The sequence below is a fragment of the Actinocatenispora rupis genome, from assembly GCF_016861975.1.
Classification (GTDB): domain Bacteria; phylum Actinomycetota; class Actinomycetes; order Mycobacteriales; family Micromonosporaceae; genus Actinocatenispora; species Actinocatenispora rupis.
Genome location: NZ_BOMB01000030.1, coordinates 1 through 105,831, shown reverse-complemented (window position 1 = coordinate 105,831; position 105,831 = coordinate 1). Strand labels below are relative to the sequence as shown.

The 105,831-nt window shown below is 72.8% G+C and carries 101 protein-coding genes, 4 tRNA genes and 1 pseudogene; 44 read left to right on the top strand and 62 right to left on the bottom strand.

Going from position 1 to position 105,831, the window contains the following annotated elements:
* Positions 1-313: 313 nt before the first annotated feature.
* The 4 genes from Aru02nite_RS25925 to idi form a co-directional block, all read right to left on the bottom strand.
* Positions 314-387 (bottom strand) — tRNA-Asp (locus Aru02nite_RS25925).
* A 20-nt stretch (positions 388-407) separates the two neighbouring features.
* Positions 408-480: transfer RNA gene (locus Aru02nite_RS25920), tRNA-Glu, on the bottom strand.
* Between the two features lie 148 nt (positions 481-628).
* A complete protein-coding gene (locus Aru02nite_RS25915; RefSeq protein WP_203662158.1) occupies positions 629-1,363 on the bottom strand; it encodes a polysaccharide deacetylase family protein in 735 nt (244 codons plus the stop codon).
* 424 nt (positions 1,364-1,787) lie between these two features.
* Positions 1,788-2,336, bottom strand: a complete 549-nt coding sequence (gene idi / locus Aru02nite_RS25910; protein WP_203662157.1) for an isopentenyl-diphosphate Delta-isomerase — start codon at positions 2,334-2,336, stop codon at positions 1,788-1,790.
* Positions 2,337-2,493: 157 nt separating this feature from the next.
* Between idi and Aru02nite_RS25905 the strand changes: the two genes are divergently transcribed.
* Both Aru02nite_RS25905 and Aru02nite_RS25900 read left to right on the top strand, forming a co-directional pair.
* Positions 2,494-3,369: a phytoene/squalene synthase family protein gene (locus tag Aru02nite_RS25905; RefSeq protein ID WP_239076952.1), complete on the top strand. Its 876-nt coding sequence runs from the start codon at positions 2,494-2,496 to the stop codon at positions 3,367-3,369.
* 110 nt (positions 3,370-3,479) lie between these two features.
* Complete coding sequence (locus Aru02nite_RS25900) at positions 3,480-4,859, top strand: TIGR01777 family oxidoreductase (protein WP_203662156.1); 1,380 nt, start codon at positions 3,480-3,482, stop codon at positions 4,857-4,859.
* A 31-nt stretch (positions 4,860-4,890) separates the two neighbouring features.
* On the opposite strand, the gene Aru02nite_RS25895 is transcribed toward Aru02nite_RS25900, so the two are convergent.
* The 4 genes from Aru02nite_RS25895 to Aru02nite_RS25880 all read right to left on the bottom strand — a co-directional run bounded on the left by Aru02nite_RS25895 (position 4,891) and on the right by Aru02nite_RS25880 (position 7,991).
* Positions 4,891-5,223, bottom strand: coding sequence for a cupin domain-containing protein (locus Aru02nite_RS25895; protein ID WP_203662155.1), 333 nt, complete (start codon positions 5,221-5,223; stop codon positions 4,891-4,893).
* Between the two features lie 53 nt (positions 5,224-5,276).
* Entirely contained in the window at positions 5,277-6,161 is an 885-nt protein-coding gene (locus Aru02nite_RS25890) for an ABC transporter permease (RefSeq protein ID WP_203662154.1), read from the bottom strand.
* Positions 6,151-6,879 carry an ABC transporter ATP-binding protein gene (locus Aru02nite_RS25885; protein WP_203662170.1) on the bottom strand — a complete coding sequence of 243 codons (729 nt, stop codon included), beginning with the start codon at positions 6,877-6,879 and terminating at the stop codon, positions 6,151-6,153. Before Aru02nite_RS25885 ends, Aru02nite_RS25890 begins: the two co-directional genes overlap by 11 nt.
* Positions 6,880-6,950: 71 nt before the next feature.
* Entirely contained in the window at positions 6,951-7,991 is a 1,041-nt protein-coding gene (locus Aru02nite_RS25880; RefSeq protein ID WP_203662153.1) for an ABC transporter substrate-binding protein, read from the bottom strand.
* 436 nt (positions 7,992-8,427) lie between these two features.
* Between Aru02nite_RS25880 and Aru02nite_RS25875 the strand changes: the two genes are divergently transcribed.
* From Aru02nite_RS25875 to Aru02nite_RS25860, 4 genes are all read left to right on the top strand, one after another.
* On the top strand, positions 8,428-10,389 hold the full coding sequence (locus Aru02nite_RS25875) for a molybdopterin-binding protein (protein WP_203662152.1): 1,962 nt from the start codon (positions 8,428-8,430) through the stop codon (positions 10,387-10,389).
* A gap of 11 nt (positions 10,390-10,400) precedes the next feature.
* On the top strand, positions 10,401-11,585 hold the full coding sequence (locus Aru02nite_RS25870; RefSeq protein WP_203662151.1) for a S53 family peptidase: 1,185 nt from the start codon (positions 10,401-10,403) through the stop codon (positions 11,583-11,585).
* Positions 11,586-11,874: 289 nt separating this feature from the next.
* Positions 11,875-12,111 carry a DUF2795 domain-containing protein gene (locus Aru02nite_RS25865; protein ID WP_203662150.1) on the top strand — a complete coding sequence of 79 codons (237 nt, stop codon included), beginning with the start codon at positions 11,875-11,877 and terminating at the stop codon, positions 12,109-12,111.
* Positions 12,112-12,276: 165 nt separating this feature from the next.
* Positions 12,277-13,374, top strand: coding sequence for a pyridoxal phosphate-dependent aminotransferase (locus Aru02nite_RS25860; protein ID WP_203662149.1), 1,098 nt, complete (start codon positions 12,277-12,279; stop codon positions 13,372-13,374).
* 294 nt (positions 13,375-13,668) lie between these two features.
* Here Aru02nite_RS25860 and Aru02nite_RS25855 read toward each other — a convergent pair.
* Positions 13,669-13,755 (bottom strand) — tRNA-Ser (locus Aru02nite_RS25855).
* A gap of 99 nt (positions 13,756-13,854) precedes the next feature.
* Between Aru02nite_RS25855 and deoD the strand changes: the two genes are divergently transcribed.
* A complete protein-coding gene (gene deoD / locus Aru02nite_RS25850) occupies positions 13,855-14,568 on the top strand; it encodes a purine-nucleoside phosphorylase (RefSeq protein ID WP_203662148.1) in 714 nt (237 codons plus the stop codon).
* Positions 14,569-14,688: 120 nt separating this feature from the next.
* A complete protein-coding gene (locus Aru02nite_RS25845) occupies positions 14,689-15,084 on the top strand; it encodes a DUF4259 domain-containing protein (protein WP_203662147.1) in 396 nt (131 codons plus the stop codon).
* A 10-nt stretch (positions 15,085-15,094) separates the two neighbouring features.
* Here the strand turns inward: Aru02nite_RS25845 and aroA are convergent, their stop codons facing one another.
* The 6 genes from aroA to Aru02nite_RS25815 all read right to left on the bottom strand — a co-directional run bounded on the left by aroA (position 15,095) and on the right by Aru02nite_RS25815 (position 20,235).
* Positions 15,095-16,372, bottom strand: coding sequence for a 3-phosphoshikimate 1-carboxyvinyltransferase (aroA, locus tag Aru02nite_RS25840; RefSeq protein WP_239076951.1), 1,278 nt, complete (start codon positions 16,370-16,372; stop codon positions 15,095-15,097).
* A gap of 180 nt (positions 16,373-16,552) precedes the next feature.
* Positions 16,553-16,975 (bottom strand): nucleoside deaminase, encoded by a 423-nt coding sequence (locus Aru02nite_RS25835; RefSeq protein WP_203662146.1) that lies wholly within the window; start codon positions 16,973-16,975, stop codon positions 16,553-16,555.
* A 29-nt stretch (positions 16,976-17,004) separates the two neighbouring features.
* The gene (locus Aru02nite_RS25830; RefSeq protein ID WP_203662145.1) at positions 17,005-17,538 is read right to left on the bottom strand and encodes a tRNA adenosine deaminase-associated protein; all 534 of its coding nucleotides are present in this window, start codon (positions 17,536-17,538) and stop codon (positions 17,005-17,007) included.
* A 224-nt stretch (positions 17,539-17,762) separates the two neighbouring features.
* Positions 17,763-17,933 carry a hypothetical protein gene (locus Aru02nite_RS25825; RefSeq protein WP_203662172.1) on the bottom strand — a complete coding sequence of 57 codons (171 nt, stop codon included), beginning with the start codon at positions 17,931-17,933 and terminating at the stop codon, positions 17,763-17,765.
* A 450-nt stretch (positions 17,934-18,383) separates the two neighbouring features.
* The gene (locus Aru02nite_RS36910; protein WP_239076950.1) at positions 18,384-19,001 is read right to left on the bottom strand and encodes a hypothetical protein; all 618 of its coding nucleotides are present in this window, start codon (positions 18,999-19,001) and stop codon (positions 18,384-18,386) included.
* A 73-nt stretch (positions 19,002-19,074) separates the two neighbouring features.
* Positions 19,075-20,235 carry a hypothetical protein gene (locus Aru02nite_RS25815; protein ID WP_203662144.1) on the bottom strand — a complete coding sequence of 387 codons (1,161 nt, stop codon included), beginning with the start codon at positions 20,233-20,235 and terminating at the stop codon, positions 19,075-19,077.
* Between the two features lie 113 nt (positions 20,236-20,348).
* On the opposite strand from Aru02nite_RS25815, the gene Aru02nite_RS25810 reads away from it, so the two are divergent.
* A complete protein-coding gene (locus tag Aru02nite_RS25810; protein WP_239076949.1) occupies positions 20,349-21,317 on the top strand; it encodes a prephenate dehydrogenase in 969 nt (322 codons plus the stop codon).
* Here the strand turns inward: Aru02nite_RS25810 and mtnA are convergent, their stop codons facing one another.
* Complete coding sequence (gene mtnA, locus Aru02nite_RS25805) at positions 21,318-22,301, bottom strand: S-methyl-5-thioribose-1-phosphate isomerase (RefSeq protein ID WP_203662142.1); 984 nt, start codon at positions 22,299-22,301, stop codon at positions 21,318-21,320. It abuts the gene before it with no gap.
* Positions 22,302-22,342: 41 nt separating this feature from the next.
* Here mtnA and Aru02nite_RS25800 point away from each other — a divergent pair, with 41 nt between their 5' ends.
* Entirely contained in the window at positions 22,343-23,473 is a 1,131-nt protein-coding gene (locus tag Aru02nite_RS25800) for a PHP domain-containing protein (RefSeq protein WP_203662141.1), read from the top strand.
* A gap of 211 nt (positions 23,474-23,684) precedes the next feature.
* Positions 23,685-25,340, top strand: a complete 1,656-nt coding sequence (locus Aru02nite_RS25795; protein WP_203662140.1) for a DUF885 domain-containing protein — start codon at positions 23,685-23,687, stop codon at positions 25,338-25,340.
* A gap of 90 nt (positions 25,341-25,430) precedes the next feature.
* On the opposite strand, the gene Aru02nite_RS25790 is transcribed toward Aru02nite_RS25795, so the two are convergent.
* On the bottom strand, positions 25,431-25,781 hold the full coding sequence (locus Aru02nite_RS25790) for a DUF3024 domain-containing protein (protein WP_203662139.1): 351 nt from the start codon (positions 25,779-25,781) through the stop codon (positions 25,431-25,433).
* A gap of 358 nt (positions 25,782-26,139) precedes the next feature.
* Between Aru02nite_RS25790 and Aru02nite_RS25785 the strand changes: the two genes are divergently transcribed.
* Entirely contained in the window at positions 26,140-28,080 is a 1,941-nt protein-coding gene (locus tag Aru02nite_RS25785) for a Xaa-Pro dipeptidyl-peptidase (protein WP_203662138.1), read from the top strand.
* Positions 28,081-28,182: 102 nt separating this feature from the next.
* Complete coding sequence (locus Aru02nite_RS25780; RefSeq protein WP_239076947.1) at positions 28,183-29,244, top strand: NADH:flavin oxidoreductase/NADH oxidase; 1,062 nt, start codon at positions 28,183-28,185, stop codon at positions 29,242-29,244.
* A gap of 170 nt (positions 29,245-29,414) precedes the next feature.
* Here the strand turns inward: Aru02nite_RS25780 and Aru02nite_RS25775 are convergent, their stop codons facing one another.
* On the bottom strand, positions 29,415-30,239 hold the full coding sequence (locus tag Aru02nite_RS25775) for a protein phosphatase 2C domain-containing protein (RefSeq protein WP_203662137.1): 825 nt from the start codon (positions 30,237-30,239) through the stop codon (positions 29,415-29,417).
* A 112-nt stretch (positions 30,240-30,351) separates the two neighbouring features.
* On the opposite strand from Aru02nite_RS25775, the gene Aru02nite_RS25770 reads away from it, so the two are divergent.
* Together Aru02nite_RS25770 and Aru02nite_RS25765 are read left to right on the top strand one after the other, a co-directional pair.
* Positions 30,352-31,719 carry an MFS transporter gene (locus tag Aru02nite_RS25770; RefSeq protein WP_203662136.1) on the top strand — a complete coding sequence of 456 codons (1,368 nt, stop codon included), beginning with the start codon at positions 30,352-30,354 and terminating at the stop codon, positions 31,717-31,719.
* A 33-nt stretch (positions 31,720-31,752) separates the two neighbouring features.
* Complete coding sequence (locus Aru02nite_RS25765) at positions 31,753-32,247, top strand: hypothetical protein (RefSeq protein ID WP_203662135.1); 495 nt, start codon at positions 31,753-31,755, stop codon at positions 32,245-32,247.
* On the opposite strand, the gene Aru02nite_RS25760 is transcribed toward Aru02nite_RS25765, so the two are convergent.
* The 4 genes from Aru02nite_RS25760 to Aru02nite_RS25745 all read right to left on the bottom strand — a co-directional run bounded on the left by Aru02nite_RS25760 (position 32,179) and on the right by Aru02nite_RS25745 (position 37,371).
* Entirely contained in the window at positions 32,179-34,233 is a 2,055-nt protein-coding gene (locus Aru02nite_RS25760; protein ID WP_203662134.1) for a beta-galactosidase, read from the bottom strand. The two genes, Aru02nite_RS25765 and Aru02nite_RS25760, sit on opposite strands and share 69 nt — an antisense overlap.
* Before the next feature lie 9 nt (positions 34,234-34,242).
* Positions 34,243-35,055: a carbohydrate ABC transporter permease gene (locus Aru02nite_RS25755; protein ID WP_239076946.1), complete on the bottom strand. Its 813-nt coding sequence runs from the start codon at positions 35,053-35,055 to the stop codon at positions 34,243-34,245.
* 86 nt (positions 35,056-35,141) lie between these two features.
* On the bottom strand, positions 35,142-36,035 hold the full coding sequence (locus tag Aru02nite_RS25750; RefSeq protein ID WP_203662133.1) for a carbohydrate ABC transporter permease: 894 nt from the start codon (positions 36,033-36,035) through the stop codon (positions 35,142-35,144).
* A gap of 1 nt (position 36,036) precedes the next feature.
* Positions 36,037-37,371, bottom strand: a complete 1,335-nt coding sequence (locus Aru02nite_RS25745) for an ABC transporter substrate-binding protein (protein WP_203662132.1) — start codon at positions 37,369-37,371, stop codon at positions 36,037-36,039.
* Positions 37,372-37,650: 279 nt separating this feature from the next.
* Between Aru02nite_RS25745 and Aru02nite_RS25740 the strand changes: the two genes are divergently transcribed.
* The 4 genes from Aru02nite_RS25740 to Aru02nite_RS25725 all read left to right on the top strand — a co-directional run bounded on the left by Aru02nite_RS25740 (position 37,651) and on the right by Aru02nite_RS25725 (position 41,263).
* Positions 37,651-38,391: an SDR family NAD(P)-dependent oxidoreductase gene (locus Aru02nite_RS25740; protein WP_203662131.1), complete on the top strand. Its 741-nt coding sequence runs from the start codon at positions 37,651-37,653 to the stop codon at positions 38,389-38,391.
* 261 nt (positions 38,392-38,652) lie between these two features.
* Complete coding sequence (locus Aru02nite_RS25735) at positions 38,653-39,366, top strand: FadR/GntR family transcriptional regulator (RefSeq protein WP_203662130.1); 714 nt, start codon at positions 38,653-38,655, stop codon at positions 39,364-39,366.
* Positions 39,363-40,499 (top strand): galactonate dehydratase, encoded by a 1,137-nt coding sequence (gene dgoD / locus Aru02nite_RS25730; protein WP_203662129.1) that lies wholly within the window; start codon positions 39,363-39,365, stop codon positions 40,497-40,499. The genes Aru02nite_RS25735 and dgoD overlap by 4 nt, the downstream gene beginning before the upstream one ends.
* Positions 40,500-40,570: 71 nt before the next feature.
* Positions 40,571-41,263 carry a DUF5753 domain-containing protein gene (locus tag Aru02nite_RS25725; protein WP_203662128.1) on the top strand — a complete coding sequence of 231 codons (693 nt, stop codon included), beginning with the start codon at positions 40,571-40,573 and terminating at the stop codon, positions 41,261-41,263.
* 67 nt (positions 41,264-41,330) lie between these two features.
* Here the strand turns inward: Aru02nite_RS25725 and ehuA are convergent, their stop codons facing one another.
* Genes ehuA through ehuB form a run of 4 tightly spaced genes read right to left on the bottom strand, consistent with a single transcriptional unit; the run spans position 41,331 to position 44,562 of the window.
* Positions 41,331-42,167 (bottom strand): ectoine/hydroxyectoine ABC transporter ATP-binding protein EhuA, encoded by an 837-nt coding sequence (gene ehuA, locus Aru02nite_RS25720; RefSeq protein ID WP_425551566.1) that lies wholly within the window; start codon positions 42,165-42,167, stop codon positions 41,331-41,333.
* Complete coding sequence (gene ehuD, locus Aru02nite_RS25715; protein ID WP_203662127.1) at positions 42,157-42,801, bottom strand: ectoine/hydroxyectoine ABC transporter permease subunit EhuD; 645 nt, start codon at positions 42,799-42,801, stop codon at positions 42,157-42,159. Before ehuD ends, ehuA begins: the two co-directional genes overlap by 11 nt.
* Positions 42,801-43,628 carry an ectoine/hydroxyectoine ABC transporter permease subunit EhuC gene (gene ehuC / locus Aru02nite_RS25710; RefSeq protein ID WP_203662126.1) on the bottom strand — a complete coding sequence of 276 codons (828 nt, stop codon included), beginning with the start codon at positions 43,626-43,628 and terminating at the stop codon, positions 42,801-42,803. The genes ehuD and ehuC overlap by 1 nt, the downstream gene beginning before the upstream one ends.
* 25 nt (positions 43,629-43,653) lie before the next feature.
* A complete protein-coding gene (gene ehuB, locus Aru02nite_RS25705; protein WP_203662124.1) occupies positions 43,654-44,562 on the bottom strand; it encodes an ectoine/hydroxyectoine ABC transporter substrate-binding protein EhuB in 909 nt (302 codons plus the stop codon).
* A gap of 447 nt (positions 44,563-45,009) precedes the next feature.
* On the opposite strand from ehuB, the gene Aru02nite_RS25700 reads away from it, so the two are divergent.
* The gene (locus tag Aru02nite_RS25700; RefSeq protein ID WP_203662122.1) at positions 45,010-45,699 is read left to right on the top strand and encodes a GntR family transcriptional regulator; all 690 of its coding nucleotides are present in this window, start codon (positions 45,010-45,012) and stop codon (positions 45,697-45,699) included.
* Positions 45,700-45,719: 20 nt separating this feature from the next.
* Here the strand turns inward: Aru02nite_RS25700 and Aru02nite_RS25695 are convergent, their stop codons facing one another.
* Entirely contained in the window at positions 45,720-46,973 is a 1,254-nt protein-coding gene (locus Aru02nite_RS25695; RefSeq protein WP_203662120.1) for an MFS transporter, read from the bottom strand.
* A 193-nt stretch (positions 46,974-47,166) separates the two neighbouring features.
* Here Aru02nite_RS25695 and Aru02nite_RS25690 point away from each other — a divergent pair, with 193 nt between their 5' ends.
* The 3 genes from Aru02nite_RS25690 (at position 47,167) to Aru02nite_RS25680 (ending at position 49,020) form a co-directional block, all read left to right on the top strand.
* Positions 47,167-47,916, top strand: coding sequence for a SanA/YdcF family protein (locus tag Aru02nite_RS25690; RefSeq protein ID WP_203662118.1), 750 nt, complete (start codon positions 47,167-47,169; stop codon positions 47,914-47,916).
* Positions 47,917-48,202: 286 nt separating this feature from the next.
* The gene (locus Aru02nite_RS25685) at positions 48,203-48,667 is read left to right on the top strand and encodes a 2-thiouracil desulfurase family protein (protein ID WP_203662116.1); all 465 of its coding nucleotides are present in this window, start codon (positions 48,203-48,205) and stop codon (positions 48,665-48,667) included.
* Complete coding sequence (locus Aru02nite_RS25680; RefSeq protein WP_203662114.1) at positions 48,664-49,020, top strand: MmcQ/YjbR family DNA-binding protein; 357 nt, start codon at positions 48,664-48,666, stop codon at positions 49,018-49,020. Before Aru02nite_RS25685 ends, Aru02nite_RS25680 begins: the two co-directional genes overlap by 4 nt.
* Positions 49,021-49,242: 222 nt before the next feature.
* Here the strand turns inward: Aru02nite_RS25680 and Aru02nite_RS25675 are convergent, their stop codons facing one another.
* Positions 49,243-49,611: a VOC family protein gene (locus Aru02nite_RS25675; protein ID WP_203662112.1), complete on the bottom strand. Its 369-nt coding sequence runs from the start codon at positions 49,609-49,611 to the stop codon at positions 49,243-49,245.
* 174 nt (positions 49,612-49,785) lie between these two features.
* Here Aru02nite_RS25675 and Aru02nite_RS25670 point away from each other — a divergent pair, with 174 nt between their 5' ends.
* A complete protein-coding gene (locus Aru02nite_RS25670) occupies positions 49,786-51,132 on the top strand; it encodes an MFS transporter (protein ID WP_203662110.1) in 1,347 nt (448 codons plus the stop codon).
* Positions 51,133-51,293: 161 nt separating this feature from the next.
* Here the strand turns inward: Aru02nite_RS25670 and Aru02nite_RS25665 are convergent, their stop codons facing one another.
* From Aru02nite_RS25665 to Aru02nite_RS25645, 5 genes are read right to left on the bottom strand one after another with little or no spacing between them, the layout of a single operon-like run.
* Positions 51,294-52,283, bottom strand: coding sequence for an ABC transporter ATP-binding protein (locus tag Aru02nite_RS25665; protein ID WP_203662108.1), 990 nt, complete (start codon positions 52,281-52,283; stop codon positions 51,294-51,296).
* Entirely contained in the window at positions 52,280-53,362 is a 1,083-nt protein-coding gene (locus Aru02nite_RS25660; protein ID WP_373324978.1) for an ABC transporter ATP-binding protein, read from the bottom strand. The genes Aru02nite_RS25665 and Aru02nite_RS25660 overlap by 4 nt, the downstream gene beginning before the upstream one ends.
* Positions 53,254-54,132, bottom strand: coding sequence for an ABC transporter permease (locus Aru02nite_RS25655; protein WP_203662104.1), 879 nt, complete (start codon positions 54,130-54,132; stop codon positions 53,254-53,256). The genes Aru02nite_RS25660 and Aru02nite_RS25655 overlap by 109 nt, the downstream gene beginning before the upstream one ends.
* Complete coding sequence (locus tag Aru02nite_RS25650; protein ID WP_203662102.1) at positions 54,129-55,058, bottom strand: ABC transporter permease; 930 nt, start codon at positions 55,056-55,058, stop codon at positions 54,129-54,131. The genes Aru02nite_RS25655 and Aru02nite_RS25650 overlap by 4 nt, the downstream gene beginning before the upstream one ends.
* Positions 55,058-55,753, bottom strand: coding sequence for an IclR family transcriptional regulator (locus Aru02nite_RS25645; RefSeq protein ID WP_203662100.1), 696 nt, complete (start codon positions 55,751-55,753; stop codon positions 55,058-55,060). The genes Aru02nite_RS25650 and Aru02nite_RS25645 overlap by 1 nt, the downstream gene beginning before the upstream one ends.
* Positions 55,754-56,089: 336 nt before the next feature.
* Between Aru02nite_RS25645 and Aru02nite_RS25640 the strand changes: the two genes are divergently transcribed.
* From Aru02nite_RS25640 to Aru02nite_RS25615, 6 genes are all read left to right on the top strand, one after another.
* Positions 56,090-56,758, top strand: a complete 669-nt coding sequence (locus Aru02nite_RS25640) for a histidine phosphatase family protein (RefSeq protein ID WP_203662098.1) — start codon at positions 56,090-56,092, stop codon at positions 56,756-56,758.
* Positions 56,755-57,561 (top strand): endonuclease/exonuclease/phosphatase family protein, encoded by an 807-nt coding sequence (locus tag Aru02nite_RS25635; protein WP_203662096.1) that lies wholly within the window; start codon positions 56,755-56,757, stop codon positions 57,559-57,561. Before Aru02nite_RS25640 ends, Aru02nite_RS25635 begins: the two co-directional genes overlap by 4 nt.
* Positions 57,558-59,057 (top strand): ABC transporter substrate-binding protein, encoded by a 1,500-nt coding sequence (locus Aru02nite_RS25630; RefSeq protein WP_203662095.1) that lies wholly within the window; start codon positions 57,558-57,560, stop codon positions 59,055-59,057. Before Aru02nite_RS25635 ends, Aru02nite_RS25630 begins: the two co-directional genes overlap by 4 nt.
* A gap of 151 nt (positions 59,058-59,208) precedes the next feature.
* Entirely contained in the window at positions 59,209-60,171 is a 963-nt protein-coding gene (locus Aru02nite_RS25625) for a DUF6772 family protein (protein ID WP_203662093.1), read from the top strand.
* Between the two features lie 5 nt (positions 60,172-60,176).
* Positions 60,177-60,521 (top strand): hypothetical protein, encoded by a 345-nt coding sequence (locus tag Aru02nite_RS25620; protein WP_203662091.1) that lies wholly within the window; start codon positions 60,177-60,179, stop codon positions 60,519-60,521.
* Positions 60,522-60,536: 15 nt separating this feature from the next.
* Positions 60,537-61,589 (top strand): LacI family DNA-binding transcriptional regulator, encoded by a 1,053-nt coding sequence (locus Aru02nite_RS25615; protein WP_203662089.1) that lies wholly within the window; start codon positions 60,537-60,539, stop codon positions 61,587-61,589.
* A 44-nt stretch (positions 61,590-61,633) separates the two neighbouring features.
* On the opposite strand, the gene Aru02nite_RS25610 is transcribed toward Aru02nite_RS25615, so the two are convergent.
* The 9 genes from Aru02nite_RS25610 to Aru02nite_RS25570 all read right to left on the bottom strand — a co-directional run bounded on the left by Aru02nite_RS25610 (position 61,634) and on the right by Aru02nite_RS25570 (position 69,906).
* Entirely contained in the window at positions 61,634-61,969 is a 336-nt protein-coding gene (locus tag Aru02nite_RS25610; protein WP_203662087.1) for an ArsR/SmtB family transcription factor, read from the bottom strand.
* Positions 61,959-62,390, bottom strand: a complete 432-nt coding sequence (locus Aru02nite_RS25605; protein ID WP_203662085.1) for an SRPBCC domain-containing protein — start codon at positions 62,388-62,390, stop codon at positions 61,959-61,961. Before Aru02nite_RS25605 ends, Aru02nite_RS25610 begins: the two co-directional genes overlap by 11 nt.
* Positions 62,391-62,468: 78 nt before the next feature.
* On the bottom strand, positions 62,469-62,855 hold the full coding sequence (locus tag Aru02nite_RS25600) for a RidA family protein (protein WP_203662083.1): 387 nt from the start codon (positions 62,853-62,855) through the stop codon (positions 62,469-62,471).
* A gap of 64 nt (positions 62,856-62,919) precedes the next feature.
* Positions 62,920-63,888, bottom strand: a complete 969-nt coding sequence (locus Aru02nite_RS25595; protein WP_203662081.1) for a sugar kinase — start codon at positions 63,886-63,888, stop codon at positions 62,920-62,922.
* Entirely contained in the window at positions 63,885-64,538 is a 654-nt protein-coding gene (locus Aru02nite_RS25590) for a bifunctional 4-hydroxy-2-oxoglutarate aldolase/2-dehydro-3-deoxy-phosphogluconate aldolase (protein WP_203662079.1), read from the bottom strand. Before Aru02nite_RS25590 ends, Aru02nite_RS25595 begins: the two co-directional genes overlap by 4 nt.
* A gap of 10 nt (positions 64,539-64,548) precedes the next feature.
* On the bottom strand, positions 64,549-65,787 hold the full coding sequence (locus Aru02nite_RS25585; protein ID WP_203662077.1) for an alanine racemase: 1,239 nt from the start codon (positions 65,785-65,787) through the stop codon (positions 64,549-64,551).
* Positions 65,784-66,656, bottom strand: coding sequence for an IclR family transcriptional regulator (locus Aru02nite_RS25580; protein ID WP_203662076.1), 873 nt, complete (start codon positions 66,654-66,656; stop codon positions 65,784-65,786). Before Aru02nite_RS25580 ends, Aru02nite_RS25585 begins: the two co-directional genes overlap by 4 nt.
* A gap of 52 nt (positions 66,657-66,708) precedes the next feature.
* The gene (locus Aru02nite_RS25575) at positions 66,709-68,262 is read right to left on the bottom strand and encodes an N-acyl-D-amino-acid deacylase family protein (RefSeq protein ID WP_203662074.1); all 1,554 of its coding nucleotides are present in this window, start codon (positions 68,260-68,262) and stop codon (positions 66,709-66,711) included.
* 138 nt (positions 68,263-68,400) lie between these two features.
* Positions 68,401-69,906 (bottom strand): MFS transporter, encoded by a 1,506-nt coding sequence (locus tag Aru02nite_RS25570; RefSeq protein WP_203662072.1) that lies wholly within the window; start codon positions 69,904-69,906, stop codon positions 68,401-68,403.
* A 58-nt stretch (positions 69,907-69,964) separates the two neighbouring features.
* Here Aru02nite_RS25570 and Aru02nite_RS25565 point away from each other — a divergent pair, with 58 nt between their 5' ends.
* Positions 69,965-70,816, top strand: coding sequence for a helix-turn-helix transcriptional regulator (locus Aru02nite_RS25565; RefSeq protein WP_239076944.1), 852 nt, complete (start codon positions 69,965-69,967; stop codon positions 70,814-70,816).
* A gap of 3 nt (positions 70,817-70,819) precedes the next feature.
* Here Aru02nite_RS25565 and Aru02nite_RS25560 read toward each other — a convergent pair whose 3' ends face one another.
* The 5 genes and pseudogenes from Aru02nite_RS25560 to Aru02nite_RS25540 all read right to left on the bottom strand — a co-directional run bounded on the left by Aru02nite_RS25560 (position 70,820) and on the right by Aru02nite_RS25540 (position 76,810).
* Complete coding sequence (locus Aru02nite_RS25560) at positions 70,820-71,662, bottom strand: ferric iron reductase (RefSeq protein WP_239076943.1); 843 nt, start codon at positions 71,660-71,662, stop codon at positions 70,820-70,822.
* A 106-nt stretch (positions 71,663-71,768) separates the two neighbouring features.
* Positions 71,769-73,859 (bottom strand): iron ABC transporter permease, encoded by a 2,091-nt coding sequence (locus Aru02nite_RS25555; protein ID WP_203662070.1) that lies wholly within the window; start codon positions 73,857-73,859, stop codon positions 71,769-71,771.
* A 20-nt stretch (positions 73,860-73,879) separates the two neighbouring features.
* The gene (locus Aru02nite_RS25550) at positions 73,880-74,857 is read right to left on the bottom strand and encodes an ABC transporter substrate-binding protein (RefSeq protein WP_203662068.1); all 978 of its coding nucleotides are present in this window, start codon (positions 74,855-74,857) and stop codon (positions 73,880-73,882) included.
* A gap of 16 nt (positions 74,858-74,873) precedes the next feature.
* A pseudogene (locus tag Aru02nite_RS25545) lies at positions 74,874-75,626 on the bottom strand (ABC transporter ATP-binding protein); the annotation flags it as partial.
* Positions 75,627-75,751: 125 nt separating this feature from the next.
* The gene (locus tag Aru02nite_RS25540; RefSeq protein ID WP_203662064.1) at positions 75,752-76,810 is read right to left on the bottom strand and encodes an Lrp/AsnC family transcriptional regulator; all 1,059 of its coding nucleotides are present in this window, start codon (positions 76,808-76,810) and stop codon (positions 75,752-75,754) included.
* A 97-nt stretch (positions 76,811-76,907) separates the two neighbouring features.
* On the opposite strand from Aru02nite_RS25540, the gene Aru02nite_RS25535 reads away from it, so the two are divergent.
* Together Aru02nite_RS25535 and Aru02nite_RS25530 are read left to right on the top strand one after the other, a co-directional pair.
* Positions 76,908-78,188 (top strand): MFS transporter, encoded by a 1,281-nt coding sequence (locus tag Aru02nite_RS25535; RefSeq protein ID WP_203662062.1) that lies wholly within the window; start codon positions 76,908-76,910, stop codon positions 78,186-78,188.
* Positions 78,185-79,342, top strand: coding sequence for a M20 metallopeptidase family protein (locus Aru02nite_RS25530; protein WP_203662060.1), 1,158 nt, complete (start codon positions 78,185-78,187; stop codon positions 79,340-79,342). The genes Aru02nite_RS25535 and Aru02nite_RS25530 overlap by 4 nt, the downstream gene beginning before the upstream one ends.
* A 762-nt stretch (positions 79,343-80,104) precedes the next feature.
* On the opposite strand, the gene Aru02nite_RS25525 is transcribed toward Aru02nite_RS25530, so the two are convergent.
* The 4 genes from Aru02nite_RS25525 to Aru02nite_RS25510 form a co-directional block, all read right to left on the bottom strand.
* Complete coding sequence (locus Aru02nite_RS25525) at positions 80,105-80,362, bottom strand: hypothetical protein (RefSeq protein WP_203662058.1); 258 nt, start codon at positions 80,360-80,362, stop codon at positions 80,105-80,107.
* Complete coding sequence (locus tag Aru02nite_RS25520; protein ID WP_203662056.1) at positions 80,359-81,294, bottom strand: hypothetical protein; 936 nt, start codon at positions 81,292-81,294, stop codon at positions 80,359-80,361. The genes Aru02nite_RS25525 and Aru02nite_RS25520 overlap by 4 nt, the downstream gene beginning before the upstream one ends.
* Positions 81,291-83,351: an MDR family MFS transporter gene (locus Aru02nite_RS25515; protein ID WP_203662054.1), complete on the bottom strand. Its 2,061-nt coding sequence runs from the start codon at positions 83,349-83,351 to the stop codon at positions 81,291-81,293. The genes Aru02nite_RS25520 and Aru02nite_RS25515 overlap by 4 nt, the downstream gene beginning before the upstream one ends.
* Positions 83,352-83,413: 62 nt before the next feature.
* Complete coding sequence (locus Aru02nite_RS25510) at positions 83,414-83,914, bottom strand: MarR family winged helix-turn-helix transcriptional regulator (protein ID WP_203662052.1); 501 nt, start codon at positions 83,912-83,914, stop codon at positions 83,414-83,416.
* A 90-nt stretch (positions 83,915-84,004) separates the two neighbouring features.
* Here Aru02nite_RS25510 and Aru02nite_RS25505 point away from each other — a divergent pair, with 90 nt between their 5' ends.
* Positions 84,005-84,583 carry a TetR/AcrR family transcriptional regulator gene (locus Aru02nite_RS25505; protein WP_239076942.1) on the top strand — a complete coding sequence of 193 codons (579 nt, stop codon included), beginning with the start codon at positions 84,005-84,007 and terminating at the stop codon, positions 84,581-84,583.
* Here the strand turns inward: Aru02nite_RS25505 and Aru02nite_RS25500 are convergent, their stop codons facing one another.
* Positions 84,584-85,684: a globin domain-containing protein gene (locus Aru02nite_RS25500; RefSeq protein WP_203662050.1), complete on the bottom strand. Its 1,101-nt coding sequence runs from the start codon at positions 85,682-85,684 to the stop codon at positions 84,584-84,586.
* A 212-nt stretch (positions 85,685-85,896) separates the two neighbouring features.
* Positions 85,897-86,799 carry a helix-turn-helix domain-containing protein gene (locus Aru02nite_RS25495; RefSeq protein WP_239076941.1) on the bottom strand — a complete coding sequence of 301 codons (903 nt, stop codon included), beginning with the start codon at positions 86,797-86,799 and terminating at the stop codon, positions 85,897-85,899.
* A gap of 81 nt (positions 86,800-86,880) precedes the next feature.
* On the opposite strand from Aru02nite_RS25495, the gene Aru02nite_RS25490 reads away from it, so the two are divergent.
* On the top strand, positions 86,881-87,651 hold the full coding sequence (locus Aru02nite_RS25490) for a CPBP family intramembrane glutamic endopeptidase (protein WP_203662160.1): 771 nt from the start codon (positions 86,881-86,883) through the stop codon (positions 87,649-87,651).
* Between the two features lie 81 nt (positions 87,652-87,732).
* Positions 87,733-87,823, top strand: a tRNA-Ser gene (locus Aru02nite_RS25485).
* A 68-nt stretch (positions 87,824-87,891) separates the two neighbouring features.
* Here the strand turns inward: Aru02nite_RS25485 and Aru02nite_RS25480 are convergent.
* Positions 87,892-88,203 carry a hypothetical protein gene (locus Aru02nite_RS25480; protein WP_203662048.1) on the bottom strand — a complete coding sequence of 104 codons (312 nt, stop codon included), beginning with the start codon at positions 88,201-88,203 and terminating at the stop codon, positions 87,892-87,894.
* 284 nt (positions 88,204-88,487) lie between these two features.
* Between Aru02nite_RS25480 and Aru02nite_RS25475 the strand changes: the two genes are divergently transcribed.
* Positions 88,488-89,204 (top strand): SDR family NAD(P)-dependent oxidoreductase, encoded by a 717-nt coding sequence (locus tag Aru02nite_RS25475; protein ID WP_203662047.1) that lies wholly within the window; start codon positions 88,488-88,490, stop codon positions 89,202-89,204.
* Between the two features lie 8 nt (positions 89,205-89,212).
* Here Aru02nite_RS25475 and Aru02nite_RS25470 read toward each other — a convergent pair whose 3' ends face one another.
* The 3 genes from Aru02nite_RS25470 to Aru02nite_RS25460 form a co-directional block, all read right to left on the bottom strand.
* Positions 89,213-90,106: a UTP--glucose-1-phosphate uridylyltransferase gene (locus tag Aru02nite_RS25470; RefSeq protein WP_203662045.1), complete on the bottom strand. Its 894-nt coding sequence runs from the start codon at positions 90,104-90,106 to the stop codon at positions 89,213-89,215.
* A gap of 114 nt (positions 90,107-90,220) precedes the next feature.
* A complete protein-coding gene (locus tag Aru02nite_RS25465) occupies positions 90,221-90,823 on the bottom strand; it encodes a DUF1684 domain-containing protein (RefSeq protein WP_203662043.1) in 603 nt (200 codons plus the stop codon).
* 17 nt (positions 90,824-90,840) lie between these two features.
* A complete protein-coding gene (locus Aru02nite_RS25460; protein ID WP_203662041.1) occupies positions 90,841-93,882 on the bottom strand; it encodes an FG-GAP-like repeat-containing protein in 3,042 nt (1,013 codons plus the stop codon).
* 325 nt (positions 93,883-94,207) lie between these two features.
* Here Aru02nite_RS25460 and Aru02nite_RS25455 point away from each other — a divergent pair, with 325 nt between their 5' ends.
* The gene (locus Aru02nite_RS25455; RefSeq protein WP_203662159.1) at positions 94,208-95,950 is read left to right on the top strand and encodes a proline--tRNA ligase; all 1,743 of its coding nucleotides are present in this window, start codon (positions 94,208-94,210) and stop codon (positions 95,948-95,950) included.
* A 57-nt stretch (positions 95,951-96,007) separates the two neighbouring features.
* Here the strand turns inward: Aru02nite_RS25455 and Aru02nite_RS25450 are convergent, their stop codons facing one another.
* The gene (locus tag Aru02nite_RS25450) at positions 96,008-96,619 is read right to left on the bottom strand and encodes a GNAT family N-acetyltransferase (RefSeq protein ID WP_203662039.1); all 612 of its coding nucleotides are present in this window, start codon (positions 96,617-96,619) and stop codon (positions 96,008-96,010) included.
* 26 nt (positions 96,620-96,645) lie between these two features.
* The gene (locus tag Aru02nite_RS25445; protein WP_203662037.1) at positions 96,646-97,752 is read right to left on the bottom strand and encodes an LCP family protein; all 1,107 of its coding nucleotides are present in this window, start codon (positions 97,750-97,752) and stop codon (positions 96,646-96,648) included.
* A gap of 110 nt (positions 97,753-97,862) precedes the next feature.
* On the opposite strand from Aru02nite_RS25445, the gene Aru02nite_RS25440 reads away from it, so the two are divergent.
* The 6 genes from Aru02nite_RS25440 (at position 97,863) to Aru02nite_RS25415 (ending at position 102,717) form a co-directional block, all read left to right on the top strand.
* A complete protein-coding gene (locus Aru02nite_RS25440; protein ID WP_203662035.1) occupies positions 97,863-98,003 on the top strand; it encodes a hypothetical protein in 141 nt (46 codons plus the stop codon).
* Between the two features lie 59 nt (positions 98,004-98,062).
* Positions 98,063-99,778 carry an ABC transporter permease subunit gene (locus Aru02nite_RS25435; RefSeq protein WP_203662033.1) on the top strand — a complete coding sequence of 572 codons (1,716 nt, stop codon included), beginning with the start codon at positions 98,063-98,065 and terminating at the stop codon, positions 99,776-99,778.
* Between the two features lie 16 nt (positions 99,779-99,794).
* Positions 99,795-101,063 (top strand): ATP-binding cassette domain-containing protein, encoded by a 1,269-nt coding sequence (locus tag Aru02nite_RS25430; RefSeq protein ID WP_203662031.1) that lies wholly within the window; start codon positions 99,795-99,797, stop codon positions 101,061-101,063.
* 120 nt (positions 101,064-101,183) lie between these two features.
* Positions 101,184-101,687: a hypothetical protein gene (locus Aru02nite_RS25425; protein ID WP_203662029.1), complete on the top strand. Its 504-nt coding sequence runs from the start codon at positions 101,184-101,186 to the stop codon at positions 101,685-101,687.
* A 6-nt stretch (positions 101,688-101,693) separates the two neighbouring features.
* Positions 101,694-102,200, top strand: a complete 507-nt coding sequence (locus tag Aru02nite_RS25420) for a hypothetical protein (RefSeq protein ID WP_203662027.1) — start codon at positions 101,694-101,696, stop codon at positions 102,198-102,200.
* Positions 102,201-102,285: 85 nt separating this feature from the next.
* On the top strand, positions 102,286-102,717 hold the full coding sequence (locus Aru02nite_RS25415) for an ArsR/SmtB family transcription factor (protein ID WP_203662025.1): 432 nt from the start codon (positions 102,286-102,288) through the stop codon (positions 102,715-102,717).
* A gap of 71 nt (positions 102,718-102,788) precedes the next feature.
* Here Aru02nite_RS25415 and Aru02nite_RS25410 read toward each other — a convergent pair whose 3' ends face one another.
* The 3 genes from Aru02nite_RS25410 to Aru02nite_RS25400 all read right to left on the bottom strand — a co-directional run bounded on the left by Aru02nite_RS25410 (position 102,789) and on the right by Aru02nite_RS25400 (position 105,629).
* Positions 102,789-103,139, bottom strand: a complete 351-nt coding sequence (locus Aru02nite_RS25410; protein WP_203662023.1) for a hypothetical protein — start codon at positions 103,137-103,139, stop codon at positions 102,789-102,791.
* An 88-nt stretch (positions 103,140-103,227) separates the two neighbouring features.
* Positions 103,228-104,280, bottom strand: coding sequence for a hemolysin family protein (locus tag Aru02nite_RS25405; protein WP_203662021.1), 1,053 nt, complete (start codon positions 104,278-104,280; stop codon positions 103,228-103,230).
* The gene (locus Aru02nite_RS25400) at positions 104,277-105,629 is read right to left on the bottom strand and encodes a hemolysin family protein (RefSeq protein ID WP_203662019.1); all 1,353 of its coding nucleotides are present in this window, start codon (positions 105,627-105,629) and stop codon (positions 104,277-104,279) included. Before Aru02nite_RS25400 ends, Aru02nite_RS25405 begins: the two co-directional genes overlap by 4 nt.
* Positions 105,630-105,831 lie beyond the last annotated feature (202 nt).

The window sequence follows — 105,831 nt, the reverse complement described above, 5'->3', positions numbered from 1 at the left end:
GGACGCTCGTACCAACTGAGCTACCTGACCGTGCGCTCGCCACATCGTACCTGCTCCCTCAGCCGACCACCCACCCGGTTCCGCCCACCCAGCCGAGCGAAGCCAAGCGAAGCGAAGGCGCAACCAGAGCCGAGCGAAGCGAAGGCGAGTGCAGAAGCCGAGCGAAGCGAAGGCGTAACCCCCACGACCGAGGAGAGAACCGGGGGTGCCGGGGGGCGAAGCCCCGCCGGCGCGGGGTCTGGGGGCCGCGCCCCCAGAAAGCAGAAAGCCGACGTGTGCTTGCGCTTTCCGCAAGCACACGTCGGCCAGTCGGCGGTCCCGACGGGACTTGAACCCGCGACCTCCGCCTTGACAGGGCGGCGAGCACTCCAACTGCTCCACGGGACCTGGTCCGGAAGACCCGGTCGTGCCCCCAACGGGATTCGAACCCGTGCTACCGCCTTGAAAGGGCGGCGTCCTGGGCCACTAGACGATGAGGGCGCTTGGCGTGTTGCTGTCACATAATGGCAGAGCCATCATCCCACATCGCAACCCGGTCCTTGCGCCTCCGTCGCGGTCGTGCCGTCGGAAGCGAGGCAAGCATACGTGACGGGTCGGCGGCCACCAAATCCGATCCCCCTGGGGCCGGTCAGAGCCTGATCAGGTCGTACTTGCGGCCCAGGTAGGGCAGCAGGACCTTGAGTGCGGCGTACGTGTGGCTGCGGTCGCCGCCGCCGTCGTGGTCGAGGATGATCGAGCCGCGGCGGGTGGTGGATTTCACTGTGTGGATGATCGAGCGGGCCGGCGGGCGCTGCCAGTCGGACGGGTCGACGGACCAGTGCAGCGGGGTCATACCCAGCGAACGCGCCTGCCGGACGATGCGGGCGGACCAGTTGCCGCCGGGCTGCCGGTAGTACCGGATGCTGGCGTGGGGGACGGCGCGCCGGATGGCGGCGTTGGTGCGCGTCATCTCGGACCGGATGTACGCGGTGGAGCGCTGGTTCAGGAACTCGTCGTGGTCCCAGGAGTGGTTGCAGAGGGTGTGCCCCTCCTTGACGATCTGCCGCACGAGTTTCGGGTACGCCTTCGCCTCCCGGCCGATGATGCAGAACGTCGCGTGCACGTGGTACTTGCGGAGGAGCGCGAGGATGCGCGGCGTCCAGGTGGGGCTGGGGCCGTCGTCGAACGTGAGGGCGACGGCGCGGGTGCCGGTGACGCGCAGCGAGCCGCTGGGGCCGTCACCGGAGCGGGGGCGGCCGGCGAAGGCCGCGATGCGACCGAGTGCGGTGGGCGACGGGCTGGGACTGGCGGAGGTACGGCGGGGCGAGGGGGACGCGACACCGTTCGCGCCGGCGCTTGTGCTGCCGCACGCGCTGAGCAGCATGAGCAACGCCGCCCCAACGGCTACCAGGAGTCGTCGCCGTAGCACTTTCCGCACCCCTGTCCGTTTTCGCTGGTCGCGGCCAGCGTAGACGGGGACGGCAACGGGATGCCAGATCGCTCAGAGCGGGATTTTCGGGACGAGTCTCACAGGGACGCGAAGGGCCGTTCGACACGCTCCGCAACCGTGGCCGAACGCCCGATCCGACCGTCAGCCACGGGCCGATGACACTTGTCGTTACGTCCAAAATGCACAGCGTCAGATTGTTCAACTGTCGAATTGTTCAACTGTTCAACAATCCGCGGCGCGCAGCCGTACGACACGCCAACGACCGCAACACGCCGGGCGTACGCCGAGCCGCGCGTACCTGGATGTCTCGGCCCGGACGCCGCAGGGTGGTTTGCGCGTGCGCGCGGGGATCGCCGGGTCAGTGGGTGTCGGCGGCGGCCTGTGCGGCGAGCCGGAGGACACCGCCGAGCCACGGCGTGTACTCGTCGGGGCGGGCGGCGAGGTCGGCGCGCAGTTCGGCGAGGGGTACCCAGCGCCATTCGGCGACTTCGGACGGGTCCGGGGTGGGCGCGGGGGCGGTGTCGACGACGCCGACGAGTACGTGGTCGTGTTCGTCCTCGACGCGGTTGGTGGCGGCGTCCTCGGCGCGGTAGTCGAACTCGCCGACCTCGCGCAGCGGGATACCGGTCAGGCCCATCTCCTCGGCGAGCCGGGTGGCGGCCTCGTCGGGGAGGTCGCCGCCGGGTGCGGGGTGGCCGCAGGTGGTGTTGGACCAGCGCAGCGGGAAGCGGGTCTTGACGCCGGCGCGGCGCTGGAGGAGTACGCCGTCGGGTCCGAGCAGGAGCACCGAGTACGCGCGGTGGTGGCGGCCGGGGAGGGTGTGCGCCTCGGCGACGCTGCAGGTACCGATGGATCGGCCGGCGTCGTCGACCAGTTCGACAGGGTGCACTTCGCGGTTGACCGACATCGACAGCTCCCGACTTCCGTGCGTGGTACGCCCGTTGTGAGGTTACCGGCCGACCCGCGTGTACCGGACGGATCGGCCGCGGTCGGTACCGGAAAATCGGGTCCGGGCACAATCGACGACGCCGGGTGACGGTGGGACCGGGAGAGAGGTACGGGCCGTGGTCGACGCTGGGGAGCCGCTGGCCGCCGCGTACGCGCGGTGCCGGTCGCTGCACCGCCGCCACGGCCGGACGTACTACCTGGCCACGCGGCTGTTGCCGGCCTGGAAGCGCCGCCACGTGCACGCGCTGTACGGCTTCAGCCGGTACGCGGACGACCTGGTCGACGGGCACGGTTCGACGGCGGCGAAGACCGCGGCGCTCGGGGAGTACGCGGGGAGGTTCGTGGCGGGGCTGGGCGGTGAGATGCGGCCGGATCCGGTGCTGCCGGCGGTGCTGCACACGATCCGGGTGTTCGACCTGGACGTGGCGGACTTCGACGCGTTCCTGGCGAGCATGGCGATGGACCTGACCGTCACCGACTACCCGACGTACGCGGAGCTGTGCCGGTACATGGCGGGGTCGGCGGCGGCGATCGGCTCGATGATGCTGCCGATCCTCGGTACGGAGCGGGTCGCGGTCGGCGAGGCGCGGGAGGCGGCGCGGGCGCTGGGGCTGGCGTTCCAGTTGACGAACTTCATCCGGGACGTCCGGGAGGACCTGGCGCGGGGCCGGGTGTACCTGCCGGGCGAGGACCTGGCCCGGTTCGGCGTGACGCGGGCGGACCTGGCGGCCCCGGTCGCCGGCCCGGCGGTCCGCGCGCTCGTCGAGTTCGAGGTACGCCGGGCGCACGGGCTGTACGAGGCGGCGGCGCCGGGCGTGGCGATGCTGTCGCGTACGGCGAGACCCTGCATTCGCGCCGCGTTCACGCTCTACCGGGGCATCCTTGATGAGGTGGCGCGCGCCGGGTACGACGTGCTCGGCCGCCGCGCGACGGTGCCGAACCGGCGCCGGGCCGCGGTCGCCGCCCGCGAACTGGTCGCCCTGGCCTGGTGAACCGCCCGGCGTCGGCGGCACGGCGGTCCGGGCGGCGGTCCGGTCACCCGGCGGGACGGGGCACGACGCACCGACGGGCCGGTGCGTGGGCGGCGGTGACAGGAGGGGCGATGCACACGTTCCGCAGTGAGGTGGTGCTCGACCGGCCGGTCGAGGAGGTCTTCGCCTGGCACGAACGGCAGGGCGCGCTGCGTCGGCTGCTGCCGCCGTGGGAGCCGGTGACGGTGGTCCAGGAGGCGCCGGACCTGACGGAGGGCTCGGAGGCGGTCCTGCGGCTGTCCGGGCCGGGTGCCGTCGCGCCGCGCTGGGTGGCGCGGCACACCGGGCTGCGCGCGCCGTACGAGTTCACGGACGTGCAGGTGTCGGGGCCGTTCGCGGCGTGGCGGCACCACCACGTGTTCGAGCCGGCCGGCGACGGCGGGTGCCGCCTGGTCGACGAGGTGACGTACGAGCTGCCGTTGGGGCCGGCGGGCGACCGGGCGAAGCCGATGGTGGAGGCGCGGCTGCGGCGGATGTTCGCGTACCGGCACCGGCAGCTCGCGGACGACCTGGCCGCGCACGCCGCCGCCGGGGTGCCGCCGATGACGGTGGCGGTCACCGGGGCGAGCGGGTTCGTGGGTACGGCGCTGACGGCGTTCCTGACGTCGGGCGGGCACCGCGTGGTCCGGCTGGTACGGCGGGCACCGCGGGTGCCGGACGAGTCGGCGTGGGATCCGGAGCGGGGTCTCGTCGACGCGGAGGTACTGCGCACCGTCGACGCCGTCGTGCACCTCGCCGGTACGCCGATCGCGGGTCGCTTCAACCATCGCCACAAGGAATCCGTACGCCGGAGCCGGGTCGCCGGTACGCGTCTGCTGGCGCGGACGATCGCCCGGCTGCGGGCGGAGGGCGACGGCCCGCGGGTGTTCGTCACCGCCTCCGCGATCGGGTACTACGGCGCCGACCGCGGCGGCGAGGTGCTGGACGAGGAGTCCGGGCCGGGGCGGGACTTCCTGGCCGAGGTGTGCCGGGAGTGGGAGGCGGCGACGTGCCCGGCGCGCGAGGCCGGCGCGCGCGTGGCGTACGTGCGGACGGGGTTGGTGCAGTCGCCGCTCGGCGGCACGTTGCGGATCCAGCTGCCGCAGTTCTGGGCGGGGCTGGGCGGCCGGCTCGGCACGGGCGAGCAGTGGCAGTCGTGGATCTCGCTGGACGACATCGTCGGCGTCTACCACCACGTACTGACCAGGGACGGGATCTCGGGTCCGGTCAACGGGGTGGCGCCCGAGCCGGTCACCAACGCGGCGTTCACGGCGACGTTGGGGCGGGTACTGCACCGGCCGACGCTGGTACCGACGCCGTCGTTCGGGCCGCGGCTGCTGCTGGGCGACGAGGGCGCCGACCTGACCGCGTTCGCCAGCCAGAACGTCCACAGTGGAGTGTTGGCCGGCGCCGGGTACCGGTTCCGCCAGCCGGACCTGGAGTCCTGCCTGCGCCACGTACTCGGCCGGTGACTGTTTCCCTTGTCGTACAAGGGAAATGGGGTCAGGCGAGCGGGACGGCGGTGAGCAGGACCACGGAGTCGGCGAGCGCCTCCAGGGTGTGCCGGGCGTGCGGCACGTTGATCAGGTCCCCGTCGGTACCGTCCCAGGCGGCGTCGGCGGTCGCCAGCCGTACCCGGCCGGACAGGACGAGGACGGTGGCCTCGCCCGGGTTGTCGTGCTCGCGGAGCATCTCGCCGGCGGCGAGGGCGATCACGGTCTGCCGGAGCCGGCGCTCGTGCCCGCCGTACACGGTGCTGGAACTGCGGCCGTTGGGGGCGCGGAGGGCCGCGGCGAGCTGCTCCCGGGCGAGCGCGGTGAGCGACGACTTCTCCATGCCGGGACCGTACCGGCTGGGGCGGGTGCCCGCGCGGCGATCCGGCCAATCCGTCAGCCGCCGGTCATCCCCCAGCGGCGCCGGATCGCGGCGTCCACCTGGCCGAACAGCGCGTCGATGACGAGCCCGACCGCGAGTACGACGATCATCATGGCGATGAGGTGCAGCGAGTCGGACTGTTCGCGGTACACGTCGAGGAGTTCGCCGAGGGCGGGCCGGTTGGCGATCGTGACGAGCAGTTCGCCGGCCATCAGGCTGCGCCACGCGAACGCCCAGCCCTGCTTGAGCCCGGCCACGATGGACGGCAGCGACGCCGGCGCCACCACGTACCGGTAGAGGCCGAGGCCGCGGGCGCCGATGTTGCGCCCCACCCGCACCAGCACCGGCGGTACGTAGTCAACGCCGGCGATGACGCCGTTGGCGATGGCCGGCGCGGCACCGAGTACGACGACGAAGAGGATCGCGCCCTCGGTGAGCTGGTAGAGCAGGATCGCCAGCGGGAACCAGGCGATCGACGGCATGGTCTGCAGCGCGGTGATCATCGAGCCGAGCGCGGCGCGCAGCACGCGGATCCGCGACACCGCGATCCCGAGTACGAAGCCGATCACGGCGGCGAGCGCGAACCCGGTGACGGCGCGGCGCATGGTGGTCGCCACGGCCGAGGCGAACTCGCCGGTCGGCACGATGTCGACCATGCCGCGGGCGACCGCGGCCGGGCCGGGCAGCAGGTAGTCGGGCTTCCACCCGGACCACACCACGACCTGCCACACGAGTACGGCGAGGGCCAGCGCGAGCAGCTTCGGCCACAGCGCGCCGAGTACGGTGGCCAGCCGGCTGCGTTCGCGGGCGGCGCCGGCGAGTTCGAGGGCGTCCAGTCCGGACAGGTCGCGGCGCAGGTCGCCGGCCGAGGTCGTGGGCGGTGCCGGGTCACCCGCCATGGCGGCGTACCTCCTCGCGCAGGCGCGCGGTCACGTCGGCGGCGATCGCCGCGGTCTCGGGCGAGTCGATCCGGCGCGGTCGCGGCGTGTCGACGCGCGTCTGCCAGACGACGCGGCCGGGCCGGCTGGACAGCAGGACGATCCGGTCGGCGAGCCGGGCCGCCTCGCGTACGTTGTGGGTCACGAACAGGACGGCGGGGCCGCGCTGCCGCCAGAGGCGTTCCAGCTCGTCGTGCAGCAGGTCGCGGGTCATCGCGTCCAGCGCGCCGAACGGCTCGTCCATCAACAGCACCGGCGTACGCAGGGCGAGCGTGCGGGCCAGCGCCGCCCGCTGCCGCATCCCGCCCGACAGCTGGTGCGGCCGGCGCCGGGCGAAGTCGGCCAGGTGTACGGCGGCGAGCAGCTCGCGGGCGCGTTCCCGGCGTTCGGCGCGGCCGACGCCGTGCAGCTTGAGTGCGAGTTCCACGTTGCCGGCGACGGTCAGCCACGGGAACAGCGCCGACTCCTGGAACATCAGCGCCGGCGTACCGCCGGGCACGTCGATGGTGCCGGTGGTCGGCGCGTCCAGGCCGGCGACCAGCGACAACAGGGTCGACTTGCCGCAGCCGGACGCGCCCACCACGCACACGAACTCGCCCGGCTCGACGGTCAGCGTGATGCCGTCGAGCGCGACGACCGCGTTGCCGCCGCGGCCGTGCACCTTGCCGACGGCGTTCACGGCGACGGCCGGGCGTACCGCGTCGTCGGGCGGCCGGGCGTCCTCCCGTACCGTGCCGTCCGCCCGGGTGGTCACGTCGTACCCGCGGAGACGGGCTTCTCGCCCTTCGCCTTGAGTACGGCGTTGAGCGGGCCCAGGTCGTAGATCCCGGTGAGGTCGACGGACTTGAGCAGCCCGACGTCCTCGGCGTGCTTCGCGCCGGCGACGAGCGTGTCGGCGAGCGGATCGTTGGTGAACTCCAGCTTCGGCCACGCCTGCTTGACGAGGTCGAGCTTGAGCGGCTTGCCGGAGACCTTGCCGATCTGGTCGGAGACGACCTGCTGTGCCTCGGCCGGGTGCGCGCGGATGTAGTCGTTCGCCGCGACCTGACCGGCCAGCAGCTTCTTCACCACGTCCGGGTGCGCCTTCGCGAAGTCCTTGCGTACCACCAGATCGGTGACGACGAAGCGGCCGCCGGGCCACAGCGAACGCTCGTCGACGAGCACGTGCCCGCCGGCGTTGACGATCTGGCTCGCGTACGGCTCGGGCAGCCACGCGCCGTCGATCGCCCCCGACTTGTACGCGGTGACCGCGTCACCGTTGGACTGCGGCTTGACGTGTACGTCGCCGCCGCCCTGCTTGGTGGTGGACAGCCCGTGCTTCTTCAGGAAGTACCGCGCGGAGACGTCCTGGGTGTTGCCGAGCTGCGGGGTGGCGATGCTCTTCCCCTTGAGGCCGGCCCAGTCCCTGATGCCGGGCCTGACCACGAGCGACGCACCGCCGGACGCCGCACCCGCGATCACCTGTACGGCGCTGCCGTGGCTCTGCGCCCACGCGTTCACGGTGGGGTTGGGCCCGACGTACGCGGCGTCGATGGCGCCGGACAGCAGCGCGGTGACGGCGTCCGGGCCGGCGTTGAACGAGGTGCCGCTGACCGTCGCGGTCTTGCCGAGCGACGTGGCGAAGATGCCCTTCCCGAGCCCGACCAGCGGTACGGCGTGTGTGACGTTCGGGAAGTAGCCGAGGCGGAGCTTGGTCGGGCCGGCGTCGGCGGAGCCTCCCGAACAGCCCGCGAGCGCCGGGCCGAGCAGCAGCGGTACGGCGAGCGCGAGCAGGCGGCGGCGACGAGTCATCCGACTTCCCTCAGTAGTCGATCGGTTTTATAGAGAATGCGCGAGAGCGGCGGCACCGTCAACCGCCGTACCGGATGGTGGGGAGCGCGGGCCCGGACGTACCGGCCGAATCGACCGCGGTCGCCGCGCTCGACTGTGTTGCAGAACACGTTTCGGCAGGAAACTTGGCACGATGATCAACCTTCCTGCGCCTTTGCGCGTCTACCTGTCTGAGGGACCTGGGGAGTCCGCCCTCACGACCGGTCGAACGGTGAGGGCGGCCGGAGGTGTGTCCGCAGCCGGAATCCGTTGTCCCACAAGGTTTTCACCGGGTTCTATCGTGCGGTCGACCCTTCGGACAGCGGCTCGTCCGCTCTGGATACGGGGATGGCACATGCAACCAGACAAGAGCCGGGCGGCGACCCGGCATCGGGGGGCGCCGGGCACGGTCCGGCGCATGGTCGCCGCATCGGTCGCGGTCGTCGGCGCCGCGGGCATCACCGCCGCGGCACTGCCGGCCGCGGCCACCGCGACCCCACCGCGACCGACTCTCAACACCGGCCACACCACCCGGGTCACCCTGCCCACCGGGGACAAGCTCCTCGTCACCCGGGACGCCAGCGGCCGGGTCCGCGGTGCCACCCCGGCCACGCGTACGCACCAGACGTTCCTGACCGAGCACCTCGGCAAGGACACGTACGTGCTGCCCGGTACGGCGCTTGCCAAGCTGGGCAAGGGAATGAGCCTCGCGCAGTTCGACGTGACCGCGCTCGCCGCCGGCCGTACGGGGGTGAACCCGGGCGGCGTGCACCCGAACTTCCCGATGCGTACGGCCACGATCACGGTGCTGGACGCGCAGGGCAAGCCGGCCGACGACGCCGGCCTGGCCGTGGTGAACGTCGACGACTCGCGGAAGTACGCGAACTTCCCGGAGGCGGTGAACGGCCAGGCGCGCATCAGCGTCCCCGACGGGCACTACGCGCTGATGGCCTACCACGCGACGTACGACGCGGCGGGCACCAGCGTCACCGGCGAATGGATCTCGTTCGGCCGGTTCACGGTGAGCGGCAAGGCGGTGACCAGCACCGTCGACATGCGCAAGGCCACCAGCGAGCTGAGCATCGGTACGCCGAAGCCGGCCGACACCCAGGCCGTCGACCTGACCTGGGCCCGCGGGTCCAGCGACGACGCAGGCCTCAGCTCCGGCGTCTCCACCGACGCGTCGCACCCCGTCCACGTGTCGTCCAGCCCCAGCGGGCCGGGCGTCCAGCACTGGGACGTGCACGCCACGCTCACGTCGCCGAAGGGCACCGCCGAGCCGTACCAGTACGAGGCGGAGTTCGCGACGGACCGCGCGGTCGGCACCAACCAGCGGTACGCGGTGACCGAGGACAGCGTCGCCACCATCGACACCCGGTACTACGCGGACAAGCCCCGCACCGGGCAGAGCGTCTGGTTCTCCGCGCTGCCGTGGGAGTTCCTGGTGTTCCGCGCCGGTGTCGAGCAGCCGCAGCCGGAGCGGCGCACCGTCTACCTCAGCGCCGACGACCCCGACCTGACGTACTCGTCGATGGTCGTGGCCCGGTTCGCCGAGGGCGACTTCTACGGCGAGATGGACTCCGGGGTGCGCACCTTCTCCCCCGGCCAGCAGGCCCGCATCGACTGGATGCGCGGCCCGCTCGCGCCCGGCATCCCCGGTGACACCGGCGTCGGCGACTACTACTGCGGCGCCTGCCGGCAGAGCGACACGATGTCCATCGGGCTCGCCCCGGTCACCGACTCGACCGCCGACCACTCCGGCTACCTCGACCCGCCCGGCGACGGTACGGTCTCCAGCTCGCACTTCGTGCTGTACCGGGGCAGCGCGAAGCTCGCCGACGAGAAGGACGTGGTGGGCGGCGACTTCCCCGTACCGGCGGCCCGGTCCAGCTACCGCATCGCGTACGACCAGACCCGGCGCGCGCCGTGGACCGCGCAGTCGACCACCTCGCACACCGAGTGGACGTTCAGCTCCACGCACTCCGGTACGGCCGGGGTGCCGGGCCGGTTCGTCTGCGCCGACGGCACCACCGCGAAGTGCTCGCCCGTCAACCTTCTCCTCCCGCGGTACGCGGTGGACCAGACGCTCGACGGCCGCGTACCGGTGGGTGCCAGTTCGCTGGTGCTGACCGTGACGCACGCCGCAGGCAACCCGCGTACGCCGATCGAGGGCGCGACCGTGGCCGTCTCGTACGACGACGGCAAGAACTGGACGAAGGCTTCCGTGCAAGACCTGGGTGGAGGGCGGTACTCCGCCGGGTGGGACAACCCGGCGTCGGCCGCCGGCCACACGGTGACCCTCAAGGTCACCGCGACCGACTCGACCCACGCCACGGTCACCCAGATCGTGCACGCCGCGGTGACGGTGGCGGCCCAGTGAGGAGGAACCCGATGAGAAGGTCCGTACGCGGCGCGCTCGTGGCGGGCGCCGTCGTGGCGCTGGCCGTCGGCGTCGCCGGTACCATGCCGGCGGCCGCCGCCCCCGGTACGAGCACGCGCGCCGCCTGCCGCATCAGCTTCCCCGGCGAGGCGCGCTGCCTCGCCGAGTACCGGACGGGTGGTGGGGCGCACCGGCTGGCGGTGTCGCCGAACGCCGCGCCGGACGGGTTCGGCCCGGCCGACCTGCGCTCGGCGTACAAGCTGCCGGCGAAGGGCGGGACCGGCACCGTCGCGATCGTCGACGCGTACGGGTACCCGACGGCGGAGAAGGACCTCGCCGCCTACCGCAAGCAGTACGGGCTGCCGGCGTGCACGGTGAAGTCCGGCTGCCTGCGCGTCGTCAACCAGCAGGGCAGGACGTCGCCGCTGCCCGAGGGCGACCCGGGTTGGGGCGTCGAGACGGCGCTCGACCTGCAGATGGCGTCCGCCGCCTGCCCGTCCTGCAAGCTCCTGCTCGTCCAGGGCGACGACGCCAGCCTGGAGGCGCTCGGCGCGGCCGTCGACACCGCCGTCAAGCTCGGCGCCACCGTCGTGTCCAACAGCTACGGCACCGACGAGTTCAACGGCATGTCGGACTACGCCAAGCACTACACGCACCCCGGCGTACCGATCCTGGCGTCGTCGGGCGACGACGGCTTCACCGCCGCGTCGTTCCCGGCCGTACTGCCCGGCACGATCGCGGTCGGCGGCACCACGCTCGCCAAGGCGAAGAACGCGCGCGGCTGGAAGGAGTCCGCGTGGGAGGGCGCCGGCAGCGGCTGCTCCGCGTACGTCGACAAGCCGGCCTGGCAGAAGGACAAGAACTGCGGGATGCGTACCACGGCCGACGTGTCCGCCGTCGCCGACCCGGACACCGGCGTCGCCGTCTACGACACGTACGGCCTGGGCGCGGACGCGGGGTGGCTCGTCGTCGGCGGCACCAGCGCCTCCTCGCCGTACGTCGCGGGTGTCATCGCCCTCGCCGGCCACGCGAAGACCGTCACCCCCAAGAAGCTGTACGGCGAGCCGAAGGCGTTCTTCGACGCCGTCGGCGGCTCCAACGGCTACTGCGGCGGTGACTACCTCTGCACCGGCCTCAAGGGGTACGACGCGCCCACCGGCCTCGGCACCCCGAACGGCATCACGCCGTTCCAGTGACGGACGTCGGGGCCCGGCACCACCGGGCCCCGGCTCCCCCGTCGGGACACCGGCCTGCCGGTACCCGACTCCCCTGGGCAGGGCCCCGGGTCCGGTGCCGCGCCGGCCCCGGGGCCCTGCCGCATCCGGTACCCGGATCGGTTGCGCGCAGCGCGGACCGCGCGCCCCGGCGACCCGACCGGGTGACGCCCGCGCGTCGAAACCGTTGGTACATCGTTGAACCCGGCGACACACCGGGCCGACCGGATGCCGACGTCGGCCGGAATCCCTTGTCGCACTGGGAGAATCGATGACGCCCGCCCTCACCGTCGACACCGTCCGCGCCGTGACCCGGATCGAGATCGCCGACCACGTCGAGTCCGCGTTCGCCGCCGGACCGGCCAGCCGCGAGGCGCTGCGCACCGCCGCGCGTACCGCCGACGCCCGTCCCGCGCTGCTCGCCCTCCTCGACACCCTGCCCGACCGGCAGTACGCCGAGCTGCGCCAGCTGTGGACCGACCTCCCCGACACCCCCATCGGCCTCTGACCCTGGTACGGGTGGCGTCGGCCCCGCGGTGGCGCCGGCTCCGGGTGACGGTGGCCGCGGGTCGCACCGGACCCCGGGTGAGGTGGGGCGGGGTGGTGTAGGCCCGGGCCAGCGGTCGGTGATTGGCTCTTGGCAGGCAGCCGGGCAATGCCCGAACATCGGAGAATGACCCGATTTCCGGCCAGCTCGATGTCGAGCCTCATCGACGCGCCCGTCCGGTACGACCTGGCCGAGAGCACGTCCCCGCCGCTCCGGCTCGGCGAGGTCGTCGACCCGGTCAGCCTCGCCGGGCTGTCCCTCGACTACGGCACGTCGCCCGGTGACGCCGAGCTGCGCGCGGCGATCGCCGCCGACGCCGGCGTACTCCCGGATCAGGTGCTGGTCACGGTCGGGGCGGCCGGCGCGATGTTCCTGCTGGCGCAGGACCGTGCACCGGGCCGGGTCGTGGTGGTCGGGCCGTGCTTCCCGCCCGCGCGTACGGTGCCGAAGGGGTTGGGGTCGCCGGTCGACGTGGTGCCGTCGCGCTTCGCCGACGGGTACCGGCTGCCGGTCGGGGCGGTCGCCGAGCGGCTGACCACGGCGACCCGCCTGGTGTCGCTCGCCTCCCCGCAGAACCCGGCCGGCGTCCGCTACACCGACGCGGAGCTCGCCGAGCTGCTCGCCGTCGTCGCCGAACGTGCCGCGCCGGACGCCGTCGTACTCGTCGACGAGACCTACCGCGCCGCGACGTACGGGCCCGCGCCGGTGCCGCCGTCCGCCGCGGCCCGCTCGCCGCGCGTCGTCACCTGCTCGTCGCTGTCCAAGGCGCACGGCGCGCCCGGCCTGCGCGTCGGCTGGCTCACCACCACCGACCCCGACCTGTACGAACGGCTCCGCAACGCGAAGTTCCTCCGCACCATCGCCTGCTCCGGCATCGACGAGCACCTCGCCCTCGGCGTACTCCGGCAGCAGCGCGCCATCCTCGCCCCGCGCGCCGCCCACCTCGCCCGTACTCTCGCCGAACTCACCGCCTGGGTCGCCGACCACCCCGTCGACCTCGTACGCCCGGACGGTGGCGCCCTCTGCTGCCTGCGCCTCGCCCCCGAGGTCGACGTCGCCGACTTCCACGTCCAGCTCGCCGCGCTCGACACCCGCGTCGCCCCCGGCTCCTGGTTCGGCGACGAGGACCGCGTCTTCCGCCTCGGCTTCGGTCACCTCCCCCCGGACGACTTCACCGAAGCCCTGGCCCGCCTCTCCAAAGCCCTCACCACCGCCACCTCCTGAGTACGCGATCGGCGCAGCGGTCGGGATCGTCGTGTCACGCGTCCGGTTGCGGCGCGGTCGGAGGGGCGGTCAACACACGGGTGGCCCGGTCAAAGACACGGGTGGCGCGGTCAAAGACACGGGTGGCCCGTCAAAGACGCGGGTGGCCCGGTCACAGACGCGGGTGGCGCGGGCCGGTGGCGGGGGTGCCGGGGGGCGAAGCCCCGCCGGCGCGGGGCACGGGGGCCGCGCCCCCGGACAGCACAAAGGCCGACGCGCGCTTGCGTTCTCCGCAAGCACACGCCGGCCCGTCGGCGGTGGTGGTGGGATTTGAACCCACGGAGGGCGTGAACCCTCACACGCTTTCGAGGCGTGCTCCTTAGGCCGCTCGGACACACCACCGCGAAGGACTGTACCGGATGCTTTGGGCGACCCTCCAACCGGTTCGCCGGTGGGGCGCTGGGAGGATCGACGGGTCAACGCAGACCCTTGGGAGTGACCATGAGTACGCATATCGGGGCGGAGCCGGGCCAGATCGCGGAGCGGGTGCTGATGCCCGGTGACCCGCTGCGGGCCAAGTGGATCGCCGAGACGTTCCTCGACGACGCGAAGTGCTACTCGACGGTGCGCAACATGTTCGGCTTCACCGGGACGTACCGGGGTGTGCCGGTGTCGGTGCAGGGGTCCGGCATGGGCGTTCCGTCGATCTCGATCTACACGCACGAGCTGATCAACGACTACGGCGCGAAGACTCTGGTACGGGTCGGGAGCTGTGGCGCGCTGGCGGAGTCGTTGCAGTTGCGGGACGTGATCGCGGCGATCGGCGCGAGTACGGATTCGGCGATCAACCGGCAGCGGTTCGACGGCGTGATCGACTACGCGCCGGTGGCGGACTTCGGGCTGCTGCGCGGCTCGGTGGACGCGGCGGCGGCGCGCGGCATCGACGTGAAGGTCGGCCAGGTGCTGTCCGCGGACGTGTTCTACACCGACCGGCCGGACCTGCCGGACCGCCTCGCCGGGTACGGGGTGCTCGCGGTGGAGATGGAGGCGGCGGCGCTGTACACGCTGGCGGCGAAGTTCGATGCGCGGGCGCTCGCGCTGTTGACGGTGTCGGACCACATCACGCGCGGCGAGGCGCTGCCGGCGGAGGACCGCGAGCGTACGTTCTCGCAGATGGTCGAGGTGGCGCTGGACACGGTCACCGCCGACGCCTGAGCCCGGTGGGTCCGGTGCCGCGGCGCACGACACCGCGGCACCGGCCGCCGGTACGCGGAAACGTCGTACCCCGGGGGGATGATCGGGGTGTCGGCGGGAGGGCGAGGGAGGTCCGGCGGGATGGGTGCCTGGGACACCGGGGTCTTCGACAACGACGGCGCGGGCGATCTGCACGCCGAGTTGCTGGGCGCCGGGCCGGAGGACCGGGCGGAGGTGCTGCGGTCCGCTTTCGCCCTGCCCTGCGAGGGGTACGTGGAGGTCGACGAGGGTCAGCGCGCGCTGGCCGCCGCGGCGGTGGTGTCCGCCGCGCGCACCGGCACCGACCTCACGGCGTACGGGCGGCGGGTGCCGGCGGCGGACCTGCCGGCGGCGACGCCCGAGCTGGTGGCGCTGGCGCGGGCCGCGGTCGACCGGGTGCTCGGCGCCGACTCGGAGTGGCGCGAGCTGTGGGAGGAGGCCGACCAGCTCCCCGACGCGTTGAGCGCGGTCGCCCGCATCCACGCCGACCTCACCTGACCCGCGGCGGTCAGCGGAGCGAGTCGAGGACCTCGAAGTACGTGGGGAAGGTCTTGGCGACGCAGCCGGGGTCCGCGATACCGATGCCGGGCGTACGCAGGCCGAGGAGTGCGAGGCTCATCGCCATCCGGTGATCGTCGTACGTCTGGAACGTGGTGGCCCGCGGTACTCCCGGGTGGATGGTGAAGCCGTCGGGGTCCTCGGTGGCGTCGATGCCGGCGCGGCGGAGTTCGGTGACGACGGCGCCGATGCGGTCGGTCTCCTTGCGGCGGATGAAGCCGATGCCGCGGACCCGGGTCGGCGAGTCGGCGTGTACGGCGACGGCCGCGAGCGTCTGCGCGGTGTCGGAGATGTCGGCCATGTCGACGTCGACGCCGTGCAGCGTGCCGGTGCCGCGCACGGTGACGCTGTCCCGGCCGCGGTCGACGGCGGCCCCCATCTTCGCGAGTACGTCGACGAACGCGACGTCGCCCTGCAACGCGTCCGGTCCGAGGCCGGGCACGGTGACGCGGCCGCCGGTGATCGCCGCGGCGGCGAAGAAGTACGAGGCGGCGCTGGCGTCCGGCTCCACCGCGTACTCGACACCCCGGTACGCGCCGGCCGGTACGATCACGCGCTTCTCGCTCACGTCCGCCCCGGCGGCACCGAACGCGGCCATCACCCGCGCCGTCATCCGCACGTACGGCACGGACACCAGCGGCGTGCTCACCCGTACGGTGAGGCCGTCGGGGAGCAGCGGCGCGGCGAGCATCAGCCCGGACAGGAACTGGCTGGACAGGTGGCCCGGGATGGTCACCTCGCCGCCCCGGATCGGCCCCGCCACCTCGACCGGCAGGTACCCGGGCTCGGCGAGCGGCCGTACCGTCGCGCCCAGCTCGGCCATCGCGTCGAGCAGCGGCCCGAACGGTCGGGCCCGCAGCTGCGCGGCACCGTCGACCACCACCGGCGTCCTCGTCAGCGCCGCCGCCGGCAGGACGAACCGCGAGGTCGCGCCGGACTTCCGGGCGTCGACGGTGGTCGGCTCGGCGCCGATCGCGCGCCCGGCCCCGCGGACGACCATCCGGGCCGCCGACTCGTCCGTCTCGACCTCGACACCCAGCCCGCGCAGTACGCCGACCATCGCGGCGGTGTCGTCGGCGAACAGCGCGCCGCGCAGCGTACTGGTGCCGTCGGCGAGCGCCGCGCACAGCAGCGCCCGGTTCGTCACGCTCTTCGAACCGGGGATGGTCACCTCGGCGTCGGGCGCGGCGGTCAGCGGCTCGATCGGCCGTACGTCGTGGTCGGTCACGGGCGCGGCCGATCAGTGGCGGTCGGCACCGGGACGCCCGCCGACCGGCGGCGCGGAGCATCGGTCATGCCACCATGCTGCCGCAACGCACCGGCCCGGACACCGACGGGTGCCCCCGCGCCCACCCTCCGGACGCCGCCCCGTGGCGGACACCGTCGACGTCGCCGCCCCGGTCGCGGGTCAGCGGCCGAAGAAGCCGCGAAGGAGCGCGCCGCACTCGTCCGCGAGTACGTCCGGGTAGACGTCGGGGCGGTGGTTGAGACGGCGGTCGCGGACGACATCCCACAGCGAGCCGACCGCGCCGGCCTTCGGATCCCAGGCGCCGAACACGAGCGTGTCGACTCGGGCGAGGACCAGCGCGCCGGCGCACATCGTGCACGGTTCGAGCGTCACCACGAGGGTGCAGCCGGTCAGCCGCCACTCGCCGACGCGCGCGGCGGCGCGACGCAGCGCGAGTACCTCGGCGTGGGCGGTGGGGTCGCCGGTCGCCTCGCGCTCGTTGGCGGCGGCGGCGAGTTCGACCCCGGCCGCGTCGTACACGACCGCACCGATCGGTACGTCACCGGCCGGCGCGTCGGCCGCCACCTCCAGCGCCCGCCGCATCAGCCCGGCGTACGAGGACGGCGGCAGGCTCAGCGCAGCTCCTCGACGTCGTCCGCGCAGCCGAGTACGGCGCAGATCTCGGCGGTGACGTCGCTGGGCATCAGGCCCTCGCCGGCGCACAGCGCGAGCAGCCGCTTCCCCGGTACGCCGAGGTCGGCGAGCAGCTCGGGGTCGCCGACCGGCTCGGCGTCGTCGCCGTTGGCGGGCGCCGCCGGCTCGGCGTCGGCGTCGTAGTCGTCCGATTCGTAGTCGTCGTCGGGCAGGTCGACCTGCTCGGGCCGGTCCTCGTCGCCGAGCAGCGCCGCGCCGAGCGGCGACTCGTCGACGAACGCCGCGTCCGAGCCGAACACCCGCAGGTCCTCGCCCTCGTCGAGGCGGAGGATCGCCAGGTACTCGTCGTCGACCTCGACGAACAGCAGCGACACCTCGGCCTCGGTGTCGAAGTCGCGGAGCAGCTCGGCGGCTTCCTCGACGTCCGACAGCTCGGACGGTCTGCCCAGATCCAACTCCGCGACGGCCCAGCCCTTAGGCCCTCGGGCCACAGCGGCAGCGAAGTACGACACGGTCCCCCCGGGTCATGTTGAGGTGGCGATCATGCCCGCCCGGCGGGGTGGCCGGGCCGAAGCGTCTCTCACGGAGAATTGTGTGCACGGACCGGCTGCCCTGCCCGCACCCGACCCCATCTTGTACGACAGGTCACGGCGGCAGGAGAGGCCCGCAAGCGAGATCGTAGACCGAAACCCGGCGCCGGTTGTCGGCGCAGTGGGCGGATGTCGCGGCGAACGGCTCAGGTGAACAGCCGGCGACGGGTGGCGATGAGGTCCCGGAGCCGGTCGACCTGGGCCCGGCGGGGCTGGACCCGGTCGCGCAGCGCCTTGGCATCGGAGAGTTCGGCGAGCAGTTGCAGGCGTCGCCGCCGCCGCTCAGGGTCGAGCCGCTGCAACTTCATGGGGGGCATTCCGCGAATGTGCCCAACCGCCGACGGGGACGTCAAGTCCGGGTCCGGTTTTGCCACCGACCCCACACGCCGGGTACGTGGAACGCGACCGGTCGCCACCGTTCCGGCACCATCCGTCAGGCCACGACGCCGTACGGTTCCGCTGTTCCCCTGCCCGCTCACCGCCACCTCCGAAGGCACGCCGACGACGCCGACCGCGGCGCAGGCCACGGCCGGGGACGAACAAGGGGTACGAATCCACGTTAATCCCGCGGGAGTCGTACCGGACCGGAATGGCCGACCCACCGGGCCGCCGCACCGACCGGGCGCACCGCCGACCCGGGCACCCGTGGAAGATTCGCGGTCCGCGTACGGATCGCTACAGGAACGCGACGGGCGACACCCCTGTCCGGGGTAGCACGACCGGCGGGGGCGGGCTGGCGATCATGCCGCGGAGCTGCGGAAACGGGGCTACCAGAGCAGCCAGGAACCGGCGATCGCGTTGGCGACGACGATGATGCCGGCGATGCCGAGCCCGACCCCGGCCGTACCGGCGATGCCGACGGCGACACCGCGGTCGCCGAACCTGGCCAGGGTCAGCGCGGCGAGCAGAGCCAGGGCCGCCGCCACGATCGTGACCCAGGAGTACGCCCGGGCGGACCAGCTGATCGCCGCGGTCATGCCGAACCACACGACGGTCGCGCCGATGCCGGCCCAGACCGCGCCGGTACGGATCGGGTGCGGTTCGCGGTAGACCGGGCGGGCGGGACCGATCGGCGCACCCCAGCCGACGCGCGGCCACGGTACGCCCGGGTTCGGCCAGGCGCCGCCGGCCGGCACCGGTCGACCCGGCGGTACGGGCGGGAGCGGTGGGCCGCCGGGCCAGCCCGCGCCGACGGGCACCGCGGTCGGCGGCAGCGGGTGCGGCCCACCTGGCATTCCGGGGCTGACGGGCGGGCCGGGGACGGCCACACCGGGCGGCGGGTATCCGGGCGGACCCGGTGGCGGGGCCGGGCGGGCCGGCGGGGTCGCGGCGTCCGGCGGCACCCAGCCACCGGTCGCCGGGCCTGCCTCGCTGCGCTCGACCACGCCGTCCACCTCCTTCGCGGAAGCGTACCCGCGCCGGGCAGCCCGGCCCGCCGGGTGGAGCACCCGCGCGCGCTCAGCCGAACTGGGCGAACCGGGCGCGTGCGGTGTTCGTACCGAAGGTGGTGAAGGTGCCGCCGACGGCGATCGCGTGCCGGCTCTGGCTGGCCGCCAGCACGATCACGCCGACGACCCCGTTGGCCTGCGGCGCCCAGGGCAGCAACCGGCCGGACGTGTCGGCGGCGAGCAGCTTCTGCCGTCGTACCTTGCCGTCCAGGCACGTCCCGTGTGCGTCGGCGACGCGGGACGTGGTGCACGCGTCGTCGAAGTGGCCGGCGGCGTACACCGCACCGCCGAGGACGGCCAGGTCGTACACGTCGCCGTCGGTGGTGAGCGACCACGACGCCGACCCGCCCGGGGCGTACGAGACGATCCGGCCGCCGGGGCCGGCGAGCGCGGCGTACACGGTGGTGCCGGAGACGGTGACGTCGTGCACGGCGTACGGGACGGTGGCGGCGAAACCGGGCACGAGCGCGCCGGTGGTGGCGCTGACCGCGGCGAGGCGCTGGTGGTCGGCGGAACCGTCGACCTGGTGGAAGCTGCCGCCGAGGTACACCCGGTCGCCGGCGACCGCGACGCTGCGGACGGTGTCGTCGGGGGTGGGCGCGAAGCCGCTGTCGAGCGCGCCGCTGCTCAGCGAGAACGCGGCGGCGCGGGACCGCGGCTGGCCGTCGACGCTGGCGAACGCGCCGACCACGTACAGCCGGCCGGCCCCGGTGGCGAGCGACATCGGCGGGCTGGCGACGGTGTGCGCGAAGCCGTTGTCGACCGCTCCGCTGGTCGCGGAGACCTTGGCGATGTGCCGGTGCGCGGCGCCGCCGACGTGCGTGAACTGCCCGCCCAGGTACACGCTGCCGCCGGCGACGGCGAGCGCGGTGACCGGCCCGTCGACGTCGGGCGCCCAGCCGGTGACGGCGCCGGTGTCCGCGTCGACGGCCGCGACGTACCCGCGCGCGGTGCGGGTGGTGCCGTTCACGGCGGTACCGAAGTCACCGCCGATGTAGATCGTGTTCCCCGAGTACGCCACGGCGCGGACGGTGGCGTCGAAGCCCACGCCGGCCCGCGGTACGGCGGAAACCGTTGCGGTGGCGGCGTTTCCGACGCCGGTCAGCGCCCCTGCGAGGACGGTCCCGGCCGCGGCCGCCAGTACGGCGAGCCGGCCCCTGCGAACTGTCATCGCCCAGTCCCCCCGGAATATCGCAAAAAGTAGTGATGAGGCTACCGATTGCCACCCTGCCTCATCCGGCCCCCTGCGTCACGCCGCCCCGCCGCTGTGCCAGGGTGTTCGGCGTGACGCTGCGGACCGTGACAGTCATCGGGCTGGGACTCATCGGCGGCTCGCTGCTGCGCGCCCTCGCCGACCGCCCCGACCTCACCCTCCACGCGTACGACAGCGATCCCGGCACGCGCGCGCTCGCGACCACCGCCGGCGGGCACGCTTGGCGAGTACACGAGAGCGCCGGGGCCGCGGCGCGGGACGCCGACCTCGTCGTCCTCGCCGTCCCGCCGCACGCGATCGACGGCGTCCTCGCCGGGCTCGCCGACCTGCCGGCCCTCGTCACCGACGTGTGCTCCGTCAAGTCCCCGGTACTCGACGCCGCCCGCCGGTACCCGGTGCGGTTCGTGGGCGGGCATCCGATGGCCGGCACCGAACGGTCCGGCTTCGCGGCGTCGGATCCGGCCCTGTTCGCGGACCGTACGTGGGTGCTGTGCCTCGAAGCGGGCACCGACCTCGCCGACTGGCTCACCGTCGCCGCACTCGTCACCGCGCTCGGCTCGCGGGTCGTCCCGACCACGGCCGACCGGCACGACGCCGCCGTCGCCCGGGTCAGTCACCTCACCCACCTGGCCGCGTCGGCGCTCGCCGCCACCGCCGCCGACCCGCTCTCCCGTACGCTCGGGGCCGGGTCGTTCGCGGACGGTACCCGGGTGGCCGGGAGTTCGCCGGAGCTGTGGGCGGACATCTGCGCCGCGAACGCCGGCGCGCTGCGGCCCGCGCTGGACGCGTTCGCCGACCGGCTCACCGCCGCACGGTCCACATTGGACGGTGCGGATCCGCGCCCCGCACTCGCCGAGTGGTTCACCCCCGGGTACGCCAGCCGCACGACGTGGCCGCCGACCCCCGCCGGGTCGCGTACGGTCCCGGCGACGCGGGAGGCGCTGCTCGCGCTCGGCGCCGCCGGCGGCTGGCTCACCGCCGTCACGGCGGAGCCCGCGCCACACCTCACCGGCACCGAACCCGCCGCCGGTACGGAGTAGTCAGGGGCGGAGGACGCGGCGGTCGGTGACGATCGCGGTCACCAGATCGTGCGGCGTGACGTCGAACGCCGGGTTCACCGCACCGGCCGCGCCGGGCGCGATCCGTTGTCCCGCAACGGACAGCACCTCGTCGCCGGCCCGGTCCTCGATCGGTACGTCGGCGCCCGTCGCGGTCTCCGGGTCCACAGTGGACTCCGGCGCCACCACGACGAACGGCACGCCGGCGCGCGCCGCACCGAGCGCGTGCGCGTACGTGCCGACCTTGTTGACGACGTCGCCGTTCGCGCAGATCCGGTCCGCGCCGACGATCACCACGTCGATCTCGCCGCGCGCCATCAGGAACGGCCCCGCCGAGTCCACCGCCACCCGGTACGGCACGCCCAGCTCGCCGAGTTCCCAGGCGGTCAGGCGCGCGCCCTGGAGCAGCGGCCGGGTCTCGGAGGCGACGACACCGGCGAGCGCGCCGCGCCGGTGCAGCTCCGCGACCACACCCAGCGCGGTACCGCCGGTGACGGTCGCCAGCCCGCCGGTGTTGCAGTGCGTCAGGATCCGCGGCGCCGGCCCGGCCAGCGTGGTGACCAGATCCGCGCCGGACGCGGCCATCGCGGCCGAGCTGGCGATCTCCTCGTCGCGTACGGCGAGCGCCACGGCGACCACCGCGTCGACACCGTCGTCCAGCGCGGCCGCGGCCCGGTCGACGCCGCGCGCCAGGTTCACCGCGGTGGGGCGGGCGTCGCGCACCGCCGCGACCTCGGCGTCCAGGCCGGACGTGGTACCGCGGGACGCCGCCGCGAGCGCCACGCCCATCGCCCCCGCCACGCCGAGCGCCGGCGCACCCCGCACCGCCAGCCGTACGATCGCGTCGACCAGCTCGGGCACCGTACGCAGGCGCAGCAGGACAGTACGCGCGGGCAGGGCGGTCTGGTCGATGATCTCCACCGCGGGACCGCCGTCGGGGGCGTCGACCCAGTCGATCGTGCGCATACCCACACCGTACCGGCGGCGGAGGCACCTACGATCGGTCCATGGCTGCCGGTACCCCGCGCGATCCCGTCGCCGATCTGCGGCGCATCGCGTTCCTGCTGGAGAAGGCGAACGAGGCGACGTACCGGGTGCGCGCGTTCCGGCGGGCCGCGGCGGCGGTCGCCGAGGCGGACCCGGCCGACCTGGCCCGGCGTACGGAGAACGGCGGGTTGACCGACCTGCCCGGCGTCGGCACGGTCACCGCCCGCTGCGTCGAGGAGTCCCTGCGCGGCGAGGAGCCGGTGTACCTGCGGCGCCTGCTCTCCACCGCCGGCCGCTCGGTCGACGAGGACGGCGACACGTTGCGGCACAAGCTGAAGGGCGACCTGCACAGCCACACCGACGCGTCCGACGGCGGCTCGCCGCTGACCGAGATGGCCTCGGCGGCGATCGACCTGGGCCACGAGTACCTGGCGGTCACGGACCACTCGCCCCGGCTCACCGTCGCGAACGGGCTGTCACCCGAGCGACTGCGCCGGCAGGTACGCCAGATCCGTTCGCTGGCAACGGATGTGGCGCCGTTCCGGCTGCTGGCCGGGATCGAGGTGGACATCAACGCGGACGGTACCCTCGACCAGGAACCCGAACTGCTGGCCGAGCTGGACGTCGTGGTCGCCAGTGTCCACAGTGGACTCCGTTCGGCCGGACCCGTGATGACCGAACGGATGCTGACCGCGATCCGTACCGGCCAGATGGACATCCTCGGCCACTGCACCGGGCGCCGGCTCGCCGCCAGGCCCACCGACACCGCGGACGACGACTCGACGGGCGCGAAACGCAGTGGTACCAAGGGAAGCGGCGCGCAGGGTGGCTCCGGCCGGCGGCGGCGATCGGGGTCGCGGCCGGAGAGCGAGTTCGACGCGGCGCGGGTGTTCGCCGCGTGCGCCGAGGCCGAGGTCGCCGTCGAGGTGAACTGCCGGCCGGACCGGCTCGACCCGCCGAAACGGTTGCTGCGCCTGGCGATCGAGGCCGGCTGCCTGTTCTCGGTCGACAGCGACGCGCACGCGCCGGGACAGCTCGACTGGCTCCCGTACGGGTGCGCCCGCGCGGCGGCCTGCGGCATCGACCCGGACCGCGTCGTCAACACCTGGCCGGTGGACCGGCTGCTCGCCTGGACCGCCCGCCGTACCTGACCGCGGCCCGCCACCCTGCCGTCACGGGAGCGCGCCGCACCGTCGCGGGAACGCCGTGCGGTTGCGGCCGAACGCGCCGGCGGACCACCCGACCGGGGACGGTCCGGGCGCGGCCGGCGATACCGGATTCCGGCCGCGCGGGCGTACGGCCATAACAGAAGGTCATAACAGGCGGTGCGGAGCCCGGCGTTTCGCGTACTGTCCTTGAGTCGTGAGACCAATTGACGAGATCGCCGACCGGTACGTGGACGACTGGGCCGGCCTGGACCCGATGGGTGCCACCACGGCCGGTGTGGCCGGGCACGACGACGAGGTCACCGACCTGTCCTCGGACGGGTACGCGGCGCGCGCCGACCTGAACCGCCGTACTCTCGCCGAGCTCGCCACCGCCGACCCGACCGACGACCGGGAACGGGCTGCCCGCGACGCGATGGTGGAGCGGTTGAGCCTCGACGTCGAGCTGTACGAGGCGGGCGAGGACCGCGAGATGAACGTCATCGCGAGCCCCGTCCACGGGTTGCGGCAGGTGTTCGACCTGATGCCGCTGTCCGGCGAGGAGGCCGGCCGCAACGTGGCCGCGCGGCTGGCCGGGCTGCCCGCCGCGCTGGACCAGCTGCGCGCGACGCTGTCCGCGGACGCCGCCACCGGCCGGGTCGCGGCCCGCCGCCAGCTGACGGCGTGCGTCGACGGCTTCCGCGACTGGACCGGTCGGGACGACTTCTTCGGCGGCCTGGTCGCCCGCATCGACGGCGTACCCGACTCGTTGCGTACCGAGTTGTCGGCGGCGGCGGCCGGTGCGCGGGACGCGGTCGACGCGTTCGGGCGGTACGTCACGGACGAGTTGCTGCCGCACGCGCCCGTGAAGGACGCCGCCGGCCTCGACCGCTACCGCCGCGCCTCGCGGTACTTCCTGGGCGCCACCGTCGACCTCGCCGAGACGTACGAGTGGGGCTGGCAGGAGCTGGCGCGCATCGAGGCCGACATGCGCCGTACGGCGGGGATGATCGTGCCGGGCGGGTCCGTGGACGACGCGGTCGCCGCGCTGGACGCCGACCCGAAGCGGCGGATCGCCGGCAAGGAGGCGTTCCGGGACTGGATGCAGCGGCTCGCCGACGAGACGATCGCCGAGCTGGCCGGCACCCACTTCGACATTCCCGAGCCGGTACGCCGGATCGAGGCGTGCATCGCGCCGACCACCGAGGGCGGCATCTACTACACCCCGCCGACCGAGGACTGGTCCCGGCCCGGCCGCATGTGGTGGGCGGTGCCGGCGGGCATCGAGGAGTTCGCGACCTGGCGCGAGGTCACCACCGTGTACCACGAGGGCGCGCCCGGCCACCACCTCCAGGTCGGCCAGACCGTGTACCGCAAGGAGCTGTTGAACCGGTGGCAGCGCCTGCTGTGCTGGGTGTCCGGCTCCGGCGAGGGCTGGGCGCTGTACGCCGAGCGGCTGATGGACGACCTCGGCTACCTGTCCGATCCGGGCGCCCGGCTGGGCATGCTCGACGCGCAGTCGTTCCGGGCGACGCGGGTCATCATCGACATCGGCATGCACCTCGAACTCCCGATCCCGCGCGGCACCGGCTTCCACGAGGGCGAGGTGTGGACACCCGAACTCGGCTGGGAGTTCCTGCGCGCGCACTGCCGCATGGAGGAGGAGTTCCTCCGGTACGAGCTGCTCCGGTACCTGGGGTGGCCGGGCCAGGCCCCCTCGTACAAGGTGGGTGAGCGGATCTGGCTCGCCGCCCGGGACGACGCGAAGCGCCGCAAGGGCGCCGACTTCGACCTGCGCGAGTTCCACCGGGCCGCGCTCGACCTCGGCTCCATCGGCCTGGACCCGCTCCGCGCCGCCCTCGCCCGCCTCTGACCCTCCGGTACGCCCGGCGTTCGGTTCCGCGCGCCGGGCGTACCGCGGGCTGCCGGGGCCGGCGCGCCGGATCGCCGTCGTACGGCCGGGTCAGCCCCAGAAGACGCCGTGCGGGTTGGCCTCGATGGTGGACAGCAGCGGGCCGGGCCCGGACGCCGGCGGTACGTCCGCCAGCGGGTGCCAGCGGTTGTTGCTGTCCGACCAGTGCAGGGTCCACTGGCCGCCGGTCGGCGGTGGCGGACTGTAGCGGAGTTGCGCGACGCGGGTCTCCGTCCAGTCCGGCCCCAGTTCGGCGAGGAACGGTGGCCGGCACTCGACGATGGTGATGGCCCGACCCCGCACCCGGTACTCCAGGCGCACCTGGTTGCGCAGGCCGGACGGGATGTGCCGGTCGCACCAGCGGGCGATCTGCCGTAGGTGCAGTTCCGGAACGGCGGACAACACGCCACCTCCCCAGGGGCCGCGCGGCGATTCCCTTGCACGTTACGTTCCGCGGCGGTGCGCCGGCCATGGTTCGGGTGGTACGGCCCGCAGAGGGCGTGGTTATCCACAGCGATACCGGCCCCGTCCACAGTCGTCCACAACCCCGGGCACGTTTTCCACAGGGTTGTCCCCAGCCTCTGTCCACAAGTCCGGGCAAGTCCCGGCAAGTCTCGGCAAGGTCCTGCAGATCCCCAGGAAGCGTCGTCCACACGTACCGCTCCATCCACAGGCACCCAGCGTTGTCCACAGGCCACCCCGCGGGTACTTGGAGCGCGGCCGTACGGCCGATAGCGTGTGAGCGCGCCGCCGAGGGGAGATGTCCGTGGAAAACCGTCGTTCCCGCCGATTCGGATCGGCCGTCCTGACACTGCTCGCGGCACTCGCGCTGGTCGCGGGCGTCGCCGGACCGGTGACCGCCGCGCCGGCCCGCCCGTTCGTGCACGGCACCGAGACCGTCCCGACGTACTCGTACGCGGACGCCGTACGGGAGAGCGTGCGCGTCGACACCAGGCTCGACAACGACGGCGACGGGAAACCGGACACCGTCACCGTGGACATCGTCCGGCCCCGCGCGGCCGTCCGGATCCCCGTGATCATGGAAGCCTCGCCGTACTACTCGTGTTGCGGCCGCGGCAACGAGTCCCAGGTCAAGAAGTACGACGCGAGCGGCACGATCACGTCGATGCCGCTCTACTACGACAACTACTTCGTGCCCCGCGGATACGCGTTCGTCGGGGTCGACCTGTCCGGCACGAGCCGTTCGACCGGCTGCGGCGACGTCGGCGCGGCCGAGGAGGTCGGTGGCGCGAAGGCGGTCATCGACTGGCTGAACGGACGGGCCACCGCGCACCATCTCGACGGCAGCCCCGCGGTCGCGGACTGGACCACCGGCACCGTCGGCATGATCGGCAAGTCGTGGGACGGCACGATCGCCAACGGCGTCGCGGCGACCGGCGTGCGCGGCCTCGCCACGATCGTCCCCGTCTCCGGCATCTCCAGCTGGTACGACTACATGCGGCTGGACGGCGTGCCGCGCGCCGACGGGTACCCGGGGTGGCTGGCCGGCGCGGTCGACGGGCGCCCGGCGGGCACCTGCGCGCCGCTGCAGGACGCGATGAACACCGCGGGCGACGACGCGACGGGCGACTACAACGCGTTCTGGCGGGCCCGTGACTACGTACCGGACGCGTCCAAGGTGCGCGCGAGCGTGCTCGCCGTACACGGGCTGAACGACCAGAACGTGTTTCCCCGCAACGTCGCGCGCTGGTGGGACACGCTCGCGGCGCACGGCGTACCGCGGAAGTTGTGGTTGCACCAGGAGGGGCACACCGACCCGTTCGACATCGACCGGTCGGCGTGGGTGACGCTGCTGCACCACTGGTTCGACCACTGGTTGCAGGGCCTGGACAACGGCGTGATGAAGGGCCCGCGGGTGACCGTGGAGCGGGCGCCGGGCCAGTTCGTCGGCCAGGCGGACTATCCGGCGCCGGGTGCGCACGCGCTGCCGCTGTCGCTCGGCCCGGCGTCCGGCGGTGCCGGCACCCTCGGCACCGGGCACACCGCGGCCGGCACGACCGTGACGATGCGCGACAACACCGATCTGACCGAGGCACAGGCGGTCGGCGACCCCAACACGGCGCGGACCGACCGGACCGCGTTCCTGTCCGCCGCGCTGCCGGGCACCGTCCACCTGTCCGGTACGCCGACCGTGACCCTGCGGTTCCGGGCGGACAAGGACGACACCGAACTGACCGCGAAGCTCGTGGACTACGGCAGGGCGACCCGCGACACCGCGCAGTACTCGAACGTCGAGGGCGTGGAGAACCGCACGACCCGGTCCTGCTGGGGCGGGTCGACCGACGCGGACAGCGCCTGCTACCTGGACACCCGGGAGACCGTGGCCGACTCCGACTACGGCGTACTGTCGCGCGGGTGGACGTCGGCGGCGCACCACGGCGGCCTCACCAGCCGTACGCCGATCGTCGCCGGCCGGTGGTACATGGTGACGATCCGGCTCCAGCCGCAGGACCAGCTGCTCGCCGCCGGGCACCATCTCGGCCTGGTGCTGAGCCTGTCCGACGAGGAGAACACCAGCCCGGTCACCACCGGCGCGTCGGTCACCGTCGACCTGCCGCACAGCCGGCTGGACCTCCCGGTCGCCGGACCGGCCCACTTCGGTACGCCGACGTCCGCGCCGCGGGTCACCGCGCACCCGGCCACGACGGCGCCGCGACGGGCGGAGCGGCTGACTCCCTGAGCTGCGCCTGAGACTCCGGTCACGGGCCGCCTCCGGTAGCTGGCGGGGGCGGCCGGCCGGAGTAGTTTCATTCGTTGATTCTCGAACCAGCGGAGGTCGGGTGTGAGCGAGCCGGTGCTGTGGCGGCCGTACACGGTGCGCGGCACCACGTTCCGGAACCGGGCGTGGATGTCACCGATGTGCCAGTACTCGTCGCGCGACGGCTTCCCGACCGACTGGCACCGTACGCACTACCCGGCCCGCGCGGTCGGTGGTGCCGGGCTGGTGCTGTTCGAGGCGACGGCGGTCAGTCCGGTCGGGCGTATCTCGCCGGCGGACGCCGGGCTGTGGTCGCCGGACCACGCCGACGCGTACCGGCCGATCACGGCGGCGGTGGCGGCGGCGGGTGCGGTGCCCGGGGTGCAGTTGGGGCATGCCGGGCGGAAGGCGTCGACCCGGGCGCCGTGGCACGGCGGCGGCTGGGTGCCGCCGCACGAGGGCGGGTGGCAGCCGGTGGCGCCGTCGGCGGTGCCGTTCGGCGGGCTGGCCACGCCGACCGCACTGTCCACAATGGACCTGGACCGGGTGGTCGCCGACTTCGTCAACGCGACCCGGTTCGCGCACCGCGCCGGGTTCGGCGTGGTCGAGCTGCACGCCGCGCACGGATACCTGCTGCACCAGTTCCTCAGTCCGCTGTCGAACCGGCGCACCGACCACTTCGGCGGCGACCTCGCCGGCCGGATGCGCTTCCCGCTCACCGTCGTCGACGCGGTACGCCGGGTCTGGCCCGCGGAGCGTCCGCTGCTCGTGCGGGTGTCGGCGACGGACTGGGTGGAGGGCGGCTGGACGCTCGCCGAGACCGTGGTGTTCGCGAAGGAGCTGGCCGCGCTCGGCGTCGACCTCGTCGACGTGTCGTCCGGCGGTTCGGCGCCCGACGCGAGCGTACCGGTGGCGCCGAAGTACCAGGTGCCGTTGGCGAGTGAGGTCCGCCGGCAGGCCGGGCTGGCGGTCGGCGCGGTCGGAATGATCGAGACGCCGTCGGCCGCCGCGGAGGTGTTGACGTCCGGCGACGCGGACGTGGTGTTCGTGGGCCGCCCGCTGCTGCGCGACCCGTACTGGGCGCTGCGCGCGCCGGACGCGCCGCGCGACGCCTGGCCGGTGCAGTACCACCGCGCGCTGGGTTAAGAGGTCCTGACAGAAAGGACTGTCGGCGCCTGGCGGACTCAGGACGACGCTGCCGACGTTGTCGGCACAGTCGCATACAACACCGGTATGCGACTGCACCTCCGCCTTGGCAGCCCCGCCCTGAGCCTCACCAGCCATCCGACGCCCTTCTGGTAGGACCTCTATGCGGGTCAGGAGCCGGACAGCCCGGTGCACCAGGCGACGGTGGCGTCGTCGTACTGCTTGCCGCGGGGAAAGCGTTCGGCGGTGGGGTCGGCGGCTTCCGCGGCCCGGGTGCGGGCGATGAGGTCGGCGGGCCCGGCGCCGGCGACGATGTCGAGCAGCGTCGGCCAGGTCAGTTCGCCGAACTCCACCAGCCGTACGCCGCCGTCGGTGGCGACGAGCGCCCCGCGCAGCTCCCCCGCCGGTACCGTGCCGGTCAGCGCCTGCGCCGCCGCGGCCGGGTCGGTGGACGCGACCCAGAACCCGTCGGGTCGGTTGAGTCGGGCGGTCCGGGCCGCGCTGGAGCGGCGGTCCCGGTCGGCGCGCTCGGGGCTGCCCAACGGATGGCGCTCGAACCGGGGCATCACCCGGGCCAGCCGGTCGTCGCTGATCACCTCGACGTCCCCCGCCCGGTACGCGAGGGCCACGGTCGAGTCGGACAGCACGAGGTGGTCGACGTACCGGCCGCGGTCGCGGAGCATCGCGACGGTGCAGGCGGGCGTGTCCGCGTTGGTGAGGTCGCAGGTGTCGCGGTGCGCGTCGGTGACGGTGCCGATCGCCTCGGCGAGCGCGTCGGCGAGCGGGATGCCGGGGGCGGCGGCGAGCCGGACGAGTTCGGCGCCGAGCGACCGCACGTACCAGGGGACGCCGTGCCGGCAGCCGCGGCGTACCGTGCCGGCGAGGCTGTCGGGCGTGCCGCAGCCGTCGAGGACGACGACGAGGCCGTCGGCGGTCGCGAGCAGGTCCTCGTTCTCGTGTCCCGGCCGCGACTCGCTCGCTCCCTGAATGAGCACACCCGAAGCCTAGGGCGTGCCGGCACGGCCAGCCACCCGTCCGCCGCAACCCGTACGGGCGGGGGGTTTCTCACAGCGCCGGCACCCGCCGGAGGTACTAGCGTCAAAGATCGTGAACGCTGTCGCGGTACCTCGCCGGTACGTGGCGGTCATCGCGCTCGGCACCCTGCTCAACCCGCTGAACTCGTCGATGATCGCGGTCGCGCTGGTCGACCTGGAGCACGCGTTCGGCGTCGGTTTCGGTACGGCGAGCTGGTTGGTGTCCGGCTTCTACCTGGCGGCCTGCGTCGGGCAGCCGCTGATGGGCCGGATCGCCGACCGCTTCGGCCCCCGCCGGGTGTACGTGGCGGGTCTCGTGATCGTGTGTCTCGCCGGGGCCGCCGCGCCGTTCGCGCCCGGTTTCACCGTCGTACTGCTGTGCCGCATCGTGCAGGCCGTCGGTACGTCGGCGGCGTTCCCGGCGGGGCTGTCGCTGATCCGCCGGGTCGCGGGGTCGGCCGCCCCGCCGTCCGGCGCGCTGGGCACGATCGCGGTGGCGAACTCGGCGAGCGCCGCGTTCGGCCCCGTGCTGGGCGGTTTCCTCGTCGCGTTCGTCGGCTGGCAGGGCATCTTCCTCGTCAACGTGCCCCTCACCCTCGTCACCCTGGTACTCGCGCTGCGGGTGCTGCCGGCGGACGGACCGGCGCCGGCGCGTACCGAGGCGGGGTTGGTGCGGTTGCTGGACCCGCTGGGCATCGTGCTGTTCTCCGGCACGCTGATCAGCCTGCTGGCGTTCCTGCTCGCGCTGCCCGACCGTCCACTGTGGATACTGCTGCCGGTGACGGCGGTGGCGGGCGTCCTGCTGGTGCTGTGGGAGCGGCGGGCACCGACCCCGTTCCTGGACGTCCGCGGGTTCGTCCGGAGTCCCGCGCTGACCGGCGTACTCGGCCAGCAGGCCGCGATCCAGTTCGTCTTCTACGGCGTGTTCTACGGGCTGCCGCTGTGGCTGGAGCAGGTCCGCGGGTACCCGACGGAGCAGGCCGGGCTGCTGATGCTGCCGGTCGCCGCCCTCGGCGTACTCGTCACGCCGGTCGCGGCGCGCCTGGTCACCCGGTTCGGGCCGCGGTTGCCGCTGCTGCTCGGTTCGATCGGGCTGCTGGCCGGCACGCTCCTGCTGCTCACCCTGGACGACGCGACGTCGGTCGCCGGCATCGTCGCGGTCGCCGCCGTGATCGGACTTCCCAACGGGCTCAACAACATGGGCCTCCAGGCGGCGCTCTACACCGCCGCGCCGCCGGACGCGACGGGGGTCGCCGCCGGCCTGTTCCAGACCGCGCGGTACGTGGGGGCGATCCTGTCCACCGCCCTGATCGGCCTGCTGCTGTCCCCCGACCTGTCCGCCCGGGGCCTGCACCGGGTCGCCGTCGTCATCGCCGCCCTCGCCGTACTGCTGGTCGTCGCGGCGTTCGTCACCAGCCGGCGGCGCGCCTCGACGGCGTGACTACCCTGGCACCGACCCGACCGAGGAGTACCCGTGCGGCTGACCGTGCACCTGCGCCCCAACGCGGCGTACCTCGCGATCCTGGCGATCGGCGCCGCGGCCGTGGCGTACGCGATCGTGGTGGGCAGTGTGCTCGTGGGGATCCCCGCCGGCGTCCTCACTCTCGTACTCGGCGCGCCGGTCGTGGTGAGCACCGTGTGCCGGGTGCCGGTGGTCGCGGTGGACGAGCGCGGGCTGCGGCTGCCGCTGATGAGCGTGCGCTTGGCGTGGCCGGACGTCGCGGGTGCCCGCCCGGGTACGCGGCTCGGTGGCCGCGCACCCCGGCCGGTGCTGCTGGTGTTCCCGCGCGATCCGCGCGCCGTCGCCGGCCGGGTACGCCCGTGGCTGCGCAGCGAGGCCCGCACCAACCTCACGCGGTACGGCACGCCGATCGTGCTCGCCGCCGCGTCCCTGGACCGGTCACTCGACGAGATCGCCGCCGCCGTCCGGCACCACGTCGAGCACCGCGACGCCGCGCGGGGCCAGTGACACCTCCCGCAGCGGTACCGACGGGTCGGCGAGCAGGTCGGGCGCCGCGACCGGCAGCGGTACGGTGACCGGCGCGGTGCCGTGGTTGAGCAGGAACACGTACGAGTGTCCGGCGGCGTGCCGGACAGTCGCCTGGACCGCGTCGGGCAGGTCCGGCAGCGGCGCGGACACCCCCGCCGCACCGAGGATCCGGTCGTACAACCGTTGCAGCGCAACGGGATCCGGCCGGGTGCCGAGGTACCAGGCGGTGCCGGCACCGTACCGGTGGCGGGTGATCGCGGGGCGACCGGCCAGCTCGCCGTCGGCGAAGGTGGCGACGGTCTCGGCGCCGGCGGGCTCGATCCACTCCGACCAGACCGTACCGGTGGCTGGTCCGTCCGATGTAGACAGTGCGACGGTACCGCCGGTCGGCAGCGGCCAGAACTCGTCGACCCGCAGGCCGAGCACGTCCCGCAGGGGCGCCGGATACCCGCCCAGGTACGCCCGGTCGGCGCTGTCCACGATTCCGGTGAAGAACGACACCACGAGCGTGCCGCCACCCTCCACATAGGACGTGAGCCGGGCCGCGACGTCCTCGTCGAGCAGGTACAGGTTCGGCACCACGACCAGCTTGTACGCGGAAAGGTCCCAGGACGGGTGCACCACGTCGCAGGTGACGTGCGCGTCGAACAGCGGCGCGTAGTGCGTCAGGTGGCTGTCGACCTGGCGCAGGTCGTCCGACGGGTGCGAGTCGAGTTCGAGGCCCCACCAGGAGTTCCAGTCGTGCAGCAGCGCCACGTCCGCCCGTACGGTGGAGCCCGCCAGCGCCGGCACCGACGCCAGCTCGTGCCCCAGCGCCCGCGTCTCCCGGTACGTGCGGGTGTCCGTACCGCCGTGCGGCACCATCGCCGAGTGGAACTTCTCCGCACCGCCGGACGTCTGCCGCCACTGGAAGAACAGCACCGCGTCCGCGCCCTGCGCGACCGCCTGCCAGCTCCACAGCCGCATCACGCCGGGCGGCTTCGGCGCGTTGCGCTGCCGCCAGTTCACCGCGCTCGGCGCCTGCTCCATCAGCAGCCACGGCTGCCCGTGCTTCACCGACCGGATCAGGTCGTACCCGAAGGCGGCCTCCACGTGCGTGCGCGGATCGTACGGATCCGGGTACGAGTCGATCGCGGCGACGTCCTGGTGCGGCGCCCAGGAGTACCAGTCGAGGGCCTTCTGGACGAGGCCGACGTAGTTGGTGGTGACGGGCACGTCCGGCGTGATCCGGTTGAGGATCTCCTTCTCCGCCAGGTAGCAGGCGAGCTGCGCGTCGGACGAGAAGCGCGCGTAGTCGATCTGCTGCGCCGGGTTCGGGAACGTGGGCGCGACCCGCGGCGGCAGTACCTGCTCGAAGTCGGTGTACCGCTGCGCCCAGAAGGTCGTGGACCACGCTTCGTTGAGCGCATTCACGTCGCCGTACCGGTCGCGCAGCCAGCGGCGGAAGTCGGCCGCCGACACGTCGCAGTAGCAGGCCCGTACGTGGCAGGCGAACTCGTTGCCCACGTGCCAGATCGCCAGCGCCGGATGCTCCGCGTACCGCTCGGCGAGGCGCTCGACGAGCCGGCCGGCGTGCTCCCGGTACACCGGGCTGGACGGGCAGAAGTGCTGCCGCCCGCCGGGCCACAGGATCGTGCCGTCCGCGTTGCGCGGCAACGTTTCCGGGTACCGGTGGGCGAGCCACGGCGGCGGTGACGCGGTCATCGTGGCGAGGCAGACGGCCACGCCGGTCTCGGCCAGGCCGTCCATCGCGCGGTCGAAGTAGCCGAAGTCGTACCGGCCGGGCTCGGGTTCGACCTCGGCCCAGGAGAAGATCCCGGCGGTCACCATGGACACGCCGGCGTCCGCCATCAGTTTCAGGTCCTCGTCGCGTACTGCCGCGGACCAGTGCTCGGGGTTGTAGTCCGCGCCGTACGCGATGCGGCCGAGCCGCGCCCGTACCGCGGCCATCCGGTCATTGTCCATTGTGGATCCTCACGCCTTGACGCTGCCTTCGGTCAGTCCGGTCCGCCAGTACCGCTGGAGCACGACCATCAGCACCATCAGCGGCAGTACCGAGAGGAAAGCCCCGCCCACCGTGTACTGGTAGAGCACGGGTTGCCGGTCGGTGTAACCGAACCACGACGTCAACCCGAGCGTGATCGGGTAGAGCTTCGAGTCCGACAGCATGACCAGCGGGAGGAAGAAGTTATTCCAGATCGCCACGAACTGGAACAGGAACACGGTCACCAGCGCCGGCGACATGATGCGCAGCACGATCCGGCGGAAGATGCCGAGCTCGCTCGCGCCGTCGATGCGCGCCGCCTCCAGCAGCCCGTCCGGTACGGCGGCCGTCGCGTAGATCCGGCACAGGTACACGCCGAACGGGCTGACCATGCTGGGCAGCAGCACCGACCAGTACGTGTTGGACATGCCGACCTTGGCGAACATCAGGTAGAGCGGCAGCGCCAGCGCGGTGCCGGGGATGAGCACCCCGGCGAGCACCACGTTGAAGACCGCCTCCCGGCCGCGGAACGAGAACTTCGCCAGCCCGTACCCGGCGGCGGCGGCGAGCAGCGTCGCCACCACGCCACCGACCAGCGCGTACAGCACGCTGTTGGCGAACCACCGCAGGTACGTGCCGTGGTCGTACGTGAGGACGGCGCGCAGGTTGTCGATCGGGTGCGGATCGGCGAACCAGAAGCCGAACGAGCCGAACAGCCCGCTCGACGACTTCGTCATCGACACGACCAGCCAGTACACCGGGACGAGGAAGTAGACCGCGGCGACCGCGAGCAGCGCGGTCACGAGGATCCGGTACCGCACGGCGGGGGTGCCCGCGTGCCTTCTTGTCTGTCCACTCTGGACGGTCGCCGGCCGGTCCACCACGGCGGTCACGGCTTCTCCCTCCGCCCGACGATCTTCAGGAAACCGAACGACAGCACGCAGGCGACGAGCGCGAGCAGTACCGCCTCGGCCGCGGCCAGGTTGTAGTTGTTGTTCTGGAACGCCTCGGTGTACGCGTTCAGGTTCGGCGTGTACGAGCCGTTGATGTTGCCCGTCAACGGCTTCAGCACCAGCGGCTCGGAGAACAGCTGCAACGTACCGATGATGGTGAACACGGTCGTGAGCACCAGCGCCGGGCGCAGCATCGGCAGCTTGATGTGCCACACCACCTGCCACGCGTTCGCGCCGTCGATCGTGGCCGCCTCGTACAGGTCGCCGGGGACGGACTTGAGCTGCGCGATGAGTACAAGCATGTTGTAGCCGGTGAACTGCCAGGTGGCGATGTTCGCGATGGACCACAGCACGGTACCCGACGACAGGAAGTCGACCTGCCAGCCGGCGCCGTGCGCCAGCGACACGATCGGCGAGATGCCCGGCACGTACAGGAAGCCCCAGAGGATCGAGGCGACGACGCCGGGCACCCCGTACGGCAGGAAGAACGCCGTGCGGAAGAAACGGATGCCGCGCGCCGACGCCGATTCCAGCAGCAGCGCCAACAGAGTCGCACCGATGATCATCACCGGTACCTGCACCACACCGAACAGCAGCACCCGCCCCAGGCTCGCGGTGAACTGCGCGTCGGCGAGCGCCCGGGAGTAGTTGCTCAGCCCGGCGAACACCGTGTGCGCGCCGCCCAGGCCGAGCGGACCGGACCGCTCGACCGTGAACAGGCTCTGGTAGACCGCGTACCCGATGGGCGCGACGAAGAACAGCGCGAACAGCACGCCGAACGGCGCCAGGAAGCCGATCGCGGCGCGGCTGCTGCGACTCGACCGCGACACGTCAGGCGACCTTCAGACCCTTGGCCTTCATGTCGGCCACGGTCGCCTTCTGTACGTTGGCGATCGCGGTCGCGAAGGACGTCTTGTCGTTGATCGCCTTGGTGAACTCGTCGCCCAGGTGCTTGTACGTGGCCTGGATCGTCGGGATCCACTTCCAGCTCTTGTCGATGAGCTTGTCCGACGCCGCGAACACCGTGTTGTACTTCTGCCCGCCGAAGAACGGACTCGGCTTGTCCAGCGCCGAACCCGCGAACGCGCCCTTCGCCGCCGGCCAGCCGTACCCACCGGCGATGAGCAGGTCGATGCTCTTCGGGTCGGTGTTCAGCCACACCGCGAACTTCAGCGCGTCGGTGATGTAGTTGCCGCCGCGCAACAGTGCGGTGGTCGAGCCGCCCCAGTTCGCCGAGATCGGCTTTGCCTTGTCCCACACCGGAATCGGCGCCGCGCGCCACTTGCCCTTGGTCGGTTCGGCGTTGCCGGACAGGATCGCGTCGCCCCACTGCGCGCTCGGCCACGCGACGATCCGCCCGTGCTGCACGTCGGCGAACCAGCTGTCCTGCTGGTCCGGCTCCGTACTGACCAGGCCCTGCTTGATCAGGCCCTCCCAGTACTCGGCGACCTTGCGGGTCTCGGCGTTGTCGATGTCGATCGTCCACGTGTCGCCGTGGGTGTCGAACCACTTCGCGCCGGCCTGCCAGGCGAGCCCGGTGAACCAGCCGCCGTTCGCCGGCGGGAACGTCGAGATGTACGCCTTCGGGTCGGCCTTGCGTACCTTCTTCGCCGCCGCCGCGTACTCGTCCCACGTGGTCGGCACCGCGATGCCCCACTTGTCGAACAGGTCCTTGCGGTAGAACAGGCCCATCGGCCCGGACGCCTGCGGCACCGCGTACACGCTGCTGCCGAAGACACCCTGCTGCCACTGCCAGTCGACGAACTTGTCCTTGTCCTTGGCGATGCCGTACTTCGCCAGGTCGACGAGTCCGTTGTCCAGCAGGAAATCGGGGATCACCTGGAACTCGACCTGCGCCACGTCCGGCGGGTTGCCGGCCTTCAGCGCCGCGTGCATCTTCGCGTACTGCGCGCCGCCGGACGGCGAGACCTTCTCCAGCTTCACCTGGACGTCGGGGTTCTGCGAGTTCCACAGGTCGACGGCCTTGTCGATGCCCGGTACCCAGGCCCAGAAGGTGAGGGTGATCTTCTGGCCGGGCTTGCGTTCCTTGGCTTTCGGCGCGCTCCCGCCGGAGTCGGACGAGGAGCATCCGGCGACGCCCAGCCCGGCCGCGGCGGCGGCCGACCCGGCCAGCAGCGTCCGGCGACTCACAGCACCCGCGTTCATCCGTGTCTCCTTCCGCGGCCGTCATGCGGCCGTCGTGGCCTTCCCCGCCCGATCGACACCCCGGACAGACATGGGATGTCGTCCGAAACACGGAAGAAATCTAGGTCTGCCGTACTGGTGCGTCAACCCCACCACTGAGCCGGATCAGCGGGGTACTGAGCGGCGCGGACGTAGGATGTCGACGACTCGACCATGTCTCCTTCCCGTGAAGATGACCCAGCCCGCGCCCTGTGTCAAGATGTATTCATAAAAAATGAAATACCAAGTCGGGAGGCGCGGATGGCTCAACGGTTCACGGACGCGGTCGCGGTGGTCACCGGCGCCGCCCGCGGCATCGGCGCGGCGATCGCACGCCGGCTCGCCGACGAGGGCGCCGCCGTCGTACTCACCGACGTCGACGAGCGGGGCGCCGCACTCGCCACCGAGCTGGGCGACCGCGCCACGTTCGTCCGCGCCGACGTGACCGACGAGGCCGACTGGGCCGCCACCCTCGCCGCCGCCCACGCGTACGGACCGGTCTCCGTGCTCGTCAGCAACGCCGTGTACGACGCGGTCACGCCGCTGCACGAGACCACCCGCGAGTCCTGGGACCGGCAGCTCGCCGTCAACCTCACCGGCACCTTCCTCGCCGTGCGTACCTGCCTGGACGACCTGCGCGCGACGTCCGGCAGCGCCGTCGTCGTCTCGTCCGTGCACGCGCTCGTCGGGCTCCCCGCCCACCCCGCGTACGCGGCGGCCAAGGGCGGGCTGACGGCGCTGACCCGGCAACTCGCCGTGGAGTACGGTCCGGCGGTCCGGGTCAACAGCGTGCTGCCCGGGCCGATCCTGACCGCCGCGTGGGACGGGATCGGCGAGGACGACCGGCGGCGCAGCGTCGGCGAGACGGTGGTCAAGCGGTTCGGCGACCCGGCCGAGGTCGCCGCCGCCGTCGCGTTCCTGGCCTCACCCGACGCGTCGTACGTGACCGGCGCGGCGCTGCCCGTCGACGGCGGCTGGAGCATCTACAAGGCATCTGCGTAAGAGGTCCTGACAGAAAGGCGTCGGATGGCTGGCGAGGCTCAGGGCGGGGCTGCCAAGGCGGAGGTGCAGTCGCATACCGGTGTTGTATGCGACTGTGCCGACAACGTCGGCAGCGTCGTCCTGAGTCCGCCAGGCGCCGACAGTCCTTTCCGTCAGGACCTCCAAGGGGTGTCCGCCGCTCCGCACGGGCGGCGGACACCCGCACGGGGAACGCCCGGCACGCGCACCGTGCCGTACCGGGCCGGGGAAAGGACGATCAGAGTGGCGGAGTACCCGGGGCGCGGCATCCACGGCCAGACCGTGGAACGGCTCGCCCGGCGCATCCTGTCCGGGCAGCTCGCCGAGGGCGACACCATCGACATCCCGGCCCTGGAGGCCGAACTCGACGTGTCGCGTACCGCGCTGCGCGAGGCGCTGAAGGTGTTGGCGGCCAAGGGACTCGTCGGCGCGCGGCAGAAACGCGGCACGTTCGTACGGACCCGCGAGGAGTGGAACCTGCTCGACGGCGACGTGATGCGCTGGCAGTTCGCCGGGCCCGAGCGGACGTGGACGCGCTTCCTCGGCGACCTGGCCGAGGTACGCGGACTGGTCGAGCCGCCCGCCGCGCACCTCGCCGCGACCCGGCGTACGACGGAGGACGTGGCGGCGCTGGACGCGGCGCTCGACGCGATGGCCGCCGCGGGCTCGCCGGCCGACGCGGTCGCCGCCGACCTCGGCTTCCACCGGGCGCTGCTCGCCGCCACCCACAACGAACTCCTGGCCCGGATGGAGGTCGTCATCGAGCGCGCGCTCGCCGAACGTGACCGCATCGTGCACGAGGCCGCGGCGCCCGACCCGGTACCCGTGCACCGCGCCGTACGCGACGCCGTCGCCGCCGGGGATCCCGACGCCGCGCGGGACGCGATGGAAACCCTGCTCGCGCTGGCCGACCAGGACGCGGCCACCACCACCCACGTACGGACGGAGAAGGCATGAAGATCGACCGTATCGAGACGTTCCTGGTACCGCCGCGCTGGCTGTTCTGCCGGATCGAGACCGACGAGGGCATCGTCGGCTGGGGCGAGCCGGTCGTCGAAGGCCGCGCCGAGGTCGTCCGCGCGGCCGTCGAGACCGCCGCGGAGTACCTGGTCGGTGCGGACCCGTTGCGTATCGAGGACCACTGGCAGGTCCTCACGAAGGGAACGTTCTACCGCGGCGGTCCGGTACTGTCCAGCGCCGTCGCCGGCATCGACCAGGCGCTGTGGGACATCGCCGGCAAGGCGTACGGCGCGCCCGTGCACCGCCTGCTCGGCGGGCCCGTCCGGGACCGCGTCCGGGTGTACACGTGGGTCGGTGGCGACGATCCCGCCGAGATCGCCGACTCGGTCGCCGCGGCGGTCGAGGCCGGCTTCACCGCCGTCAAGATGAACGGGTTCGGCCGCCTGCCCCGGATCGCGACCGCCGCGGACATCGCCGGCCTGGTCGACCGGGTGTCCGCCGCCCGCGCCGCGCTCGGCCCGGACCGGGACGTCGCCGTCGACTTCCACGGCCGCGTCGCCTGGTCCACCGCGCCGCGCGCGCTCGCCGCCGTCGCCGAGGCGCACCCGCTGTTCGTCGAGGAACCGCTGCTCCCCGAGTACGGGCACCAGCTCGGCCGGCTCACCGGCACGCCGGTCCCCATCGCCACCGGCGAACGGCTCTACTCCCGTACCGACTTCCTGCCGGCGCTCCGGGCCGGTATCGCCGTCGCACAGCCCGACCTGTCGCACGCCGGCGGCATCTCCGAGGTACGCCGGATCGGCGCGCTGGCCGAGACGTTCGACGTACCGCTGGCGCCGCACTGCCCGCTCGGGCCCGTCGCGCTCGCCGCGTCGCTCCAGGTCGACTTCGCCACGCCCAACTTCCTCATCCAGGAACAGTCCATGGGCATCCACTACAACACCACCAACGACCTCCTCGACTACGTCGCCGACCCGGCCCCGTTCCGCTTCACCGACGGGTACGCGCCGCGTACCGAGGAGCCGGGTCTCGGGGTGACGCTCGACGAGAGCGCGATCCGCGCCGCCGACCGGCACGCCTGGCGCAACCCCGTCTGGCGGCACGACGACGGCTCGTTCGCGGAGTGGTGACCGGGAGCGACCACGCCGCCCGCCCGGGGTAGGGTCCGACCGGAGCACCGGCACGGAGGAGTACGACGCGGATGACTGCGGACGAGATCCCGCCCTACCGACGCTGGTCGGACAAGCACCGCTCCGGCCGCGTCGCCGTGCAGGACCGGTACGACGGGCTCGCGCGCGCCTCCCGGCGCATCCGCAACGTCGAGATGGTCTTCGTGCCCGGCCTCGTCCAGACCCCCGAGTACGTCCGGTGCCGGATGCGGGAGAACGTCCGGTTCAACGGCGAGGACGAGAGCGTCGTCGAGCCGGCGACCGAGGCCCGGCTGCGCCGGCAGGAGATCCTGGCCGACCCGACGCGGCGGTTCGAGTTCGTCGTCGGCGAGTCCGTGCTGCGCACGCTGCTCTGCCCGCCGGCCGTGATGCTGCGCCAGCTCGACAGGTTGACGCAGCTGATCGACCTGCCGCACGTGACGTTCGGGATCATCCCGTTCGGGGTGGAGCTGCCCGTCGCGCCGCAGACCTCGTTCGTACTGTTCGACGACCTCGCCATCGTCGAGACGTTCGTCGACGAGACGCAGTACCGCGGGGCGCAGGCCGCCGCGTACCACCGGCGGGCGGACGCGCTGCTCGCCGAGAGCGTCACCGGCGACGCGGCCCGCGTACTGCTGACCGCCGCGGCCGACGCGCTGCGGCCGGACGCGCTGCGCCCCGACGTGCTCCGCCTCGACGCCCTCGACGGTCCCGACACCCCGGACGCCCTCGGTACGGACGCCTGAACGGCCGCGCCGGGGCTCCGTTGTCCATTGTGGACGGTGGAGCCCCGGCGCGGGATCGTACGGCGGGTCAGCGCTCTTCGAGTACCGCACGGAGGAAGGTCTGCGTCCGGTCGTTCTCCGGCTCGGAGAAGATCTTGTCGGGCGCGCCCTCCTCGACGATGCGTCCCTTGTCGAACATCAGGATCCGGTTCGACACGTCGCGGGCGAAGTGCATCTCGTGCGTGACGATCAGCATCGTGATCGTCGTGGTACGGGCGATGTCCCGCAGCACGTTGAGCACGTCGGCGACGAGTTCCGGGTCGAGCGCCGAGGTCACCTCGTCGAGCAGCAGTACGTCCGGCTGCATGGCCAGCGCGCGGGCGATCGCCACGCGCTGCTGCTGACCACCGGACAGCGAGGTCGGGTGCTGGCCGACCCGGTCGGCCAGACCCACCAGGTCGAGCAGCTTCTTCGCCCGCTCCACCGCCTCGTCCTTCGGTACGCCGAGCACGTGCACCGGCGCCTCGATGACGTTCTCCAGCACCTTCATGTTGGGGAACAGGTTGAACTGCTGGAAGACCATGCCGATCTTCTTGCGCACCGTCGACAGGTACCGCTCGTTCGCGGGAACGAGCTTGCCGCCGCGGTCCATGTGCGACAGCGGCTGGCCCTCGACGTAGATGACGCCGTCGTTGATGCGTTCCAGCGTCATCAGGAGCCGCAGGATCGTCGTCTTGCCCGACCCGCTCGGCCCGATCAGCGTCACCCGCTCGCCCTGCTCGACGGAGAAGTCGAGATGGTCGAGCACCACGTTGTCCCCGAACCGCTTGACCACCTTGTCGAACTGCACCATCGGCGTACCGGTGGGCAGGTTCGGCGGGGTGTCCACCTCGGACAGGTCGGGGATCTTCGGTTCAGTGGCCAAGGCGCTTCTCCAGTCTCCGTACCAGAAGCGACGTCGGGTAGCTCGCGATGAGGAAGATCGCCGCGGCCATCGTGAACACTTCCAGGTACTTGAAATGGTCACCGCCGAACGTCGTCGCCTGGAACACCATCTCGTGCACGGTGATCACGGCGAGGAACGGGGTGTCCTTGAACATCGAGATGACGTAGTTGCCCAGCGCCGGCAGCACGTTGCGCACCGCCTGCGGCAGGATCACCGCGCGCCAGGTACGCCCGCGGGGCAACGACAGCGCCGTGGCCGCCTCCCACTGGCCCTTCGGTACGCCGTCGATCCCGGCCCGGTACACCTCGGACATGTAGGTGGCGTAATGGATCCCGAGTACGGTGACGCCGATCGTGAACGGCGACAGCCCGGGGAACACCACGTACACCGCGAACAGCTGGACCATCACCGGCGTGCTGCGGACGAACTCGACGAACGCCCGGACCGGCGCGCGCACCGCGGCGAACCGGGTGCGGCGCAGCATCGCGAGTACCAGACCGAGGATGATCGCCACCACGGAGGCGACGACGGTCGCGGCCAGCGTGACGAGGAATCCCTGCAGCAGCAAGGGAAGCGCCTGGCCGGCGAGATCCCAGTCCCACACCTTCGGCATCAGACACCACCCCCACCAGGACCGCCGGCACCCATCGTCTTGCTGGTCAGGTTGGCCGCCTCGACCGGCTCGATCTCGGTACCGGCGCCCGCCAGCCCCGCCCCGAGGCTCTTGCCCGTCGGGTCGGCCGGCCGCATCCGGAAGATCCCGCGCAGGCCCGTACCGCGGCCGAGGCGTGCCTTGGCGACCGACTCCAACGCGTTCATCAGCAACGTCAGGATGTACGCCAGGATGAAGTAGACGACCAGCAGGAACAGGTACGACCAGGCGGTCTGGCCGGTGGCCGACCGGAGCTGCTGCGCCTCGAACGTGAGGTCCGCGATCGTCACCAGCGACATCAGCGGTGTCGACTTCAGCAGCTGGATCAGCAGGTTGTTGAACGGCGGGATCATCGCGACCCACGCCTGCGGCAGGATCACCAGCCGCATCCGCTGGAACGGCGACATGTTCAGCGCGATCGCGCCTTCCCACTGCGCCCTCGGTACGGCGTTGATCGCGCCGCGCACGACCTCCGCGCCGTACGCCCCGAAGTTCAGGCCGAACGCGATGATCGCGCAGAGCAACGCGCTGGAGATCTTGAACCCGAGTACGGGAAGCGCGAAGTAGAGCCAGAACAGCTGCACGTACAGCGAGGTGCCGCGGAAGAACTCGATGATCGTGCGCGCGACGCCACGGACCACGACGAACCGGGACAGCGCCATCAGTCCCAGGACGAACGCGAGCACCAGCGCGAGGATGGCGCCGCCGATCGTGCCCTCGACCGTGATGACGAGGGCCGATCCGATGTTGCCCCAGGACTGGGACAGTTGGCTCAGGAAACTACCCATGAGAGGTCGATTCGCCGATCGGCTCTCAGCCCTTGCAGAGCTGGGCGGTGGTCAGGCTCGCCGGCGGCACGTTCTGCTTGCCGAAGCCGTACTTCCCGATCAGACTCTCGTACTTCGCCGGGTCCGACGTGATTTTCTTGAGTTCCTTGTTGAACGCGTCGCGCAGGCTCTTGTCCGTCGGGCGGAACACCGCGCCACCGGCGCTCGACTGCGGCTGCCCGTTCAGCTCCGGCTTGAACGAGGGGGTCACTTCGACCGGCTTGCCCGCGTTGATCTTCGCCAGCCAGTGCAGCGAGATGTCGGTCAGCGCGAACGCGTCGATCCGGCCCGCCACCAACGCGTCCAGGCCGTCCTGCTGCTTCGCGAAGTCCTTGATGCTGCCCGACGACACGCCCGCGGCCGTCGCGTACTGCTTCTCCACGGCGGCGGTGAGTACGCCGATGTTGGCCTTCTTGGCGGCGGCCGACTTGAGGTCGGTGAGGCCCTTCGGGTTGCCCTTCTTGACCATCAGCGCGGTCGCGCCGACGAACTCCGGCTCCGAGAAGATGACCTGCTTGCACCGCTCCGGCGTGATGGCCATACCGGCACTCACGACGTCGAACCGGTTGGCGGTGAGGCCGGGGATCAGCGCGTCGAAATCGGTCAGTACGCCGCGCAGCTCCTTGACGCCGAGGGCGGTGAAGATCTCCTTGTGCAGGGTGGGCGCCTCGCCGACGAGGTCGTTGCCCTGTTTGAACCCGTACGGCTGCTCACCGGCGAAGCCGATCGTGATGTACCCCTGCTTCTTGATTTTGTCGAGGGTGTTCTCCTTCGTCGAACCCGTGCCGGGTTGGGTCGACGAGCACGCGGCGAGCACGCCGGGAACGGCAAGTGCGCCACCCACGGCCGCGGTACGCAGAAAAGTACGACGGGACCACTGACTGTTGTCCGTCACGGACCTCACCCTCCTCAAGGCGTCGGACCCCGAGCAGGCGCGCGGCCGTGTCGCGAGGCCCGTTGCAGCGGGCCGGATCTCGGCCACGCCGGAGCAAACAGGTGCTGTACGTCTGCCCTCTCAGGTGCTGAACGCTAGCACCGTACGTAGGTTTGTCGACAATCAGATCGTCGATAGTCTGCAACATGTCGGCCACCCGCGTGGGATCGGGTCGAAGCCGTGACCGGACGGCCCACTGCCTGTGACGTACGGCCGACCGCCGGGTCTCCACTGTCGACGCAGCGGTACCCCAAATAGGGTTCCGATCAAACGTGGGAGCGGCGCCCGGCCAGCCACGACCGATCTACGGAGGTGCACCTCGTGGCGAATACTCCACGTCGCCCCATTCGCACCGTTACGCCGCTGAAACCCGCCCGCGCACTCGCTCCCGTACCGCGGGAGTCCACGGTGGACCTGATCGCCGCGCGGCTGCGGCGGGCCATCTTCGAGGGCGCCCTCGCGGCCGGCGCACCGCTCGGCGAGGCCGAACTCGCCGACCAGCTCGGCGTCAGTCGCGGGCCGCTGCGGGAGGCCGCCCAGCGGCTCGTACAGGAGGGGCTGCTGACCGCGCGCCGGCGCGGTCTCGCCGTGGTCACGATGACCCCGGCCGACATCGCCGACGTCTACCTGGCGCGCGCCGCGATCGAACGTACCGCGTGCCAACGCCTGCTGCGCAACGGAAACCCGGCACGGGCGGCCAAGGCGCTCACCCGGGTGCACCACCGGATGACCCGGGCCAGCGCGCGCCGCGACGCGCACGCGGTCGGCGACACCGACATCGAGTTCCACCGGACGCTGGTCGACACGGCCGAAAGCCCGCGACTGTCCCGCATCATGTCGACACTGCTCATCGAGACACGACTCTGCACGTACTCGGTGGACCGGACCTACCGTGTCCGGGCGGACATGTCCGACTCGCACGGTCAGATCATCGACGCGGTCGCCGCCGGGGATGAGCCGGCGCTGCTCGCCGTCATCGACCACCACATGACCGACGCGGTACGCCGGCTCACCGACCCGACGCACGACGACACCATCGCCGAACGCCGGCCGTCCGCGCCGAAACCGTTGGTACCGCTGGAGATCCCGCACGAGTAGGGCACCCGCGGGGCGGGGCGTCAGCGGGGCGCGGGGGAGTCGACCGGGCGCGGATCGTGGCGTACGCCGGCAGGCGCGGCGAGCCGGGTACGCAGCCGGCGCACCGTCAGCACCGCCAGCAGCAGCGCACCGGCCCCGGCCGCGACCGGTACCGCGAACGCGCCGCGGAAACCGTACGCGTCGGCGAGCAGTCCGGCGGTGCTGGAGCCGGCGGCGACACCGGCCACGATGCCCGACGCCATCAGCGTCATGACCACGCCGGCGCGACCGGCGGGCGCGATGCGTTCGGCGAGGCCGTACACGGTGATGAGGTAGGGGGCGCAGGCGAGGCCGACGACGGCCATCACCGCGGCGGCGCTGCCGGTACCGCCGACCGCGAGCAGCGCCACGACGCCGATCGCGAGCGTCGCCGAGAACGTCAGATACCGTGCGGGCCAACCGAAGTGGGCCGGCAGCCACGCCGTCGCGAGGCCGGCGGTGGCCGACCCGATCCCGAGCAGCGCGTAGACGAGACCGGCCGCGCCCGGCCGCCCCGCGGACTCGGCGAGCGCCGTCACGCCGGTCTGCGTACCGCCGAAGACGGCACCCATCGCGGCCATCGCCACCACCAGGCCGACGACGGCGAGCCGCGGCAGCCGCGCCGGCCGGTACGCGACGCCCGGTGCGCGCAGGGCCGGCGGCGCGCTCGGATGCACCGCGAACGTCAGGCCCGCCACCACGAGCAGCGCCGCCGCCGCGAGCAGCGGTACCGCCGGCGGGAACACCAGCGCGAACACGCCGACGAGCGCCGGGCCGGCCACGAACGACACCTCGTCCACCGCCCCCTCGTACGAGAAGGCGGTGGGGACGAGGCGGGTCAGGCCGCGCTCGCCGAGCAGCGTCACCCAGCGGACCCGCATGAACGGCCCCACCTGCGGGGTGAGCAGCCCGGCGAGTGCGGCGCAGCCGGCGACGAGCCAGGCCGGCGCGTGCCCGACCGCCGCCACCACGAGCCCCGCGTACGCGACGGCGTCGAGCGCGGCGGCGGTGCCGCCCACGAGACGCTGGCCGTACCGGTCGGCGAGGGCACCGACGGCGGGGCCGCCGAGCGCGGCGCCGAGGCCGAGCGCACCGGCCGCGACGCCGGCGGCACCGTACGAGCCGGTGGTGGCGACGACGAGGGTGAGCACGCCGAGCGGGCCCATCGCGTTGGGCAGCCTGGCAAGGAAGGACAGGAGCAGGACCTGCGGTCCCGCGGCGCGCAGCAGCGCACGGTACGCACCCAGGGCGGGCAACTGAGGACTCCTCCACGACGATCCGACTGTGTCGGCGCGCTAACCCACCCTCAGCGCGCCAGTCGGGTCGTCGCCGACCCGGGCCCTGTGCGGACCCCATGGTACGACCGGTTCCGGGTGACACCCCAGCGGCTGTGCCGGCTCTCACCACGCCGGATTTCCGGTACTGGCACCGTTCCGGCACAGTGGTGCCATGACAGGTACCGGTGGGACGTCCCGGGTGTCCCTGCTCCGTTCGCGGCTGTCCGGCGCGCTCGACCGACTCCCGGCCCCGGTACGCCGGTGGGTGCGCCCGCGCCGGCTCGTCGCGGTGTGCGGCGCCGGCGTGCTGGCGTGCACGGTGGTGGTCGGCGGTTCGGTCGCCGCGGTCCGCACCACCTCCCACGGCCACCTGTACTACTCGGCGGAGTCCGCGCCGTCCGCCCCGGTTGCGGTGGTGTTCGGCGCGGAGATCTACCCCGACGGCCGCCCGTCCCCGTTCGTCGTCGGCCGCCTGACGATCGCCCTCGACCTGTACCGGGCGGGCAAGGTGCGCGCGGTGCTCGTCACCGGCGACCACGGCCGCTGGACGTACGACGAGCCGGACACGATGCGCGCGTGGCTGGTCGCGCACGGCGTACCGCGGTCGAAGGTGGTGCCGGACTACGCGGGCTTCGACACGTACCAGTCGTGCGCGCGGGCGAGGCGCATCTTCGGCGTACGCCGGGCTCTGCTGGTGTCGCAGGACTTCCACATCCCGCGGGCGGTCTCCCTGTGCCGTTCGGTCGGCATCGACGCGGACGGCGTCGGCGACACGTCCATGCACCAGACCGACGTGTACCCGCGGAACTGGTCGCGCGACCAGCTCGCCGACGTCAAGGCGGTGTACGACATGGCGGTCCGGCCGGATCCGCAGTACCTGGGGCGGCACGAGCCGGGTGTGGAGCGCGCGGTCCGGGGCTGAGCCGACCGGACGGGCAATGAGATGCCCCCGACCGGGGGCCCGGTCGGGGGCATCTCGTGGCGGGGGAACAAAGTCTGGGTACGCCGGGTAGAACGAGTCGGACGGCGGACAGGTCGCGCCCGTGCGACCCTAATCACAAAACGCAACCAGATAGTTGCTCGGTGTCAGTTGCGGTTCACCGGGTCCGGGCCTCGGGGCACCAGCCGCGGGCGCGCATTCGGCTCAACAGTCCGGTTCCGCGAGTGCCCGCCCGCGCGGCGCCGGCCCGCCGTTTAGGCTGCATCCCATGGACTCTCCGGTACTCGTCAGCGCCTGCCTGGCCGGCGCCCGCTGCCGGTACGACGGCCGCGCGGCCACCGACCCGGCCGTACGGGACGCCGTGGACGCGGGGCACGCCGTACCGGTCTGCCCGGAGCTGCTCGGTGGGCTCGCCACCCCGCGACGCCCCGCCGAGACCACCGGCGACGGCACCGCCGTACTCGACGGCACGGCCCGGGTCGTGGACGACGCCGGCACCGACGTGACCGCCGAGTACCTGGCCGGTGCGCGGCGGGCGCTCGCGGTCGCCCGCGCGGTCGGTGCCACCCGCGCGGTCCTGCACGAGCGCAGCCCGTCGTGCGGCGCGACCCGACGGTACGACGGGTCGTTCGGTGGGCGGCTGGTACCCGGCGCCGGGGTGACCGCGGCGCTGCTGTCCCGGCACGGCATCGCGGTGGAGCCGGCGGAACGGCACGCCGGGGAGTCCGGATGAGGCCCGCGACCGTACGGGGGCGGATCCGGGCGTTCGCGCTGGACCTGCCCGAGGCGTACGAGGACCTGCCGTGGGGTGAGGTCGTCGCCAAGGTGAACCGGAAGGTGTTCGTGTTCCTCGGCGTCGACGAGCCGGACGACGACCGGTACGGCTTCACCGTCAAGCTCGCCGAGTCGCACGACCAGGCGCTGTCGCTGCCGTGCACCCGACCCACCGGGTACGGGCTGGGTCGGGCCGGCTGGGTCACCGTGTCGATCGGCCCGGACACGCCGCCGGTCGCGGTGTGCACCGACTGGGTGACCGAGTCGTACCGGCTGGTCGCGCCGAAGCGGCTGTCCCGGCTCCTCGACTAGGGCGTGCCTGCACAGGTTCGGTCGAGCGAGCCGGAGTCCGTTCGTTGTCTCGCAAGGCGGAGGTGCGAGTGCATACCGGTGTCGTATGCGCTCGTGCCGACAACGCGGCGAGGCGGCGAAGGGGCCCGGCGCAGCCGGCCAGCAACCTGTGCAGACACGCCCTAGAACGCTTGCGCCGCAACGGATCCGCTCAGTCGGGGATCCACTCAGTCGGGGATCCGCTCAGTCGGGGATCTGGGTGGACAGGCAGAACGGGTGCCCGGCCGGGTCGAGGAAGACGCGCCACCGGTCGGGCGCGGGCTGCTCGGCGGCCTTCACCGCGCCGAGTGCCACGGCCTCCGCCTCGGCGGCGTCGAGGTCGTCGACCGACAGGTCGAAGTGGAACTGCTTGGGCCGGTCGCCGTCCGGCCAGGTCGGCGGCGCGTACTCGGCGACCCGGACGAGCGTCACCCACATGCCGCCCGCGTTCAACGCGACGAACTGCGGCGACGAGAACACGGTCTCGGCGCCGGCGACGCGTACCCAGAAGTCGGCCAGTGCCACCGGGTCGGCGCAGTCCACCGCGACCGCCCGCAACCGTCCTACCGCCATCGTCTCCCCCGTCGCTGAAGGTCGTGCAAGTACGCCGACTCTAGCCGCTGCGGTCGCCGATCGTTCACTGTCCACAGTGGACGGTGCGGGGTCGGCCGAACGCGTCCCCGCAAGCCCGCGTCCCGCCTAGAATCCGCAGATACCCGCAGTTGCCCGAACAGCATGTGTGGTGCCATGGCGGCGCGAATCGGATTCACCGGGGTGTGCCTCGCGTACTTCGCGATCATCCTGGACGCGAGCGTGCTCAACGTCGCCGTGCCCGCGATCCGCAGCGGGCTCGGCGCCTCGATGGCCGGCGCGCAGTGGGTACTCAACGCGTACACGCTGACGCTGGCGGCGCTGCTGCTGTCCGCCGGTGCGCTCGGCGACCGTACGGGGCTGCGGCGCAGCCTGCTCGCCGGTACGACACTGTTCACGCTCGCGTCGGCGGCGTGCGCCGTGGCCCCGGGCACCGGAGTACTGGTCGGCGCGCGGATCGTCCAGGGGGTCGGGGCCGCCGCGCTGCTGCCCGCCACGCTCGCCCTCGTACCGCACCTGTTCCCGGCGGGTACCGCGCGGGCGCGCGCGACGGTCGTCTGGGTCGGTACCGGCGCGGTCGCCACGGCGGTCGGCCCCCTCGTCGGCGGCGTCCTGATCGACGCGGTCGGCTGGCGCGCCATCTTCGCCGTCAACCTGCCCGTCGGCGTCGCCACCGTCCTGCTGGTACGCGCCGGCGTCGCGGAGACGCCGCGAGTGTCCCGGCGGATCGGTTGGTACGGCCCGGTCTCCGCCGCGGCGACGCTGGGGCTGCTGACCGGCGGCCTGATCGAGGCGGGGCAGCACGGCTGGACGGCGCCGACGACGCTCGCGCTGCTGGCCGGCGCGGTCGTCGCGGGCGCGGCGTTCCGGGTCGCCGCCACCCGCGGCGCGCACCCCATGCTGCCGCCCGGATTCTTCGCGCTCCGGGTACGTGCCGCGGCGGTCGGCAGCGCCGGCCTGATGGGGTTCCTGTTCTACGGCGTGCTGTTCCTGATGTCCCTGTACTTCCAGCAGGCCCGCGGCTGGTCGCCGTCCCGGGCGGGCGTCGCCCTGCTGCCCCTGACGATCGGCAGTACGGTCGGGCCGCTCGTGCTGTACCGGCCACTCGCCGCGCGCGCCGGTCACCGGGTCATGCTGCTCGCCGGCTTCCTCGGCTGTACGGCGGGCGTCGCGGTGCTCGCCACCGCCGGGCCGTACCCGGTGCTCGCGGTGGGGCTGCTGCTCGTCGGGCTGTCGAGCACGATGGTGTTCTCGGCGCTGACCTCCCTGCTGATCGGCAACGTACCGGCGGCGCAGTCCGGGCTGGCGTCGGGGCTCCAGAACACGCTGCGGCAGAGCGGCGCGCTCATCGCCGTCGCCGTACTCGGCTCGCTGCTGAACGCCGCGTCGCTGGCGTCCCGGTACCCGGCGGCGTGCACCGTGCTGGTCGCCGCCGCGGTCGTCGCGGTCACCGTGGCCACCGGCGCGCTGCGCACCCACGACGCACCGGCGGGTCCGGGTTAGGGCGTGTCTGCACAGGTTGCTGGCCGGCTGCGCCGGGCCCCTTCGCCGCCTCGCCGCGTTGTCGGCACGAGCGCATACGACACCGGTATGCACTCGCACCTCCGCCTTGCGAGACAACGAACGGACTCCGGCTCGCTCGACCGAACCTGTGCAGACACGCCCTAGACGGGCACCCCCGCGAGGTGGCACGCGACCGGATGCCCACCGCGTACGACGAGGGCCGGAACCTCGGTGGCGCACCGGTCCTCGGCCACCGGACACCGGGTACGGAAGCGGCAGCCGGACGGCGGGTTCGCGGGTGACGGCACGTCGCCGACGAGCGGTACCGGCTCGGGGCCGGGGTCGCGCCACGGCCGCAGCCGGGGCACCGCCGACAGCAACGCCCGGGTGTACGGGTGGGCGGGCGCGGTGAAGATCTCGTCCCGGTCCGCCTCCTCCACGATCGTGCCCAGGTACAGCACGGCGACGCGGTCGGCGACGTGCCGTACGACGGCCAGGTCGTGCGAGATGAACAGGTACGTCAGGCCGAGGTCGCGTTGCAGGTCGGACAGCAGGTTGAGGACCTGCGCCTGGATCGACACGTCGAGCGCGGACACCGGTTCGTCGCAGATGACCAGGCGCGGCCGGAGCGCGAGGGCGCGGGCGATGCCGATCCGTTGCCGCTGCCCGCCGGAGAACTGGTGCGGGTAGCGGTCGGCGTGCGCGGGGTCGAGCCCGACCCGTTCGAGGAGTTCGGCGAGTTCGGCCGTCCACCGCCGCCGCGGTACGAGGTCGGGGTGGATGCGCCAGCCCTCGGTGACCAGCTCGCGCACGGTACGGCGGGGGTTCAGCGACGCGTACGGATCCTGGAAGATCATCTGTACGTCGCGCAGCCGGCGGCGCAGCTCCGCCGGACCGGCCGCGGTCAGGTCCGTACCGTCGAACACGACCGAGCCGGACGCGGCGCGCGCCAACCCGACGATGGTCCGCGCGATCGTCGACTTCCCCGACCCGGACTCGCCGACCAGGCCCAGCGTCTCTCCCGCCCGCAGCTCGAACGACACGCCGGCCACGGCGTCGATCCGCCCCACCGTGCGCCGCAGTACGGCGGAGCGGACGGGGAACCCGGTGCGCAGCTCGCGTACCGACAGGAGGGGGTCGGGGGTCGTCACGCGCCCACCGCCTCGGGCCGGTGGCACGCGGCGCGGTGGTCGGCGGGCCGCCCGGCCAGCTCGACGAGTACGGGCGCGTCGGTGCGGCAGTCGTCCACCACGTACCGGCAGCGGGGGTGGAAGGGGCAGCCGCCCGGCGGGCGCAGCGGATTGGGCGGTTGACCGGGGATCGGCACCAGCCGGTCGGCGCGCCCCCCGTCGTCCGGCACCGACGCCAGCAACCCCTCCGTGTACGGGTGCGCCCGGTGGTCGTACACCTCCCGGGTGGTGCCGGTCTCGACGACCCGGCCGGCGTACATGAGGACGACGCGGTCGGCGACGCCGGCGACGACGCCGAGGTCGTGGGTGATCAGGGCGAGTCCCATCCCGGTCTCCCGGCGCAGGTCGGCGAGCAGCCGCATGATCTGCGCCTGCACGGTGACGTCGAGGGCGGTGGTCGGCTCGTCGGCGATGAGCAGCCGCGGGCCCAGCGACAGCGCCATCGCGATCATCGCCCGCTGCCGCATCCCGCCCGAGAACTGGTGCGGGAACTCGTCGACGCGACGTTCCGGATCGGGGATGCCGACCCGGCGCATCAGCTCGACGGCGTGCGCGCGCCTCTCCTTACGCGACGCGCCGCGCCGGCGTACGAGGGACTCGGCGATCTGGCGGCCGACGCGGAACACCGGGTTCAGCGAGGACAGCGGGTCCTGGAAGATCATCGCCAGCTCGGTACCGCAGAGCTTGCGGGTCTCGGCGAGCGGGCGGGCGAGCAGGTCGCGCCCGTCGTACACGATGCTGCCGGTGACCTCGGCGCCGCGCGGCAGCAGGCCCATCACGGCCTGCATGGTGACGCTCTTGCCGCTGCCGGACTCGCCGACCACGGCGACCGTCTCGCCGGGCAGTACGTCGAAGGACACGCCGTCGACGGCGGTCACGGCGCCGAACCGGACCCGCAGGTCCCGTACGCTCAGCAGCGGTTCCACGCCGCTCACCTCCCGGCCAGCTTGGGGTCGAAGCGATCCCGCAGCGCGTCGCCGAGCACGCCGAACGCCACGACGAGGACCGCGAGCCCGATGCCGGGCAGTGCCGAGATCCACCAGGCGGTACCGAGCAGGTCCCGGCCGCTGGCGATCGTCGTACCCCAGCTCGGTGTGGTGACGGGCGTGCCGAGGCCGAGGAACGACAGCGCCGCTTCGGCCAGGATCACGTCCCCGATGTGCAGCGCGGCGATCACCAGGAACGGTGCCCGGCACGCCGGCAGGATGCAGGTACGGACGATGTGCCAGTGCCGCGCGCCGAGCGTCCGCGTCGCGTCCACGTACTCCCGGCGTTTCGTGGCGAGCACCTGCCCGCGCACCACCCGGGCGAACGTCACCCAGCCGGAGACGGACAGCACCACGATCACGTTGGTGACGCTGGGCCCGAGTACGGCGGCGATCAGGATCGCGAGCAGGATGCCGGGGAACGCGAGCTGGATGTCGGCGAGCCGCATCAGCAGCGAGTCGAGCGGGCCGCCGAAGTACCCGGCGAGGACGCCGAAGACGAGGCCGATCAGGCCGGACAGCAGCAGCGCCGAGATGCCGATGGTCATCGACACCCGCGCGCCCTGCATCATCTTCGCCAGCAGGTCCTGCCCCACCTGGTCGGTACCGAACAGGACCAGGTCGCCGGCAGACGTGTGCGACATCGGCGCGAGCAGGCGGTTGCGGGTGTCGACGGCGACCGGGTCGAACCGGAACAGCATCGGCCCGAACACCGCGCACAGCGCGTAGCAGCAGACCACGGCGAGCGAGCCGACGATCCGCACCCCACCGGGCTTTCCCTTGGTACGCAAGCGAACGCGTGGCGCGTCGAGCGTGGCGGTCACCGGTCACCTCCGAGCCGTACCCGCGGGTCGATGAGGCCGTACAGCAGGTCGACGACCAGGTTGACGACGACGAACAGCGCGGCGATGAGGATGACGCCGGCCTGTACCACGTTGTAGTCGCGGTAGGAGATGGAGTCGGCGATGAGGCGGCCGGCGCCGGGCCAGGAGAACACGGTCTCGATCACGACGGTGCCGCCGAGCACGCTGCCCAGGTACAGGCCGATGACGGTGACGACGGGGATCAGCGCGTTGCGCATCGCGTGCGGGAAGATGACGACGCGTTCGCTGAGTCCCTTGGCGCGCACCGTCGACAGGTACGGTTCGTGGCTGATCTCCAGCAGCCCGGACCGGGTGAGCCGGGTGACCATCGCGAGGAAGCCGAGGCCGAGGGTGACCGCGGGCAGGACGACGTTCTGCCAGCCGTGCGCGCCCTCGCTGGGGAGTACGCGGAGCTGACGGGCGAAGACCAGCAGCAGTACCAGGCCGGCCCAGAACGTCGGGGTGGACTGGATGACCAGCGTGAACACCGAGATCAGCCGGTCCAGCCAGGAGTTCGGGCGGGCCGCGGCGGCGACGCCGAGGCCGATCCCGACGGTGACGGCGAAGACGACGGCGGCGAGCGCGAGTTCGGCGGTGGCGGGCAGCCGCAGCAGGATCTGCCCCATCGCGTCCCCGCCGAGGCGTACGGATGTGCCGAAGTGCAGCTGCGCCACGTCCAGCAGGTAGTGCCCGTACTGCACGGGCAGCGACTGGTCGAGGCCCATGCTGTGCCGCAGCTGCGCCACCTGCGCGCGGTCCGCGTCCGGCCCGAGGATCACCAGCGCCGGATCCCCCGGTACGACGCGCAGCACGACGAACACGATCGTCACCGCGCCCCACAGTACGAAGACGGAGTACGCCAGCCGGCGCACCAGGTACGCGAGCATCAGGCGCTGACCTCCGCCGGGGTGGCGAGCAGCCCGGCGACGCGGCGGGCACAGGCCACCGTGGCGAGCCCGATCCGTTGCACCGCAAGGCGATCCCCCGCCGGTACGGCCACCTCGACGGCCGCGGTGGCGAGCCCGTCGGGCCCGAGTACGGGGGCGGCGACGCTGTCGCCGATCGCGTACCCGCGGGCCCGGGTGCGGCCGAGTCCGAGCAGCAGCGCGTACCCGTCGTCGGGGTGGCGGGCGGCGACCCGTTCGGCCTCGGGCCGCGGCCGGAACGCCAGGTACGCGGCGCCCAGCGCGGTACCGACCAGCGGTACCTCGGCGCCGGTGTCGGCGGGGTCGCCGCCCGCGCCGAGCGAGCGGACGAGTACGCCGAAGCGGGGTACGGCGAAGCCGGCGGGCTGGCCGGTGGCGCGGGCCAGGTCGGCGAGCGCGGCGCGGATCCGGGGCCACCGGGCGGCGCCGGTCGACGCGGCGCGGGCCGACTCGGCGAGTTCGTAGAGGCCGACGCCGACGGCGTACCGGCTGCCGTCGAGGCGTTGCACGAGACCGTGCTCGACGAACGCGGCGAGCATCCGGTGCACGGTGCTCTTGTGCAGGCCGGCGACGGCGGTGAGTTCGGTGAGGGTCATCGGCCGGCCGCGCCGGCCCAGTTCGCCCAGCAGCGTGAGCCCACGGGACAGGGACTGCATCGGATCACTTCCGTCCGGCGTACGCGGGCCGCCCGGCGACGCCGCGACAGTGGCTGGGGGGAGGAACGGAGGTGTTTCGTGAACGTTACCGGTAACGTTCACGGGCAAGCTAGCCAGCGCCGACGACCGGTGTCAAGGCACCCGTTGCACATCGCGAAACGCCCTTGTCGCCGCGGGTACCGGCGCGTTCACCTTGGACCCGCCGACGGGACGGACGGCGGCGCGACCCGCGGACACCCGCCGCCGGACCCCCGCCCACGACACCGGTACGGACGCGTCCGCCGGCGCCGCCGTCCCGCCGGCGCCCTGCCCGAACCGTTCCGGAAGGAGAACGCGATGGCGTCGTGGTCGGTGGACGATCCGGTACTCGACGTGTGGCGCCGGCTCCGCCTCACCGCCGTACGGCACGGCCAGTCGATCTGGAACGTGGAACGCCGCGCCCAGGGCTGGCTCGGCCCCGGACTGACCGTGCTCGGGCACCGGCAGGCCGCCGCGACCGCCGCACACCTGGCCGGGCGTACCGACGACGTGGTGCTGTCGAGCGACCTCGCCCGGGTCGTCGAGACCGCGCTGCCGTACCCGGTCGCGGCGACGACCGACGTACGGCTGCGCGAGCTGGACAGCGGCGCGTGGGCCGGGAAGCCGCTCGCCGAGGTCGAACGCGCGCACGCCGACGAGATCGCCCGGATCCGCGCCGGCGAGGACGTACCGCGCGGGGGCGCGGAACGCTTCACCGACCTGCGCGCCCGGATCCGTTCCCTGCTCGCCGAACTGGCCGCCGCCACCCCACCCGGTACGGAGCGCTCGGTACTCGCGTTCACGCACGGCGGTCCCGTCCGCGCGCTCGTCGCCGAGGTACTCGGCCTGCCCGACCACCGGGTCCTCGCCGACCCGGGCAACTGCTCGCTCACCGAGGTCCTGCTCTGGATCGACACCGACGGCAGCGTCGCCGCCGGCCGCCTCGTCCGGTACGCGACCGACGACCACCTGACGGAGGTGTCATGACGGACGGCGCGGGGCGCACCCCGCTGACGTTCACGGCGATGACGTACAACCTGTGGGGGAGGTGGCGGGTCGCGGACCGGATGCCGGCCCTGCGCGGGATGCTGCGACTGCGCCAGCCGGACCTGCTCGCCACCCAGGAACTGCACCCGGTGTCCCGGGACACGGTCGACGCGGCGCTGCCCGGCCACGACCGGGTACACGACGACTTCCCCGGCTGGGCCACCCGCAGCAACCTGTGGTGGCGACGCGATCTGTTCAGTACCAACGGACACGGCGCGGAGGACGTCGGCATCCGATCCGAGCACGCCCGCCTCTTCTGGGTACGCCTGCGCCGGCCCGGCGCGCCCGAGCTGGTGTTCGCGACGGCGCACCTGACGTGGCCGGGGCATCCGGACGAGATCGCCGACGACCGCAGCCCGCGGGTCGCGCAGTCCCGCGCGATCGTCGCCGCGCTCGCCGACCTCGCCGGCCCGGACGACGCCGTCCTGTTCTGCTCCGACGTCAACGACTACGCCCGTCCACTGTGGACGTTCCAGGACGCCGGGTACGCGGAGCCGTTCGGTTGGCTCGGCACCGTCTCCCCCGTCACCCACCCCGTGTACCCGCTGGCGCTGGCGCAGCCGCCACGGCAGCCGGGAGTACAGATCACGCAGAAGGCGATCGACTGGCAGTTCCTGCGCGGCCCGTTGCGGCCCCGCAGCGCCGAGGTCGTCGAGTACTTCGCCGACGGCGTCGCGCCGTCCGACCACAAGCCGGTGCTCTGCACGTACGGCTTTCCCGCAGAACGAGAGGACGAACGGTGAGGAAGAGATCAGTCGCGGCGGCCCTGGTCGTCGTCGGCGCCCTGACCGCGAGCGCTTGCGGCGCAACGGAATCCGCGCAGAACGCCGGGCGCGGGCTGAAGGTCGCGCCGGCCACGTTCCCGGTGTCGCTGAACATCGACCAGTACCCGGCGGAGGCCGCGGTGCAGGGCCCCGTGCAGCACGTCCTGGAACCGCTGGTCGTCAAGCAGGGCAACGACTACGCGCCGAAGCTCGCCACGAAGTGGCGCCGCAGCAACGACACCACGTGGGTGTTCACGGTGCGGGACAAGGTGACCTTCTCCGACGGCAAGGCGCTGACCGCGCAGGACGTCGTCGAGTCCGCGAACGCGATGATCAAGGCGGGTGCCTCGCTGGCGCCACTGTGGGAGCCGGTCAAGGCGGTCACCGCCACCGACGCGCACACCGTCACGGTCACCACCGCGCAGCCGCTCGGGACCATGCTCGCCACGATGAGCCTGCTGCCGATCGGCGAGGCGGGCAAGGTCGGCACCGAGGCGTACTGGAAGAAGCCGGTGGGGACCGGGCCGTACACGGTGTCGGACTGGTCGCCGGACAAGCAGCTCGTCCTCAAGAGAAATCCCAGGTACTGGGGCGCGAAGCCGTCGGTGCCGACGATCACGTACCTGAACATCCCGGAGGAGTCGGCGCGGATCACCGCGCTGTCCACCGGTGAGGTCGACGTGACGAACGGGATCGGCGCCGATTCGGTGTCGCAGGTCAAGGACCTGTCCGGCGTCACGTACACGACGGCGCCCGGGTACAGCTACGAGTTCGTGTGGTTCAACGCGTCGCGCAAGCCGTTCGACGACCCGCGCGTCCGCCGCGCCCTCTGGTACGCGGTGGACGTGAAGCAGGTCGTGTCCGACCTGTACGGTCCGACCGCGAAGCTCGCGCAGGCGCCCGTACCGCAGCCGGTGTTCGGCGCGCCCGCGCTGACGCCGTACCCGTACGACGTGGCGAAGGCGCGGAAGCTGCTCGCGGAAGCCGGCTACCCCAAGGGTTTCAGCACCACGATGCAGTGGGCCAGCTCCGACGACACCCCGCAGAACGCGCTGGCGCAGGCGTTCATCTCGTACTGGGCGAAGGTCGGGGTGAAGGTCAAGCCGCAGCCGAAGGAGCGGTCGGTCTGGCTGGACGACCTGAACAAGCTCAACTGGAACATGAACCTCCAGGGCAACACGGTCGCCACCGGCGACGCCGACTACACCCTCGGCCGGCTCTACACCTGCGCCGCGAAGCGGATGGGCTACTGCAACAAGGAACTGGACCGGACGCTCGCCGCGGCGAAGGCGTCGCTCGACCCCGACGAGCGGATCTCCTTGTACCGCAAGGCGGCGCAGCTGGTCTGGGACGACGCGGTCGGCATCTTCCCGGCGGACTTCACCGTCGACCTCGCGTACCGCAAGGGGATCAGCGGACTGACGGTGGATCCGGCGGGCCGGCAGTCGTTCGTGGGCGCGAAGCTGGCGGAGTGACGCGCGCCGGGGTCGGTGCGGCCCCGGCGTGACCGAGATCCCAGGCGCGGCAACGGTTCCGGCATTGCGCCCCGCGCAACCGCCGTTGCCGCGCCACATCCGGCGGCGCTAGCGTCACGACCGGTACGAGACGAAACGAAAGGAACCACGCGTGTCCGTTGACCTGGGAGAGACCGGGGAGGCCGTCCGGCGCGGGACGCTGGCCGCGAATCCCGCGCTGTCACGGTTCAGTCCGTTGCCGCGCATCCTGACGTACGACGACTTCAACACGGGCACCAACGGGTGGACCGAGCTGATCGGCAACTACGACGGCAACGGCAACCTGTCCACTGTGGACGACCACATGCGGGACTTCCGGCCGCCGCAGCTGTCCAACTGCACCTTCTTCGACACCGGTACGCACGGCGCGCTGACCGGCACGTACGCGTTGAAGCTCGCGACCCGGCCGTACGTCGGGCACACGGCCACGGCGATCCGGCGGCTCACCATGGCGCGCAAGGGACTCGTACAGCTCGAAACGTACTTCACGTACAAGGCGGAGGCGACGCTCGGCACCGACACGGCGAACAACTCGTTCGGCGGGGTGACCTGGGACGGCAACCTGCACCCGAGCGAGGCGCAGTTCGGCGCGCTGACCGTGGCCACCGACATCTGCGGCGACGGCGGCCTGCGCTACCACACCGTCATGCGGTACCGGAACACCACGGTGGACAACGAGCTGGACCGGCGCTGGGTGTACCCGGTCGTGCCGGAGCCGACGCCGCGGGAACACCTGGAGGGCAAGGCGAAGCTGGCGTACGGGGCGGACTTCACGGCGCCGGACCCGGCCGACTGGCACGCCGCGTCCGAGCCGATGGACATGTGCTTCAACGAGGTACCGACCAAGGTCAACTGGCACTACCTGCGCTGGGTCATCGACACCGAGGCCCGGCGCAACGTCGAACTCCAGGTCAACACGAACGTTCTGGACCTGCGGGACGTTCCGGTGCCGGCGTACGCCGAGCGGTACGACTCGCTCGACAACCTCCTGAACTTCTACTTCAGTGTGCGCACCCACTCCGGCGTACGGAACTTCCTGTACCTCGACTCCGTACTCGTCTCGGTGGATTGGTAGGCGTCATGCGGCATGCACAGACCGCCGTGCTGGAGCGCGGCGAACGGTACACGGGCGGGTTCGCCACCGAGCCGTACGAGGTGGCGTGGGCGGGCGAGGCGCGGTTCTTCGTCCAGGTGGTCGACGGCGCGCCCGGCACCACCGCGGTCCTCACCACGCAACTGTCCCCGGACGGGCTCACCTGGGCCGACGCCGAGGACGCCGCGCCGCGTGAGATCGACGGCGCCACCGCCGGTATGGTGACGTGGCGGATCCGCGAGTTCGGCGGATGGTTACGGCTGCGCGGCGAGGTCCGGGGCGCCGGGGACGAGGGCCCGAAGCTGCGGATCTACCTCGTCGCCAAGGAATAGCACGGGGGTTTGACGATGGCCGCAGGCGTGGCACCGGCGCCGCGTCGCCGGGTCCGGTTGTCCGACATCGCCGACGCCGTCGGCTACTCGGTCAACACCGTGTCCCGCGCGCTCAACGGCAAGGCCGACATCAACGCCGCCACCCGGGACCGGATCGTGGCCGAGGCCGAGCGCCTCGGCTACGTGCCGAACACCCAGGCCCGCTCCCTCGTACTCGGCTCCACCCGTACGGTCGGGCTCGTCATCACCAACCCCTCCAACCCGTTGTACGCGGGGCTCATCTCGGCGATCGAGCTGCGCTGCCGGGCCCTCGGGTACACGCTGGTGTTGCTGGCGAGCGAGGAGAGCCCGGAGTCGGAGCGGATGGCGGCCGAGTCGCTCATCCGCTCCGGCGTGGACTGCGCGATCGTGGTGCCGGTGCAGGCCGAGACGGCGCACTGGGAACGCCTGCTCGGCACCGGGATCGACCTGGTGTTCGTGAACCGCGACCTGCCCGGGCTGGACGTCGACTTCGTCGGCATCGACAACGAGCGCGGGGCGTACGACGCGACCGCGCACGTGCTGCGCGCCGGCGCCCGGGTCGTCTGGTCCCTGGAGGAGGACCTGCCGATCAGTACGATCCGGCAGCGCGCCGCCGGCTACCGGCGCGCGATCGCCGAGCTGGCACCGGATCCGGCCACCGCCCGGATCATCTCGGTACCGACCCGGCGGCGCGACTCGCTGACCCTGCCGTGGCAGGCCGAGGAGGCGTACCGGGTGAGCCGGGCGCTGATCGACGGCGGCACCCTGCCCGACGCGGTCGTCGCCGGCAACGACTACTTCGCCCTCGCGCTCACCCGGGCGCTCGCCGAGCACGGCCTGCGCGTACCGGAGGACCTGCTCGTCGTCGGGTACGGCGACCACCCGTACGCGGGGTTCCTGTCGCCGTCGCTGTCGTCGGTGGCGCTGCCCGCGGCAGAGCTGGGCACCACCGCCGTCGACGTACTCCTGCGTGGCAGCAAGGATTCCCGCACGCACCGCCTCATCCCACCGACCCTCGTCGTACGGGAGTCGTCCACGGCCCGGTGAGGTCACTCGTCGTACTTCGCCGTGGTGGCAACGGAAGCGCGGCGTCAGGACGGGTCGGCGAGGTGGCGTTGCAGCGCGCCGAGCGGCCCGTCCCAGTCGCGGGCCAGCGCGGCGAGGAACTGCTGCGCCACCCGCATCGGCGCCGAGTCCAGCCGGTACCGCACGCGGCGCCGCTCGCCGGGCTCGGCCGTGACGAGACCGGCGTCGGCGAGCAGTACCACGTGCTTGGCGATGGCCTGCCGGGTGATCGGCAGCCGGGTCGCGAGCTCGGTGACCGTGGCGGGGCCGTTCTCGGCCAGCGCGGCCAGTACGGCGCGGCGGCTCGGATCGGCGAGGGCCACGAACACCTGCTCGGCGACGGCCTCGGTGTCAGGCGGCATCGAGGTAGGCGACCAGCTCGCCGAGCTCGCTGGCCCAGCCCGTGACGTTCCCGTCGAAGGACTTCTTGTGGGCCTCGTCGGACAGTTGCGCGAACCCGGTCTCCACCACCGTCAGCCGCGTCCCGGCGCCGGCCGGCTCCAGCGTGAACTCCACGTACGTGCGGCGCGGGTCGTCGTCGGCCAGCCCGTAGATCGGCCAGGTGAAGCCGAAGACGGCCGGTTCCTCGACCCGCTCCACCCGCATCGTGGTGGACGGCCCGTCGGTCCAGCTCATCGTCGCGGTGCCGCCGGGCCGCAGGTCGATGCTGGCCTCGTTGCCGAACCAGGCGGCGAGGCCGTCGGACGTGGTGAGCGCGGCCCAGACGTCGGCCGGCGGCCGGCCGATCTCGACGGTGCGTTCGATGCGATCGGGAAAACCCATGACTCCCCCTCGGACAAGTAGCAACCGCTCGGTTGCCAGAGTATGGCAACCGAGCGGTTGCGTCAATCACCGGGCGGATCAGCCCTCGTACGCGACGAAGTCGATCTCCACAAGGATGTCGTTCAGGTCCGACCCGACCGTCGTCCGCACCGGCGGCGTCGTCCCCGCGAAGCTCTCCCGGTACGCCGCGTCGAAGTCGGCGAAGTCCCGGTGCAGCTCCTGCAGGTGCACGGTGGCCTTCACGACGTGCTCGAACGTCAGGTTCCGCTGCGCCAGTACGGCGGCGAGGTTCGCCATCACCTGCCGGGTCTGGGTCGCCACGTCCTCGCCGACGACCTTCCCGGTGGCCGCGTCGATCGGGCCCATCCCGGCGGTGTAGACGAAGCCGCCCGCCGCGATGCCCTGCGAGTACCCGCCGGCGGGGGCGGGGGCGTCGTCGGTGCGGAGCGCCTGCTTGTTCGCCATCTGTGTCTCTCCTCTGGTTGGTACACAAGGGAATCCGGGTCCACGCGGGATCCGGTGGAACGTGTCAACGGTGGATGTCGTCGTCCGGGTCGGCACCGAGCAGGTGCAGCTCCTCGCGGCTGGGCAGCCCCTCCCAGTCGCCCGGCACCGTCACCGCGAACGCCCCCGCGGCACTCGCCGCCGCCAGGCACTCATCCGCCGGCCGCCCCCCGATCAGCTCCGCCAGGTACGCCGAGGCGAACGCGTCGCCCGCACCCACCGGGTCCACCACCGGTACGCGCTGCGGCGCGGCATCGTGCGCGGCGCCGTCGAGCAACGCGTACGAGCCGCGCGAGCCGCGCTTGACGAGGACGTGGCGCGGGCCGAGCTTGGCCAGCGCGGCCGCGAGTTCCGACTCGTCGTCGCCGGCAACCACCAGGCGCGCCTCCGGCACCGTGGCGAACACGATGTCGGCACGCGCGGCCAGCTCGCCCAGCTCGGCGCCCGCGGCGTCCGCGTCCCACAGCCGGGACCGGTAGTTGAAGTCCAGCGACACCAGGACGCCCGCCTGCCGCGCGGTGTCCACGGCCGCGCGTACGGCGTCGCGGGCGGTCGCGGACAGCGCCGGGGTGATGCCCGAGACGTGCAGCACGCGGGCCGCGCGGACCAGATCTTCGTCCACATCGGACGGTGACAGCCGGGACGCCGCCGAACCGGCGCGGTAGTACTGGACGCGGGTGATGGCGTCGGACCGGCGTTCCTTCACCATCAGCCCGGTCGGCGCGGAGGAGTCCACCGCCGCGCGTACGTCCACGCCCTCGGACCGGATCGTCCCCGTCACCAGCCGGCCGAACTCGTCGTCGCCGACCCGGCTCAACCACGCCGACGTACGCCCCAGCCGGCGTACGCCGATGGCGAGGTTCGACTCGGCGCCCGCGATCGACAGGTTGAGGCTGTGCATGTGCCGCAGCAGACCGATCTGCGGCGCCGCAAGCAACGCCATCGTCTCGCCCAGCGTCACCAACTCCGCGCTTTCCGGCACCCCCACGCTCATACCTGCGTCCCCGCGACGGCGTCCAGGACCCGCCGGGTACGCGTGGCGAGCGCGCCGAGGTCGCCGCCGTCCAGCGCGTCGCCGACCAGCGGACCGCCCATGCCGACCGCGATCGCCCCTGCCGCAAGGTATTCCGGCACCAGCTCGACCGTCACCCCACCGGTCGGCAGCAGCGGTACGCCGTCGATCGGCCCGCCCAGCTCCCGCAGGTACTTCGGGCCGGCGACCGACGCGGGGAAGATCTTGACGGCGGTCGCGCCGAGCTTCCACGCGGTCAGTACCTCGGTGGCGGTGAACGCGCCGGGGTAGTACCCGAGGCCGCGGGCCAGTGCGGCGTCGGCGAGTTCGGGATCGGTGTGCGGGCACACGATGAACGCGGCGCCGGCCTGCTCGGCCGCCCGCACGTCGTCGACCGTCAGCACGGTACCGATGCCCAGCTCCACGTCCGCGCCGTACCGCTCGTGCGCGGCGGTGACCGCGGCGAACGCGCCCGGCGTGTTCGTGGTGATCTCCAGGCAGCGGATCCCGTTGTCCACCAACGTGTCCAGTACGGCCGGCAGGTGTTCGCCGGTCTTCTTGCCGCGCAGGATCGGCACCACGCCGGTCTCGGTGAGCGCGCGGCTCGGGGTCTGTCGCGATGGGACTGTCATGGCGCGTTCCTCAGAAGTAGGTGTGGATCAGTTCGACGACGCGGTACTCCGGGTCGACCATCGGCAGCACCCGCCACTTGTCGAACGCCGTACAGGGATGGGAGATCCCGAAGGCCACGAGGTCGCCGGGCCGGAGCGGCGGCAGGCCGTCGGTCGTGAGGTAGCAGTGCTGGTCCATCAGTTTCGTGACCCGGCCCGCGGACGCGTCGGCCTCGCTGCCGTCCGCGCGCCGGACCCGCAACGGGACCGGCAGTCCCTCGTCGAACGGCAGGTCCCGCTTGCCCGCGCCGCACAGCGCGAGCCCGTCCTCGGGTACCGACAGCACCCGCGCCCACAGCTCGAACGCCGGCTCCAGCGTCGCCTCACCGGTACGGTTGAACGGCGTGTGGTCGCGGTAGAAACCGTGGTCGTGCGTGACGTACGCGCCGCTGCGCAGCAGGACGTCGTGCGCCGGCGCCCAGTCTCCACCGAGTACCTCGGTGACGGTGTCGAAGTAGGCGGAGCCGCCGGCGGAGACGAGCAGTTTCCCGGTGACCGCGCCGGCGTCGGCCGCGCGTACGGCGGCGTCGCGGACCCGGCCGAGGTAGTCGGCCGCCTCGTCCACCGTGCGCAGACCGCCCTCGTACCCGGCGATGCCGCGCACCGCGAGCCGGTCCACCCGCGCGGCGGTACGGGCCAGCTCGACGGCCTCGTCGACCGTGCGGACCCCGGTACGGCCGCCCGGGTGGCCCAGCTCCACCACGACCGACAGGGCCCGCTCACCCTCCACTTCGGACAGTGCGGACCGGATCGCCTCGACACCCTCGACCGAGTCGAGGTAGCAGACGAACTCGAAGTCCGGGTCGCGTTCGCCCTCGGCGACGACCCAGCGCAGCGCCAACGGATCCAGCAGTTCGTTGGCGAGGAAGATGCGCGGCACGCCGAAGCCGCGGGCCGCGAGTACCTGACCGGCGGTGGCCAGGGTGATGCCCCAGGCGCCCGCGTCGAGCTGCATCTCGAACAGCCGCGGCGCCATCGACGTCTTGCCGTGCGGCGCGAACGCCAGCCCGTGCCGCGCCGTGTACTCCGCCATCGTGGTCACGTTGTGCGCCACCGCGTCCTGCTTCAACAGCATCAGCGGCCAGGCGAACGGCCCGGTGAACACGTCGGGTTTCGCCGCCACGAACTCGCTCGACCGCAGCCGGGACTCCGGCAGCCACAACCCCTTCGTACGCCAGTCGACGTACTCGTCCGGAATGGTCAGCGTCACGTGGCTCCCCCCGAGGGTGTCAGCACGGTGGTGTCGGATGCGCCGAGCTCGTGCGAGATCTGCCGGCCGGTGGCGGCGACCCGCGGGGCCAGCTCGCGGATCGCGGCCGGCGTCATCCGGGACGACAGCCCGGACACCGACAGCGCGCCCACCACCCGGTCGTCGTGGTCGAACAGCGGCGCGGCCACGCACCGTACGTCCACCTCGTTCTCCCGGTCGTCCACCGCGTACCCGCGCTCGCGGATCCGGCGCAGCTCGGTACGCAGCCGGTCCGGGTCGGTGATGGTGTGCGGGGTGACCGCCGGCAGCCCGGCCGCGATCGCCGTCTCGCGCGCCGCGTCGTCGACCCAGGCGAGGATCGCCTTGCCCACGGCGGTGCAGGACATCGGCGCGCGGCTGCCGACCCGCGACCCCATCCGTACGTTGGCCTCGTTCTCGACCTTGTCGATATAGACCACGTCGGGCGCGTCGTACACGACGAGGTGGCAGGTCTCGCGGGCGGCGCGTTGCAACGCCCGCAGCCGTTCCGCCGCCACGGTACGAAGGTCCAAAGTGGACAGGTACGCCTGGCCGAGGCGCAGCGCGCCCAGCCCGAGCCGGAACCGCCCGGTCTCCGCGTCCCGGGTCAGCAGCTCCGCCTCGGACAGCGGCGCGGACAGCCGCAGGATCGTACTCTTGTTGAGAGACAACGAATCCGCGAGGTCGGACAGGCTCACGCCGCGACCGCCGCCGTGCCCCTCGACGTACGCGAGGATCGACAGGGCGCGGCGCAGCGACGACGACTGGTTGCGCGCCGCGGATCCCGGATCGCCGCGGTCGCCGGCGGGTGCGGTGACCCCGCCGGCACGCTGCACGCGCCCGGTACTCACGGCGCCACCGCGCCGGTCGCCGCGGCCCGGGCTCGCCGGATCTGTTGCGCGGTCACGGATCCGCCCGGAGTGGCGTGCCGGCGAGGACACCGGTCAGCTCGCCGCCGGCCAGTACCCGCCGCCCGTTCACGAGTACGTCGTCGACGCCGGTCGCGGGCCGCCGCGGCTCCGCGTACGTGGCGGTGTCGGCGACGGTGTCCCGGTCGATCACGGCGACGTCGGCGACGTTCCCGACGCGCAGCAGGCCGCGGCCGGCGAACCCGAAGCGGCGCGCCGGATGCGCGGCCAGGTGCACGACCGCGTCCTCCCACGACAGGTCGCCCAGCTCGCGTACGTGCCGGGCGAGCACCCGGGCGAACGCGCCCCAGCCGCGGGGATGCGGGTGACCGCCCACGTAGATCCCGTCGGAGCTGCCCATCTGCGCCGGGTGCCGGAGCAGCGCGCGCACCGACTCCTCGCTGTTCGTCGGCGGCTGGCCGAACACGCAGCCGACCGTGAGACCGGTGGCACGCAACAGTTCCACGCACGTCTCGGCCGGCGTGAGCCCCGCCTTCTCGGCGACCGCGACGAGCGCCATGCCCTCCGCCCAGTGCCACTTCTCCGCCGGCACGTACGACAGGGTGATGCGCGGCCACACGTCGTCGCGGGCGGCGAACCACTCGGTGTCCAGCCGGTGCCGTACCTCCGGGTCGCCCAGCGCCGCGACCGTACGCTCCGGGTCGGCGGTGGGCAGCCACGGCGGCAGCGTCACCATCGCGAGGATGGTGCTGCCCCGCAGGTACGGGTAGCTGTCGAAGGTGAGGTCGAGGCCCTCGGCACGGGAGTCGTCGACCAGCGCGGCCAGCTTCTCCGCCGGCCCGTGGTAGTGCGAGATGTGCGCGGCGACACCGGACTGCCGGGCGATCTCGCGGATCTCGGCGACCCCGGTCGGCGCGTCCGCCTCGTACCCCCGCATGTGCGACACGTACGGCAGGCCGCGCGCGGCGACCGGGCGGCACAGCTCGGCCAGCTCGGCGGCGTCCGCGTACCTCCCCGGCGCGTACTCCAGCCCGGTGGACAGGCCGACCGCGCCCTCGTCCAGCGACTCCTCCACCAGCCGGCGCATCCGGGTCAGTTCCTCGGCGGTGGCGGGCCGCTCCGCCGCACCCATCACCTCGTACCGGATGGTGCCGTGCGGCGCCAGGTACGCCGTGTTCAGCGCGGTCGTACCGGTGTACGTGCCGAGCAGGTCGGCCACGCCACCACCGGTGAAGCCGTCGTGCGGCCCGTTCACCGCCGCGAAGTACCGCGACACGTACGCCAGCGTCGCGGGCGAGGCCGGCGCGTACGACAGGCCGTCCTGGCCGAGGACGAACGTGGTGACGCCCTGCCGCAGCGCGGCGAGCTGCACCGCCGGGTCGCGTACCAGCGCGTCCCCGTGCACGTGCGCGTCCACGAACCCGGGCACCACGAAGCGCCCCGTCGCGTCGATCTCCTCCGCGGCCTCGGCGAGGTCCAGCCGCCCGATGCCGGCGATCCTGCCGCCCTGCACCGCGAGGTCCGCCCGGTACGCCGCGGCACCGGTGCCGTCCAACAGCCAGCCACCGCGCACGATCACGTCAAACACGCCGCGGGCCACCTCCTCATGCGCAACCGTAGGTTCGTCGAGCCCGATCCGCGACAAGTTTGACACAGAGTTGTGCATAGCAAAACCGCCGTCCGTTCGGCCGTGACCGAACGGACGGCGGTTCGCCGCTCCCGTGCCCTACCGATGGGCGACCCGGCGCAGCGCCACCCCGATCAGCACCGCCGCCGCCAGTACGATCGCCGCGTTCGTGGCGATGCCCAGGTGGATGCCCCCGAGCATGGCGTGCGCCCGGTCCGCGCCACCGGCCCGCAACGTCGCCGCGTGCGCCGCGTACAGGGCGGACAGGATCGGGATGCCGACCGTCACGCCGACCTGCTGCGCCGTCGTCAGCAGCCCGGTCGCCAGCCCCTGCTCCCGGTTCGACAGCCCCGACGTCGCCGTGATCCCGTACGACACGACCGCCGCCATGTGCCCGCCGAACGCCACCGTGCAGAACACCAGGATCAGCCAGACGCCGCCCGCCGCACCGGTCGCCAGCAGTACCGCGGTGGTGACGGCCTGGATGGTGAGCCCGCCGACCAGTACCGTGCGGCTGCCGAAGCGGTTGACCAGCCGGGACGCGACCAGCCCGGTGCCCGCCGCGCCCAGCCCCGTCACCCCGAACACCAGCCCCGACTCGAACGGCGACAGGTGCCGGATCTCCTGCATGTACAGCGTCAGCAGGAACGTCAGCGAACTCGCCATCGAGAACGTCACGAGCCCGCCCAGGTTGCCCCACGCCACCGTCCGCCGCCGCAGTACGCCCAGCGACACGAGCGGCTCCGCCGTCCGCTGCTCCACCACCACGAACGCGCCGAGCAGCAGTACCGCGGCGACGAGCGCGACGAGTACCTCCGGACGGGTCCAGCTCGACTCGGCCGCGGTGGACAGCGCGAAGATCAGCGCCAGCAGGCCACCGGTGACCGTCACCGCGCCGGGTACGTCGAGCTTCGGGCGCCGTTCCGGCCGGCTCTCGGTGAGCAGCAGCGGGGCGGCGACGAGTACCGGCAGGGCCATGACGACGTTCAGCGCCATGGTGGAACGCCAGCCGAGCGACGAGGTGAGTACGCCGCCGAGCAGCATGCCGAGGGTGAAGCCGAGCGACAGCACCATGCCGGACACGCCCAGCGCCCGGTTCCGCGCCGGTCCCTCCGGGAACATCGTGGTCAGCAGCGCCATCGCGGTCGGGATGGTGACCGCCGCGCCGAGGCCCTGCACCGCCCGCGCGGCGAGGAACATCGCCGGCCCGGCCGCGAGCGTCGCCGCCAGCGACGCCACCGTGAACAGGCCCAGCCCGGCGAGGAACATCCGGCGCCGGCCCACCAGGTCACCCAGCCGGCCCGCCAGCAGCAGGAACCCGCCGGACGGCAACGCGAACGCGGTCACCGCCCACTGGAGGTTCGCCTGGCCGAGGCCCAGATCGGTACCGAGGCTCGGCAGCGCCACGTTCAGGATCGAGAAGTCGATGGCCATCGCGAACTGCGCGGCGCACAGGAGTACCAGGACGAGGCGGGCACGGCGCGACAAGCCCGGCACGGACCCGTCCACCGCCGTCGTACGCACGCCGGCGCGGGGCGTCCGCGCCGACCGGGGACTGTCGGCGGTCGCCGTGGCGGCCGCGGATCGGAGTACGTCATCGGTCATGGGCATCATCATTCGACGGATGTCGAAACTGACCGGAGAGCCCGCTTATGCTGGTGGCGTGACCACCAGCCTGCGCCGTACCGAGCTGAGCGACTTCCTGAAGGCCCGGCGCGCCGCCGTCCAGCCGGCCGACGCCGGACTGCCTGCCGGCCCGCGCCGCCGTACCCCCGGACTGCGCCGCGAGGAGGTCGCCGTCCTCGCCGGCGTCGGCCCCTCCTGGTACCAGTGGCTCGAACAGGGCCGCGACATCAGCGTCTCGCCGCAGGTGCTCGACGCCGTCGCCCGCGTCCTGCGGCTGACCGAGCCCGAACGCCGCCACCTGTACGTGCTGGCCGAGCTGAACCCGCCGCTCGAACGCGACTGGGACGCCATGCCCGTCGGCGAGGACATCGTCCGGCTCCTCGACGGCTGGCTGCCCAACCCGGCCCACGTCGTCGACCAGTACTGGAACCTCGTCGCCGCGAACGACGCCGCCCGCGTGGTGTTCGGCTGGGCGCGCGCGTCGCTGCCCAACTGCCTGATCGACTTCTTCACCAACCCGATGTACCGCGACCGGTACGCCGACTGGGCCGAGCTGGCGCCGGTCGTGGCCGCGCAGTACCGGCACGAGATGACGGCGCGGCACGGCGACTCGGGGTACGCGGAGGTCGTGGACGGGCTGCTGGCCCGGTCGCCCGAGTTCGCCGAACTGTGGGCCCGGCACGAGGTGCGGCCGCCCGCCCCGATGGTCAAGACGATCCTGCACCCCGCCGGCGGCGAGCTGGTGGTGGAGAGCCGGATGCTGCGCCTGCCCGACCGGCCGGACCTGTCGCTGCTGCTGCACACCCCCGTCGCCGGTACGGCCACCGCGGAGCGCATCGCCCGCCTCGTCGCCGAGGACCGCCGGCTGCACCTCGCCCGCGGCGCCTGACGGTCAGCGGCGGACGCAGCAGTCGGCGCAGACGTGCCCGTCCAGGCCCGGCACCACGAACGCCAGGCAACACGTCTTCCGCCGTACGCGCAGCTCACCGTCGGTGTGGCAGAGCGCGGCGAGACCGCTGAGCCCGAGCGCGTCGAGTACGGTGCCGGCGGCCGGCACCGGCGCGTCCAGGACCGGCGCCGCGGCGGACAGCGCGTACGCGATGCCCGCGGCGAGCTGCCCGTACAGGGTGTGCGCGCCGATCCGGACGTGCTCGCGCGTCGCGGCGACGAGCGGCGACACGTGGTTGTCCAGCAGCGTGTCCTTGAGTACGCCGAGCAGCGCGTCCGGGGTGTCGACGACGACGGTGTCCGGGTGCCCGGCGACCGGGTCGTCCGGCAGTACCGCGACGGTGGGGCGCAGCACGCCGATGACCACCTGCGGCGCGTCGTCGGCCAGCCGTACGGCGACGTTGTCGGCGGACAGTAGCGGCACCCGGCGGGCGACGGCCCACCCCAGCACCGCCGGCATCGTCAGCCAGTACGTGTACGCCTTGTACGCCAGCGTCGCGGCGGCGTGCGGCTGGGCGCCCCAGATCCGGGCGGGCGCGGCCAGCAGGTCGGGGATGGCGGTGCCGTCGACGAGCGCGGTGGCCGGCAGCCAGCCGTCGGCCGGGTCGGCGACGACGAGCCCGTCGGCGATGCCGAACGCGTCGCTGTCCCCACGCACCTCGGCGAGCGCGGCGACGATCGGGTCGAGCGGCCGGAGCGCCGCCGTCACCGCCACCGTCACCCCGTCCACCCCCTCGATCGCGCCCCGATGCCGGCCGGACGCACGGCAGCGGTCACCCTCGGGCACCGCGGCCGTCCCCGCCGACCGGGGCAAGCAAACTTAGGCTAGCCTAGCCGACCTTTGACCAGGGCCGTCACCGGCAGGTCGTGTGATCTCCGGCGCGACGTACCGGTCACGCACCGTCGGCACGGGCCTTCTGCCGCCGCAGCAACCAGATCAGGTACGGGGCGCCCACCAGTGCCGTGACGATCCCCACCGGGATCTCGTTCGGCGCCAGTACCCAGCGGCCCGCGGCGTCCGCGGCGACCACGAGTACGGCGCCGAGCAGCGCCGCGACCGGCAGCAGCCGGCGGTGCGACGGGCCGACGATCCGGCGGGCCAGGTGCGGCGCGACCAGCCCGACGAACCCGACCGTGCCCACCACCGCGGCCGTACCGGCGGCCAGCACGGCACCGGCCAGCAGCACCAGCAGCCGCGTACGCCCGACCGGCAGGCCCAGCGAGCGCGGCAGGTCGTCGCCCAACCCGAGCAGGTCCAGCGTCCGCGACACCAGTACCAGCCCGACGAGTACGACGAGGGGGACGGCGAACCAGGTCAGGTCACCGGCCGAGCGGGCGTACGTGGAGCCGGCGAGCCAGGTGAGCGCCGCGGCGAGCTGCAACTGCGCGCGCAGCGACAGCACCTGCACCAGCGCCGCCGTCGCCGCGGCCACACCGATGCCGATCAGTACCACACGGGTGGGGTCGAGGGGGGCGGTGCGCCGGCCGGTGGCGAGCAGCATGACCAGGCCGAGCGCGAGTACGCCACCGACGAGCGCGGCGGCGGGGATGCCCCAGCGCGGCGCCGTCGGTACGAGCGTGATGAGCGCGACCGCGCCGATCGACGAGCCGCCGGTGACGCCCAGCAGGCTCGGCTCGGCGAGCGGGTTGCGTACCACGGACTGGATCGCGACGCCGGCCCCGGCCAGCAGGATCCCCGCCGCGGCCGCCGCGACGATGCGGGGCGCCCGGAACGCGACGATCCCGTTCGCGAGCTGGTCCGCCTGCCCGAACACGGCGCGCACCAGCTGCCCCGGCCCGAGATGGACGTCGCCCAGGCCGAGCCCGACCAGGACCGTGCCGGCGAGTACGACGACGCCCGCGACCACGATCAGCCCGTACCGCGAGCGCGAGCCGGGCGCGGCCACCGTGACCGCCGCGCCGGTGTCCGCGTCGCCGGTCGGTACCCGGCGGGCCAGGTAGACGAAGACGGGGCCGCCGACCAGGGCGGTGACCACGCCGGCCGGGATCTCGTAGTCGCCGGTACCGGACGCGGACAGCAGCGCGCGGGCGACCACGTCGGCACCGAGTACGAAGACCGCGCCGTACAGGGCGGCGAGGGGCAGCAGCGCGGCGTGCCGGCGTACGCCGAAGAGGCGCACGACGACGGGGGCGACCAGGCCCACGAACCCGATCGGCCCGGTCAGCGCGACCGACGCGGCGGAGAACAGTACGGCCAGGCCGAACGCGAACAGCCGGATCCGGCCGACCCGCAGCCCCATCGCCTCCGCGGTCTCGTCCCCGAGCGACAGCAGGTCCAGCGGCCGGGCCAGCAGCGGCGCCAGCAGCGCGCCGCACAGCACGATCAGGCCGGTCAGCAGCGGGCGCGACAACCCCGTTTCGAGCAGGGATCCGTTGCCCCAGAAGAAGAGTCCCTGCGCGCGCTGCGCGTTCAGGATCAGTACGACGGTGGCGGCGGAGCTGCCGGCCATGGCGATCGCCGTACCGGCGAGCAGGATCCGGCCGGGTGCCATCGGACCGCGGGACACCAGCAGCTGCACCAGTCCGGCCGCGGCCAGCCCACCGGCGAACGCCACCGCCGCCGACGGCAGGATGCCGAGCCGGATCCCCGACACCGTGCACAACGACACCGCCAGGTACCCGCCGGCGTTGACGCCGAGCGTGTCCGGCGCGGCGAGCGGGTTGCGGGTGGCGCCCTGGACCAGCGCGCCGGACAGCCCGAGCGCAAGCCCGGTGACCAGGCCGGCGGTCAGCCGCGGCAACCGCGACCCGGCCAGTACGGCGAGGGCGTCGGGGTCGGCGTGCCCGGTCGCCAGGGACAGCAACCGGGACAGGCCGATCCCGGCGCTGCCCTGCCCGACGTGCACGACCGCGAACCCGACCAGCAGCGCCACGCCGACCACGGCCACCACGGCCGTCCGGTACCGGCGCGGCGCCGGACGCTCCACTGTGGACACGGCGGTCGCGTCCGCGGTGCGGGTCATTCGACGGAAACCCTCGTCGCTCAGGCGCCGAGGGCGGCGACGGCCTGGTCGATCAGCATCCCGTTGGACACCGGGCCGCCCCAGAACCAGGTACCGGGGTCGAGGGCGTGCAGCTTCTTCGCCTTGACGAAGCCCAGGTTGCGCCACGTCGCGTTCGTCGCCAGCGCACCGGTGAACGGGTCGTCGGACTTCAGCGCCACGTACAGGGCGGTCGAGTCGGAGACGGGGGTGAGGCCCTCGACGCCGGTCGACGTGAAGCCGGACGGGTCGGAATCCTTGCCCTGCCAGGCGTTCACCAGGCCGATCGAGGTGAGTACCTGCACCGCCTGCGCGTGGTTCGTGTACGCCCGGATGTTCGGCTGGCCGTTGACGCTGAAGCCCTGCAACAGCGTGATCCTCGTACCCGCCTTGCCGGCCCTGGCGAGCTTCTCCTTCGCCGCCGCAACCTTCTTCCGGTACGCCCCGACGAGGTCCTTCGCCTTGCCCTGCCTGCCGACCGCCGTACCGATCCGCACGAGGTTGGTGTCGGTGGTGTCGACGAGCTTCGTGTTCGGCGTGTACGCGTCGAACAGCAGGACCGGCGCGATCTCCTTCAGTTGAGCCAGGTTCGCGGTCGACCGGCTCTTCTCCGCGATGATCAGGTCCGGGTTCAGCGCCTTGATCTTCTCCAGGCTCGGCTGCGCGCGGGTGCTGACGTCCGGCACGCTCGACGGTACGCGCGCGCCCGCACCCACCCAGTCGCCGTACGTGGCGCGGTCGGCGACCCCGACCGGCGTGACCCCCAGCGCCAGCAGATCCTCGGTGTACGACCACTCCAGCGAGACGACCTTCGTCGCCGTCCTCGGCAGGTGCACGGTACCGGTGGAGTCGGTGACGGAGACCTTGCCGCCGCTGCCGCCGGACGTCGCACCGCCCGCATCGCCGGCGGTACCGGACGAGCAGGCACCGAGGGCCAGGACGGCGGCCGTCGCCAGCACACCGAGTACGGTCTTGCGCATCGTGCTCCTTGGGGGGTCAGTTGGCCGTGGGCACGGTGCCCGCCAGCCGGGGGAACAGGGCCAGGTGACCGGTCTCCGCGTCCCGTACGACCTCCACGTCGAGGCCGAACGCGCGGCGGATGTGCGCGGCGGTGAACACCTCGTCCGGCGTACCGGCGGCGACGACGGAGCCACCGGCCACCATCACCGCGTGGTCCGCGTACGCGGCGGCCTGGCCGAGGTCGTGCAGCACGAGGCCGCACGCGATGCCGTGGTCGCGCGCCAGCCCCCGCACCACCTCCAGTACGTCGAGCTGGTGCCGCAGGTCCAGGTACGTCGTCGGCTCGTCGAGCAGCAGTACGCCGGCCTGCTGGGCGAGGACGGTGGCGAGCCAGGCGCGCTGGCGTTCGCCGCCGGACAGTTCGTCGAGGCGGCGCTCGGCCAGCTCGGTCGCGGTGGTCACCTCGATCGCCCAGTCGACGGCGGCCCGGTCGTCGGCGGTGTGCCGGGCGAGCGCGCCGCGGTGCGCGTACCGCCCGTGCCGGACGAGGTCACGCACCGCCACCCCGGCCGGTACGAGCGGGGTCTGCGGCAGGAACGCCAGGCGCCGGGCCAGTTCCCGGCGGTGCAGCCGGTGCACCGGGTCGCCGCCGACGCGGACCGTACCGGCGATCGGCGGCAACAGGCCCGCCAACGTACGCAGCAGCGTGGACTTGCCGCAACCGTTCGGCCCGACGAGGACGGTGACGGTGCCGGGGGCGAGCCCGAGGCTGACGTCGGTGAGCACGGCCGACCCCGCGTACCCGACGCTCAGGTCGTCGCCGGCGAGCGCCGCCGCGTCAGCCTGCCCCACGTGCGCCTCCCTGGCCGACACGACAGTGATAAGGCAAGCCTAACCAGAGCCACGATCCGCTGTCATTCCCGCACCTGCCGATCGTGAACAGCACCACCCGGCGCCGGGTCGCGCCAGATGTCCATGTCCACCGCGCGCAGCGCCCGCCCCGACTCGTCGAGTACCCGGCCCATCAGCTTGTAGTGCCGCAGCACCACGGCCCGGTCCACCACCGACAGGTACGGCCAGCGCGCGGTCAGCGTCGCCTCCAGCCGTTGCAGGTCGGCCAGCCCGCGCAGCCACACCGTGATGACCAGGTTCGTACTCCCCGCCACCGCGGCCACCAGCCGCGTCTCCGGCCGGGCCGCCAGCGCCGCCGCCGTCCCCGCCAGCTCACCCGGCGGTACGTTGATCCACAACGTCGCCGACACCGTCCAGTACGACTCGGCGCGCGCGAGTTCGCAGCGCAGCGCGAGCAGGCCGCCGGACAGCAGCCGCGACACCCGGCGCCGGGCGGTCGCCGGGCTGATCCCCGCCGCCGACGCCAGCTCCGGGTACGGCGTGCGCGCGTCCCGACCCAGCCGTACGACCAGCGGCCGGTCCTCGGGCCGCACCGTCGCCTCCACCCCCGACACCGCCGGCACCGTACGCCGCAGCCGGTCCTGCTGCGGCACGTCCAGTACGCCGAGGCGCCAGCTCGACCCCTCCGCGTACAGGTTGGTGATGACCGTGGTGCGCGTGACGGCGATGCCGGGCAGCGTGCCGAGCCGGGCCACCAGGTACCGGGAGAGATCGGGCAGGCCGGTGGTCCAGACGGTGACGAGCAGGTCGCAACCGCCCGTGGTGTGCTCGACGGTGACGGCGTGCGGGTCGTCGCGCAGCGCCTCGGCGATCCGCACCAGGCTGCCCGCCTGGCAGGTCACGGCGACCAGCGCCAGGCACGTCTGCCGCATCAGCACCGGCGACCCGTACGCGGTGGCCCAGGCGCGGCCGGTACGGGTGAGCCGCTGCCAGCGCCGGGCGACGGTCACCGGATCGGCGCCGAGCACCCCGCCGAGCAACGACCAGGACGCGCGCGGCGCGATCTGCAGCGCGTTGACGAGGGACAGCTCGTCCTCGCCGAGCATGACGGGATCCTGCATGACGCCGTCCACGGTAGCGCCGATGCTGCGTTCCGGCCGGTCGTGCGGGTTCGGCCGGGTCATCATGGCCCAGCCCCCACAGCTTCGGAGGATCCCTATGTCCACGGAAGCGCGGACCGACGTCGCCCAGCTCGGCACCGCCGCCCGGCTGCGTCAGATCACCGCCGCCTCGGTCGGCAACGCCATCGAGTGGTACGACTGGTACACCTACACGTTCCTGGCCACCACGTTCGGGCCGCTCATCTTCCCCGGTGACAGCCCCATCGCGGCGGCGCTCAGCACGTTCGCCGTGTTCGCGGTCGGCTTCTTCATGCGGCCCATCGGCGGCCTGCTGCTCGGCAGTATCGCCGACCGGTTCGGCCGGCGTACCGCGCTGACCGTGACCATCCTGCTGATGGGCCTCGGCTCGCTGCTCGTCGGCATCGTCCCCACGTACAAGGCGGTCGGGGTGCTGGCGCCGGTGATCCTGGTGCTCGCCCGGCTCATCTCCGGCCTGTCCATCGGCGGCGAGTTCGCCGCGTCCACCACGTTCCTGGTGGAATCGGCGCCGTCCGGCCGCCGCGGCCTGTTCGGCAGCTTCCAGTACGTGTCGACCACGATCGGGCAGCTCGTCGCGTCCGGCCTGGCCGCCCTGCTGGTGGGCACCCTGTCCGACGGTGCGATGACGGGCTGGGGCTGGCGGATCCCGTTCCTCGCCGGCGCGGCGTTCGCGCTGTTCGGCCTGTGGCTGCGCCGCGGCGTACGCGAGACGAAGAAGGTCGAGTCCACCGACCGGCCGCGCTTCTACGAGGCGCTCATCCGGTACCCGAAGCAGTCGCTGCTGATCGTCGGCATCACCATCGGCGGCACCATCGCGTACTACTCCTGGACCTCCTACCTGCCCACGTACGCGCAGCAGAACGTCGGCTTCGACAAGGCCGAATCGCTGGTGGTGTCGACGATCGCGCTCGCCTGCTTCGCGGTCATGCAGCCGCTCGGCGGGATGCTGTCCGACCGGATCGGCCGCAAGCCGATGCTGCTCGTGTTCGCCGGCGGCTTCGCGCTGCTCATCGTGCCGCTGCTGCACCTGCTGACCAACTCGTTCGGGGTGATGCTGGGCATCACGCTCGTCGGCATGGTGCTGCTCACCGGGTACACCTCCATCGCCGCGGCGATCAACGCGGAGGTCTTCCCCGCCCGGGTACGCGCCGGCGGCATCGGCTTCCCGTACTCGCTGGCCGTGGCGGTGTTCGGTGGGACCGCGCCGTACATGGGGACGCTGTTCAAGTCGCTCGGCAACCCCGGGCTGTTCCCGTTCTACATCGCGCTGCTGTGCGCGGTCTCGTTCGTGGTGTACCTGTTCCTGACCGAGACCGCGAAGAAGCCGCTCGACGTATGAACCTCACGCAGTTCCGGCACGACCTCCACCGGCATCCCGAGATCGGGCTGCACCTGCCCCGGACCCAGCACGCCGTACTCGACGCGCTGGCCGGGCTGCCGGTGGAGGTCACCACCGGCCGCGACCTCACCTCCGTCACCGCCGTACTCCGCGGCAGCGGCGACGGGCCCGTCGTCCTGCTCCGCGCCGACATGGACGCGCTGCCGGTCACCGAGACCGCCGACGTCCCGTACAGGTCCACAGTGGACGGTGCGATGCACGCGTGCGGCCACGACCTGCACACCGCCATGCTCGTCGGCGCCGCGTACCGGCTGGCGGAACGGCGCGACACCCTCCGCGGCGACGTCGTCCTCTGCTTCCAACCCGGCGAGGAAGGACACGGCGGCGCCCGCCGGATGCTCGCCGAAGGACTCCTCGACGCCGCCGGCCGCCCACCGGCCGCCGCCTACGCCCTGCACGTCTTCGGCGACGTCGTCCCGCACGGCGTCGTCACCACCCGTCCCGGCCCCGTCATGGCCGCATCCGACGGACTGCGCATCGTCGTACGCGGGCGCGGCGGCCACGCCTCCACGCCGCACCGCGCCGCCGACCCCATCCCGCCCGCCTGCGCCATCGTCGGCGCCGTGCAGACCCTGGTCGCCCGCGGCACCGACCCGTTCGACCCCGTCGTCGTCACCGTCGGATCCATCCACGCCGGCACCCGGCGCAACATCATCCCCGACAGCGCCGAACTCGACCTCTCCATCCGCAGCTTCTCCGACACCGCCCGCGACCGCGTACTCGCCCGGCTCACCGAACTCAGCCACGGCATCGCCGCCGCCCACGGCGTCACCGCCGAACTCCACCACGAACCCGTCCACCCCGCCACCATCAACACCGCCGAACCCGCCGCCCACGTCGCCGCCACCGCCACCGACCTGTTCGGCCCCCACGGGTACGAGCCCCTCGCCCACCCGCTCGGCGGCTCCGAAGACTTCGCCTACCTGCTCCGCGAAACACCCGGCGCATTCGTCGTACTCGGCGCCGCGCCACCCGACGTACTGCCCGACGCCTCACCCAGCAACCACTCCGGCGCCGTCGTCTTCGACGACGCAGTACTCGACCGCGGCGCCGACCTCCTCGCCGCACTCGCCACCCGCCCCCTCCCCACCTGACCCGTTCCCGTTGTTTTGGGGTTTCGGGTCGGGGTTTGAAGTCTGGCCCGGGCGTTGGAGTTCGGCTTGGGCTTGGGCTTCGGGCTTGGATTTGGACTGTGGTTTGGCTCAGGGCTCGGGGCTGACTTTGCCTCGTGGCTTGGGTTTGGCTCGTGGTTTGGGTCTGGCTTGAGGTTCGAGGTTGCGTTGGCGTTCTTGGACGCCTTCGATCGGGGTGGCGCCCCTGAAGGTTTCGGGTTGCCCTGGGTTTGGGGTTGCCCGGGCTGGGACCTTGGCTTGGAATTGGGCTTTGGCTCGGGTTTGGATTCGGCGTGGGGCTCGGGTTGCCTTGGAGTTCGAGGTTGCCTTGCACTCACGGGCGCCCCTTGTTCGCGTCGCGCCCCTAGCTGTGGGAGTTGCTCTGGGTTGAGGTCGCCCGGATTCGGGGCTGTCCTAGCTTTGGCGTTGCCTTGGGTTCCGGGGTTGCCTTGGCTTTGGCGTTGCGTCGATTCGGAGACTGGCCTGGGTTTGGCGATGCCTTGGCGTACGCGGACGCCTCTGGGTTTGTGGCGCCTGCATCCGAGGCGGCCGTACGGTTACGGGTCGACGTGTTGGCGTACGTGCGTGGCGGCTTGCGGTTTCGGGCGGCAACGCCGTGCGCACACGGTGGGGTTGACGTTCGCCCGGTAGGCGAAATCCGTTGGTACTGCTGGCGTTCGGCGGGGTTGGACTCCGCCCGCGTCAAGGAGTCGCTGGTGCCGGCGACGCGGGCGTACCAGAAGGTCAGGAGTGGCGTTGGTGGCGGCCCGGGCGGGCGTAGCGGACGGCGACCTCGCGGAGTGCCGCCGCCGCGTACCCGGTGAGGGCCAGCAACGACAGGGCGAGCAGGCCCAGCCCGAACCACAGATCGGTGCGCGTGGCGCGCGTCCACGCCGCCCCCGCCGGCTGGACGTGCAGCAGGAACGGCGCCGCCACCAGCCAACCGCCGCTCAACGCCAGCAGCACCAGCGCCGTCACCGCGATGCCGTCCCGTGCCTTCACCGTTCCACCTGCCGTTCCGTCGTACGCCCGCGTACCGCGTCGGCCATCGCGGCGCCGGGATGGCCGCCGCCCGGATCGCTGCCGTTCCGGCGTTCGCCGTTCGGGAAGCTGGTGGCCGGGCGGTCGCCGTTCGGGTGGCTGGTGGCCGGGTCGGCGGTCGGGTGCAGGAAACCCGACCACGCGGGGCCGATCCGGCCGTTCACGCCGGTCGTCGGGCGGCGCGGGAACTCGCCGTCCGCGGTACCGGCGCGGCGGCGCGCGTCCAGGTCCTGCGTCAACGCCGGCAGGACGATCCGCATCAGGTCACGCAGGTCGATCGTGGCGTCCGGTACGTCGTGCTGGCCGGCAGTGGCCGGCGGCGCCCCGTCGGCGTCGGCGGTCGCGGCGGACCGGGTGGCGGGGTCCGACCCGGATGTGTTGCCAGATACCGGATCCGAAGCGGTACGGTCGGCACCGGCAACGTCCGAGGTGGACCCCGGGCTCCCCGCGGACCCGTCATCGGGGCCAGCGCGGTGCGGGGCGTACTCGCCCGTGCCCGAGGCATTCCCCCACCCTCCCGAGGGGGGCGACCCCGGCACCATCATACCGATTTCCCCCGCCCCCGAGGGTCCGGCACTGGACGCCTGTGGATAACCCGCCCCCTGTGGAAAACCTTGCGCCGCAACCCTCTCGGCACCGTCCGCGATCCCCAACGCGGCCCGGTCCGCGGCACGCGCCCGCCGCCGAGCGTCCCCCACCAGCCCGGCGACCGACGCGACGAACCCGACCAGCGCCACGAACGCCACCGCGCCGCCACTGACGACGGTGACCGTGGTGGCCCGCGACCACCCACCAGGCCCCTGCGTACCGAGCGCGAACGGAGCGAGCGCCAGCCACAACCCCGCCAGCAGCGCGATCACGGCGGCGACGGCGCCGATCATCCGCCGGATCATGCGACACCCCCGTCCGCGGCATGTGCGCGCCGCATCAGCGCGAGCGCCGACGGCCGGATCACCCGCTCGACCGCGAGCCGCGCCCGTTCCCCTTCGCTACCCCCATCATCCGGTACGAGCGACGCAAGCGCCGGTACGAGTGGCGACGCGTCCCCGTCCAGGTGGTCGATCCGTTGTGCCACAAGGGAAAGCAGCAAGCCGGAGACCAGCGCGTCGTCCCGGCTCAACCCCCCGGTGGCGACGGTAGCAGCCGGCGCCATCCCCTCTCCCGTGGACTCGCCTGCGCCAGGAGATCCAGCAACCCCAACGGATCCAGCCCCACCAGTACCGGAGTCCCACGAAGTACCGGCCGATCCGGAACCGCCTGAGTCACCCGATGGTCCAGCCGAGCCGGGGCCTCCGACCGCACCGGCAACCCCGGCACCGCCGGAAGCCGACGCACCGCCAACCGCTCCACCCGAAACCCCGGCGGCGGAAGCGGCCGCGACCGGAGCGGGCGCGGACTGACTCGACCGCAGCGGGAGTTCCTTGAGGAACAGCACCGCGAGCCATCCCGCGACCGCGACCGGTACGGCGGTGAGGAACACGGTGTGCAGCGAGTTCGTGAAGCCCTGGAGTACGACGGTCTGCACGATGTCGGGGAGTTTGTGGATGGCCTCGGGCGAGCCGAGGCTGGACGGGTCGAGTCCCGTGCCGCCGGTGGCGGGTAGGTGGGCGGCGCGGGCGAGTCGGGTGTTCTCGCCGGTGAGCCGGTTGGTGAGGATGGCGCCGAACGCGGCGACTCCGATGGCGCCGCCGAGCGACCGGAAGTACGAGACGCCGGAGGTGGTGGCGGCCATGTCGGTGCGCTGGACGGCGTTCTGGGCGGCGAGGATGAGGGTCTGCATGGTCATGCCGAGCCCGGCGCCGAGCACGGCGACGTACGCGCCGATGGCGAGGTGGGAGGAGTCGACGTGCAGCCGGGACAGCAGGAACATGCCGAGGGCGACGACGAGCATGCCGACGACGGGGAAGACCTTCCACCGTCCGGTACGGGTGATGACCCGTCCGATGGTGATGGAGAACAGGAACATCGCGAGCACCATCGGCAGCGTCATCAGGCCGGACGCGGTGGGCGACATGCCCTGCACGATCTGCAGGTACTGCGGCAGGTAGATGATGCCGCCGAACATGGCTACGCCGACGAGCAGCGACGCGGTCCCGGTCAGCACGAACGTACGGTTCCGGAAGAGTCGCGGGGGCAGGATCGGGTCGCGGGCGTGCCGTTCGGCGAAGACGGCGCCGACGAAGCACAGCAGCGCCACCGCCCCCAGCGCGTACGTCCACGCCGAGTTCCACGCGAACTCCTTGCCACCGAAGGAGAGTACGCCGACGAGCAGGGCGGATCCGCCGGTCAGGAACGTGGCGCCGAGCCAGTCGACGCGGGTGTTCCGCTTGACCTTGGGCAGCTTGAGGATCTTCTGGATCATCGCGAACGCGACGACGGCGAGCGGGATGCTGACGAAGAAGCAGTACCGCCAGCCGGGTCCGTCGACGAGGAACCCGCCGAGCAGCGGCCCGGCGACCGTGGACACGCCGAACGCCGCGCCGAGGTACCCGGAGTACCGGCCGCGTTCGCGGGGCTCGACGATGTCGCCGAGGATGACCTGGGTCAGCGCGGACAGCCCGCCGGCCCCGATCCCCTGGAACGCGCGGGCGACGATCATCTCGGTCATGTTCTGGGAGAAGCCGGCCGCGGCGCAGGACACCACGAAGATCACCAGCGAGAGCTGGAACAGCAGCTTGCGTCCGAAGATGTCGGACATCTTTCCCCAGAGCGGGGTGGAGGCCGTCATCGTGAGCAGCGTCGCGCTCGCGATCCAGGACAGCTTGTCCTGACCGCCGAGTTCGCCGACGATCGTGGGCAGCGCGGTACTCACCACCGAGGTCGAGATCATCGACGTCAGCAGCGCCATCAGCAGCGCCGCCAACACTTCGAGGATCTGCTTGTGGGTGTACCGCGGTCGCTGGCCGGCAGCCTCCGCGCCGACGGACGCGTCACTCGCCGTCGCCGTCATGGTCACCTTCTTCTCGATGTACGCGTGTGGTGGGTGGCCGCTCCGGTACGGGCGGCCGGTGGTCAGGCGGTGAGCTGCGGCTCGCGCGACCCGGTCACGCCGGGCGGGTCGCCGGCGTCCTCGATCCGCTGGAGTACGTCGACGGCGGTGCGGAGGGCGGCCGCGGCCTGGGTGAGCGCGGCGACGCCGTCGGGGCCGAGCCGGCCCTGGCAGTACCCGGCGAGTTCGCGGCGGATGTGGTCGAGCCGGGCGAGGCCGGCGTCGGTCACGTAGAGGCGGTGGGCGCGCTGGTCGTCGGGGTCGGTCTCGGCGCGTACCCAGCCTTCCTGGACGAGCTGGTCGACCTGCCGGCTGACGGTGGACAGCGTGATGCCGCGGCCCCGGGCCAGTTCGCTGGTACGGATGCCGGGCAGTCGTTCGAGCAGTGGCACGAGGCGGTGCGCGGCGATGGGTTCGGGGATGACCCGGCTGTGCAGGTTGCGCAGGAGCGGGCCGAGTTGCCAGGCGGCCTCGCGGATGTCGGCCAGTGCGTCAGCGATCCGGTCCTCGTGGGCTGCGGTCACCGCACCTCACCCCGTCCAGTTGGTTGCCCCATACAAACAATGTAGTAATCGCTCGTTTACTTCGTCAAGCCGACCCGTACGATGTGGGGCGTGAGCAGGGGCACCGTCGAGCGGCCGACGCGGGACGACCAGCCGCGCCCGCGGGACCGCGAGGCGACCGAACAGCGCATCCTCAGCGAGGCCGCGCGGCTCTTCGCCGAGCAGGGCTACCGCACGGTGACGGTGCGCGCGATCGCCGCCGCCGCCGACGTCAACCTCGCCCTCATCAACCGGTACTACGGGTCCAAGCTCGGCCTCTTCGACGCCGTACTGTCCGCCGGGCAGGAGCTGCCGCAGCTCGCGGACGTCCCGTTCGACGACCTCCCGCGCTACCTCGCCGAGTACGCGATGCGCCAGCGGAACCGGGGGCAGAGCCACGGCGTGTCCGCCGCCACCCGGTCGGCCGAGTCGCCCGAGGTGCGCGACCTGCTCCAGAAGCGCCTGGAGAACCTGCTGATCGCCCCGCTCGCCCGGCGCCTCCCCGCCGAGGACGCCCGCGCCCGAGCCGCGCTGTGCGTCGCCGTCCTCATCGGCACCGGGTACGTGCGGCGCATCCTCGCCGCGGACGCGCCGCCGAGCCCGGCGTTCGTCGACCGGCTCACCGAGGTCTTCCGTACCTGCCTGGGCTGACTACTCGAACGGGTCGTACCGGACGCGCGCGAGCGGTACGCCGAGGGCGCCGAGTACGCGGAGGGCGGCTCGGGTCATGGCGGGCGAGCCGGACAGCACGAAGTCGTGGTCGTCCCACGGGGCGCGGCGGGCGAGCACGTCGCACAGCGTCCCGGTCTCCCCGTCGTACGTGGGGTCGCCGCTGACGACCGGGATGACGCGCAGCCACGGCCGGGACTCGGCGAGCGCGGACAGCGCGGGCAGGTCGTACAGGCCGTCGGGGGTACGGGCGCCGACGAACAGGTGCACCCAGCGGTCCCAGCCGCCGGCCGGGGTCGCCTCGACCAGCGCGCGCACCGGCGCCAGCCCGGTACCGCCGCACAGGCAGACGACGTCGCGGCCCGGCGGCGGCAGCGTCAGCCGGCCCGCCGGCTCCGACACCCGGACCATGTCGCCCGGCCGCAGCTTCCACACCAGCGCCGGCGACACCACCCCCACGCTCACGGCCCGTACGTGGAACTCCAGGACGCCGCCGGGCCGGGGCGCCGTGGCGATCGAGTACCGGCGCCAGTGGCGTGGCTCGTGCATCGTCTCGACGTACACGTACTGCCCCGCCCGGTACGGCATCGGCTCGAACGGGCGGCAGGTGAACACGGCCACGTCCGTGCCGCGCCGCTCGTGCGTCAGCACCTCCGCGAACCGGTACGCCGGGCCGTCGGCCGCCGCGGCCGCCGCGTTCATCCGCGCCGCGATCAGGTCGTACCCCTCGCGCCAGGCCTTCTCCTGTACGGCGTCCCAGCCGGGTCCGGCGTGTACCCGGATCGCCTCGATCAGGCAGTCGCGGAAGACGGTGTGGTGCTCGGGTGTCACGTCGAACCGGCGGTGCGCCCGGCCGAGCTCGCCGAGCAGCTCGTCGAGTTCGGTGGGCCGGTCGAGGCAGGTGACGGCGCGGACGATCGAGGCGACCAGCCGGGTACGCTGCGCGCGCAGCTGGATGGGGAACAGGTCACGGAGCTGCGGCGCGGCCAGGAACAGGCGCGCGTAGAAGTAGGCGGAGACCTGGTCCTGCCGGTCGGCCACCCGGCCCCAGCTCTCCGTCAACGTCCGTGCCAAGCCGCCCATCTGCGCACCTCACTCGTGCTGCGCGAGACCGCCGCGCGGACACGGGTCGCGCGACCCGCACCGGCGGCGGTCAGCGGTCCCCGGGTGGGCCTGCCCGGGTGGGCAACGGATGGTCCGCGACCCACCCCACACGGTAGGCAAACGGCCCGCATGGTCACCACCCCGACATCCCCCTACATCGGAACACGTACCCACCCACGGGAGGGTGCGGGTCACGTACGGGCGGCGAGGGCGCGGGTGAACCAGTCCAGGGTCCGGTCGTCGTCCCCGCCGGCCGGCCAGCCGTTGACGACCGCCAACATCCGCAGGTACCGGCCGCGGCGCGGGTCGCCGACCGTACGCAGGTGGGCGAGGAGCCGTCGGCGCAGTCCCGCGTCGTCCGGCCCGCCGACGGCCTCCGCGTACCGGGCGACGACTCCGGCGACGACCGGGTCCGCCGACGCCGCCGCGGGATCCGTACCGGTCAGCGGCCCCGCCTCGGCGCGTACGACGGCGACGACGTCCGGCGCGAGCGCCGGCCCGCGGCCCGCCGCGTACTCCCGGGCGGTGTGGCGCATCGTGGCGCGGAAGTCCGGGTCGCGGGCCAGCGTCGCCAGCTCCACCCAGGCGTCGATCTGGTCGGCGGTCGCGTCGTCCGGCAGGTACGGGGTGAGCGACCGGCGGATGCCGGCGAAGCCGCCCGGCGCGTCCAGCCCGGCGAACACGTCGTCCAGGAAGTCGTCGACCAGGCGGCGGCGTTCCTCGGCGGACAGGGTCGCGAGCGCGTGCACGAGCATCATCTCCTCGGGGTCGGAACCGTGCCGGGCGGCGCGCGCGAGCACCGCCCGCCGCAGGTACAGCAGGCGGATCTGGACGTCGACGGCCGCCACGTGCGCCGCCGCCACCCCGGCCAGCGGTACCTCCCGGGCCACCACCCGGCGTACCGTCGCCAGGTCGACGCCCAGCTCGCGCAGGGTCCGTACCAGGGCGAGCCGCGCCACCGCCTCCTCCCCGTACCGCCGGTGGCCGGTCGTGGTGCGGCGGGCGGGCGGCACGATGCCGCGGTCCGAGTACGCGCGGATGGTCTTGACGGACATCCCGGTACGCCGGGCCAGCTCCCCGATCGTCAGGTCCACGCGACCACTCTCGTATCTCCCTCGGGGGGAGGGTCAAGTCCGGGCTGTCATGCTTGGCCGGTGACCAAGCTGCTCGGGCCGCTGCCGGCACCCGTCGAGGCCGGTCCGGACCGGCGCACCCTCCGCGCCGAGGTCCTGCTGGTCCTCGCCGTCTCCCTCGGCCAGTCCGGCGTGTACGCGCTGGTCAACCTGATCGGCAAGCTCACCGCGTCGAAGGCGCTCGCCGAACAGACCGCCACCCTGAACGCGTCGCAGGCCCCCGGCCGACCGTGGCTCGACCTGACGTACCAGGTGCTGGGGGTGGTGTTCGCGGTCGTGCCGGCGCTGCTGGCGATGCACCTGCTCGGCCGGGGCGGACGACCGGCGACCCGCACCATCGGGCTCGACCTGCGCCGACCCGGCTTCGACCTCGGTACGGGCGCTCTCGTCGCCCTCGCCATCGGCCTCCCCGGCCTCGGCCTGTACTTCGCGGCCCGCGCGCTCGGCCTCGCCGCCAACGTCGTACCGTCCGCGCTGCCGTCGGTGTGGTGGGCGGTCCCGGTCCTGATCCTCTCCGCGGTACAGAACGCGCTGCTGGAGGAGATCGTCGTCGTCGGCTACCTCGTCACCCGGCTGCAACAGCTCGGCTGGTGGCTGCCCGCCGTCATCGTCACCAGCGCGCTGCTGCGCGGCTCGTACCACCTCTACCAGGGGTTCGGGGGGTTCGTCGGCAACGCGATCATGGGCGTGCTGTTCGCCCTCTTCTTCCTCCGTACGCGCCGGGTCGCGCCCCTCGTCGTCGCGCACAGCCTGCTCGACATCACCGCGTTCGTCGGGTACGCGGCGCTCCACTCGCACGTCTCGTGGCTCTGACGCGCGACACCGGTATGCCCTTTGCCCCGCCGGATCGCCGCCCTGTATCCTCGCCAGCGACGGTTGGTACCCAACCGTCAGGGAGGCTTCGCCTAGTCTGGTCTATGGCGCCCGCCTGCTAAGCGGGTTTCGGGTTTATCCCCGATCCCGGGTTCAAATCCCGGAGCCTCCGCCCTGACGTACGTCGCCCCGGACCGGTCCAGGTCCGGGGCGACGTTCCGTTTCCGGGGCCGGCCGTCGTCAGTCGGCGTACGAGAAGCGGGCGTGCATCGTCCACTGGCCGTCCGGGTCCTTCTGGTACCGGTAGGCGACCCCGGTCAACCCGGTGGCCTGGTGTTCGTGCGCGCCGACCATCTGCGCAACGGCGGTCAGCAGGTCCTCGGACGGGATGATCATGGACTGTCGGCTGGACCTGGCGACCACGCCGATCCGCGTACCGGTGACCTCGACGGTCAGGTCGGCGGACGTGTCGTCCTCGTACATCTCGGCGAGGACGTGCCTGCCGATCGTGGCGTCGAGGATCCGCTGCTCTTCCGGTGGTACTGCGGGCATCGCCGGCTCCGTTCGACCAGTGCTGCGCCGCCGCGGCGGCCGTGCCGCGAACGTACACGGAGGGGTCGCCGGAACGCCGGCTGCACGTAGCGGCGGAGCGTGCGGGCCTGGGGCGCGTCTTCCTAGGTTCGGTCGTGCGAGCCGGGGTCCATTCGTCGTCTCGCAAGGCGGAGGTGCGAGTGCATACCGGTGTCGTATGCGCTCGTGCCGACAACGCGGCGAGGCGGCGAAGGGCCCGGCGCAGCCGGCCAGCAACCTGTGAAGACACGCCCTAGGGTGGGCGGGTGCGGAAGGTGGCGCTGGTGACGGGGTCCGTGTCGGGGATCGGGGCGGCGACGGCCCGGCGGCTGGCGGCGGACGGCATGGTCGTCGCGGTGCACTCGCGGTCGAGCGCGGAGGCCGGTACGGCGCTCGCGGCGGAGCTGGGCGGCTCGTACCACCGGGCGGACCTGGCGGACGACGCGGCGGCGGAGGCGCTGGTCCCGGCCGTACTGGAGCGGCACGGGCGGCTCGACGTGCTGGTGAACAACGCGGGCATCAGCTGGCCGGTGCCGCACGCGGACCTGGCCGGGCTGTCCGCGGCGGACTGGCGCCGGCTGCTCGACGTCAACCTGATCGCCCCGTGGCTGCTGGCGACGGGTGCGGTGCCGGCGTTGCGCGAGTCGGCCGGCTGCATCGTGAACGTCACCAGCCACGCCGGCGTACGACCGAAGGGCAGTTCGGTGGCGTACGCGGCGAGCAAGGCGGCGCTGAACCACGTGACGCGGCTGCTCGCCGCCGCGCTCGGCCCGGAGGTACGGGTGAACGCGGTGGCGCCCGGCCTGGTGGACACGCCGATGACCGCCGACTGGGCCGACGCGCACGACCTGTGGCGTACGGCGAGCCCGATGCGGCGGGCGGCACGGCCGTCGGACGTGGCGGACCTGGTCGCGTTCCTCGTCGGGCACGAGTACCTGACGGGTGAGGTGGTCGTGCTCGACGGTGGGCTGAACCTGCGCTGAGGTCGGCGTCAGTCGGCGGAGTCGGCGGCGAGGCGACGCAGGTGCGGCCCGTACTCCGGGTCGGCGAGCGCGGCGGCGAACTGCGCGGTGAGGTACGCCAGCGGGTTGCCGGTGTCGTACCACTGGCCCTCGATGACCTTGCCGTACACCGGATGCGTCGCGGCGTACGCGTTGATGGCGTCGGTCAGGTAGATCTCGCCGGTGCGGTGCTCGTACCAGCGCTCGGTCTGGACGGCCAGTTCCTCGATGATGCCGGGGGTGATGACGTATCCCCCGATCGCCGCGTACGCGGACGGCGCGTCCTCGGGGGCGGGCTTCTCGACGAGCGCGCCGATGCGCAGCAGCCCGTCACCGTGGTCCTCGCGTACTTCGGGGACGCCGTAGCGGGTGGAGTCGGCGGGGGCCATCGGCATCAGCGCGAGCACCGGGCAGTTCGTCGCCTCGTACGCGCTGACCAGTTGCTGGGCCCGCGGTACGGCGGCGACGAACACGTCGTCGGGCCAGAGTACGAGCATCGGTTCGTCACCGAAGTTGCGGGCGGCGTTGAGGACCGGCGTGCCGTTTCCGTACGGCCCGTGCTGGTCGAGGTACGTGATGTGGCCGCGCCGGGACAGCTCGCCGACCTCCTCCACCGCGTCCGCGTACGCCGTCTTGCCGTCGGCGCGCAGCCGGGCGACGAGCGTCGGGTTGGGCCGGAAGTGGTCCTGGATCAGGGACTTCCCGTCCGACACGACGATCGTGATGTCGGTGATGCCGGACGCCACCAGCTCCCGCACGGTGTGCTCCACCACCGGTTTGTCGCCGACCGGCAGCATCTCCTTCGGGATCGCCTTGGTCAGCGGCAGCAGCCGGGAGCCGAGGCCGGCTGCCGGGATGACTGCCCTGCGGATGGTGGTGGCCATGGCTCTCCTCGTCGCCGGCACGGGTGAAGGGTGCCGACGGTACCAACCCGTCCCGGCATGGTGGGCACCGTCCGCCGGCGTCCGGATGAACCGGTGATGTCCGCCGAATCGCGCTCAGCCCTGGTACCCCTCCGGCAGCAGCTCACCGACCGGTACGGGGGCGGCGAAGCGGTTGCCGGGCGGGGCGAGCGGGCAGGACCAGCGCGGGTCGTACACGCAGGACGGGTGGTACGCGAAGTTGAGGTCGACGACCCAGTCGTCGCCGTCCCGGCCGAGGTCGGCGCCCTTCACGGTGTCCAGCACGTACCGGCCGGCGCCGTAGGTGAGGGCGCCGGCGGTACCGTCGCGCAGCGGCAGGAACACGCCCCCGCCGTACGAGTCGAGCCACCAGACGTCGAGTCCGCCGAGTCCGGGCAGCTCCACCCGGCCGATCCGCTCGAACGGTACGACGCCGTCCGTGGCGGTCGCCGCCTCCAGCCGTTCGGCCGGCGCCGCGCCGATCGGCACCGTGAACCGGAACGCCGGATCGTACGGCGCGTGCCGGAGCCGCTGGCCGTCGCCGCGCGGCGACGCCGGATGCGACGCGAACAGTTCCGACCGGCCGGCCACCCACAGCTCGTGCCCGGCGCGCGGCGAGCCGGCGCGGCGCACCTCGGCGTACAGCGCGTGCACCTCGCGCCGCCACGACGCCACCGCCAGCGCGTACGGAGAGGTCATGGCACCGACTCTGCCACTCAGTACAGGCCGGCGTAGCGGTTCCAGCCGGTGGCGATCTTCACCCGGTGCGGGAACGTGGCAGCCGACGTGCCGTCGTACCGCCAGATGGTGCCGGCCGAGTCCCGCGCGATCAGGTCGTTGCGCCCGTCACCGTTGAGGTCACCCACCCCCACGATCCGGTTGTACGAGTTCCAGCCGGTCGCGATCTTCGTACGGTGCGGGAACGTGCCGCCCGCGGCGCCGTAGTACCGCCAGACGACGTTGTTGTGGTCGACCGCGATCAGGTCGCCGCGTCCGTCGCCGTTGACGTCCCCGACCGCGGCCAGCCGGGTGTACGTGTTCCACCCGGTGGCGATCTGCACGCGTGCCTTGAGCGCCGTCTTCCCGGTGCCGCCCTTGAACCACACCGTCCCGGACGAGTCCCGCTCCACCAGGTCGTCGTACCCGTCACGGTCCACGTCCCCGACCGACAGCAGCGCGCTGTACGCGTTGTACCCGCCGCCCAGCCGCACCTTCTTCGCCGACCGGAAGCCGCCCTCCCCCGTCCCGAGGTACGCGTACAGCACGCCGTCCCCGGTACGCGCCAGCAGGTCGCCGTACCCGTCGTCGTTGATGTCGCCGAACGGCACCAGCGCCGACACCTGCGTACTCCCGCTGCCCAGCTTCCAGGTCTCGGTGACCGCCCCGGCGTGCAGCGTGCCCGTCGTGCCGTACCACCAGGTCGCCTCGCCGTAGTGCGTGCCGTCGGTCCGGACGGTCAGCGCCGTGGCCGCGGCCGAGCAGGCGTAGCCGCGGTACGGCCGGGCGCCGCACGACACGTCGAGCGTGCCGGCCGCACCGGACACCGGCACCGTCCGGCCGTCCACCGTGGCGCTGAGCCGCCACCGGTACGCACCGGTCGGCGCGAGCGAGCCGTCCGCGAGCCGCCCGTTCCAGCTCACGCCGACGTTCTCCCGTACGACGCCGCCGGTCCCGGTGTACACGGTGGCCCCGGTCGCCGCCCGGGTCACCGTGAGGCGCCAGGCGTCCACCGGGCGGTGCAGCACGACGCCCGCGTTCCAGGTACTGCCCGCGGTACGCGGCGAGACGGAGTCGTTGCCGCTCTCCACGTGGCCGGACGGGTCGGACGGGGCGACACCGCTGGCGAGTACGTGGGTCACGTCGTCGGCGTCGACGTACGCGACGTCGCTGCCGTACCGGTCGACGGTCCACGCGATGCCGCGGTCGTCGGTGACCGGACCGGCGGGCAGCTCGGCGAGTACCCGGGTGGCGGGGTCGGCGCCGGCGTGCAGGTCGGTGAGTACGAGCTGGCCGCCGGTGTGGCGCACCAGGAAGCCGTCACCGAGCAGCGCCCGCCCGGCCGGTACCGAGGTCTTCCGCCCGGTCGTCAGGTCGTACACGCCGGCGGGGCCGGACGCGCCGCAGGACCAGTACAGCCAGTGCTGGGCGACCTGGAGTTCGGTCGGCCGGCACGTACCGACGGAGATCGTGCGGACCACCCGCAGCGGCTGGTCGGTCAGGTCGGTCGCGGTGACCGTGCCGGCCGCCGCGGTCGTCGGCGCCTGCCACCACGTCTCGTACCAGAGCGCCGCGCCGGTGTCCGGCACGTCGACCTTCCGCTCCGGGTACGCGAACTGGACGAGGTGCAGCCGGCCGGCCGCGCTGGCGAGCGTGAAGTGCCGCGACGCGTCGACGAGCCGCCCGCCACCCGCGGGCAGCGTGTACCCCGCGCCACCCGGGAACCCCTGGACGCGCGTCTTTCCCGCGGCGTCCACCAGGTGCACCGAGCCGTACACGGAGTCGCCGAGGAAGCGGACGCAGGCCACGCCGTCCTGGCAGGTGACCGTGCCGGCCGGCATCAGCTGACCGGCACCGGCCTTGTGCCAGTCGGACTCGCCCGGCGTGACCTCGTGGTCGAACATCCGGTACTGCCGGCCGCCGCCGAGCCGCGGGAAGCTCTCCACGTGCCGCAGGTACCCGTGGGCCAGCGAGATGCCCGCGTTGGCCGGCGCCACCGGCGGCAGGTCCAGTACGGTCGCCTCGACGAGCCGGCCGCTGTCGTCCGCCCGGTACCGGTGGACGGCGGTGTGCGCCTTGTCCGCGCCGCCGACGACGACCACGCCACCGTCCGACGCCTGCACCGGCGTCCCGGTGATGTACGGGAGGAGGGTGGTGGCGGCGCTCCCGCCGTACGGAACATCGTCGAGGCGGTACTCGTTCCGGTCGGGTACGGATTGCCCAGCGAGCATGTGGTCGCCGGCGATCGCACTGTCCCAGGTGATGTTGTCGGGCGCGGGCACGACGGGCGCGGTCGCCGCGTCGGCCGTACCGTCGAGGATGTCCGGCACGGGCACCATGGCGAGCTGCTCCCGACCGCTCACCAGCCGCAGCCAGACGTACCGGTCGGCGGTCAGGAGGGTCAGCAGAGCGCCACCGTGCAGGTTCCGTACCACCGTCGCGGCACCGGTCGCCATGTCCAGCAGCGCGTGGCTAACCGGCTGACCCGGTACCTGGAAGGCGATCGAGGCCCGGCGTCCACCGTCCACGGCCAGGCCGAAGTTGAGCAGGCCGGCGCCGTCGGGCAGGCCGGTGACCGGCACCGTACTGCCGCCGGCGGTCAGGTCGATCAGCCGTACGTCCGTCGGCGTGCTGCTGTACGCGGACGGGGCGAGAACCGCCCGGGTGCCGTCCGCGCCGACCCCGAAGATCTCGTACCCGGACGGGATGGCATACGTACCAACGGTTTCGCCGTCGGGCGTCCGCGTCGTGACCGAGGTGGTGGTCTGCACGGCGATCGCGTCGCCGCCCCCGGGGTGTACGGCGGTGTCGGCGACGCCGGCAAGCCACGGCAGGTCGTGCGACGCGCCGGTCCCGTACTCCGTCCACTGTGGATCGTCGTGGCCCTGGCGGCGGTGCACGAAGCCGGTGGTGCCGGCCATCAGCACCACGTCCTGCGCCGACTCCGGCGCCGGCTCCGGCTGGTACGTGGCGACCTCGGTGCCACCGGCCTCCGCGTACGCGGGCGGGGTGGCGAGCCCGGTCGCGCCGAGGGCGAGCACGAGACAGCCGGCGAGTACGGCGCGGAGGGTTCCGCGCGCAGGCGGTACGGCGATGATCGACTCCCTGGGGACGGCGCGGGTCGCCGGCGGGAGAAGGGGATCCGGTCGGCGGGACCTCGCGGAGCGGCAGCGACATTAGCAGCGGGAGAGCGCCGCGCGGGATCGTCCCTTCGTCCGATGGCGGCCACCCACCCGCACCGGTACGCGCCGCCGCGACCGGTACCCGGAAAGGGGTGCGGGTTCGGCGATAACTCGGTGTCGGGGCGGGTGGTGGCGTCACTATCGTGACCGACCACAGTCCGGCTCCGGGGGTCACGCCATGAGGATGTCGACGATGTTCGGTGCGACGCTGCACGTCGCGCCGGGTCGCAGCGAGTGGCGCGGCCACCAGCTGTTGCAGCGCGCCGGCATGGTGCGGCAGGTCGCGCAGGGCATCTTCTCGTACCTGCCGCTGGGGTGGCGCACGGTCCGCAAGATCCAGGACGTGCTGCGGGCGGAGATGACGGCGGTCGGCGGCCAGGAGGTGTCGCTGCCGGTCGTCAACCCGGCCGACCTGTGGCAGCGGTCCGGCCGGTACTTCGGGATCGGGCCGGAGCTGGCGCGTTTCGCCGACCGGCGCGGCCGGGACCTGGTACTGGCGATGACGCACGAGGAGATCGTCACGGACCTGGCGCGGACCGAGATCGCGTCGTACCGGGACCTGCCGCGGCTGGTGTACCAGATCCAGACGAAGTTCCGGGACGACGCCCGGCCGCGCGCCGGCCTGATCCGGGTACGCGAGTTCCTGATGAAGGACGCGTACAGCTTCGACGTGGACGACGCGGGGCTGGCCGCGCGGTACGACGCGATGTACCGGGCGTACCAGCGGATCTTCGCGCGGTGCGGGGTGCCGGTGACGGCGGTCGCCTCGGACGTCGGGATGATGGGCGGCCACCTCGCGCACGAGTTCATGTACCTGACGCCGATCGGCGAGGACACCCTGCTGCTCTGCGACGCCTGCGGGTACGCGGCGAACCGGGAGGCGGCCGCCTTCCGCAAGCCGGCCGCGCCGGCGGGTACGTCGGGCGGGCCGGTCGAGGTGGCGACGCCGGACGCGACGACGATCGAGGCGCTGACCGCGGCGCTCGGCATACCGGCGGAGCGGACGGCGAAGGCGCTGTTCGTCGCGGTCGACCGGGAACGCCCGGACGGCACCGTGCACGCCGAGTACGTGGTGGCGGTGGTGCGCGGCGACATGGAACTCAACGAGGTCAAGCTCGCCAACCTGGTCCACGCGGGCGAGGTACGGCCGATGACCCCCGACGAGATCGCCCGCATCGGCGCCGTGGCCGGGTACGGCTCGCCGGTCGGTGTCGCCGGCGCGACCGTCGTGGTCGACGACCTGGTCGCCACGGCACCGGGGCTGGTCGCCGGCGCCAACCGCGCCGGGTACCACCTGCTCGACGTGGTCGCGGGCCGCGACTACACCGCCGACCACGTCGGTGACATCGTGGCCGCCCGCGCCGGCGACCCGTGCGTACGCTGCGGCGAACCGTTGCGTACCACCAGGGGTGTCGAGGCGGGGCAGATCTTCAAGCTCGGCACCCGGTACGCGGACGCGCTCGGCGCCGGGTACCTGGACGTCGACGGACGGCGCAAGCCGCTCGTCATGGGCTGCTACGGGATCGGCGTCGGCCGGCTGCTCGGCTGCGCCGCCGAGGAGCACCACGACGGGGACGGGCTGCGGCTGCCGATCACGATCGCGCCGTACCAGGTGCACCTGTGCCCGGTGGACGCGTCCGCCGCCGACCTCGCCGATTCCTTGTACCGCACGCTGACCGACGCCGGCGTCGAGGTGCTGTACGACGACCGGGACGAGCGCGCGGGCGTGAAGTTCGCCGACGCGGACGTGATCGGGCTGCCGCTGCGCCTGACGATCGGCCGGCGTTCGCTCGCCCGCGGCGGCGTCGAGCTCCGCGAACGCGCCGGCGGCGACGCCGAGCTGGTACCGACCGGCGACGTGCCGCGCGCAGTACGCGAGCGCATCGCCGCGCTGCACCGCCGGATCGCCGACCGGCTCCCCGCCTGACCGATCGTCCACAGTGGACGAACCCGGTGGATTGCTTACGTACCAAGGGATTTCGGGTCAGGTGAAGTCGACGCGCATCACGACGCGGCGCGGGGTGGGGTGGCTGACCTCGACGAAGCCGGCCGCCTCGAACACCTGCCGGACCCCGACGTGCGTCTCGCCCCAGGTGATCTCCTTGCCGGGCTGCGTGATCATCGGGTACGCCTCCAGCGCGGTCGCGCCGTGCCGCCGGGCGTGCCCGACGGTCGCCGCGGCCAGCTCGTACGTGAGGCCACGGCCGCGCCAGCCCTTGCGTACGGCGAAGCAGGTGACGGACCAGACGCCCTCGTCGGCCTTGTCCTCGTGCCGGCCGGTCCACGGCACCCGCAGTCCCGCCAGCTTCGGGTACGCGATGCGCGGCTCGACCGCGACCCAGCCGACCGGTTCGCCGTCGAGGTAGCCGACGAGGCCGCTGGTCGAGCGCGCGTCCGGGTCACCGCACGCGGCCGACGCCCGCAGCATCCCGGTACGTTCCGCCTGCGTGCTGTCGCGCCAGATCCAGCCGCGCACCTTGAACCGCTGGCACTGGCACCGGCCCGGATAGTCGGCGGTACCGAAGATCGCGGCGAGGTCGTCCTCGGACGCCTCGTTCGCCGGTACGATCCGCAGCGCGTTCGCTTCCCCGTCCATGCCCGCGATGCTAGGTGCCGCGGCCGTCATCCCGGTACGGTCGAGGCGAGTTCGGGATGCGTGAGCAGCAGCTCGTCCACCCGGTCGGTGCGCATCGCGGCGAACAGCCGGTCGCCGAGCGGCTGCTGCAACCCCTCCCCCTCGTACGTGCCGCCGTCGGCCTCGCTGGTGCCGCCCGACCAGATCGCCCGGTGCGGTACCTGGAGGGTGACGATGGTGGCGGGCGTGATCCGGTGCAGCGCGAGGGCCAGATCGACCGGCTTGTACCCGCCGAGGTCGAGCGTGACCGCCTTGCCCGCGGCCGTCAGCAGGCTGTCGATCTTGGTCGGGTTGGACACCACGCCCCTGCTGGTGGCCTGCTTCAGGATCTGCTTCACGTACTGCTGCTGGAGTTTCTGCCGCCCGTAGTCGCCGCCCGGTACGTCGTCGCGCTGGCGTACGAGCTTGAGGGCCTTGTCGGCGTCGTAGTGGTGGCAGCCCTTGGGGAACGTCAGCGGCGGGCCGTTGGTGAAGCCCGGCTGGTGCGAGGTGAAGCCCTGGTCGAGGCACATCGTGACGCCGCCGAGTTCGGTGGTGATGGCGGTGAAGCCGTCCCAGTTCACCAGGCCGGCCATGGTGAAGTGCGCGCCGGTGAGCCGGCTGACCGTACGGTTCAGCTGCTGCATCCCGCCGGCGATGTCGTTGACGGTACGCATGCCGTCCGGGAACGACGCGTTCAGCCGGTCCTCGCCGCCGCCCAGCCCGGTGCGGCCGTCGGCTGGGATGTCGACCCGCAGGTCCCGCGGCAGCGACAGCAGGTACGCCCGGTCGAGCGTGGCCGGGATGTGCAGCCACATGATCGAGTCGGTACGGGGCTTCTCGCCGCTGGTCTGCCAGCTCGTACGCATGTCGCTGCCGGCGAGCAGCATGTCGATCGGGCCCCGGACGTCCGCCGTACCGCGGCGCGGGGAGCCGTCGCCGAGCAGGTCGTCGGTGTGCACGGAGTTGTTGACGTGGTCGACGAGTACGGCGCCGGTGGCGAGCGCGCCGCCGCTGCCGAGCAGCAGTACGGCGCCGGCGACGATGCACAGCCGCGCCCACAGCGGCGAGCGCCGGCGACGACGCCGCCGGGCGGTACGGGAGGGTCCGGTCACGTGGCGCACCACCTCGGGCGTCGGATCCCGCGTACGGGCGGCGGGTGGGCCGAGCATATACTTGCGTTTTCACGCAAGTAAAGAAGGACCGACGGCGGAGCGGAGACGCGATGCTTCTGGCCCTGCTCGGGCAGGACGACTGGCTGATCGTGGGCGGCATCGCCCTCGCCGCGGCGTCGGTGGTCGTCGCACTTGCGCACCACCGCAAGGAGACACCGACCGGCGAGGCCGACCCCGGCGACGGTGGCTGACCCGACGCGGCCCCGGTCCACGACACGACCGCCGGCCACCGCGATCTACGCTGCCGGCTGTGAGGCGCGAACGGCTGACCGGTACGGCACCGCGGGTGCCCCGCCGCTGGACCGTACTGGTCGCCGCCGCCGCGCTGCTCGTCGTGACGTACCTGGCGGTGCGCTCCGGGCGGTACGCGGCGGTCACGTACCTGGCGACGCAGCCGCGGCAGCTCGACCCGAGCGCCAGCGCCCTCTGCTACTACGCGGCCCGCAGCATGACCCGGATGTTCGAGGCGCTCGGCCTGTCGCTGGTGTTCAGCCTCGCCTTCGGGTACGCGGCGGCCCGCAGCCGGCGCCTCGAACGCGTCCTCGTACCCGCGCTGGACATCCTCCAGTCGGTACCGGTGCTCGGGCTGCTCGCGGTGTCCGCGCCCGCCGTCATCGAACTCGTCCCCGGCTCCGTACTCGACCAGGAGGCCGTCGCGGTCTTCGCGGTGTTCTGCGCGCAGGCGTGGCACATGGCGTTCGCGTTCTACCAGTCGCTGATCATGCTGCCGCCCGAGCTGGACGAACTGTCCCGCGGCTTCCGGTTCCCGCGCTGGCTGCGGTTCGTCAAGGTCGAACTGCCGCACGCGGCGATCGCGCTGGTGTGGAACGGGATGATGGGCTTCGCGTCCGGCTGGTTCTTCCTCGCCGTGTCGGAGGCGGTGACCGTGGCCGGCAGCCGCGGCGCCCTGCCCGGCGTCGGATCGTACGCGGCGCAGGCGATCGCGGACGGTGACCCGCGGCGGCTGCTGATGGCCATGGCGGCGATGGCGGTCTTGGTCCTCGCCGCGCACACGCTGTTCTGGCGCCCGGTCGCCGCCTGGGCCGAACGGTTCCGGGTCGAGGACACCGGCCCGCCCCAGCGCCAGCGCTCCGCCGTACTCGACCGGGTGCGCCGCCCCGCCGCCCTCCCCGTACGGGTGCGGCAGGTCGGCGCCGACCTCGCCGACCGCGCCGGCCGCATCTTCGGTACCGACGGCGGTCCCGTGCCGCGCGGGCGCCCGACCCGCCCCCGCGGCGCCGGCACCGGCGTACTCGTCGCCGCCGTGGCCGCGGTCGCGGTGGCCGGCGTCGCCGGCGCCGTCTGGGGCGGCGGCCCGGGACTCGTACTGCGCCCGCTGCTGCTCGGCGTACCGACGCTGCTGCGGGTGGCGGCGGTCGTCGTGGTCGCCACGCTCGTCTGGGTACCCATCGGCGTACGGATCGGGCTGTCGCCGCGGCTGACCCGCGTGGCGCAACCGGTGATCCTGCTGCTCGCCAGCTTCCCCGCCAATTTCCTGTACCCGGCGGCGCTGTGGCTGCTGGCCCGCACCGGCGTACCGCTGGACGTCGGCGGCACGCTGCTGATGGCGCTCAGCGCCCAGTGGTACGTGCTGTTCAACACGGTGGCGGGCGCGACGGCGATCCCCACCGACCTCCGCCAGGCCACCACCGACCTCGGCGTACGCGGGCTGCTGCGGTGGCGCACGCTCATCGCCCCCGCGATCTTCCCGTACTGGCTGACCGGGGCGATCAGCGCCGCCGGCAGCGCCTGGAACGCGTCGATCATCGCCGAGGTGGTGAGTTTCGGCGGGCACCGGATCGTCGCGGACGGGCTCGGCGCGCTCATCGCCGAGGCGGCGCGTACCGCGGACTTCCCGGCACTGCTCGCCGCCGTCACCGTCGTCACCCTGTACGTGGCGCTCCTGCACCACCTGCTGTGGCGCCGCCTCTACCGGTACGCCCGCCGCCGCTTCGCGGTGGGCTGACGCGATGATGGACGGCATGTCCGAGCCGCTGCTGTCCGCCCGCGGGCTGAGCCGCAGCTTCGGCGAGCTGCCCGTGTTCGCCGGCGTCGACCTCGACGTCCGCGACGGCGAGATCCTCGCGGTACTCGGCCGCAGCGGCAGCGGGAAGTCCAGCCTGCTGCGGTGTCTCGCCGGGCTGCTGGACCCGACCGCCGGCACCGTCACGTACCGGGGGGCGGTGTTGAGCGGCAGCAACCCGGGCACCGCGACCGTCTTCCAGAACGTCGCGCTGCTGCCCTGGCAGACCGTGTGGCAGAACGTCGAACTCGGCCTGCGTGCCCGCCGGGTGCCCGCCCGGGTCCGCGCCGCCGCGGTACGCGCCGCGATCGGGCTGATCGGCCTCGACGGCTTCGAATCCGCGTATCCACGCGAACTGTCCGGCGGGATGCGGCAGCGGGTCGGCTTCGCCCGCGCCCTGGTCGTCGAGCCGGACGTGCTGCTGATGGACGAGCCGTTCTCCGCGCTGGACGTGCTCACCGCCGAGAACCTGCGCGGCGAGCTGCTCGAACTGTGGGCGTCCGGCGAGTTCCCGACCCGCGCGCTGGTACTCGTCACGCACGACCTGGCCGAGGCGGTCCAGCTCGCCGACCGGGTCCTGGTCCTCGACAGCGCCCCCGGCGGTACGGTCCGCGCCGCGTTCGACGTACCGCTGCCCCGGCCGCGCCTCACCGACGACCCGGCGTACCGGGAGCTGGTGGCGGCCGTGTACGACGCGATGACCGGCCGGACCAACCCGCGCCCGGACACGGCCGGGGACGTACCGGAGCTGGCGCGGGTGGCGATGCCGACCGTACCGGTGGACGGGGTCGTCGGGCTCGCCTCGCTGCTGCTGGCCGACGGCCCGACCCGCCTCGACCGCCTCGCCGGCCACCTGGGCGCCGGCGCCGCCGACGTCCTCGACGCCCTGGTACTGCTGGGTTTCGCGGCGCGCGACGAGCACGGCGCGGAACTGACCGACGCGGGTGTCGGGTTCGCCGCGGCCGACGGCGCCGACGCCCGCGAACTGTTCGCCGCCGCGGCCCTGGCCGTACCGCTGGTGCGGACGATCGTGGCGGAGCTGCGCGCCCGGCAGCCCCTGCCGGCGGACCGGATCCTGCGCCTGCTGTCCGGTTGGCTCACCCCGGCGCAGGCGACCGAGCAGTTCGAGGCGGCCGTCGACTGGGGCCGGTACGCCAACCTGTACCGCTACGACGCCGACCACGCGCTGCTCCGCCCCGGCGCGACCGCAACCCTGCTGGACCTGTGAGCCGGCCCGGATCCGTGGCACGAAGCCGGGATCCCGGAGCGTGCGCAGGTTATTTAAGCTGATACGCAAGTACAGCGGGCCGGCCAGGCGGCCCGCGGGGGACACGAGGGGACCGGAACCATGAGCGACGTCGACACCGGCGACACCAGCGGCTACGACGGCCACGACGCCGACACCTCACCGTTCGACCCGACCTCGGCGAACGAGAACACGCTCGACGCGCACGGCGACAACGTGGTCATCGAGCACCACACCGACGGCACCAGCGAGATGTACGTCGACACCAACCACGACGGCAACGCCGACTACGTGGCCGTCGACAGCAACGGCGACGGCCACGCCGACACCGTGTACTACGACTCGAACGGTGACGGCAAGCTCGACTCGGTCGCGGTCGACACCGACGGCGACGGCCGGTTCGACGAGGTCGGCGTGGACAGCGACGGCGACGGCAAGATCGACCTGGTGGCCGTGGACACCAACCACGACGGCCAGCTCGACACCGCGTACGGCGACCCGACGCACAGCGGTCACGCGACCGTCGAGTACCGGGACACCGACGGTGACGGCAAGATCGACACGGTGCACTACCTCGACGACAACGCCAACCCGTACGCGAGCTGACCGGCGATGAGCGACCACGAGCCGTGGATCGACGTGGACGGGGACGGCCGCGCCGACCCCGTCACGGAGGTCCACAACCCGGACGGCAGCGTCACGTACGAGCACTTCGACGCGCAGGGGCACCTCGACTTCGTCGGGGTGTCCGAGCACGGTGACGGGCACGTCGACTACGCCGACTACGACTCGGACCACGACGGGCACTTCGACACCCGGCTCGCCGCGAGCAGCCCGGACGGGTACCTCGACCACGAGGTGCACGGCGTCGACTTCAGCCACGACGACGCGCTCGCCGCCGAGTACGAGCACGGCACCGGCCACGACCACACCGCGGGGCACGCCGCCGCGGGCCCGACGCTCGGCGGGTCGGTCGGCGGCCACGGGAGCGCTCCCCACCACGAGCCCGCCGCCGGCCCGACGCTGGGCGGACCGGTCGGCGGCCACCACGAGACACCCGGCGCCGAGCCCGCGTACGGCGTGGGCCTGGGCGAGAACGTCAGCCCGTACGGGAGCTGACGCGACACGACGAGACGGTACGGCGACGGTCCGGGGGGCCGTCGCCGTACCGCCGTGTCCGCCCGTACCACTATCGTGTTCCACCGTGGAGAAGCCCCACGGGAGCACCGGGCCCGCCGACCCGATCGACACCGCCGCCGGCGTACTGAAGGCGTTGGCGGATCCGACCCGGCTGCGCATCATGTGGGCACTCACCGTGCAGGAACGGTCGGTGGGCGAGCTGGCCGAGATGGTCGACGCGCACGTCGCCGCCGTCTCCCAGCACCTCGCCCGGCTGCGCGCCGCCGGCCTCGTCAGCAGCCGCCGCGACGGCACCCGCATCTTCTACCGGCCGTCGACCGCGCAGGCCCGCGAGTTCCTGGACGAGGTCGTGCTGCTGACCGGGCACGTCACGGGCGAGCAGGCGCAACCGGGCGACGACCTGGCCGCACACGCCCGCGAGGTGACCGCCGCCCGGGCCGAACGCGCACGCCGCGCCGAGCGGATGGCCGCCGGTCCCGGCCTCGCCCACTCCTGACGCGGATCCCGGACACGACGAAGCGGGCCGACCGCGAGGAGGTCGGCCCGCTTCGTAGCGGAGAAACTGACTCAGGTGTTCATGTACGGGTTGTTCGAGTCGGCGTAGTTGACCTGGTGGTACTGGCCGTCCGCGCCCTCGGCCACGGCGGTGTCGAGCCGGCCGTCCCCGTCGGTGTCGGCCGCCGCGTACGTCACGTGGCCGTGGTCGTCGGTGCTGGCCACCACATCGACCTGGCCGTCGTGGTTGGTGTCGGCCGCGATGTAGTCGGCGTTGCCGTCGCCGTCGCTGTCGAGCATCTCGTAGTTGGCCTGGCCGTCGCCGTCGGTGTCCACGAGGTACTCGGTGCCCTGGCTGGTCTGCTCGACCTGCACCGTGTCCGTGTGGCCGTCGCCGTCGACGTCGACGTGGTACTCCTCCATGGTTCCTCCCCAGGGGATCGGGCCTGACCCGCGATCACGGGTTCGTGTCGCCGTTGATCAGAAGGTTAGCTGTTGGCAAAGTAGCTGGTCATCCCGTGTTCGTGCCACTGCCTGCGCGCGTCGGGCCAAGCCGGTCGGTCTCGTCGGCGAAGTCACCGATGAGCTGCTCGACGAGATCCTCCAGCGTCACCAGGCCGACCACCGCGCCGACCGGACCGACCAGCGCCAGATGGGTACGGCGGTCGCGCATGGTGCGCAGCGCCGCGTACGCGTCGGTGGTGGCGTCGAGGCGCAGCGGCGCGGAGGCGAGCGCGGCGGCCGTCGTACCGGTGGCCCGCGCGGCATCGCGTACGTGCACCACGCCGACGATGTCGCCGCCGTCGGTGACCGGCAGCCGGGACCGGCCGGTGGCGAGGTGCGCGGCGACCACGTCGGCGCCGGTCGCGCCGGCCGGTACGGAGACCATGTCGGCACGCGGCACCATCAGGTCGGCCAGCGTCGTCGACCGCAGCGCCAGCGTCCCGTCCAGCATCCGGTACTGCTCGGGCGGCAGCCGGCCCGCGTCCCGGGACTGCCGCAGCAGGCTGCGCAGTTCGGCGGGGTCGCGGGCGGTGTCCACCTCGTCGACCGGCTCGATCCGCGCCAGCCGCAGGATCCGGTTCGCCAGGCCGTTCAGGACGCGCAGCGCCGGGCGTACCACGCGGGCGTACCCGCGGAACGGGAGGGCGAGGACGGTCGCCGACGCCTCCGGGTGGCTGATCACGTACGACTTGGGCGCCATCTCGCCGACCACGATGTGCAGCAGCGTGATGAGCGCGAGCGCCAGCACGAACGCGATCGCGTACGCGAGGCCGGCGGGGAGGCCGGCGCCGTGCAGCAGCGGCTCGACCAGGTGCGCGATGGCCGGCTCGGCGAGCGCGCCCAGGCCGAGCGAGCAGAGCGTGATGCCGAGCTGCGCACCGGCGAGCATGGCCGACAGTTCCCGGGTACTCCGCAGCGCCGCGCGGGCGCCGCGGCTGGTGTGCGCGCGGCGTTCCAGCCGGTGCACCCGGCTCGCGGTGAAGGCGAACTCGGCCGCGACGAAGAACCCGTTCGCCGCGAGCAGGAGTACGGAGACGAGCAGGGCGACCACGGTGTTCACGGCGCCACCTCCGGCCCGGCCGGCACCAGGCGTACGGCCAGCTCGGCGGGGACGCGGCGGTGTACCCGGGTCACGGTCAGCTCGACCGTCGGCGCCGGCGTCGCCTCCTCGTCCGGGTCGCGTACCTCGGCGGACGGCACCTCGATGCGGTCGCCCGGCCGCGGCAACCGGCCCAGCTCCGCCATCAGCAACCCACCCACCGTGTCGTACGCGCGCGCGACGGTGAGCCACACGCCGGTCGCGGCGCTCAGTTCGTCCGGCCGCAGCCGCGCCGGTACGAGCCAGCTGCCGTCCGGCCGGCGGGCGAGTACGGGCCCGGCGGGGTCGTCCTCGTCGCGGATGTCGCCGACCAGCTCCTCCACGACGTCCTCCAGCGTCACGATCCCCGCGAACCCGCCGTACTCGTCGATCACGCAGGCGAGCTGCTGCCGCGCCGCACGCAGCCGGTCCAGTACGCGGGGCAGGGGCAGGCTCGCCGGTACGAGCACGGCCGGGGTCGCGAGCGCGCCGACGGTGACCGTGTCCCGGTCGTCCGCGGGGATCGCGAGGACCTGGCTCAACCCCACCACGCCGAGCAGGTCGTCCGGGTCGCCGCCGCGTACCACCGGGAACCTCGCGTAGCCGGTGGACAGCAGCTCGACCACCCGGGCGGCCGGCGCGTCCGCGGGCAGCGACCGTACGTCGACGCGCGCGGTCATCGTCCGCCCCGCCGTACGCGACGGGAACGTCAGCGCGCGGTCCAGTTCGGCCGCGAGGCGCGGATCGAGCCGGCCGCCACGGCGCGACGCCGCGACGATCCCGGTCAGGTCCTCGGCCGTCACCGTGCCGTCCAGCTCGTGCACCGGCTCCACGCCGAGCAGCCGTACCAGCCGGTTCGCGGCCGCGTCGAACACGCCGATCACCGGGCCCGCGACCGTCAGGTACCAGAGGGTGGTGCGGCTCAGCGCGAGCGCGAGCGGCAGCGGCCGGGCGATCGCGAGGTTCTTCGGCGCCAGCTCGCCCAGCACCATCTGCACGACCGTCGCCACCAGCAACGCGACCGCCGCGGCGAGCGGACCGGCCGCGGCCGCGGGCAGCCCCAGCACGTCGCGCAACCCGCTCCCCAGGTACGGCTCGGCCAGGTAGCCGGCGAGCAGTGACGTGACCGTGATACCCACCTGCGCCCCGGACAGCACGTACGACAGGCGCTCGGTGACGCGGACCGCGCGGGCGGCCGCCGCGTTCCCCTCCGCGGCGAGGCGTTCGAGCCGGCCGCGGTCGACCGTCAGATAGGCGAACTCCTGCGCCACGAAGTAACCGGTGCCGGCCGTGACGAGCAGGACCAGCAGGAAACCGACGACGATCAACACGACACACGCCCGGAAAAGGCGTGTGAAACGGAAAGCCGGGCCGAACCCGGCCGGGTACTGCAGGCGACCATGATCCAGCGTAACAAGACGGCGCGGAACGGCCGGCGCAACGTCGTCCCGCGACGACCGGTTTCTCGCTTTCCGACGCGTTCTCCGCCGTTTCCTAAGAGGTCCTAACAGAAAGGCGTCGGATGGCTGGCGA

Coding starts and splice junctions, on each gene's coding strand:
- Aru02nite_RS25915 (WP_203662158.1), bottom strand. CDS start 1,363: ATGCTGCTCAGCGCGTGCGGCAGCACAAGCGCCGGCGCGAACGGTGTC.
- idi (WP_203662157.1), bottom strand. CDS start 2,336: ATGTCGGTCAACCGCGAAGTGCACCCTGTCGAACTGGTCGACGACGCC.
- Aru02nite_RS25900 (WP_203662156.1), top strand. CDS start 3,480: ATGCACACGTTCCGCAGTGAGGTGGTGCTCGACCGGCCGGTCGAGGAG.
- Aru02nite_RS25895 (WP_203662155.1), bottom strand. CDS start 5,223: ATGGAGAAGTCGTCGCTCACCGCGCTCGCCCGGGAGCAGCTCGCCGCG.
- Aru02nite_RS25890 (WP_203662154.1), bottom strand. CDS start 6,161: ATGGCGGGTGACCCGGCACCGCCCACGACCTCGGCCGGCGACCTGCGC.
- Aru02nite_RS25880 (WP_203662153.1), bottom strand. CDS start 7,991: ATGACTCGTCGCCGCCGCCTGCTCGCGCTCGCCGTACCGCTGCTGCTC.
- Aru02nite_RS25875 (WP_203662152.1), top strand. CDS start 8,428: ATGGTCGCCGCATCGGTCGCGGTCGTCGGCGCCGCGGGCATCACCGCC.
- Aru02nite_RS25870 (WP_203662151.1), top strand. CDS start 10,401: ATGAGAAGGTCCGTACGCGGCGCGCTCGTGGCGGGCGCCGTCGTGGCG.
- Aru02nite_RS25865 (WP_203662150.1), top strand. CDS start 11,875: ATGACGCCCGCCCTCACCGTCGACACCGTCCGCGCCGTGACCCGGATC.
- Aru02nite_RS25860 (WP_203662149.1), top strand. CDS start 12,277: ATGACCCGATTTCCGGCCAGCTCGATGTCGAGCCTCATCGACGCGCCC.
- deoD (WP_203662148.1), top strand. CDS start 13,855: ATGAGTACGCATATCGGGGCGGAGCCGGGCCAGATCGCGGAGCGGGTG.
- Aru02nite_RS25845 (WP_203662147.1), top strand. CDS start 14,689: ATGGGTGCCTGGGACACCGGGGTCTTCGACAACGACGGCGCGGGCGAT.
- Aru02nite_RS25835 (WP_203662146.1), bottom strand. CDS start 16,975: ATGCGGCGGGCGCTGGAGGTGGCGGCCGACGCGCCGGCCGGTGACGTA.
- Aru02nite_RS25825 (WP_203662172.1), bottom strand. CDS start 17,933: ATGCCCCCCATGAAGTTGCAGCGGCTCGACCCTGAGCGGCGGCGGCGA.
- Aru02nite_RS25815 (WP_203662144.1), bottom strand. CDS start 20,235: ATGACAGTTCGCAGGGGCCGGCTCGCCGTACTGGCGGCCGCGGCCGGG.
- mtnA (WP_203662142.1), bottom strand. CDS start 22,301: ATGCGCACGATCGACTGGGTCGACGCCCCCGACGGCGGTCCCGCGGTG.
- Aru02nite_RS25800 (WP_203662141.1), top strand. CDS start 22,343: ATGGCTGCCGGTACCCCGCGCGATCCCGTCGCCGATCTGCGGCGCATC.
- Aru02nite_RS25785 (WP_203662138.1), top strand. CDS start 26,140: ATGTCCGTGGAAAACCGTCGTTCCCGCCGATTCGGATCGGCCGTCCTG.
- Aru02nite_RS25760 (WP_203662134.1), bottom strand. CDS start 34,233: ATGGACAATGACCGGATGGCCGCGGTACGGGCGCGGCTCGGCCGCATC.
- Aru02nite_RS25745 (WP_203662132.1), bottom strand. CDS start 37,371: ATGAACGCGGGTGCTGTGAGTCGCCGGACGCTGCTGGCCGGGTCGGCC.
- Aru02nite_RS25740 (WP_203662131.1), top strand. CDS start 37,651: ATGGCTCAACGGTTCACGGACGCGGTCGCGGTGGTCACCGGCGCCGCC.
- dgoD (WP_203662129.1), top strand. CDS start 39,363: ATGAAGATCGACCGTATCGAGACGTTCCTGGTACCGCCGCGCTGGCTG.
- Aru02nite_RS25725 (WP_203662128.1), top strand. CDS start 40,571: ATGACTGCGGACGAGATCCCGCCCTACCGACGCTGGTCGGACAAGCAC.
- ehuD (WP_203662127.1), bottom strand. CDS start 42,801: ATGCCGAAGGTGTGGGACTGGGATCTCGCCGGCCAGGCGCTTCCCTTG.
- ehuC (WP_203662126.1), bottom strand. CDS start 43,628: ATGGGTAGTTTCCTGAGCCAACTGTCCCAGTCCTGGGGCAACATCGGA.
- Aru02nite_RS25690 (WP_203662118.1), top strand. CDS start 47,167: ATGACAGGTACCGGTGGGACGTCCCGGGTGTCCCTGCTCCGTTCGCGG.
- Aru02nite_RS25685 (WP_203662116.1), top strand. CDS start 48,203: ATGGACTCTCCGGTACTCGTCAGCGCCTGCCTGGCCGGCGCCCGCTGC.
- Aru02nite_RS25680 (WP_203662114.1), top strand. CDS start 48,664: ATGAGGCCCGCGACCGTACGGGGGCGGATCCGGGCGTTCGCGCTGGAC.
- Aru02nite_RS25675 (WP_203662112.1), bottom strand. CDS start 49,611: ATGGCGGTAGGACGGTTGCGGGCGGTCGCGGTGGACTGCGCCGACCCG.
- Aru02nite_RS25670 (WP_203662110.1), top strand. CDS start 49,786: ATGGCGGCGCGAATCGGATTCACCGGGGTGTGCCTCGCGTACTTCGCG.
- Aru02nite_RS25650 (WP_203662102.1), bottom strand. CDS start 55,058: ATGCTCGCGTACCTGGTGCGCCGGCTGGCGTACTCCGTCTTCGTACTG.
- Aru02nite_RS25645 (WP_203662100.1), bottom strand. CDS start 55,753: ATGCAGTCCCTGTCCCGTGGGCTCACGCTGCTGGGCGAACTGGGCCGG.
- Aru02nite_RS25640 (WP_203662098.1), top strand. CDS start 56,090: ATGGCGTCGTGGTCGGTGGACGATCCGGTACTCGACGTGTGGCGCCGG.
- Aru02nite_RS25635 (WP_203662096.1), top strand. CDS start 56,755: ATGACGGACGGCGCGGGGCGCACCCCGCTGACGTTCACGGCGATGACG.
- Aru02nite_RS25620 (WP_203662091.1), top strand. CDS start 60,177: ATGCGGCATGCACAGACCGCCGTGCTGGAGCGCGGCGAACGGTACACG.
- Aru02nite_RS25615 (WP_203662089.1), top strand. CDS start 60,537: ATGGCCGCAGGCGTGGCACCGGCGCCGCGTCGCCGGGTCCGGTTGTCC.
- Aru02nite_RS25610 (WP_203662087.1), bottom strand. CDS start 61,969: ATGCCGCCTGACACCGAGGCCGTCGCCGAGCAGGTGTTCGTGGCCCTC.
- Aru02nite_RS25605 (WP_203662085.1), bottom strand. CDS start 62,390: ATGGGTTTTCCCGATCGCATCGAACGCACCGTCGAGATCGGCCGGCCG.
- Aru02nite_RS25600 (WP_203662083.1), bottom strand. CDS start 62,855: ATGGCGAACAAGCAGGCGCTCCGCACCGACGACGCCCCCGCCCCCGCC.
- Aru02nite_RS25595 (WP_203662081.1), bottom strand. CDS start 63,888: ATGAGCGTGGGGGTGCCGGAAAGCGCGGAGTTGGTGACGCTGGGCGAG.
- Aru02nite_RS25590 (WP_203662079.1), bottom strand. CDS start 64,538: ATGACAGTCCCATCGCGACAGACCCCGAGCCGCGCGCTCACCGAGACC.
- Aru02nite_RS25570 (WP_203662072.1), bottom strand. CDS start 69,906: ATGACCGATGACGTACTCCGATCCGCGGCCGCCACGGCGACCGCCGAC.
- Aru02nite_RS25555 (WP_203662070.1), bottom strand. CDS start 73,859: ATGACCCGCACCGCGGACGCGACCGCCGTGTCCACAGTGGAGCGTCCG.
- Aru02nite_RS25550 (WP_203662068.1), bottom strand. CDS start 74,857: ATGCGCAAGACCGTACTCGGTGTGCTGGCGACGGCCGCCGTCCTGGCC.
- Aru02nite_RS25540 (WP_203662064.1), bottom strand. CDS start 76,810: ATGCAGGATCCCGTCATGCTCGGCGAGGACGAGCTGTCCCTCGTCAAC.
- Aru02nite_RS25535 (WP_203662062.1), top strand. CDS start 76,908: ATGTCCACGGAAGCGCGGACCGACGTCGCCCAGCTCGGCACCGCCGCC.
- Aru02nite_RS25530 (WP_203662060.1), top strand. CDS start 78,185: ATGAACCTCACGCAGTTCCGGCACGACCTCCACCGGCATCCCGAGATC.
- Aru02nite_RS25520 (WP_203662056.1), bottom strand. CDS start 81,294: ATGATCCGGCGGATGATCGGCGCCGTCGCCGCCGTGATCGCGCTGCTG.
- Aru02nite_RS25515 (WP_203662054.1), bottom strand. CDS start 83,351: ATGACGGCGACGGCGAGTGACGCGTCCGTCGGCGCGGAGGCTGCCGGC.
- Aru02nite_RS25500 (WP_203662050.1), bottom strand. CDS start 85,684: ATGGGCGGCTTGGCACGGACGTTGACGGAGAGCTGGGGCCGGGTGGCC.
- Aru02nite_RS25480 (WP_203662048.1), bottom strand. CDS start 88,203: ATGCCCGCAGTACCACCGGAAGAGCAGCGGATCCTCGACGCCACGATC.
- Aru02nite_RS25470 (WP_203662045.1), bottom strand. CDS start 90,106: ATGGCCACCACCATCCGCAGGGCAGTCATCCCGGCAGCCGGCCTCGGC.
- Aru02nite_RS25465 (WP_203662043.1), bottom strand. CDS start 90,823: ATGACCTCTCCGTACGCGCTGGCGGTGGCGTCGTGGCGGCGCGAGGTG.
- Aru02nite_RS25455 (WP_203662159.1), top strand. CDS start 94,208: ATGTCGACGATGTTCGGTGCGACGCTGCACGTCGCGCCGGGTCGCAGC.
- Aru02nite_RS25450 (WP_203662039.1), bottom strand. CDS start 96,619: ATGGACGGGGAAGCGAACGCGCTGCGGATCGTACCGGCGAACGAGGCG.
- Aru02nite_RS25440 (WP_203662035.1), top strand. CDS start 97,863: ATGCTTCTGGCCCTGCTCGGGCAGGACGACTGGCTGATCGTGGGCGGC.
- Aru02nite_RS25430 (WP_203662031.1), top strand. CDS start 99,795: ATGTCCGAGCCGCTGCTGTCCGCCCGCGGGCTGAGCCGCAGCTTCGGC.
- Aru02nite_RS25425 (WP_203662029.1), top strand. CDS start 101,184: ATGAGCGACGTCGACACCGGCGACACCAGCGGCTACGACGGCCACGAC.
- Aru02nite_RS25420 (WP_203662027.1), top strand. CDS start 101,694: ATGAGCGACCACGAGCCGTGGATCGACGTGGACGGGGACGGCCGCGCC.
- Aru02nite_RS25410 (WP_203662023.1), bottom strand. CDS start 103,139: ATGGAGGAGTACCACGTCGACGTCGACGGCGACGGCCACACGGACACG.